104 protein-coding genes (2 of these 104 only partly in view) are annotated in these 115,343 nt (G+C 46.5%); 50 read left to right on the top strand and 54 right to left on the bottom strand.

Going from position 1 to position 115,343, the window contains the following annotated elements; all coding sequences use genetic code 11:
• The 3 genes in view from ACRD67_RS01265 to ACRD67_RS01255 are tightly spaced (at most 19 nt apart) and all read left to right on the top strand, a layout consistent with a single transcriptional unit that may run on beyond the window.
• Window positions 1–243: the 3' portion of a HEAT repeat domain-containing protein gene (locus ACRD67_RS01265; RefSeq protein WP_430965186.1), read on the top strand. It extends 552 nt beyond the left edge of the window; the window shows 243 of its 795 coding nt (coding positions 553–795); its start codon lies off the left edge, out of view; the stop codon is at window positions 241–243.
• Window positions 244–262: 19 nt separating this feature from the next.
• Window positions 263–1,015 (top strand): DUF4097 family beta strand repeat-containing protein, encoded by a 753-nt coding sequence (locus tag ACRD67_RS01260; RefSeq protein ID WP_430965184.1) that lies wholly within the window; start codon window positions 263–265, stop codon window positions 1,013–1,015.
• A gap of 17 nt (window positions 1,016–1,032) precedes the next feature.
• Window positions 1,033–1,746, top strand: a complete 714-nt coding sequence (locus ACRD67_RS01255) for a DUF4097 family beta strand repeat-containing protein (protein WP_430965182.1) — start codon at window positions 1,033–1,035, stop codon at window positions 1,744–1,746.
• Window positions 1,747–1,806: 60 nt separating this feature from the next.
• Here the strand turns inward: ACRD67_RS01255 and ACRD67_RS01250 are convergent, their stop codons facing one another.
• The 3 genes from ACRD67_RS01250 to ACRD67_RS01240 form a co-directional block, all read right to left on the bottom strand.
• Window positions 1,807–2,193, bottom strand: a complete 387-nt coding sequence (locus ACRD67_RS01250) for a DUF423 domain-containing protein (protein ID WP_430965180.1) — start codon at window positions 2,191–2,193, stop codon at window positions 1,807–1,809.
• A gap of 111 nt (window positions 2,194–2,304) precedes the next feature.
• Window positions 2,305–3,054, bottom strand: coding sequence for an SDR family oxidoreductase (locus tag ACRD67_RS01245; protein ID WP_430965178.1), 750 nt, complete (start codon window positions 3,052–3,054; stop codon window positions 2,305–2,307).
• A gap of 62 nt (window positions 3,055–3,116) precedes the next feature.
• Window positions 3,117–3,698 (bottom strand): TetR/AcrR family transcriptional regulator, encoded by a 582-nt coding sequence (locus tag ACRD67_RS01240; protein ID WP_430965177.1) that lies wholly within the window; start codon window positions 3,696–3,698, stop codon window positions 3,117–3,119.
• A 194-nt stretch (window positions 3,699–3,892) separates the two neighbouring features.
• On the opposite strand from ACRD67_RS01240, the gene ACRD67_RS01235 reads away from it, so the two are divergent.
• Window positions 3,893–7,150 carry a S41 family peptidase gene (locus tag ACRD67_RS01235; protein WP_430965175.1) on the top strand — a complete coding sequence of 1,086 codons (3,258 nt, stop codon included), beginning with the start codon at window positions 3,893–3,895 and terminating at the stop codon, window positions 7,148–7,150.
• 32 nt (window positions 7,151–7,182) lie between these two features.
• Here ACRD67_RS01235 and ACRD67_RS01230 read toward each other — a convergent pair whose 3' ends face one another.
• The 9 genes from ACRD67_RS01230 to ACRD67_RS01190 all read right to left on the bottom strand — a co-directional run bounded on the left by ACRD67_RS01230 (window position 7,183) and on the right by ACRD67_RS01190 (window position 15,741).
• Entirely contained in the window at window positions 7,183–7,590 is a 408-nt protein-coding gene (locus ACRD67_RS01230) for a DUF2141 domain-containing protein (protein WP_430965173.1), read from the bottom strand.
• 44 nt (window positions 7,591–7,634) lie between these two features.
• Entirely contained in the window at window positions 7,635–8,063 is a 429-nt protein-coding gene (locus ACRD67_RS01225; protein ID WP_430965172.1) for a hypothetical protein, read from the bottom strand.
• Window positions 8,064–8,213: 150 nt separating this feature from the next.
• Window positions 8,214–8,966 carry a CPBP family intramembrane glutamic endopeptidase gene (locus ACRD67_RS01220; RefSeq protein WP_430965170.1) on the bottom strand — a complete coding sequence of 251 codons (753 nt, stop codon included), beginning with the start codon at window positions 8,964–8,966 and terminating at the stop codon, window positions 8,214–8,216.
• 91 nt (window positions 8,967–9,057) lie between these two features.
• Window positions 9,058–10,185, bottom strand: coding sequence for a helix-turn-helix domain-containing protein (locus tag ACRD67_RS01215; RefSeq protein WP_430965168.1), 1,128 nt, complete (start codon window positions 10,183–10,185; stop codon window positions 9,058–9,060).
• A gap of 5 nt (window positions 10,186–10,190) precedes the next feature.
• Window positions 10,191–12,218, bottom strand: a complete 2,028-nt coding sequence (locus ACRD67_RS01210; RefSeq protein ID WP_430965167.1) for a prolyl oligopeptidase family serine peptidase — start codon at window positions 12,216–12,218, stop codon at window positions 10,191–10,193.
• Window positions 12,219–12,326: 108 nt separating this feature from the next.
• The gene (locus ACRD67_RS01205; RefSeq protein WP_430965165.1) at window positions 12,327–12,995 is read right to left on the bottom strand and encodes a bifunctional 4-hydroxy-2-oxoglutarate aldolase/2-dehydro-3-deoxy-phosphogluconate aldolase; all 669 of its coding nucleotides are present in this window, start codon (window positions 12,993–12,995) and stop codon (window positions 12,327–12,329) included.
• Between the two features lie 17 nt (window positions 12,996–13,012).
• Window positions 13,013–14,053, bottom strand: a complete 1,041-nt coding sequence (locus tag ACRD67_RS01200) for a PfkB family carbohydrate kinase (protein WP_430965164.1) — start codon at window positions 14,051–14,053, stop codon at window positions 13,013–13,015.
• A gap of 207 nt (window positions 14,054–14,260) precedes the next feature.
• Complete coding sequence (locus ACRD67_RS01195) at window positions 14,261–15,085, bottom strand: ZIP family metal transporter (RefSeq protein ID WP_430965162.1); 825 nt, start codon at window positions 15,083–15,085, stop codon at window positions 14,261–14,263.
• Window positions 15,082–15,741, bottom strand: coding sequence for a metal-dependent transcriptional regulator (locus tag ACRD67_RS01190; protein ID WP_430965161.1), 660 nt, complete (start codon window positions 15,739–15,741; stop codon window positions 15,082–15,084). Before ACRD67_RS01190 ends, ACRD67_RS01195 begins: the two co-directional genes overlap by 4 nt.
• A 93-nt stretch (window positions 15,742–15,834) precedes the next feature.
• Here ACRD67_RS01190 and ACRD67_RS01185 point away from each other — a divergent pair, with 93 nt between their 5' ends.
• From ACRD67_RS01185 to ACRD67_RS01170, 4 genes are all read left to right on the top strand, one after another.
• Complete coding sequence (locus ACRD67_RS01185; RefSeq protein ID WP_430965159.1) at window positions 15,835–17,037, top strand: di-heme oxidoredictase family protein; 1,203 nt, start codon at window positions 15,835–15,837, stop codon at window positions 17,035–17,037.
• Window position 17,038: 1 nt separating this feature from the next.
• Window positions 17,039–17,479, top strand: a complete 441-nt coding sequence (locus ACRD67_RS01180) for a QcrA and Rieske domain-containing protein (RefSeq protein ID WP_430965157.1) — start codon at window positions 17,039–17,041, stop codon at window positions 17,477–17,479.
• Complete coding sequence (locus tag ACRD67_RS01175; protein ID WP_430965155.1) at window positions 17,476–18,702, top strand: hypothetical protein; 1,227 nt, start codon at window positions 17,476–17,478, stop codon at window positions 18,700–18,702. Before ACRD67_RS01180 ends, ACRD67_RS01175 begins: the two co-directional genes overlap by 4 nt.
• An 86-nt stretch (window positions 18,703–18,788) precedes the next feature.
• Window positions 18,789–19,931: a lycopene cyclase family protein gene (locus ACRD67_RS01170; protein ID WP_430965153.1), complete on the top strand. Its 1,143-nt coding sequence runs from the start codon at window positions 18,789–18,791 to the stop codon at window positions 19,929–19,931.
• Here ACRD67_RS01170 and ACRD67_RS01165 read toward each other — a convergent pair.
• Window positions 19,928–20,902 carry a polyprenyl synthetase family protein gene (locus ACRD67_RS01165; RefSeq protein WP_430965151.1) on the bottom strand — a complete coding sequence of 325 codons (975 nt, stop codon included), beginning with the start codon at window positions 20,900–20,902 and terminating at the stop codon, window positions 19,928–19,930. The two genes, ACRD67_RS01170 and ACRD67_RS01165, sit on opposite strands and share 4 nt — an antisense overlap.
• A 398-nt stretch (window positions 20,903–21,300) precedes the next feature.
• On the opposite strand from ACRD67_RS01165, the gene ACRD67_RS01160 reads away from it, so the two are divergent.
• The 4 genes from ACRD67_RS01160 to ACRD67_RS01145 are packed head-to-tail and all read left to right on the top strand — an operon-like array spanning window position 21,301 to window position 27,960.
• Window positions 21,301–21,906: a TetR/AcrR family transcriptional regulator gene (locus ACRD67_RS01160; RefSeq protein ID WP_430965149.1), complete on the top strand. Its 606-nt coding sequence runs from the start codon at window positions 21,301–21,303 to the stop codon at window positions 21,904–21,906.
• 1 nt (window position 21,907) lies between these two features.
• Window positions 21,908–23,239 (top strand): TolC family protein, encoded by a 1,332-nt coding sequence (locus ACRD67_RS01155; RefSeq protein ID WP_430965147.1) that lies wholly within the window; start codon window positions 21,908–21,910, stop codon window positions 23,237–23,239.
• 41 nt (window positions 23,240–23,280) lie between these two features.
• Window positions 23,281–24,453 (top strand): efflux RND transporter periplasmic adaptor subunit, encoded by a 1,173-nt coding sequence (locus ACRD67_RS01150; RefSeq protein ID WP_430965146.1) that lies wholly within the window; start codon window positions 23,281–23,283, stop codon window positions 24,451–24,453.
• 3 nt (window positions 24,454–24,456) lie between these two features.
• Entirely contained in the window at window positions 24,457–27,960 is a 3,504-nt protein-coding gene (locus tag ACRD67_RS01145) for an efflux RND transporter permease subunit (RefSeq protein WP_430965144.1), read from the top strand.
• Window positions 27,961–28,197: 237 nt separating this feature from the next.
• Here the strand turns inward: ACRD67_RS01145 and ACRD67_RS01140 are convergent, their stop codons facing one another.
• From ACRD67_RS01140 to ACRD67_RS01130, 3 genes are all read right to left on the bottom strand, one after another.
• Window positions 28,198–28,545, bottom strand: a complete 348-nt coding sequence (locus ACRD67_RS01140) for a toxin-antitoxin system YwqK family antitoxin (protein WP_430965143.1) — start codon at window positions 28,543–28,545, stop codon at window positions 28,198–28,200.
• Between the two features lie 345 nt (window positions 28,546–28,890).
• On the bottom strand, window positions 28,891–30,198 hold the full coding sequence (locus ACRD67_RS01135; RefSeq protein WP_430965141.1) for a RagB/SusD family nutrient uptake outer membrane protein: 1,308 nt from the start codon (window positions 30,196–30,198) through the stop codon (window positions 28,891–28,893).
• A 20-nt stretch (window positions 30,199–30,218) separates the two neighbouring features.
• Window positions 30,219–33,149 carry a SusC/RagA family TonB-linked outer membrane protein gene (locus ACRD67_RS01130; RefSeq protein WP_430965139.1) on the bottom strand — a complete coding sequence of 977 codons (2,931 nt, stop codon included), beginning with the start codon at window positions 33,147–33,149 and terminating at the stop codon, window positions 30,219–30,221.
• Window positions 33,150–33,345: 196 nt separating this feature from the next.
• On the opposite strand from ACRD67_RS01130, the gene aspS reads away from it, so the two are divergent.
• The 4 genes from aspS to ACRD67_RS01110 all read left to right on the top strand — a co-directional run bounded on the left by aspS (window position 33,346) and on the right by ACRD67_RS01110 (window position 37,497).
• Complete coding sequence (gene aspS / locus ACRD67_RS01125) at window positions 33,346–35,100, top strand: aspartate--tRNA ligase (RefSeq protein WP_430965137.1); 1,755 nt, start codon at window positions 33,346–33,348, stop codon at window positions 35,098–35,100.
• A 59-nt stretch (window positions 35,101–35,159) separates the two neighbouring features.
• Window positions 35,160–36,944 carry a chloride channel protein gene (locus tag ACRD67_RS01120; RefSeq protein WP_430965136.1) on the top strand — a complete coding sequence of 595 codons (1,785 nt, stop codon included), beginning with the start codon at window positions 35,160–35,162 and terminating at the stop codon, window positions 36,942–36,944.
• A gap of 8 nt (window positions 36,945–36,952) precedes the next feature.
• Window positions 36,953–37,210, top strand: a complete 258-nt coding sequence (locus tag ACRD67_RS01115; protein WP_430965135.1) for a hypothetical protein — start codon at window positions 36,953–36,955, stop codon at window positions 37,208–37,210.
• 92 nt (window positions 37,211–37,302) lie between these two features.
• The gene (locus ACRD67_RS01110) at window positions 37,303–37,497 is read left to right on the top strand and encodes a cold-shock protein (RefSeq protein WP_430965133.1); all 195 of its coding nucleotides are present in this window, start codon (window positions 37,303–37,305) and stop codon (window positions 37,495–37,497) included.
• 58 nt (window positions 37,498–37,555) lie between these two features.
• Here the strand turns inward: ACRD67_RS01110 and ACRD67_RS01105 are convergent, their stop codons facing one another.
• Window positions 37,556–38,005, bottom strand: coding sequence for a nucleoside deaminase (locus ACRD67_RS01105; protein ID WP_430965131.1), 450 nt, complete (start codon window positions 38,003–38,005; stop codon window positions 37,556–37,558).
• 76 nt (window positions 38,006–38,081) lie between these two features.
• Between ACRD67_RS01105 and ACRD67_RS01100 the strand changes: the two genes are divergently transcribed.
• Both ACRD67_RS01100 and ACRD67_RS01095 read left to right on the top strand, forming a co-directional pair.
• Window positions 38,082–39,854: a 1-deoxy-D-xylulose-5-phosphate synthase gene (locus tag ACRD67_RS01100; RefSeq protein WP_430965130.1), complete on the top strand. Its 1,773-nt coding sequence runs from the start codon at window positions 38,082–38,084 to the stop codon at window positions 39,852–39,854.
• Window positions 39,844–40,953 (top strand): DUF3078 domain-containing protein, encoded by a 1,110-nt coding sequence (locus tag ACRD67_RS01095; protein WP_430965128.1) that lies wholly within the window; start codon window positions 39,844–39,846, stop codon window positions 40,951–40,953. The genes ACRD67_RS01100 and ACRD67_RS01095 overlap by 11 nt, the downstream gene beginning before the upstream one ends.
• Here ACRD67_RS01095 and dgt read toward each other — a convergent pair.
• Window positions 40,950–42,293, bottom strand: a complete 1,344-nt coding sequence (gene dgt, locus ACRD67_RS01090) for a dGTP triphosphohydrolase (RefSeq protein ID WP_430965126.1) — start codon at window positions 42,291–42,293, stop codon at window positions 40,950–40,952. The genes ACRD67_RS01095 and dgt overlap by 4 nt on opposite strands.
• 181 nt (window positions 42,294–42,474) lie before the next feature.
• On the opposite strand from dgt, the gene ACRD67_RS01085 reads away from it, so the two are divergent.
• Window positions 42,475–42,879 (top strand): carboxypeptidase-like regulatory domain-containing protein, encoded by a 405-nt coding sequence (locus tag ACRD67_RS01085; protein WP_430965124.1) that lies wholly within the window; start codon window positions 42,475–42,477, stop codon window positions 42,877–42,879.
• 104 nt (window positions 42,880–42,983) lie between these two features.
• Here ACRD67_RS01085 and ACRD67_RS01080 read toward each other — a convergent pair whose 3' ends face one another.
• Window positions 42,984–43,343 (bottom strand): toxin-antitoxin system YwqK family antitoxin, encoded by a 360-nt coding sequence (locus tag ACRD67_RS01080; protein ID WP_430965123.1) that lies wholly within the window; start codon window positions 43,341–43,343, stop codon window positions 42,984–42,986.
• Window positions 43,344–43,735: 392 nt separating this feature from the next.
• On the opposite strand from ACRD67_RS01080, the gene ACRD67_RS01075 reads away from it, so the two are divergent.
• From ACRD67_RS01075 to ACRD67_RS01055, 5 genes are all read left to right on the top strand, one after another.
• Window positions 43,736–44,941: a porin gene (locus ACRD67_RS01075; protein ID WP_430965121.1), complete on the top strand. Its 1,206-nt coding sequence runs from the start codon at window positions 43,736–43,738 to the stop codon at window positions 44,939–44,941.
• Between the two features lie 76 nt (window positions 44,942–45,017).
• Window positions 45,018–47,288 carry an inorganic phosphate transporter gene (locus ACRD67_RS01070; protein WP_430965120.1) on the top strand — a complete coding sequence of 757 codons (2,271 nt, stop codon included), beginning with the start codon at window positions 45,018–45,020 and terminating at the stop codon, window positions 47,286–47,288.
• Window positions 47,289–47,426: 138 nt separating this feature from the next.
• Complete coding sequence (locus ACRD67_RS01065) at window positions 47,427–49,685, top strand: inorganic phosphate transporter (protein WP_430965118.1); 2,259 nt, start codon at window positions 47,427–47,429, stop codon at window positions 49,683–49,685.
• Between the two features lie 79 nt (window positions 49,686–49,764).
• Window positions 49,765–50,757 (top strand): CAP domain-containing protein, encoded by a 993-nt coding sequence (locus ACRD67_RS01060; RefSeq protein WP_430965116.1) that lies wholly within the window; start codon window positions 49,765–49,767, stop codon window positions 50,755–50,757.
• Between the two features lie 124 nt (window positions 50,758–50,881).
• Complete coding sequence (locus ACRD67_RS01055) at window positions 50,882–51,286, top strand: hypothetical protein (RefSeq protein ID WP_430965114.1); 405 nt, start codon at window positions 50,882–50,884, stop codon at window positions 51,284–51,286.
• A gap of 1 nt (window position 51,287) precedes the next feature.
• On the opposite strand, the gene nadD is transcribed toward ACRD67_RS01055, so the two are convergent.
• The 6 genes from nadD to ACRD67_RS01025 form a co-directional block, all read right to left on the bottom strand.
• Window positions 51,288–51,878 carry a nicotinate (nicotinamide) nucleotide adenylyltransferase gene (gene nadD / locus ACRD67_RS01050; protein WP_430965112.1) on the bottom strand — a complete coding sequence of 197 codons (591 nt, stop codon included), beginning with the start codon at window positions 51,876–51,878 and terminating at the stop codon, window positions 51,288–51,290.
• Window positions 51,879–51,885: 7 nt separating this feature from the next.
• A complete protein-coding gene (gene gmk, locus ACRD67_RS01045) occupies window positions 51,886–52,467 on the bottom strand; it encodes a guanylate kinase (protein ID WP_430965111.1) in 582 nt (193 codons plus the stop codon).
• Complete coding sequence (locus tag ACRD67_RS01040) at window positions 52,467–53,324, bottom strand: YicC/YloC family endoribonuclease (protein ID WP_430965109.1); 858 nt, start codon at window positions 53,322–53,324, stop codon at window positions 52,467–52,469. The genes gmk and ACRD67_RS01040 overlap by 1 nt, the downstream gene beginning before the upstream one ends.
• A gap of 69 nt (window positions 53,325–53,393) precedes the next feature.
• Window positions 53,394–54,179, bottom strand: a complete 786-nt coding sequence (locus ACRD67_RS01035; protein WP_430965108.1) for a 3-keto-disaccharide hydrolase — start codon at window positions 54,177–54,179, stop codon at window positions 53,394–53,396.
• A gap of 1 nt (window position 54,180) precedes the next feature.
• A complete protein-coding gene (locus tag ACRD67_RS01030) occupies window positions 54,181–54,945 on the bottom strand; it encodes a 3-keto-disaccharide hydrolase (protein ID WP_430965106.1) in 765 nt (254 codons plus the stop codon).
• Between the two features lie 10 nt (window positions 54,946–54,955).
• On the bottom strand, window positions 54,956–56,008 hold the full coding sequence (locus tag ACRD67_RS01025; protein ID WP_430965104.1) for a sugar phosphate isomerase/epimerase family protein: 1,053 nt from the start codon (window positions 56,006–56,008) through the stop codon (window positions 54,956–54,958).
• 254 nt (window positions 56,009–56,262) lie between these two features.
• Between ACRD67_RS01025 and ACRD67_RS01020 the strand changes: the two genes are divergently transcribed.
• Both ACRD67_RS01020 and ACRD67_RS01015 read left to right on the top strand, forming a co-directional pair.
• Window positions 56,263–57,966, top strand: coding sequence for a GMC oxidoreductase (locus ACRD67_RS01020; protein ID WP_430965102.1), 1,704 nt, complete (start codon window positions 56,263–56,265; stop codon window positions 57,964–57,966).
• Window positions 57,967–57,979: 13 nt separating this feature from the next.
• Window positions 57,980–58,438: an ASCH domain-containing protein gene (locus ACRD67_RS01015; RefSeq protein ID WP_430965101.1), complete on the top strand. Its 459-nt coding sequence runs from the start codon at window positions 57,980–57,982 to the stop codon at window positions 58,436–58,438.
• Window positions 58,439–58,492: 54 nt separating this feature from the next.
• Here ACRD67_RS01015 and ACRD67_RS01010 read toward each other — a convergent pair whose 3' ends face one another.
• Genes ACRD67_RS01010 through ACRD67_RS00990 form a run of 5 tightly spaced genes read right to left on the bottom strand, consistent with a single transcriptional unit; the run spans window position 58,493 to window position 63,570 of the window.
• A complete protein-coding gene (locus ACRD67_RS01010) occupies window positions 58,493–59,632 on the bottom strand; it encodes a Gfo/Idh/MocA family protein (protein ID WP_430965100.1) in 1,140 nt (379 codons plus the stop codon).
• Between the two features lie 20 nt (window positions 59,633–59,652).
• The gene (locus ACRD67_RS01005) at window positions 59,653–60,831 is read right to left on the bottom strand and encodes an MFS transporter (RefSeq protein WP_430965099.1); all 1,179 of its coding nucleotides are present in this window, start codon (window positions 60,829–60,831) and stop codon (window positions 59,653–59,655) included.
• 45 nt (window positions 60,832–60,876) lie between these two features.
• A complete protein-coding gene (locus ACRD67_RS01000; RefSeq protein WP_430965098.1) occupies window positions 60,877–62,106 on the bottom strand; it encodes an MFS transporter in 1,230 nt (409 codons plus the stop codon).
• Window positions 62,107–62,116: 10 nt separating this feature from the next.
• Complete coding sequence (locus ACRD67_RS00995; protein ID WP_430965096.1) at window positions 62,117–62,560, bottom strand: DinB family protein; 444 nt, start codon at window positions 62,558–62,560, stop codon at window positions 62,117–62,119.
• A gap of 11 nt (window positions 62,561–62,571) precedes the next feature.
• Complete coding sequence (locus ACRD67_RS00990; protein ID WP_430965095.1) at window positions 62,572–63,570, bottom strand: sugar phosphate isomerase/epimerase family protein; 999 nt, start codon at window positions 63,568–63,570, stop codon at window positions 62,572–62,574.
• A gap of 135 nt (window positions 63,571–63,705) precedes the next feature.
• Between ACRD67_RS00990 and ACRD67_RS00985 the strand changes: the two genes are divergently transcribed.
• Genes ACRD67_RS00985 through ACRD67_RS00975 form a run of 3 tightly spaced genes read left to right on the top strand, consistent with a single transcriptional unit; the run spans window position 63,706 to window position 67,005 of the window.
• Window positions 63,706–65,418 (top strand): GMC oxidoreductase, encoded by a 1,713-nt coding sequence (locus tag ACRD67_RS00985; RefSeq protein ID WP_430965093.1) that lies wholly within the window; start codon window positions 63,706–63,708, stop codon window positions 65,416–65,418.
• Window positions 65,418–66,077, top strand: a complete 660-nt coding sequence (locus ACRD67_RS00980; RefSeq protein WP_430965092.1) for a gluconate 2-dehydrogenase subunit 3 family protein — start codon at window positions 65,418–65,420, stop codon at window positions 66,075–66,077. Before ACRD67_RS00985 ends, ACRD67_RS00980 begins: the two co-directional genes overlap by 1 nt.
• Window positions 66,078–66,087: 10 nt before the next feature.
• Complete coding sequence (locus ACRD67_RS00975; RefSeq protein WP_430966172.1) at window positions 66,088–67,005, top strand: hydroxypyruvate isomerase family protein; 918 nt, start codon at window positions 66,088–66,090, stop codon at window positions 67,003–67,005.
• 619 nt (window positions 67,006–67,624) lie between these two features.
• Here ACRD67_RS00975 and ACRD67_RS00970 read toward each other — a convergent pair.
• The 4 genes from ACRD67_RS00970 to ACRD67_RS00955 form a co-directional block, all read right to left on the bottom strand.
• Entirely contained in the window at window positions 67,625–70,114 is a 2,490-nt protein-coding gene (locus ACRD67_RS00970; RefSeq protein ID WP_430965090.1) for a ribonucleoside-diphosphate reductase subunit alpha, read from the bottom strand.
• 127 nt (window positions 70,115–70,241) lie between these two features.
• Window positions 70,242–71,228: a ribonucleotide-diphosphate reductase subunit beta gene (locus ACRD67_RS00965; protein ID WP_430965089.1), complete on the bottom strand. Its 987-nt coding sequence runs from the start codon at window positions 71,226–71,228 to the stop codon at window positions 70,242–70,244.
• A 569-nt stretch (window positions 71,229–71,797) separates the two neighbouring features.
• On the bottom strand, window positions 71,798–72,397 hold the full coding sequence (locus ACRD67_RS00960) for a hypothetical protein (protein ID WP_430965088.1): 600 nt from the start codon (window positions 72,395–72,397) through the stop codon (window positions 71,798–71,800).
• A 1-nt stretch (window position 72,398) separates the two neighbouring features.
• Window positions 72,399–72,578: a hypothetical protein gene (locus ACRD67_RS00955; protein ID WP_430965087.1), complete on the bottom strand. Its 180-nt coding sequence runs from the start codon at window positions 72,576–72,578 to the stop codon at window positions 72,399–72,401.
• A gap of 407 nt (window positions 72,579–72,985) precedes the next feature.
• On the opposite strand from ACRD67_RS00955, the gene ACRD67_RS00950 reads away from it, so the two are divergent.
• Together ACRD67_RS00950 and ACRD67_RS00945 are read left to right on the top strand one after the other, a co-directional pair.
• Window positions 72,986–73,720 carry a LytR/AlgR family response regulator transcription factor gene (locus ACRD67_RS00950; RefSeq protein ID WP_430965085.1) on the top strand — a complete coding sequence of 245 codons (735 nt, stop codon included), beginning with the start codon at window positions 72,986–72,988 and terminating at the stop codon, window positions 73,718–73,720.
• Window positions 73,721–73,744: 24 nt separating this feature from the next.
• Complete coding sequence (locus tag ACRD67_RS00945; protein WP_430965083.1) at window positions 73,745–75,703, top strand: tetratricopeptide repeat-containing sensor histidine kinase; 1,959 nt, start codon at window positions 73,745–73,747, stop codon at window positions 75,701–75,703.
• On the opposite strand, the gene ACRD67_RS00940 is transcribed toward ACRD67_RS00945, so the two are convergent.
• On the bottom strand, window positions 75,693–76,265 hold the full coding sequence (locus ACRD67_RS00940) for a DUF3109 family protein (RefSeq protein WP_430965081.1): 573 nt from the start codon (window positions 76,263–76,265) through the stop codon (window positions 75,693–75,695). The two genes, ACRD67_RS00945 and ACRD67_RS00940, sit on opposite strands and share 11 nt — an antisense overlap.
• Window positions 76,266–76,389: 124 nt before the next feature.
• Here ACRD67_RS00940 and ACRD67_RS00935 point away from each other — a divergent pair, with 124 nt between their 5' ends.
• Together ACRD67_RS00935 and ACRD67_RS00930 are read left to right on the top strand one after the other, a co-directional pair.
• Window positions 76,390–76,962 (top strand): MarC family protein, encoded by a 573-nt coding sequence (locus tag ACRD67_RS00935; protein WP_430965079.1) that lies wholly within the window; start codon window positions 76,390–76,392, stop codon window positions 76,960–76,962.
• A gap of 30 nt (window positions 76,963–76,992) precedes the next feature.
• On the top strand, window positions 76,993–77,196 hold the full coding sequence (locus ACRD67_RS00930) for a hypothetical protein (protein WP_430965077.1): 204 nt from the start codon (window positions 76,993–76,995) through the stop codon (window positions 77,194–77,196).
• Here ACRD67_RS00930 and ACRD67_RS00925 read toward each other — a convergent pair.
• From ACRD67_RS00925 to ACRD67_RS00910, 4 genes are all read right to left on the bottom strand, one after another.
• Window positions 77,193–78,818: a S41 family peptidase gene (locus ACRD67_RS00925; RefSeq protein WP_430965076.1), complete on the bottom strand. Its 1,626-nt coding sequence runs from the start codon at window positions 78,816–78,818 to the stop codon at window positions 77,193–77,195. The two genes, ACRD67_RS00930 and ACRD67_RS00925, sit on opposite strands and share 4 nt — an antisense overlap.
• Before the next feature lie 13 nt (window positions 78,819–78,831).
• Window positions 78,832–79,269 (bottom strand): deoxycytidylate deaminase, encoded by a 438-nt coding sequence (locus ACRD67_RS00920; protein WP_430965075.1) that lies wholly within the window; start codon window positions 79,267–79,269, stop codon window positions 78,832–78,834.
• Window positions 79,270–79,345: 76 nt separating this feature from the next.
• Entirely contained in the window at window positions 79,346–79,930 is a 585-nt protein-coding gene (locus ACRD67_RS00915) for a HupE/UreJ family protein (protein ID WP_430965073.1), read from the bottom strand.
• Window positions 79,931–79,969: 39 nt separating this feature from the next.
• Entirely contained in the window at window positions 79,970–80,707 is a 738-nt protein-coding gene (locus tag ACRD67_RS00910; RefSeq protein ID WP_430965072.1) for a TerB family tellurite resistance protein, read from the bottom strand.
• 145 nt (window positions 80,708–80,852) lie between these two features.
• Here ACRD67_RS00910 and ACRD67_RS00905 point away from each other — a divergent pair, with 145 nt between their 5' ends.
• From ACRD67_RS00905 to ACRD67_RS00890, 4 genes are all read left to right on the top strand, one after another.
• The gene (locus ACRD67_RS00905; protein WP_430965070.1) at window positions 80,853–81,263 is read left to right on the top strand and encodes a BrxA/BrxB family bacilliredoxin; all 411 of its coding nucleotides are present in this window, start codon (window positions 80,853–80,855) and stop codon (window positions 81,261–81,263) included.
• 74 nt (window positions 81,264–81,337) lie between these two features.
• The gene (locus ACRD67_RS00900) at window positions 81,338–82,075 is read left to right on the top strand and encodes a lysophospholipid acyltransferase family protein (RefSeq protein WP_430965068.1); all 738 of its coding nucleotides are present in this window, start codon (window positions 81,338–81,340) and stop codon (window positions 82,073–82,075) included.
• Window positions 82,072–82,746, top strand: coding sequence for an HD domain-containing protein (locus ACRD67_RS00895; RefSeq protein WP_430965067.1), 675 nt, complete (start codon window positions 82,072–82,074; stop codon window positions 82,744–82,746). Before ACRD67_RS00900 ends, ACRD67_RS00895 begins: the two co-directional genes overlap by 4 nt.
• Before the next feature lie 99 nt (window positions 82,747–82,845).
• A complete protein-coding gene (locus ACRD67_RS00890; RefSeq protein ID WP_430965065.1) occupies window positions 82,846–84,270 on the top strand; it encodes a Gfo/Idh/MocA family protein in 1,425 nt (474 codons plus the stop codon).
• 28 nt (window positions 84,271–84,298) lie between these two features.
• Here the strand turns inward: ACRD67_RS00890 and ACRD67_RS00885 are convergent, their stop codons facing one another.
• The 9 genes from ACRD67_RS00885 to ACRD67_RS00845 form a co-directional block, all read right to left on the bottom strand.
• Window positions 84,299–85,552, bottom strand: coding sequence for an RNA polymerase sigma factor (locus tag ACRD67_RS00885; protein WP_430965063.1), 1,254 nt, complete (start codon window positions 85,550–85,552; stop codon window positions 84,299–84,301).
• 62 nt (window positions 85,553–85,614) lie between these two features.
• On the bottom strand, window positions 85,615–85,965 hold the full coding sequence (locus tag ACRD67_RS00880) for a YciI family protein (protein WP_430965062.1): 351 nt from the start codon (window positions 85,963–85,965) through the stop codon (window positions 85,615–85,617).
• An 82-nt stretch (window positions 85,966–86,047) separates the two neighbouring features.
• The gene (locus ACRD67_RS00875) at window positions 86,048–87,121 is read right to left on the bottom strand and encodes a PA0069 family radical SAM protein (RefSeq protein ID WP_430965061.1); all 1,074 of its coding nucleotides are present in this window, start codon (window positions 87,119–87,121) and stop codon (window positions 86,048–86,050) included.
• Window positions 87,122–87,175: 54 nt separating this feature from the next.
• Window positions 87,176–87,631: an META domain-containing protein gene (locus tag ACRD67_RS00870; protein ID WP_430965060.1), complete on the bottom strand. Its 456-nt coding sequence runs from the start codon at window positions 87,629–87,631 to the stop codon at window positions 87,176–87,178.
• A gap of 47 nt (window positions 87,632–87,678) precedes the next feature.
• On the bottom strand, window positions 87,679–89,232 hold the full coding sequence (locus tag ACRD67_RS00865) for a hypothetical protein (RefSeq protein ID WP_430965059.1): 1,554 nt from the start codon (window positions 89,230–89,232) through the stop codon (window positions 87,679–87,681).
• Between the two features lie 23 nt (window positions 89,233–89,255).
• Complete coding sequence (locus ACRD67_RS00860; protein ID WP_430965058.1) at window positions 89,256–90,038, bottom strand: enoyl-CoA hydratase/isomerase family protein; 783 nt, start codon at window positions 90,036–90,038, stop codon at window positions 89,256–89,258.
• A 19-nt stretch (window positions 90,039–90,057) separates the two neighbouring features.
• Window positions 90,058–91,524 (bottom strand): sensor histidine kinase, encoded by a 1,467-nt coding sequence (locus ACRD67_RS00855; RefSeq protein WP_430966171.1) that lies wholly within the window; start codon window positions 91,522–91,524, stop codon window positions 90,058–90,060.
• Window positions 91,525–91,707: 183 nt separating this feature from the next.
• The gene (locus tag ACRD67_RS00850; protein ID WP_430965057.1) at window positions 91,708–92,259 is read right to left on the bottom strand and encodes a CopD family protein; all 552 of its coding nucleotides are present in this window, start codon (window positions 92,257–92,259) and stop codon (window positions 91,708–91,710) included.
• A 76-nt stretch (window positions 92,260–92,335) separates the two neighbouring features.
• On the bottom strand, window positions 92,336–95,473 hold the full coding sequence (locus tag ACRD67_RS00845) for a VPS10 domain-containing protein (RefSeq protein ID WP_430965056.1): 3,138 nt from the start codon (window positions 95,471–95,473) through the stop codon (window positions 92,336–92,338).
• 147 nt (window positions 95,474–95,620) lie between these two features.
• Between ACRD67_RS00845 and ACRD67_RS00840 the strand changes: the two genes are divergently transcribed.
• Window positions 95,621–96,049 carry a GNAT family N-acetyltransferase gene (locus ACRD67_RS00840; RefSeq protein ID WP_430965055.1) on the top strand — a complete coding sequence of 143 codons (429 nt, stop codon included), beginning with the start codon at window positions 95,621–95,623 and terminating at the stop codon, window positions 96,047–96,049.
• A gap of 114 nt (window positions 96,050–96,163) precedes the next feature.
• Here ACRD67_RS00840 and ACRD67_RS00835 read toward each other — a convergent pair whose 3' ends face one another.
• Together ACRD67_RS00835 and hemH are read right to left on the bottom strand one after the other, a co-directional pair.
• Entirely contained in the window at window positions 96,164–97,546 is a 1,383-nt protein-coding gene (locus ACRD67_RS00835) for an MATE family efflux transporter (protein WP_430966170.1), read from the bottom strand.
• On the bottom strand, window positions 97,546–98,577 hold the full coding sequence (gene hemH, locus ACRD67_RS00830) for a ferrochelatase (RefSeq protein WP_430965054.1): 1,032 nt from the start codon (window positions 98,575–98,577) through the stop codon (window positions 97,546–97,548). Before hemH ends, ACRD67_RS00835 begins: the two co-directional genes overlap by 1 nt.
• A 219-nt stretch (window positions 98,578–98,796) precedes the next feature.
• Here hemH and ACRD67_RS00825 point away from each other — a divergent pair, with 219 nt between their 5' ends.
• The gene (locus tag ACRD67_RS00825; RefSeq protein ID WP_430965053.1) at window positions 98,797–102,321 is read left to right on the top strand and encodes a TraB/GumN family protein; all 3,525 of its coding nucleotides are present in this window, start codon (window positions 98,797–98,799) and stop codon (window positions 102,319–102,321) included.
• Between the two features lie 30 nt (window positions 102,322–102,351).
• A complete protein-coding gene (locus ACRD67_RS00820; RefSeq protein ID WP_430965052.1) occupies window positions 102,352–103,197 on the top strand; it encodes an N-acetylmuramoyl-L-alanine amidase-like domain-containing protein in 846 nt (281 codons plus the stop codon).
• 4 nt (window positions 103,198–103,201) lie between these two features.
• On the opposite strand, the gene ACRD67_RS00815 is transcribed toward ACRD67_RS00820, so the two are convergent.
• The 4 genes from ACRD67_RS00815 to ACRD67_RS00800 all read right to left on the bottom strand — a co-directional run bounded on the left by ACRD67_RS00815 (window position 103,202) and on the right by ACRD67_RS00800 (window position 106,352).
• Window positions 103,202–103,981, bottom strand: a complete 780-nt coding sequence (locus tag ACRD67_RS00815) for a ThuA domain-containing protein (RefSeq protein ID WP_430965051.1) — start codon at window positions 103,979–103,981, stop codon at window positions 103,202–103,204.
• A 177-nt stretch (window positions 103,982–104,158) separates the two neighbouring features.
• Complete coding sequence (locus ACRD67_RS00810; RefSeq protein ID WP_430965050.1) at window positions 104,159–104,689, bottom strand: hypothetical protein; 531 nt, start codon at window positions 104,687–104,689, stop codon at window positions 104,159–104,161.
• Between the two features lie 46 nt (window positions 104,690–104,735).
• A complete protein-coding gene (locus ACRD67_RS00805) occupies window positions 104,736–105,380 on the bottom strand; it encodes a GyrI-like domain-containing protein (protein WP_430965049.1) in 645 nt (214 codons plus the stop codon).
• 81 nt (window positions 105,381–105,461) lie between these two features.
• The gene (locus ACRD67_RS00800; protein WP_430965048.1) at window positions 105,462–106,352 is read right to left on the bottom strand and encodes an AraC family transcriptional regulator; all 891 of its coding nucleotides are present in this window, start codon (window positions 106,350–106,352) and stop codon (window positions 105,462–105,464) included.
• A gap of 204 nt (window positions 106,353–106,556) precedes the next feature.
• Between ACRD67_RS00800 and hemA the strand changes: the two genes are divergently transcribed.
• The 10 genes from hemA to ACRD67_RS00750 form a co-directional block, all read left to right on the top strand.
• A complete protein-coding gene (gene hemA / locus ACRD67_RS00795; RefSeq protein ID WP_430965047.1) occupies window positions 106,557–107,813 on the top strand; it encodes a glutamyl-tRNA reductase in 1,257 nt (418 codons plus the stop codon).
• Entirely contained in the window at window positions 107,810–108,727 is a 918-nt protein-coding gene (gene hemC, locus ACRD67_RS00790) for a hydroxymethylbilane synthase (protein ID WP_430965046.1), read from the top strand. Before hemA ends, hemC begins: the two co-directional genes overlap by 4 nt.
• Before the next feature lie 187 nt (window positions 108,728–108,914).
• On the top strand, window positions 108,915–110,048 hold the full coding sequence (locus tag ACRD67_RS00785; RefSeq protein ID WP_430965045.1) for a uroporphyrinogen-III synthase: 1,134 nt from the start codon (window positions 108,915–108,917) through the stop codon (window positions 110,046–110,048).
• Entirely contained in the window at window positions 110,045–111,073 is a 1,029-nt protein-coding gene (hemE, locus tag ACRD67_RS00780) for a uroporphyrinogen decarboxylase (protein WP_430965044.1), read from the top strand. Before ACRD67_RS00785 ends, hemE begins: the two co-directional genes overlap by 4 nt.
• Complete coding sequence (locus ACRD67_RS00775; protein ID WP_430965043.1) at window positions 111,074–111,565, top strand: DUF6973 domain-containing protein; 492 nt, start codon at window positions 111,074–111,076, stop codon at window positions 111,563–111,565.
• Between the two features lie 18 nt (window positions 111,566–111,583).
• Window positions 111,584–112,111: a GNAT family N-acetyltransferase gene (locus ACRD67_RS00770; protein ID WP_430965042.1), complete on the top strand. Its 528-nt coding sequence runs from the start codon at window positions 111,584–111,586 to the stop codon at window positions 112,109–112,111.
• Window positions 112,108–113,013 (top strand): oxygen-dependent coproporphyrinogen oxidase, encoded by a 906-nt coding sequence (hemF, locus tag ACRD67_RS00765; RefSeq protein WP_430965041.1) that lies wholly within the window; start codon window positions 112,108–112,110, stop codon window positions 113,011–113,013. The genes ACRD67_RS00770 and hemF overlap by 4 nt, the downstream gene beginning before the upstream one ends.
• Before the next feature lie 292 nt (window positions 113,014–113,305).
• Window positions 113,306–114,094 (top strand): PhzF family phenazine biosynthesis protein, encoded by a 789-nt coding sequence (locus ACRD67_RS00760; protein WP_430965040.1) that lies wholly within the window; start codon window positions 113,306–113,308, stop codon window positions 114,092–114,094.
• Between the two features lie 40 nt (window positions 114,095–114,134).
• The gene (hemB, locus tag ACRD67_RS00755; RefSeq protein WP_430965039.1) at window positions 114,135–115,109 is read left to right on the top strand and encodes a porphobilinogen synthase; all 975 of its coding nucleotides are present in this window, start codon (window positions 114,135–114,137) and stop codon (window positions 115,107–115,109) included.
• Window positions 115,110–115,213: 104 nt separating this feature from the next.
• A protein-coding gene (locus tag ACRD67_RS00750) for a serine hydrolase domain-containing protein (RefSeq protein ID WP_430965038.1) crosses the window boundary here: on the top strand, window positions 115,214–115,343 show its 5' end (the start). It continues 1,220 nt past the right edge of the window; 130 of the gene's 1,350 nt are visible here — the first part of the coding sequence; its start codon is at window positions 115,214–115,216; its stop codon lies off the right edge, out of view.

The following is a 115,343-nucleotide window of genomic DNA, read 5'->3' as shown; positions in this document are numbered from 1 at the left end:
AACGTACGTTTGACGGCAGTAGATGCCCTGGGAAGATTTACGGCTTCGGAAAACGTAAAAAACGCCTTTATAGCAGCGTTGAAAACGGAAAAAGACCCCAGCATTCAAATCACCATCATTCAAGTTCTGGTAAAAATCCAGGAGAAGAAGGCGGTGAAGCCCATGCAAGAACTATTGGAGCGGGAAGACACACAGCCCTTTATCAAAGAACAAATCAAAACACTTTTACCAAGTATTGTATAAACATCAAAAAACGAAAATCATGAAACAGTTCACATTTATTTTATTACTATGCCTGGCTACCGGCACGGCATTGGCCCAAAACGATTACACCAAATCCCTGGAGGGTATCGAATGGGTAAGAATTGAATCAAAAGCCGATATTACGGTACGGACGCACAGTAAAAATGAGCTTTTGATCAAAGTAGGCTCCTCCGTGGCAACCCCCGATAGGGCAAAAGGTTTAAAACTGGTCGGGGAAGGAGGTACCGATAATACCGATGTGGGCTTCTATGTGGTCCAGGACGGCAATAATCTGATCGTTAAAAGTCTCCGCAAGTCAGAAGATGCAGAAATATTTCTTCCCGCAACGCAAAACTTTTCGGTCAAAAGCACGTGGCACGGCGATATTGAAATCGAAGGCTTTACCAGTGAAATAGAGGCCAACGCCCAATTAAACGGGGGCATCGTTATTAGAGAGGTTACCGGACCCATAACGGCAAACGCGCTGAACGGGGAAATTGAGGTGCAATTTAAAACGGTAAAGCAGGATTCTCCCATTTCCATTTATACCACCAACGGCGAAGTGGATGTTAGCTTGCCCCAAGGTACGCCGGCCGACCTGTTCCTCAGTTCCCTCAATGGGGAAATCTACACCAATTTTGATTTGAAAAGACCCGATAAGGATGGACTAAAATCAATCTCCACACGACGGGTAACCGGGTCTATCAACAATGGGGGCGTCTCCATAAAATTGAAGTCCACCAACGGGAATATCTATCTGAGAAAAAAATAATCAAAAAAAGAACAATCATGAAAAAAATAGTAATCGCCCTGGCCTGTACGCTGGTCGGGCTAAGCCTACAGGCACAGAAAATTATCGAAAAGAACATTGCCTACCAGGATCAGCACATTGATGTGGACCTCAAATTTGCCGAGCACATTGAGCTAAAGACCTGGGATAAGGACGAGGTGTATTTTAAGGCCCACCTAAGTGCGGAGGAAGAGCAGTTCCTGGAGTACTACGAACTTAAAATTGATGAAAGCAGTTCCCAAATTCTGATTGTCTCCAAGGCTGAACCTGTTTTTAAGAAGTTCCGGGAGGCCTACGACAAGGACAATCCCGACAGAAAGAAAAGGCATTACTACTGCGGGTACGAATATGAATTCAACTATACGCTCTATGTTCCCAAAAATGCCTCCTTTAGCCTGAGCAGTATCAACGGCAGCCTGGTATCGGAAGTGGTGGAGGGCGATTTTACGGCCGAACTGATCAACGGGGATATTGAGATAAAGACCTATGCCGGGAATTTGGATCTCAGCACCATCAATGGGGAAATCGATCTAAAAATGCGCAATACCAAGGTGGTGGCCGAAACGATACACGGGAACATTTATGCCGATGAGAAACTGAATTTCCAAAGCACGGACAGGCATGTGGGCCAAAAAGTGGAGGGCAGTTTTGACGGCGCCGCACACCGACTTCGGTTGAATACCATCAACGGAAATATGTATTTAAGATTATAGCGGCTTTTTGGAAGGTATAACCGATTAGGCTTTGGAATCCAAAACCCTTTTTGGCCATCCCTAAATAAATTCAGAAATAAAGGAGTATCCCAAAAGTCCCCATCCTATTACAAGAAGCAACCCTCCCAGGGGAGTGACCGGACCCAGGAACCTGAGTTTTCTTCCTTTGGAAGCACTGATACAAAGACCATAAATACTGAAGGAAAATAGAAATACTCCTATAATAAAGCAGTAAACGATATAGGTCTCCAATGGGGAGGTAAAGCCAAAATTGAATCCAAGCACAATCAACAAAATGGCGTGGTACATTTGGTATTTTACCCCGGTCTCGAAACTTTTGAGTTGATCTTCCGTAAGGGAATTTTTAAGGGCATGGGCACCAAAAGCGCCAAAGATTACGGCCAACAAACCGTATAGTGCACCAAAGAAGGGAACCAAAAGAATCATAGGTCTTGCTTTGGGGCAAAGATACAGCTTGTCTTGGAAAAGACGTCTTCTTATGAAGCGTAAAGGGTCCACCTGCAAAATAGATGGACCCTTTCGTTGGTGCTCTTCCTATTAAACCTGACTAACACCACCGTCTACCTCGAGTTCCGCTCCGTTTACATAACTGGCCTCCTCCGAAGCTAGAAACAAAACTACATTGGCAACCTCTTTCGGGTCTCCAAAACGCTTTAAGGGATTAGAGGCGGCAAAACCCTGCCCCATTTCATTCACTACTTCCTCGGGCATTCCCAGCTTGTTATAAATAGGTGTTGCTATAGGACCAGGTGCCACAGCGTTCACACGTATCTTGCGCGGGGCCAGCTCCGTGGTCAATACCCTGGCAAAGGCACGCAGGGCTCCCTTGGTTGCACTGTACACCGCGGAGGCCTCAAAGCCCTTTTTATGTACAATGGAGGTATTGAAAATAATGGACGCCCCATCCTTTAGGTTGGGAATGGCACTTTTTACCAAAAAAGCCGGGCCTTTGACGTTGATGTCAAATTGTGAATCAAAATGCTGTTCATCGATCTGATCGGCCGGAACAAAATAGGCCACGCCCGCATTTACAAATAGGACATCAATGGTTCCATAGGTAGCCACGGCCACCTCCACCAATTTTTTATTGTCCTCCAGTTTGGACTGATCGGCCAAGACCGCCTTAAAATCCCCCGACAGCTCCTTGGAAACTGCATCCAGGGCCTCCTGCCTACGGCCGGAAAAAACGACCTTGGCGCCTTCGGCCAAAAAACCCTTTACACTCTCCAGGCCTATCCCTGAATTGCCTCCAGAAACGACTACTACCTTGTCTTTAAATCTACTCATGTCAAATGTATTATATTAGTGATTATTTTTGAAACGTTCGTTTCAAAATTGATTAAAAAAATTTACTCCAATAATTCCACGGTATTGTCAATAAGCTGTTGCAATACCTTCCGGTCTTTGACCAATATCCCCGTCATGCGAAATCCCTGAAACGCATTGAATATGTAATATGCGTAGTTCCTGGCATCCTGTTTCTTATTGATTATCCCCTGTTCCTGGCCATCACTTACCAGGCTTTGAAAGGTGGTCAATACCTGTTCCTGGGTGTTTAAGAGCCATTGTTTGATGTTTTGGTCCTGATTGCCCATTTCCGCCTTGCAGTTCATGGCAAAACAACCTTTACCCTCAGTATCCTCGAGTATTTCCGGAAGAAAACCTTCAAAAATAAAGCGTATGGCCTCCAGGGGATCTGCTGCCCGTAGCAAGGCCTTTTGAAAAAAGACATTCGTTTCCTTGTTGTAATACGCCAGGGCATCTTGGTACAGCGCCAATTTGGAGCCGAAGGAATTATAGATACTGGAACGGTTTAGTCCCGTAGCCTCCACCAAATCCTGCATGGAAGTACCATTGTAGCCCTTGGCCCAAAAAATGGCCGTGGCCCGTTGCAGTACCAATGCTTTGTCAAATTCCTCTACCCTGGGCATTTTGTGTTCCTTTATCCAAAAGTATATTGAAATAATCGTTTCAAAAAAAATTTAACATAAATTTGGTTTTCCTGAGACACCTTAGCCCATGAAAGCGCAGCACATATTTCTTTTTCCACCCAGCTGAACCTCCGTGATTTAATCTTGTTGAACCCAGATTTTTTCAATACTTTCATTCCCCTAAAGACAGCATTATGAAATACGTATACTCCCTTTCCCTTTTTCTACTTTTTGTCCTGAATCTGACGGCCCAGGGTACACAATTATTAAGACAGCCCACGGTTTCCGGTTCGGAAATTGTATTTGTCTATGCCAATGATCTTTGGAAAACATCGATCAATGGGGGCAACGCCATTAGACTCACTAGCAATGAAGGTTATGAGCTTTCCCCCCATTTCTCCCCAGATGGCAAGCAAATTGCCTTTACGGCAGAGTACGACGGTAATTTTGATGTCTACGTAATTCCCTCCCATGGAGGGGAGCCCAAACGATTGACCTGGCATCCCGGTGGCGATTTTGTACAGGGATGGACCCCGGAAGGGGAGGTTCTTTTCCGGTCGGGCAGGGAAAGTAGGCCCACACAGACCAATAAATTCTACAAAGTTCCGGTGAGCGGTGGTTTTCCTTCCGCCATAGAAATTCCCAGGGCGGCCTTTGGGGAGATTTCACCCGATGGTAAACATATCGCCTATGTACCCATCACCTTTTGGGATCCCGAGTGGCGCAATTATCGGGGCGGCCAGGCCATGCCCATTTGGATCGTGGATATGGAGACCAAAGCGCTAACCCGGACCCCACAGCCCACCAAGGAGCGGCATTTAGATCCGGTCTGGCACAACAATACCGTATATTATCTGTCCGAGCGGGATTATGCCAGTAACATTTGGTCCTTTGACCCGCTTACCAAGGCCGAAAAACAACTTACCTTCCACCAGAAATTCGATGTCAAAAGCTTGGATGCCGGCCCCAACCATATCGTTTATGAACAAGGCGGTTATCTGCACCTTCTCGATCCCACAAGCGGTACCACCAAACAATTGACCATTACCGTCAATGCCGATATGAACTTTTCACGTCCAAGGTGGGAAGCGGTAAGGGGCACTGCATTGACCAATCCGCAGCTTTCCCCTACCGGTAAAAGGGCCATTTTTGAACATCGTGGGGAAATCTTTAGCGTTCCCAAGGAACATGGCAGTTGGAAAAACCTTACCAAAACTCCGGGCATAGCCGATCGTGCTCCGGTCTGGTCCCCAAAAGGGGATAAAGTGGCCTGGTTTTCCGATGGTAGCGGAGAGTACCAACTTGTCGTAGCGGACCAGGATGGCGGTAATCAAAAAGTCTATACTTTGCCGAACCATACCTTTTATTTTAGCCCTGCCTGGTCGCCTGATGGGGCCCACATCGCCTACTCCGACACGGACTACAATATCTGGGTGGTTAACTTGGGCACCGGGGCGGTGGAAAAAGCGGCCACAGACCGCTACGCACATCCCAACCGTACCCTGAACCCGGTTTGGTCGCCCGATAGTAAATGGATTGCCTACCCCAAGCAATTGGAAAGTCATTTCAAGGCTATTTTTGCCTACAACCTGGACAGTAAAAAAACGGTACAGCTCACCGATGGCATGGCCGATGCCATTAGCCCGGTATGGGACGAAAAAGGGAAATACCTGTACTTTCTGGCCAGCACCAATTACGGCCTACAGTCGGGCTGGTTGGATATGAGTTCCTACGACCCCTCGGTAACCCGTAGTCTCTACGCCATAGTGCTTTCCAAAATGGACAAGGCGCCAACGCTTCCCAAGGCCGACAGGGAGGAAGGAAAAAAACCCGAGGCAACGGACAAAAAGGACAAAAAAGATAGCAAGGAAAAAACAGCGCCCTCCAAAGTGGTGGTACGCATAGATCCGGAAGGCATACAGAATAGGATCGTGGCCCTAAAATTGGAGGCGCGCAACTATGTAGCCCTGGCCAAAGGCCCTGAAAAGGTTGTTTTTGTGCTAGAAAACGTGCCGAATGAAACGGGCTTTAGCCTGCACAAATACGATGTGGAAAAATTGAAAGCGGAGGAGTTTTCCTCCAAGGTCACCCAAGTCACCGTCTCATCGGACCGTAAAAACATGCTGCTTGCGCAGAATGGGTCCTGGAGTATCGTTGAGACTAACGGGAAGCCCAAACCGGGAGACGGCAAACTTAAACTGGACCTTAAAATAAAGGTGGATCCCACCGCAGAATACCATCAGATCTTTAAGGAAGGATGGCGCTATATGCGCGACTTCCTTTATGTGGATAATGTGCATGGGGCACCATGGCAGGACATCTACAAGTGGTATGCCCCATGGATCGATCATGTACGGCATAGAACAGACCTCAATTACGTGGTGGACATTATGAGCGGTGAGGTCTCCATTGGTCATTCTTACGTGGCAGGAGGAGATATGCCCGATGTTGAAAGGGTCCCTGTTGGTCTCTTAGGCTGCGATTTTGAATTGGAAAATGGTTTTTACAGGATTTCGAAAATCTATACAGGTGAAAGTTGGAACCCCGATTTGCAGGCCCCTTTGGCACTACCTGGGGCATCGGTAAACGAGGGCGATTACCTTCTGGCCATCAATGGAGAACCTCTCACTGCCGCCACCAACCCCTACAGTCTATTGGAACAGACCGCGGATAGGGAAATAAAAATCAAAACGAACGGGGTGCCCAATATGACGGGTGCCAAGGAAATCCTTGTTAAGCCAGTCAGCAACGAAAGGGCACTAAGGACTTTCGACTGGATCGAGAGCAACCGAAAAAAGGTGGAGGAGCTTTCAAACGGAAAATTAGCCTATGTCTATGTTCCCAATACAGGCGGAGTGGGCTTTCAATATTTTAATCGCTACTACTTCTCCCAACAGGACAAAAAAGGTGTCATTGTAGATGAACGCAACAACGGAGGTGGTTCCGCTGCCGATTATATGGTGGACATCATGTCGCGGGAGCTGTTCGGCTATTTTAACAGCAAAGCCAATGACAATCGTCCTTGGACCACACCTATGGCCGGTATTTGGGGGCCCAAGGTGATGCTGATCAACGAACGCGCCGGTTCGGGCGGTGACTTGTTGCCCTATATGTTCCATGCGAAAAAAATTGGCCCCTTGGTCGGCACCCGTACCTGGGGCGGCCTAGTGGGCACCTGGGATACGCCACGGTTTATAGATGGCGGGCGAATGGTAGCTCCGAGAGGTGGTTTTTTTGATGTGAATGGCAACTGGGCCGTGGAAGGTGAGGGTATAGCCCCTGATATCGAAGTAATCCAAACCCCCAAACTGGTACTGCAGGGTAGCGATCCCCAATTGGAAAAAGGGGTGGAAGAAGCCCTGCGTTTGCTCAAAACCGAGGAGTTTAACCTAAAGCCAGAACCGGCTCCCCCGGTAAAATGGAAACGTCCGGAAGGGTTCCAAAGGAACTAATAACCATACTTGGTGCCCAAATCGTGGTGTTCCTATAGGTACACCTGTATCTTGGTGTCCGAATTTAGCTCAAAACAGCATTCTTTAAAGCTGGGCGGGCCGAACATTTTCATTTTGGCCTTGGAAAAACCGACGTCCTCTTTGGGAATTCCCAACCAGTTGGTGTCCAATTGGCCGTTTCCATTTTTATCATGGAATACGGCCACCGCGTACATCCCGTTGGGCAAGTCTTTAATGGTCACCTCCGTAATCCCCTTGGTGGCCTGTACACTATTGTTCCGATATACCTTTTCAAATTTCAAGAACCCATCGGCTTCGGTATACACCGCAACACTCACCTCGCCCGAATTGCACCCTACCTTGTTTACCGCCACGGAAAGCGTATTCTGGGCCATTCCCAAAAAGGGCAGTAGTAAAAAGAAAAACAGTACGCTTTTCATTGTAGTTTTAGATATACTTCTTTAACTCCATTTCTTTGCCAAAATTATTCAGGGGAGGCATTAATTTTGTCCCCTAGAAAATCATACAGCGTTCTGGTCTGGATGGAGTCAGTAAAATTCAAGTACAGTTTTAGGGAATCCCTATAGACCAATCTTATTTTATCTTGCCTCAAATCATCTACGTACACATAGGTTTTTGTATTCGTAAGGGAGTCCGTGAATATGCCCTTTTCTATGGCTTTGACCGAAAATCCGTTGATCCGTTCCATGGACGGGATTTTAACGACCATGTCAATACTATCCAGGTCTGCAAAGGGCAGTTCCACATAATATACCCCTGAAAGGATCTTGATGTGGTCCGGTCCTATCTTGGTCCAGTTCTTGTAATGTGCGGTAAAGGCCAGCACACAGGTAATGACCGTGATCAGAATCAGCAGGTTCCACAACCAATGTCGTTTTCTTTTGTTTCCCATTCCCTTTTTTGCTCAGGCCAATTGGCATGCCTTGGGGCCAGTACTTTCCCCAGGTAGGACCTTAACAAAAATAAGCTTTCTAAGGTCAAAAGGGAATATTGTCACAAATTTTCATCTGTAACTCTTTCCCATCCGTGTTTTCGAAGAACCTTATAGGCCAAAATATATCCCGAGCAATAAGAGCGTATCCATAAAAACATGGGCAAGTATCAAAACGATCAGTCTTTTTTTGAACAACAGGTAGAACAGACCCAATACCCAGCCCATTATGGTGGTCTGCACCACGCCCGTTAAGCCCCATTGGTAATGGGCGAGCCCAAAAATGAGTCCACTGAGAAGCACGGCAAGTGCATTTTTATGGCGGGAATGGCCGAACAGTTCCGAAATCCTATGTATTAAAAACCCCCTATACACCAGTTCCTCCCCAAAGGAAGATACGATATAGACCCCAAGCAGGGACAGGATCAAGAGTCCGGGGTTGTCCTTTAAATAGGCATAACCAGTCATATCAGCAGGTTCGCCCGAGGCGACCAGCCCCCGTAAAATGACCTCTCCCATGACAAAACAAAAGACCGTGACCACAAACACGAGGGCCGACCATAAAAGCGTCCGTAGGAGATTTTTCCAACCTGTAAACCTTAGGTGCAGCCCTAGAGCACTAAGGCCGGTACCCCTTAGCCATAGCCCCAAGCCGATCAAGACCATCATCAAAATATTGGCCAACCAAACGATTCCTTGGTGCGCCAACAGATTTCCCTTGGCCAAGGGAAGGGCGAGGACCATAAAAACAATGACGGTTCCTGCGACCAGCAATATTTCCCAAAGGGGCAAATAGGGATGGCCTAGTAAACTCTTTTGTAACCGTTCCTTCAAGGTTTTGTTTTCGCTCAATTTAGATTCCATAACTTCCTGTTTTTGATTTCGTTATCAAAACTAGGTGGACTGCTTAAAACTTTGGTTTTACTTCAGGAAGACGAACCCTTTTTATCAAAATTTATCCAAGGGAGGCACTTCTAAACTCGGACGGTGTCTGTTTCATCTTCCGTTTAAAAATGGTGTTAAAGGACGATTTGGACGAAAAGCCCACGGCGTACATGACCTCTTGGATGGTCATTGCGCTGTTGTCATCGCTCAACAAGGTTTTTGCCAGATCAATGCGGTAGGAGTTTACAAAGTCGAAGAAGTTCTTGTCAAAAGACTGGTTGATAATTTGTGAAAGCTCTTTGGAAGGCAGCCCCAAGGATTGCGCAACGTCCTTTAAGGTGAGGTCGGGATTTAGGTACCATTGTTCGCCCTCCATTTTGGATTCCAGTGCTTCGGCGAACTTTTTCCTTTTGTCCTCGGACAAGCTAGACTTTGCATATTTTTCGGCGGTGGTATAGGGAATGCCCATGAACATTTTAGAATCCCTCAGCGCCCTAAAAAGTACGCGGTTGATAAAATAAAAGAGGTAGGCTACAAAGAAAAACAGGGTAATGTTTACATATGCGCCCTGGGCAATGTACGGTACCATGGACTGTGCCATCCCCATAACCCAAATGATAAGAAAGGAATTTACCATAAAGTGGGCCCACCCCAGATCAATACGGCCCGGGTTGGAGTATTGTTCCTTGACCACCCGATCATAGGTTTTGAGCGCCTGTTTGGAAAGCCAAAGGTAAATTCCGCCGTGCAGGTACAGCAGGACTATGAAAATCAGTGCTGCGCCCTTGGGGGCCTCTGCATTGGTAACCACAACAAGCGAATTTTGGTAAGAGGACCCCACCAGGGTGTAGAGGAAAAACAGTCCCAATACACCGATCGCAAAGGGAACAAAATGCCAGACGTGTTTGCGAGTATAGGTAAAGGGTTCATATACAACGGACAAGGTATACAGGTAGATCAAGGGACCGAAAAGTAGTAAAAAGGCGTCATCGAGTAAAAAAAACAGTGAGAAAAAGGACGATATCCTATTGATCTGAAACAGGATATCGCAGACATTGATGGCCAATAGCAGAAAAAAAATACCGAGCAACACATTGCTTTTTCTTTTGGTTACGCCATTGGTAAAAAGGAAAAGGGCGATAAAAAAAAGCTGAAACGCTACCAGGAGCGAAAGCACGGTATTTAGATTAAAATTCATTTCTTTTACGGTTGCCGATATTTCTCCAGCCAGGCCAGGGTATGGGCCACCTTACTGATTAGGTTGCTGGGTTTACTTGCAATACCATGGCTTGCCCCTGGGATTTCTACCAAGACCGTTTCAATCTTTCTGAGTTTCAGGGCATGGTAGAGTTGCTTTGCCTCGCTCGGTGGGGTCCTTAGGTCGTTCATGCCCACCATCACCATGGTAGGGGTCTCAATATTGCCTACAAGCGATATGGGTGAAAATTTCCAATACCCCTCAAAATTTTCCCAAGGTTGTCCGGGATACCGGTGGTTGGCATAATAAAAATAGTTGTCAGCCACCAAGGTCTTGCTGATCCAGTTCATGACCGGTTTGGCCACTACAGCAGCCTCGAACCTATTGTTCTTCCCGATCATCCATGCAGACATAATGCCGCCCGCACTCCCCCCGGTAACGAACAACTGGTCCTCATGGGCAATCCCCTTTTGAATACAATGGTCCACCCCGTCCATCACGTCGTTATAGTCCTCGCCGGGATAATTGTTGAACAAAAGGTTTCCGAAGGCCTCGCCATAACTGGTGCTGCCTCTTGGGTTGGGATAAAAAACAATATAGCCCGCAGCGGCGTACAGTTGTATCTCTGCTGAAAAGCGATCGCCATAATTTAAAATGGGGCCGCCGTGGTTCTCTACCAGAAAAGGATACTTTTTATCAGCATCATAGTTGGGCGGATATACCACCCATCCCTGGATATCCCTTTGATCCACCGAAGACTTGTACCACACTTCCTCTACCTTGCCCAGGGTCCTGTAGTTCAGCAGGGCTCCGTTAAGGGAGGTAATTTTTGAGGTGTTTTTCGATTTTGCGGACACCACCGCCAGTTCGGCGGGATAGCTGGGCCTGCTTTTGGTAAAGGCGATGGTCCCGTCCTTGGCACTGCTGAAGGAACCTCCCGCATACGGGCGCCCTATGGAGGTGCCTCCCATGTCATCGGCCAGTTTGTTCACCCGTCCGTCGAGCGAAATATGTGCAATCTTGCTATTGCCCTTGTCGTCATAGGAAAAATAAAGTCCGGCACTTTTGGCATCCCATATAAGATTGGACACCCCTCTGTCCAGGCTTTCGGAAATGACACGTTGCCCGCTTCCATCAATGTTCATAACATGCAATTTGCGTACCTGATAGGCCTGTACCTTATCCTCAAAACCGATATAGGCAATGTGCCTGCCATTGGGGGATATTACAGGACCATAGTCCGGGCCATTCCTATGGGTAAGTTCCTTAATCTCCCCAGTATTGATGTTTACCGAATAGATTTCGCTGTTCCGAAAATCATATTCCCAATTTTCGCTGCGATTGGCGGAAAAATAGATGGTGCTCCCGTCCGGGGACCAAGACAGTGTGCCGCGGTGATGGTAATCCCCGGAACTGATCTGCCGGGCCGCCCCTCCATCTGCAGGAACCACAAATATATGATTGAACCCCGGTTTAATATATCCCCTGCCGTCGGCTTCGTGATACACCCTATCCGTTATGCGCGGTGCCTCGGCCCATTTTGCCCCCTTGGGTTTTTTGGGCATTTTGGCCAAAACCGGCGCTTTTTTTTCCACGTTCATGGAAAAGGCGAGTTGATCTCCTTTGGGCGACCAGCTCAAGGAACTGGGGCTAAAGGGCAACTGTGTGATTTTTGCGATTTTTCCGGTTCGCACCCAGTACATGTAAATCTCCGACCCCTCCTCTGTAGCGCTCACAAAGGCCAATCGGTCGCCGGTGGGGGACCATCTGGGAGCAGATTCCCCTGCTTCACCGGAACTTAGTTTTTGATGTTGTGATCCGTCTGGCCTAATCATCCAGAGCTGGCCTACGGCCTTATCCTTCATGATATCGAACCCCATTCTGCGGTACACGATCCATGAGGCATCGGGGGCTATCTGTGGATCTGAAACATATTGGAGGTCAAAAACATCCAGATAGGCAAAAGGGGTCTTTTGCGTATGGCCAACATAAAAGAAAAAGAGTATGGCAAGAAGTAACAATTTAGGTCGCATGGTTCTTAATTTTTGAATCATTCCCTAAACTTAGATAATTGCCCACAGTCTAACAAGAAAACAAAAAGACTATTTGGCCCAGTGCTAATCTTTAAATGCTGCTGCCAATTATGTACGAAGCTTTTTGATCAGGGCCAGGGTGTCCTTTACCGTGCCTTCCAGTCCGGCAAAATCTTCGCTTGCCAAAAGTTCCTTGCTGATCAGTTTGGATCCCATACCCACGCAAGTGACCCCGGCATCGAACCAAGCTTTCAGGTTGCTTGCTTCCGTGCTCACCCCACCCGTTGGCATGATGCTGGTCCAAGGCTGCGGTCCTTTAACGGCCTTTACAAATCCAGGCCCATAGGTAGACCCGGGGAACAACTTTACAATCTCACAACCCAGTTCCTCTGCCCTGTTGATCTCGGTAAGGGATCCACAGCCCGGAGACCAGAGTACTTTTCTCCGATTGCAAATCGTAGCGATATCCTCGCGAAGCGATGGTGTTACGATAAAATTAGCGCCCATTTGCATGAACAGGGAAGCCGCGGCCGCATCGGTTATGGAGCCTACGCCCATTACCATTCCCGGCAATTCCTTTAGGGCGTATTTGTTCAGCGCTAGAAATACTTCATAGGCAAAATCACCACGTGCCGTAAATTCCATAAGTCTGGCGCCACCATTATAGCAAGCCTTGATCACCTTTTTCCCCAGTTCAATATCGCTATGGTAAAATAAAGGGACCATACCGCTTTCCCGCATCAGGGTAGCTACTTCAATTCTCGAATACTGTGCCATGTGCTTATTTTTAAATGTTATCTCGCGACTCTCCCTGAGGCATCCCCTCCCATCAACTTCTCCACCTCTGCAACGGTCACCAAGTTGGCATCGCCCTTTATGGTATGCTTTAGACAGGAAGCCGCAACGGCGAAATTCAAGGCGTGCTGATCATCTTTTGGATAGTGCAGCAGGCCATATATTAATCCGCCCATAAAGGAATCTCCCCCGCCAACGCGATCTACAATGTCCGTTATCTGGTATTCCGGTGATTTGTACAGGGTCTTTCCATCGTAAAGCACACCTGCCCAGGTATTATGCGATGCAGAAATAGATCCTCTTAAGGTAGTAATGACTTTTTTTGCGTTCGGAAACTTCTTCATCATTTGCTGACATACCGAAAGAAAGGCCTCTGCCTTAACGTGTTCCCCTTGGGTGGTAATATCCAGCCCCTCCGGTTTGATCCCGAAGTGTTTTTCCGCATCTTCCTCATTTCCCAAAATGATATCGCAGTAGGAGGTAAGTTCCGTCATAATGGCTTCGGGTTCCACCCCATATTTCCATAATTTGGCACGATAATTAAGGTCGGTCGAAATCGTAATCCCCATGGAACGGGCCACTTTTACCGCTTCCAAACATGTATCTGCGGCGCCTTGGGAAATAGCGGGGGTAATCCCTGTCCAATGGAACCATGTAGCCCCTTCAAAGATCTTTTGCCAATTGATCATTCCCGGTTGAATTTCGGACATGGCGGAATGTGCCCTATCGTACACTACCTTGCTTCCACGACTTACCGCTCCGGTCTCCAGGAAATAAATGCCCAATCGGTCCCCTCCAAAAATGATGTTTTGCGTATTTACGCCCTGTTTCCTCATTTCCATAAGGGCACACTGACCCATATCATTATCGGGCAGGCGTGTCACAAAATCCACAGGGACTCCATAATTGGCCAGGGAAACCGCCACATTGGATTCGCCTCCGCCGTACACTACATCAAAACTGTTTGCCTGTGAGAACCTTAAAAATCCAGGAGGTGCCAACCGGAGCATGATCTCCCCAAACGTTACTACTTTCTTCATTTGATTTTATAATTGAGCTATGGTTGTCCTTGTATTGTTGCTTTCCGGGGAAAGCCACTAAAATGGTCTTGGTCCGGATGCTGCGCTGCTAAAATGGTTCAAGCTCTTTTCAATGGCCAAAAACCCTGGTTGATCACCAAGGTTCGCTAAGGTACACACAGATTTTCCTACGTACAAATAATGGGGTTGGGAATGGGAAATAAAAGACTACCCTAAGCCAACATCCAGGGACATCATGATGATAAAGCCACCTATAAAGCCCATGGTCGCGATATCCGTATACTTATCCTGTTGAGTCTCCGGGATAACCTCCTCTACCACTACAAAGATCATGGCCCCAGCAGCAAAGGACAGTGCATAGGGCAATATGGGTTGAAAGGTAAGTACGGCCCAGGCACCCAATACGGCCGCTATAGGTTCTACAAGAGCAGAGGCCTGGCCATACATAAAACTTTTTCTTCTGCTCAGGCCCTGCCTGCGCAAGGGCATGGCCACAGCAAATCCCTCCGGGAAATTTTGAAGACCAATTCCCAAGGCCAGGGCAACGGCCCCGCCTATGGTGGCCCCATCAAAACCTGCCGCAACGCCACCAAAAAGTACCCCTACCGCCAATCCTTCGGGAATGTTGTGCAAGGTGATGGCCAAGGTAAGCAGTGTAGTTCTGTGCCAAGGCGTTTTTATCCCCTCCTTCTGACTTTCCTTAAAATTGATATGTAAGTGGGGCAGTACCTTATCCAGGCCATACAGGAAAATGGCGCCCAATAAAAAACCAATAGCTGCTGGAACCACCTTCTCAAAACCTTCGCCCGGACTCATTTCTATGCCCGGGGCCAAAAGGCTCCAAAAACTCGCCGCCACCATGACCCCGCCGGTAAAGCCCAGCATGCCATCCAATACTGCCCGGTTCATGCTCTTGAAGAAAAATACCAGTGCTGCCCCGGCGGCGGTAAGGCCCCAGGTAAACAGGGTGGCATAAAATGCCGCAAGAATGGGGTTTATAGATTCAAAATACGCAATTACTTGATCGATCATAATTCGTTGGGTTTTACATATAAGTTGGAAGCTATCTGATGGGAAATATGCATTTTTTCCCCGTCTACTTTAATATGCAGGGAGTCATCAAATTCCTCCTTGTCCATAATCTCGATGAGATTGCCCAAGGCGATCTTGTTGCGATCCAGGAACTTTAAAAAGGTAGCGGAAGAATCCTTGACGCCTACACAAACCCCTTGAGAAGAAATGGGCAATTGGCTCAACAATTGCTTTTTGGGTTCCGTAAATTCCCCATTTTTAGTGGGAATGGGATCTCCGTGAGGGTCAAATTTGGGGAACTCCAAAAGTTCATCGAGTTGATCGATCAACTTTTCGCTTTTGATATGCTCCAATTGTTCGGCCACTTCATGGACCTCATCCCAAGTAAAATGGAGCTTTTTTACCAAAAAGACCTCCCAAAGACGATGCTTTCTTATTATGGACAATGCGGTTTTGGTTCCGACGGGAGTAAGGGAAACCCCTTGATATTTTTTATAATTGACCAGTCCTTTATCCGATAATTTTTTTACCATATCGGTTACCGAAGAGGGCTTGGTTTCCATCTGCTCCGCTATGGCATTGGTGGAGACGGGCCCCTTCCCATTCCTTCCCAAGTGGAAGATGGTTTTCAAGTAATTTTCCTCGGAATGGGTCATTAAAATAAAATTTTCACAAAAATACATTTTTATTTGTAAAAACAAATTTTTAGCTTTGTCTAAAATTAATTTTTAGTATATACTAATTGTGTGATGAAAAAAGAGCTTGCTTCCTTTCTATGTCTTGTCCTAGGTATTTTCACTTTACTGGTTTCCTGTGATCATCTTGAACCGCAAGGCCCAGAGGAAGACCAATTGCTCGATGGGCCCTTGGAGGGACTTACAAATGCCCAGTCCAAACAATTTTTGGATGGGGATATTGCCTTTAATGATGAGGTGTTTACCTCTGACAGTGGATTGGGACCCATATTTGTGGCAACCAGTTGTGCAAGTTGTCACATTGGGGATGGCAAGGGCCATCCCTTTACTACGCTTACTCGCTTTGGTCAATCGGAACCTGGTGCAAACGCCTTCCTAAATCAAGGGGGGCCACAGCTGCAAAATAGGGCCATTCCCGGATTTGAACCAGAAAATATTCCTCCCGGAGCCACTTTTTCCAATTTCACTCCTCCGGCCATTACAGGTCTTGGGTTTTTGGAATTGGTTTCTGATGAGGATATTCTTGCCATGGCAGACCCGGATGACGAGGACAACGACGGGATTTCAGGGGTTCCCAATTGGATAGAACCCCCCTCCTTTGTAACGCTGTTCCCCAATGCCATTGCGCAAGATGGAAAATACATTCATCGATTTGGCAAAAAAGCCGCTGCCTACAATTTACTGCATCAAACCATCAATGCCTACAATCAGGATATCGGTATTACCTCGATCCAAAATCCAATCGATGTTTTTTCCGGACAGGAAATAGAGCCCGAAGTTGATCAAAACACGGTCAACGATGTGGTTTTCTATCTTCAGACACTAAAAGCGCCCATTCAGCGTGATCAAAACGATGACGAAGTGGTTCAGGGACAGAATTTGTTTGGGCAGATCAATTGTGCCGCATGTCACAAACCTACTTTAAGAACAGGGTTCTCCCCTGTTCAAGTGCTTTCCGAAGTGAACTTTCATCCCTATACGGACCTGCTTTTACACGATATGGGCCCCGACCTGGACGATGGGTATACCGAAGGTAGTGCAGAAACGTCTGAATGGAGAACCCCACCACTCTGGGGCCTTGGGCTCTCTCCAAATTCGCAAGGAGAGCAATTTTTTCTAATGCACGACGGCAGGGCTCGCAGCATTGAAGAGGCCATACTGATGCACGGGGGGGAAGCCGCCAATAGCAGACAACAATATGAAAACCTCTCGGAAACCGAAAAAGAAGCCTTGATCAGATTTTTAAAATCACTTTAAAATGGAAAGAAAGGAATTTATCAAAACTTGTTCCATTGGCTGTTTGGGGTTTTCTGCCTTTGGGCTTTTGGTACAGGGGTGCGCAGCTTCCAAAGTGGTGAACATTCCCATATCGGATGAAGGTTTGCTAATCCCCTTATCGGAATTCGAGCTCGTAAAGACCGATCAAAAAAGGTATAGGTCTTACCTTATAGTACAAAATGAAAAATTGCAATATCCCATTTGTGTTTATCGCCTTACCGAAAACGATTACAGGGCTTTGTTGATGCGCTGCACCCATCAAGGAACCGAGCTTCAGGTCTTCGGAGACAAACTACAATGCCCGGCACATGGAAGTGAATTTGGCAATAAGGGAAATGTGACCAACGGACCGGCAAGTGAGAATCTAAGGACCTTCCCGGTTAAAATAACCAATGACCAACTAAAAATTCTGCTTACATGAGCTTAAGAGATGTATCGCCAATATTTGTTTGTATCCTTTTTTTTGGTCACCTATCCTTTGGTCAAATAGACAGTACGCTCCTAAAAAGGAGGCCGGTAGACACCTTGCAACAAACGTTGAACATGGATGCGCCCTACAATCGTCCTTTTTTGGATGTTGGGAAGTTACCTGTATCCCTTGGTGGGTACATGGAAGTAAACTGGCAGCGACTTGGTACCGATGGGGTTAGCGAAGGGCATCAGTTCCAAGCAAGAAGACTTACGCTTTTTGTAGCTTCCACGATTTCAAGAAGGTTAAAATTCCTTACAGAGGTGGAATTCGAGGAAGGGGGCAGGGAAGTAGCTATTGAATTTGCTTCCTTGGACTTGGAATTCCATCCCCTACTCAATTTAAGGGGAGGTATCATTCTTAATCCTATCGGGGCGTTTAATCAGAACCATGATGGGCCAAAATGGGAATTTACCGATAGACCCATCTCCGCAACGCAGTTGTTACCGGCAACATGGAGCACTCCTGGTTTTGGGCTTTATGGAAAATACCATTCCGAAGCTTGGATGTTTGGCTATGAAGCCTATGTCACCGGAGGTTTTGACGATTCCATAATTGACAATCCCGAAAACCGGACCTTTTTGCCCGCCTCCAAGGAAAACGCGGAACGGTTCGAGGAAGGCAATACCCTCTTTACCGGGAAAATTGCATTGCGCAACAATGCCATAGGGGAAGTGGGGCTTTCCTATATGGGCGGAACCTATAATACCTTTGAGGCTGACGGCATCGTATTGGACGAAAAAAGAAGATTGAACGTATTCGCGATCGACTTTAATACAACACTGCCGCGGCTTAATACATTTATTACCGGGGAATGGACCTTCATAGATGTAGATGTCCCGGATACCTTTACCCAACAGTTCGGGGACAAGCAGCATGGTGGCTTTATGGACATTGTTCAGCCTATTCTAAAAAAGAAAATATTCGGTTGGGAAAAGGCGGTGGTGAATTTGGCGCTACGATTGGAATATGTGGATTGGAACGTAGGGTCCTTTGATGAAACCGGTGGAAACATAGCTCAGGATATTTGGAATATCATGCCCGCCATAAGTTTTAGACCCACTCCGCAAACCGTGATAAGGTTAAACTATAGACATTCCGAAGAACGCGATTTGTTGGGCAATCCCCCAGCGGTTACCGGAGGCTTTATCTTTGGGCTTTCCACCTATTTCTGAAATTCTACGGTTCTTTCATAAAATATCCCATTGTTTAACCGCCTTGGTATTCCCTTCTTGTTTATCTTGTGTGCCAGTTTTGCCCTATGGAGACCTATGATTACATCATTATCGGAGCGGGAGCTGCCGGACTTATGCTGGCCGATGCCCTGGGAAGCGATCCCTTTTTTGCCCAAAAATCGATTCTGCTCCTGGACAAAGACGCGAAACGGACCAATGATCGTACCTGGTGCTTTTGGGAAAAAGAAAGGGGCCCTTTTGATGACATCCTATATGCAACCTGGGATCATATAAATTTTGGCGGGAAGGATTTTCACAAAACCTTAGCCATAAAACCCTATGTCTACAAAATGCTGAGAGGTGTGGATTTCTATAGGGCGCATTTGGAACGTATTGGATCGTACCCCAACCTCCGCTTTGCACAGGAAACGGTTACCCAAGTGGAAGAGGTTTCGTCCAGGGTTCGTGTACACACCGAAGATAATACCTATGTGGGTACCAAGGTCTTTAACAGCATTCTTGATTTTAGCCGCCTTGGGGAACAATCAAAATTCCCTGTACTGCAGCAACATTTTGAAGGCTGGTTCGTAAAGGCCAAACAGCCAATTTTTACCGAAGACCGCGCCACCTTCATGGATTTTTCCGTGCCCCAAAAGGGCAATACCCGATTTATGTATCTGCTGCCCTTTAGCGCTACGGAGGCGCTGGTGGAATATACCCTTTTTTCCGAACAACTATTGCCAAACAAGGAATACGGACAGGCCATTGAAACCTACTTAAGGGAAACCCTACACTGCACTTCCTACGAGGTGCTTTTTAGGGAAAAGGGAAGTATTCCTATGAGTTGTTATGATTTTGCTGCAGGGCGTACCCAAAATATGCTCCCGATAGGTACGGCCGGGGGGTGGAGCAAAGCCAGCACGGGTTATACCTTTAGAAACACCTATAAAAAAACCACACAACTCGTGGCACATCTTAAAGCGGGGAAATCCTTGGATACCTTTGGCAAGAAAGCCCGTTTCTGGTACTACGACCTGATATTATTGGATGTACTGCACCACGATAACGGCCAGGGGCGACTCGTTTTCGAATCGCTTTTCAAGAAAAGGACCCCCCAACAGATCTTTAAGTTTCTGGATGAGGAAACCCATCTAGGGGAAGAGTTGCGGGTAATTTCCGCGGCACCGACCTGGGCGTTTATCAAGGCCTTGTTCAGACGTTTATTCTAGACCTCCCTCCCCATCAACTGTTCCCCGAACGCACGAAGCGAATCTTTATTGGCCTGGGCAATCTCCAACACTTCCAAAATGGAAAATGCCTTTTCCGTGTAGGTCGCGATTTCCTCTTTGGTCCGCCGGGCGGCACCACTGTCCCTAAATATAGCCTTCACCATCTGCACCTTATGCAAGGGATCCTGGGGCTGGGTGACAAAAAGCTGCTGCAATTGTTCCTTTTGTCCAACCGTGGCCAGTTCCAGGGCCTTCAAAAATAAAAAGGTCTTTTTGTTTTCAATAATATCGCCCCCGAGCTGTTTTCCAAATGCCTTTGGATCCCCAAAAACGTCCAGATAATCATCCTGCAATTGAAAAGCTATGCCCAGATTTAGGCCAAAGATGTAGATGCCCTGTTGCGATTTCCCGCTGGCCCCGGCAATGATGGCGCCCATCTTCATGGCCGCAGCAACCAAGACGGCCGTTTTATATGATATCATTTTTAAGTACTCGGCGATGGTGACATCGTTACGGCTGGCAAAGTCAATATCGTATTGCTGCCCCTCGCATACTTCCAAAGCGGTTTTACTGAATAATTGGGCCAATGATCTAAAGGTAAGGTCATCATAGGACTCGAAAAGCTGATAGGCCAGGATGAGCATCGCATCACCGGATAAAATCCCTGTATTGAGATCCCATTTCTCATGGACGGTCATCTGGCCCCTTCTTAGGGGTGCGGCATCCATGATATCATCGTGCACCAAGGAAAAATTGTGAAAAATCTCAACGGCCAGCGCGGCGTTCAACGCTTTACTGCTATCCGCTCCGAAGACCTCGGCGGTCATTAGGGTAAGCACCGGCCTCAGGCGTTTACCTCCCAAGCCCAAAATATAGGAAATGGGGGCGTAAAGGTTGCTCGGCTCTCGTGGTTTGATACGGGATTCCAAATAGGAAACAAATTCCTCACGGTACTGTTCGGCGGTATACATTTAAAACAAATTTTTTCAAAAATAGGGTAATTCCCAGGATTTGCGGGATATCCCGTTCAGATATCCGGGCCCGGTAATTCCAAGGATGTTCCAACTGCCGTAAACAACAGTTCAGGGCTTGTTTCGACAATCAGCCTGTTTTCCTTTTAGCAAAAAAGACCAGGCGCCTACTTTTGTTCCCGGCTATAGGGTTCAAAAGCTTAACCAAAGATGGATAAATAGTTAAAAAAATGTAAAACCTTGGAAACTTTAAATGTTTTTAAAGTTTCCATCGTTATATTTGTGCCTTTATGAAATGAGCCGTACCAATTTTGGAAACCAATCCAAATGATGGTTGGCGAATTACACCGGCCTGCCGTAGGGCAGGTATGACCGATAAAGCATATAAATATGACCAGATGAAAGAAAAAATCCTGGAAAAAGCCACGGACCTTTTTTTGAACCTCGGGTTCAAAAGCGTTACCATGGACGATCTGGCCAACGAAATGGGCATTTCCAAAAAAACGATCTACGCCCACTTTGAGAACAAGACCAGATTGGTGGAGGAAAGTACCATGCATCTTTTTTTTCTTATCTCGCACGGCATTGACCATATATCGGCGCTTAAAAAAAATCCCATAGAGGAGCTATACGAAATAAAGAAGTTCGTTATGCTGCATTTAAAGAACGAAAAATCCTCTCCCCAGTATCAGTTACAAAAGTATTACCCCAAAATTTATGAGACCCTGAGGGACAAGCAATATGAGGTGATGCAGGATTGTGTCAAGGACAACGTTAAAAGAGGAATAGAACTGGGCATCTATAGGGAGAACCTCAATATCGACTTCGTGTCGCGAATCTATTTTTCGGGTGCCATAAGCATAAAGGATTACCGGCTTTTCCCAGTAAATACCTTTCCCATCGCGAAGTTGCAGGATTACTTTTTGGAATACCACCTTCGCGGAATCGTTACGCCAAAGGGAAGGAAAATTTTAAACTCGATCATCAATTCAAACCAGGAATAACATGAGAAACTTTTTTTTCATTTGCTTTTCATTAGTGTTGGGTACCTTAGGATATACTCAGGAGCCACCACGCACGTTTACCTTGGAGGAGGCCATTGCCTATGCCCTGGAAAACAATTATAGCGCTATTAATGCAAATCGGGAGTTGATAGATGCCCAAAAGCAAAAGTGGGAAACCATCGCTTCAGGATTGCCTCAGATAGAGGGAACCATTAACTATCAGAACCAGTTGAAACAACCGGTAACGCAGATTCCGGCGGAATTTTTCGGTGGGGAACCGGGTACCTTTCAAGAGGTGGTTTTCGGACAGGCACAGCAGGCTACCGCAACCGCCACTTTAAGGCAGCAGATATTCGACGGGTCCTATATTGTTGGGGTCCAAGCCACCAGAGCCTTTATAAGTTTCAGCGCCAATAACAAGGAAAAGACCGATCAAGATGTACGATTGGCCGTGGTAGAAGCATATGGCAATGTGCTGCTCGCCAAGGAGAACGTGGCCATTCTGGAAAACAACAAGGCCACCTTGGAAAAAAACCTTTTTGAAACGCAAAAAATATTTGAAAACGGTCTTGGGGACGAAGAGAGCGTTGAACAATTACAGATTACGCTGTCCCAAATAGACAATCAGCTAAAAAATGGTATTCGCTTAAAAGGGATTACCCGGCAAATGTTGAACCTGGTCATGGGACTGCCCATTGACTCGCCCACAGAACCCATTGAAAATTTGGACGCCCTGGCACAACAACAGATCGATTTGGGACTCTTGGACACCACCTTGAACATAGAGAACAATGTGGACTATAAATTGGCCTATAACCTAAATGAACAAAGGTTTTTTGAACTAAAGCTGGCCAAGAGTCGAGCCTTGCCCACACTGAATGCCTTTGTAAACTACGGGGCATCGGCCTTTAGCGACAATTTTGATTTTTTAAGCAACCAAACCTGGTTCGAGTCTTCGGTACTAGGTTTCGATCTTAAAATTCCCATTTTTAGTTCCTTGGGAAGAAGTGCCAGTACCCAACGGGCCAAAATTGCCCTGGAGCAGGCCAAGACACAGCTTTCGGAAGCTACCGAAAGTATTCGCCTGCAATTGGAAAGGGCCAAAAGCGATTATACCCTGTCCATTGAACAATACGAAACGGCAAAGGCCAACCTGGATCTGGCCGAACGTATCGAGAAAAAGAACCAGATCAAATATTTTGAAGGTATCGCCACCAGTTTTGAGCTTAGACAGGCACAGACACAACTGTATTCCACACAACAGGAGTACCTACAATCCATGGTAGACGTGATCAATAGAAAAACAGAGGTGGAAACCATTTTGAACAACTAAAACATCAACATAAAGCGACATCAACACGTAAAAAACCCATTATGAAAAAAATTGTGTATTTCTTCGTCACAGCCATCGTCCTTTCCTCCTGTGGAAGCAGCGATCAAAAATCTGTGGACAGCCTTATTACGGAGGGCAACCTTGAGGCGTTGAGGGAAAAAAAGGCTGAGATTTCAGAAAGGCAAAAAGTGCTCGAAAATGAAATCAGATTATTGGATTCGGTCATCAGTTCAAAGGACAAGAACAAAAAATTGCCCTTGGTCAGCACCATCGAGGCAAAGACCCAGAAGTTTAACCATTACCTGGAACTGCAAGGCGATGTAATGACCAAGCAGAACGTGCTCATCTATCCGGAAATGGCGGGAACGCTCTTGCGCGTTTATGTTACGGAAGGGCAAAGCGTACGAAAAGGACAGCTTTTGGCGAGCATTGACGATGGCGGAATGACCAGTCAGTTACAACAGTTGAAGACCCAGGCCGCCCTGGCAAAGACCACTTTTGAACGTCAAAAAAGATTATGGGAACAAAAAATAGGCTCAGAAATCCAGTACCTACAGGCCAAGGCAGACTATGAAGCTCAGGGCAATACCGTAAAACAATTACAGAGCCAATTGGCCAAGTCGTCCATTAGAGCCCCTTTCTCAGGAATTATCGATGACGTCATAAAGGATCAGGGTACCGTGGTATCACCAGGGCCCGGTTCTGAAGTTTTCAGGATTGTAAACCTGTCCAACATGTATATTGATGTGGAGGTGCCGGAAAGCTACCTGGGCAGTGTTACCAAAGATCGGGAAGTAAAGGTCTATTTTCCGGTATTGGGCGATAGTGTTACCACCAAGATTCGAGAAACCGGGAACTTTATCAATCCTAGCAACCGTTCCTTTCGGGTAGAAATTCCGGTTCCCAATACCAAGGGCCAAATCAAACCCAATCTGACCGCCAAAGTGCAGATCAACGATTATACCAAGGAAGCCGCCATTCTTATCCCGCAAAGCGTAATTTCTGAAAATGCGGAGGGCGAGCAATACGTCTACGTGGTCAGTGATGAAAGCGAAGAGGCCATTGCCACTGCTACCAAGAGCATTATCACCACGGGGAAAACACAGGGCGATATTGTTGAGGTACTTACGGGTATTGAAAATGGTGACAACATCATTACCGAGGGTGCAAGAAGTGTAAAGGACGGGCAAGAAGTCAAAATTATAAAAGGATAGGCTATGAGCAAGCAAGAGAAAAACGCCAATAAGGAATTTCGACTGTCCTCATGGGCCATTGATAATCCTTCGGTCATTTATGTGATGATCGGTATCTTCTTTTTGGTAGGGTTGTCTTCCTACTTTTCCATGCCACGGGAAGATTTTCCAGAGGTTAAGGAGACCAAAATCTACATCAGCACCCTTTATCCCGGGAACACCGCGGAGGATATAGAACGATTGATCACCGACCCCCTGGAGGACAAGCTCAAGAACGTGAGCAACCTCGTAGAGATTACCTCTACCTCCCAGGAAGATTACTCCATGATCATCGTGGAGTTCGATGAGGATGTTACGGTCGAAGGTGCCAAGCAGAAGGTAAAGGACGAGGTAGATAGCGAAAAGGCTGGGGAGGACTGGCCCATTTTCAACGGCGCAAAGGTAGAGCCCAATGTGTTCGATCTTAACCTGTCCGAGTCCTTTCCCATTATGAACGTGAACCTTACCGGTGATTATCCGGTGGAACGGTTGAAGGAGTTCGGTGAATATCTCGAAGATGAAATTGAGGATCTGCCACAGATAAAGGAAGTGGACATTCGCGGGGCACAGGAAAAGGAAGTGGAAGTGGCGGTGGACATTTATCAGATGATGGCGGCCAAGGTGAGTTTTGAGGATGTCATCAGTGCCATCAACAATGGTAACACTACCATTTCGGCGGGCAACCTGATTACCAGCGGACAAAGAAGGACCATCCGTATCCTTGGGGAAATACAAGACCCCAAAGAACTGCAGGACTTTGTGGTGAAGTCCGAAGACGGGGCGGTCTACCTAAAGGACATCGCCCAGGTCTCCTTCAAGGAAGAGGACAAGACCACCTATGCCCGGGAAAAGGGTCAAAGTGTGGTAATGCTCGATATTAAAAAGCGCTCCGGCAAGAACATGATCGAGGCCGCCGACCAGATTCGGGCCATCGTAGCGGATGCCAAGGCCAACTATTTCCCGCAAGACCTTGCCATTACCATTGCCAACGATTCCTCTAGCCGAACGTTGAACCAAGTGGACGACCTAGTGAACAATATCATTTTTGGGATTATTCTGGTGGTCACGGTCCTCATGTTTTTCCTAGGCTTTAGAAATGCCTTGTTTGTGGGCTTCGCCATTCCCATGTCCATGTTCATGTCATTTATGATCATTTCCGCCATAGGTTATACCCTGAACACCATGATCCTTTTTGGATTGATCATGGGGCTGGGCATGCTGGTAGACAACGGGGTTGTGGTGGTAGAAAACGTATATCGATTGATGGAGAAAGAAGGCATGTCCCGTAAGGAGGCCACCAAAAAAGGGATTGGCGAAATCGCGTTCCCGATCATTATTTCCACGGCCACCACAGTGGCAGCCTTTGTGCCCTTGGGCCTATGGCCGGGAATCATGGGCGAGTTCATGAAGTTCTTCCCCATTACACTCTCCATTGTTTTGGGATCCTCCCTCTTTGTGGCCATCTTTATGAATTCCATGTTGGTTTCCAGTTTTATGGAACTGGGCGAAAAGGTATTGACCCTAAAACAATTGCTCCGCATAACGGCGCTGTTGGGAGGTTTCGGAATCTTTATCATGATTGTAGGGGGAGCCATGCGCGGTTTGGGGACCTTGATGCTTCTGGTGGCCGCTATGTTCTGGGTATACAAGTACCTACTGAAAAAATGGGCGTTGCGATTCCAAAAAAACACACTGGTCCGATTTGAGAACTGGTACGAAAGACGCATACAACATGCGCTCCGAGGTAGAAATGTCTACTGGTATTTTGGGGTAACCGTGCTGTTATTGATAAGTGCTTTTATGTTCTTTGGGATGTCTTTGGCGAGCCAACGCACCAAGGTGGAGTTTTTCCCTGACAATACCCCTAACGAGGTGTATGTCTACATAGAATATCCTCAGGGAACGGCCATTGAAAAGACGAACGGGATTACCAAGGACATCGAAAAAAGGGTATATGCCATAGCCGATGCAGAACCCTATCTCAGTGGAGACCATAATTTCTTGGTAGAATCCAGTGTTTCCCAGGTAGGGAAAGGTGCCGAGAATCCCTTTACCGAAGGTGGTTCCGCGGCCGAAATGCCCCATAGGGGCAAGATTACCATCTCTATGCGGGAGTATAAATATCGCGACGGGATGGATACGGAACTTTTGCGCAAGGAAATCCAGGATGGCCTTAAGGGCATTTATCCCGGTGTAGAGGTTTCCGTGGAAAAGGATGCCGTAGGACCTCCTGCGGGCTATCCCATAAACATTGAAATAGAGGGCAAAGACTATGACACCCTGATCAATACGGCGGAACGTATGCGCAACTTCCTTAACAGCAAGAGCATTGCCGGTATCGAGGAATTGAAGATCGATGTCAACAAAGGGAAACCCAGTATGCAAGTGGTAGTCGACCGTAAAAAAGCCGGAGAACTCGGCGTGGCCGTGGGCCAGGTAGGCCAACAATTACGACGTGCACTTTTCGGGGACAAGGCCGGTATTTACAAAAAGGACGGGGAGGACTACGATATCAATGTGCGGTTCAATGAAGATCTACGCTACAATACAAGTGCTCTATTCAACCAGAATATTATTTTCAGGGACCAAGCCTCAGGCCAGATCAAGGAAATTCCGGTTTCGGCGGTGGCTACCCAGCGCAATACCTCTTCCTTTAGCGCGATCAAACATAAGGATACCAAACGTGTGGTTACCGTGTATTCCGGACTGCAGCCCGGATTTACCGATGCCGGTGCCATCGTGGCCGAGATCCAAAAGGAAATGGAAGAATTCAAAGGTCTGCCGCAAGGGGTTAAGATCGACTATACCGGCCAGATTGAGGAACAGAACAAACAGATGCAGTTCCTAATGGGCGCATTCTTTGCGGGACTGGGCCTCATTATGTTGATCTTGATCTTCCAGTTTGGGGGCATCTCCAAACCCGCCATTATTATGATGGCCATTTTCCTGAGTTTTATCGGGGTCTTTGGTGGATTGATCCTTACCGGCTGGCCCTTTGTCATCATGATGACCATGATGGGTATCATTTCCTTGGCGGGAATCGTGGTGAACAACGGAGTGGTGCTGCTGGATTATACACAGATTTTGATCGACCGTAAAAAGGTGGCCCTGGGGATGTCCGATGATGAATTATTGTCCAGGGAACAGGTCACGGAGGTCATCGTTAAAAGTGGAAAGGCCAGGTTGCGTCCGGTAATCCTTACCGCCATTACCACGGTTTTAGGGCTTATCCCGCTGGCCATTGGTCTAAACATCGATTTCTTTTCGCTCTTCTCCCAATTTGATCCCAAGGTTTATATCGGGGGCGATAATGTGATTTTTTGGGGACCCCTGGCCTGGACCGTGATATTCGGGCTGATCGTAGCCACCTTTTTGACCTTAATCATTGTTCCCGTGCTGTTCAATATCGTATACCGATTAAAACTTCGTATCCGGGGTAGCCGAAAAGGTGATAAGCAAACAAAAAAGGTCATTGATATAGCGGCTTAGTCCTGATTGATAGCACCGTAGCCAAGGAAGAGGTTGTTTGAAAAGTATTAAAAAACAAAGTTGTCACATCGAGCGCCCGCCTCCCCAAGTCTCGTACGGAGGGCAGGCAGTCGAGATGTCTTAAAATTAAGACCCTACAAAGTTCTCGACAGCCTGCCTGCCTCGGGCACGGCGCTCGAACAGACATCTAAGTACTTTTCGAAGAGTCTCATATTTTTTTGTCCCAAGACGGGCTCGCTAGTTTACCACGACGCGTTTGGCCTTCTCCTTGGTAACGACCGCTGCAATTTTGCTGTCGGTATAGTTCACTTCCTTTAGGATATCCCCTTGCCAAAAAAGCCATTTGCCGGTACGCTTGCCTTGGATGTACTTACCCATAGCTATTTTTTTGCCCTCGGCATTGTACATTTTCCATTTTCCATGCAACTTTCCGTTTAGGAAGTATCCGGTTTGGGCCACATTTCCATTTTCATGAAAATAGGTCGCCCTGATGTTATCCCCTTCCTTCTGGAACTGGGGTGCTATGTTCTGTGCATTTAGTCCTATGGAAAGCAGCCCTAGGGCCAAAATTGCGAAAGTCTTCATATAATCTGAGGTTTAAATTTTTATACATACATAACATTAACGTAACAAATATAGGTTTATTCTGTTAAATTTTAATGTTTAAGCAACATTTAATTTACATTAAATTTACATTAATCTTGTAATACGCTGTTTAGCAATGTCTTACATTTTTTGGATAAATTCTATCCCTCTGCATTATAATCCAATAATCCGTAGGAGCTTACTTTGGTCCTTACAAAACATTCGACGTAAAGGCGAAGGGCTGGGGAAAATTATACACAGAACCTGTGTGCTTTCATGAAATGAACCCCTTGTAAAACAAGAAACCCCGCTCTAGAGCGGGGTTTACACTATCTTCAACAACTGTTATTGTTGTACCTCGAAGGGAGGGATCGGAAATTCAATATGGACAATGTCTCCCGCCCGGTCAATGGGCAAAAAGGTACTGTTTAGTCTGTCATAACGCCGTAAATCGAACATGGCATGGCCTTCGGCCCACAGCGAATACGATCGATTATAAAGCATCTCATCTATTAAATCGGGCTCCGCAACCGCCCCGGCATAATCCGCAAGGCCATAGGCGTTCCTGATGACGTTTAATGCGGTTACAGCATCCGCCAGATTACCTTCCTGGATATTGGCTTCGGCATAAATGAGCACCAATTCCTCATTTCGGATATGATCAATTGGGGAAGTCGCGCTCTCGTACAGTGCAATTTCATGGGTGCCATTTAAACCGTCCCTTGCCACAGGATCGTCCCTAAGCCTAAATTTATTGATGCGCGTGTCCCCGGCCTGAATGTCGGTGATAAATCTATTATGGACAACATATTGATCGCCGCTCTGCTGGGGGGCCTTAAAGATAGGGTTCAGCAGTTCGGTTCCCCCTTGGGCATAAACCCGTTTGGGTCCTACCGTAAGGTCTCCGCCCAGGTCGAGAAAAGAAGCGTTCACCGCCGCCAGCGCGCCTGCATAGTCTTCCTGGTTCACAGCAACCTTGGCTGCAACCGCCCTATTAAATAGTGCAAAGGTCGCAGGGGTATTAAAGCCATCGAAGCCAGAGGAAAATGCAAAGGAAAACTCTGCGGTTTGCAAGGCCGTGAAACCTTGGTCCAAAAGATCTCTTAATTCCTGAAAGCCCGCATCCCTGCTTACGAACGGGCCTAGGTTATCGGGATCCGATATATCGATCCGTACGCCGTTGCTGCCCAGCAGGTTGAGTACATCCAAGAGCATTAACGCCCTAAAGGTCAATGCTACGCCCCGATACCCATTTTTCTTGGCATCGGAAACAGGAGAATCGGCCAGTGCATCTAGAATAAAATCGGTGTTCTTCACCGCTTGATATCGGGCAAATATAACACCGGTCAGTTGGGGTTCCGAACCTGTTAGCACAGCCCCGTCCTTCCCAATCAGTGTGGCCGTAGTGGTAGGGTCCGAAGCATTAAAATCGTACAACTCCCTGGCAATGGATCCCGTGGCCGTAATAAATCCGCCTTGTTGATTTATTGCCCTGGACTCCAGTCCCTGAACCAAAAAGTTCAATGTTTCTTCCGTGGGATTGCTCGTTACACTGTCAACGCCTGGTTGGTTGGGGTCGGTGACCTCATCCAAGGAACACGAGAACAGCAGTAGTGTTATCCCAAATAGTTTTAAACTCTTAATAGTTTTCATAGTCTCTTATTTACTAAATCTTAAAACGTTAATGCTAAATGAAAGTAATACTGTTTCGCGCTTGGAAACGGTGCTACTTCAATGCCTTGTGATAGCCCCGATGGGCCAAAAGCAGAAGTTTCCGGGTCATATCCGGTATAATCCGTAATGGTTACCAGGTTCTTGCCTGAAACCCCTATTCTCGCTTTTTCGAACAATTTGGTCGTTATGGGCAAGGTGTAGTATAGGCCTACCTCGCGAAGGCGAATATAGGACCCATCCTCGATGTACCCCGCGGCACCGCTCGTTGAAAATCTGGGATTTGCGATGATATCGGGGTCATCCAAGTCTGGCGTTACGCCTCCAAAATCGGATAAGAGCTTGGTCAAGTTAAGGACATCGCCCCCTTCTTTCCAATGCCATAAAAAGGTGAGATCAAAATCCTTGAACAGTTTGATCTGATTGAACCAGCTCATTTCAAAGTCGGGCGCGGCATCACCAATTATCGTGGTCACCCCATTGATATTGGCAGCCAGTGAGGTAGCCGTTTCCCCTTCTCGGATAAAGGCACTACCAAAGGTAAGGCTGAATCCTTCCCCTGAGGGCTGAAATTCCCCGACGCCCAAACGATCAACATCTGCTGTATTCTTCCAGAGGTTCACTGTCGTATTCCAATTCACTTTGGAATTGTTTATCGGATTGGCGTTCAGGCCAATTTCAAATCCCTTGTTGCTCAAATCGAAATCGTTTCGAATGGTATTGGCAAAACCGGAGGAAAGCGGTATGGATGAAAACGGATAGATCAGATTCTTAACATCCCTAATGTACCCGGTCAGTTCCAGCCCTATCCTACCGTTGAGAAAGCCAAAATCGGCACCAAACTCGATTTCCTGCGAGGTCTCCGGTTCAAGATTGGGGTCTCCCAATTGCGCCGATTGGTTGTTTTGCGCTACTGTCGGTAAAGCCAGGCCGGGGACACCTCCAATAGATGTCGGGCCCAAGGGTGTATATAACGACCCAAAGCGTGCGCTGCTTCCGGTCTCCCCGTAGGCGACCCTCAGCTTAAATTGATTAACCGCATCCACGTTCCAAAAATCAAAATTGGCCACATTCACGGCCAGGGAGGCCCTTGGAAAGGCAAAGAACTTATTGGGATCTCCGTTCAGGTTCGATTTATCGAAACGGACCCCTGCGGTAGCAATGATCTTGTCATCCCAGTTAACCGTACTCTGACCGATGATTCCGAATTCCTCTTCCTCCGTCAAACGCTGGAATACGGCAAAGGAATTTCCTTGAGCCAAATTCGTTTGGGTAGGAAACAATTGGGTCGTCTGGTTGATGACCGCATCGCTTTCAAAATTTAGATAGGAGATACCGAACTGTCCATTGATACTGATATCGCTTTCCGTGGTATAATCGATCACTCCGAACATATTATAGTTGAGCTGCAGGGAATTGGTGTTCCCCGCACTCACAAAACCATTGGTCGTGGCGCGCTGTGTTTGCTGGAACTCAGGAATGTATACAAAGGTTTTGGCCTGAAAATAATCCAAGCCCCCATTGGCTGTAAACCGCACTTGAAGATTGTCCTCGGTAATGGCCTTGTACTCCAGGTTGACCCCTTGTATATATCTGTTGATGTCCTCATAATTGTCAATGACATCCCTGTTTAGGATAATATTGGTCGCGGCGAATCGCCCATCCGGATACACCCCATTTTCATCTGGAAATAGATTTTCCCAATCGGCAGTAACCAAGGCCAAGTTATACCCCACACTAAAACCACCGTTGTTTTCATTACCAACAGGGCCCCTGTCCGCTCGACTGTTTACATAACTTGAGGAAAGGCCTGCCTTGAATCTTTCATTAAAGCGATGGTCCAAATTCAATCGCAAGGAATTACGTTCGTAACCTGTTCTTTGCATTATGCCATCTTCATCACGACGGCTTGCATTAAAATAAAAGGTAGTCTTATCGTTTCCTCCGGATACGGATATCCTACTGTCAATAATCAGTCCTTCTTCTCCGTAAAGTTCTTCTTCATAATTGAACAACTGTCCGCTCGCCACGGCCTGCTCAAAAATGGGCACTTCCGCAGCACCGAAGGTCGAGGCCACGGTGGCCGAGGTAAATTGCCTTCTTCCGGCGAAGTTTTGAATGGTATTAAAGCCCACATCCTGCTCAAATTTAACGGAAGTCTTACCGGCCGAACCTCTTTTGGTGGTGATAATCACAACACCTGCATTGGCCCGGGTTCCATAGATAGCGGCCGCTGAGGCACCCTTAAGTACTTCTATACTTTCAATATCCTCCGGATTGATATCGGAAACCCTGTTAGAGCCTCCTTCTTCCCTTCCCGCATTGGCACCAGAGGCCACGGAAGATCCATTAGCCAACTGAATGTTGCTTATATAGACCCCGTCTACTATGAAGAGCGGTTGATTGTTCCCCGATAAGGAGGAGATGCCCCGTAATCTAACAGCCGTTTGTCCACCAGGTGCTCCTCCGGCAGAATTGATATTAACACCCGTAAGCTTTCCGTACAAGGCCCCATCCAGGGTGGCTCCCGTTGTAGCACCCGTTAGGGATTCGCTGTCAATAGTGGAAATGTTGTTGGCCAGGTTAGATCGTTTGATACTCGACACCAAGCCTGTAACCACCACTTCGTCCAGGTTGGTTACATCCACTTTCATTTGAATATTCCCGGCATCCGCCGCGTTTATCTCCACGGTGGAATACCCAACAAAGGAGAAAACAAGAGTGGCACCGTCCGGTACCTCTAGGGAATATTCCCCATCAAAATCCGTAAGTGTTCCAATAGTGGACCCCTTAACTGTTACCGATACCCCGAACAGCGGTTCCCCACTACTCGAGTCTGTTACATTTCCGCTGACTGTCACCTGGGAATACGCATACCCCGAGAATGTTAGGCACAACAGCAGAAACATACTTTTGAATAAAGTCTGTCTCATTTTTTTGTGTAATTAGAATTAGCTATGTAATCCTTCAAATCAATGAAGAATTTACTCAATTTATGATTTTTTTTTAATTTCCCTAACATTTCGTTAACAAAATTGCATTTCTTATTTTTAAAAATCCTCTTTATTATTTTTAGCCGTTGCGAGCTTATCTTCTTAACTTTGCGCCCAATATTTGTGAATAGCCAAAATGTACAGAAGCCATAACTGTGGTGAATTGAGATCATCGCACATTAAGCGGGAAGCTACCCTCTCCGGATGGGTGCAAAAGACAAGGGACAAAGGTTTTGTAATCTGGGTAGATCTGCGGGATCGGTACGGAATCACCCAATTGATCTTTGACGAAGAACGCAGTTCCGGTGACCTCTTGGAAAAGGCCAGATCATTGGGTCGTGAATTCGTTATCCAAGTAACCGGCACTGTTATTGAAAGGGCTTCCAAAAACAAGAACATCCCTACGGGAGACATTGAACTCTTGGTTTCCGAATTGCAGGTGCTTAACGAGGCGCTCTTGCCCCCCTTCACCATAGAGGACCGGACCGATGGTGGGGAAGACATACGCATGAAGTACAGGTACCTGGATATTCGAAGAAATCCGGTGAAGGACAAGCTCATTTTTAGGCACAAGGTGGCCATGGAGGTCCGTAAACACCTTTCCAACCAGGGCTTTATTGAGATAGAGACCCCATACTTAATAAAATCCACTCCCGAGGGAGCACGCGATTTTGTGGTGCCCAGTAGAATGAACGAGGGGCAGTTCTACGCCCTGCCACAGTCGCCCCAAACCTTCAAGCAACTGCTGATGGTGGGGGGAATGGACAGATATTTCCAGATCGTAAAATGTTTTAGGGACGAGGACCTACGGGCCGATAGGCAACCCGAGTTTACCCAGATCGACTGTGAAATGGCCTTTGTGGAACAAGAGGATATCCTAAATGCCTTTGAAGGGCTCACCAAGCATTTGCTGAAAGAAATCAATGGGGTCGATACGGGGGATTTTCCCAGAATGACCTATGATGAGGCCATGGAGCGCTTTGGGAATGACAAGCCGGATATCCGTTTTGGTATGGAGTTCGGCGAGCTCAACGCCCAGGCCCAGCACAGGGATTTCAATGTCTTTAACACCGCCGAGCTGGTAGTGGGCATCGCCGTTCCCGATGGGGCATCCTATACCCGAAAGGAATTGGACGCCCTGGTAGATTGGGTACGACGACCTCAGGTGGGGGCCAAGGGCATGGTCTACGTAAAGTGCAATCCCGATGGCAGCTATAAATCTACTGTGGACAAATTCTACAAGCAGGAAGATTTAGCACAGTGGGCCAAAACAACCGGGGCCAAACCCGGGGATCTAATCTGTGTGCTTTCTGGAGATATCCATGCAACCCGGGCCCAGTTGAGCGCCCTGCGAATGGAAATGGCGGCACGTCTTGGTTTGCGGAAACCCAATGAATTTGCCCCCCTGTGGGTACTTGATTTTCCCTTATTGGAACGGGACGAGGAAACCGGAAACTATCACGCCATGCACCATCCTTTTACTTCGCCCAAACCTGGGCAACTGGAGCTTTTGGAGACCGATCCCGGAGCCGTAAGGGCCAATGCCTATGACCTGGTACTGAACGGAAACGAGATAGGCGGTGGATCTATCCGTATCCACGATAAGGAGACCCAGGCCACCATGTTCAAACATTTGGGCTTTACGCCAGCCGAGGCAAGGGCCCAGTTTGGCTTTTTAATGGATGCCTTTCAGTATGGTGCACCACCCCATGGGGGGATAGCCTTTGGCCTAGATCGCCTGGTCGCCATTTTAGGCGGACAAGAAACGATCCGCGATTTTATAGCGTTTCCCAAAAACAACAGCGGCCGTGATGTCATGATCGATGCCCCGGCACCCTTGGATGAAACCCAGTTAAAAGAACTAAACCTAAGATTGGATATAAAAGCTTAAGACCCTTATCCCATTTTGTGGCGGGTTTTTTAATACTTTTAGGCAGATAAGAACAGCCAATGCCAACCCAAAGGAAGCGTATACTTACCAGTTTTTTGAAATGGCGGTATAAACATATCTCCAACAAAACCTTTACCCACATCCTTAGTGTTGCCGTGGGCCTCTTGGCCGGTTTGGCATCAGTATCCCTAAAGAACCTTACCTATTTTATACACTCCCAAGCGGAAAAGGGTGCCGTTTTTTCGAACAACCAACTGTACTTTGTGCTGCCTATCGTAGGGCTAACCCTGGTCTACCTTTACGTAAAGTATGTCCATAAAAAACCTTTGGAGCATGCGGTGTCGTCCATCCTGTTTTCGATGTCGAGAAAAAAAAGCATCATCGCCCCAAACAGGATATATACCTCTTTGATTACCGCTCCCCTCACTGTAGGTTTTGGAGGTTCGGTAGGGTTGTTAGGGCCTGCGGTAGCTTCAGGGGCCGCCATAAGTTCCAATGTCGGCCGGCTCTTCCATATGAATCCAAAGACGCGTTCCCTCCTGATCGCCTGTGCTTCCGCAGGGGCCATAGCCTCCATTTTCCAATCCCCTATCGCCGCCATTATTTTTGCTGTGGAGGTCTTTAGCTTAGACCTGACCCTGATGTCCCTATTGCCCTTGTTGCTGGCCTCAATTTCCGGGGTGCTTACCTCCTATTTTTTTTTAGGGAACGAAGTACTTTTTAGTTTTACGCTTTCGGATGATTTTGAGATCAAGGACACCCTGTTCTATATGCTATTGGGTGTGGGTACGGCCATAGCCTCAATTTATTTCACCAAGATGTATTTTGGCATTCTGAACTTCTTTAAACGATTTAAGAGTCCCAAGTACAAACTGCTGGTGGGCGGCCTCGCTATAGGGGGCATGCTCTACGCCATTCCCCCGCTTTACGGCGAGGGCTTTAGTTTTATTAATCTCCTTTTGGAAGGGAACCATATCCAAGCCCTGGGAAAGACCCCTTTTGATGCCTATACGGATAATATATGGGTAGTGGTGGCCTTGCTCTTTGGAATTACCCTTTTCAAGGCCGTGGCCATGACGACCACCTTTGCTGCCGGAGGCGCGGGCGGAATCTTTATTCCTACCATGGTCATGGGAAGTGCGCTGGGCAATGCAGTGGCCAAGGTAATCAACAATCTGGGAATGGGATTCAGTGTCTCCGAAAGTAATTTTACGCTCATTGGCATGGCCGGGCTGATTGCCGGTGTAATCCACGCACCGCTCACGGCCATCTTCCTGATTGCGGAAATCACCGGAGGCTACGAACTTTTTGTGCCCCTCATGATTACCGCCGCCATCTCCTTCCTCATTACCAGAAATGCCATTAATTATACCATATATACCCGTGAATTGGCGCAGATTGGCGCATTGATCACCCACAATAAGGACCAGACCGTACTTACTTTGATGCAACTGGACGACGTGGTGGAGAAAAATTTTAAGCCTGTGCGGCCAGATATGTCATTAGGTGAAATGTTACATGGCACTGTGGCAAAATCTGCCCGTAATATATTCCCTGTAATCGATGATAAAAAAGCCTTGGTAGGCATTGTTCTCCTCGATGACGTTCGGGAATTTATGTTCGATACCTCCTTATACGAAAACACCAAAGTGGAAACCTTTATGCATAGCGCGCCAGAGTACATTTTCTACGAGACCGACAGCATGCAACAGGTTATGCGGAAATTTCAGGACAGTGGCGCCTGGAACCTCCCGGTTATCAAGGACGAAAAATATTATGGTTTTGTCTCAAAATCAAAGTTATTGACCGCGTATCGCCGGGAGTTGATTAATTTTACAAAATAATCCCCGCTATGAAAACAAAACATATTATTCTCTTCATCGTGCTGCTCTCCCTTGGTGCTATCGTATACGGGTTCACCATAAAGGGCGAGGCCCCTGCGCTGGCCAATAAATGTATCGGTTTCGGCACTGTTGGGCTCTTTCTCATCGCAATGCCCATGTTCTTGATCAAGGAGAGCAAGGGCAAGAAGGTAAAGGATTATATGCTCACCGATGAGAACATAAAAAAAATGCGCGCCGGGAAAACCAAGAAGTCCAAAAAACAATAATTGGCCTAAGATTTAATCCTGGATTAGGGGGAAGTCTTGCCAAAAAAAAATTATTTTAGTATTTTAAACACTTATTTTTAACTTTTATTTGAATGACTGGAACTGTAAAATTTTTCAATGAATCCAAAGGATACGGATTCATTACAAACGATGACACCGGAAAAGACATCTTTGTTCATGCCACGGCCCTAAACGGTGTGGAACTGAACGAAGGAGACAAAGTAGAATACCAGGAGGAGGAAGGAAGAAAGGGAATGGTTGCTGCACAAGTGCAAGTAATCTCGTAAAAACATTTTATTTTGATTGGCGTATGACCCTGACAAGACCGTCAGGGTTTTTTTTTGCTCAGTTCAAATTTCGTTTTTGAATAAAAAACCGTTTTAGGACTTCCGAGCTTTCTGTTTCCAGTACCCCTCCGATAATCTGGGTTTTTGGATGTAGTTTGGTGCCCAGGGTACCGCAACCCCTTTCCGGATCCTTTGCCCCATACACAATTTTGGATATCTGGCTCCAATACAGGGCGCCGGCACACATCTGGCAGGGTTCCAGCGTCACGTAGAGCGTGCAGTTAAGGAGGTACTTCCCACCCAAAAAATTGGCCGCTGCGGTAATGGCCTGCATTTCTGCATGGGCCGTAACATCGTTTAGACGCTCTGTAAGGTTGTGAGCCCTGGCAATGATCCGGTTTTCCACAACAACTACCGCGCCAATGGGGACTTCTCCCAGATCAAAGGCCGTCTCCGCTTCTTGCAGCGCCTTTTTCATAAAGTATGCGTCATCCAATTTTAGGTCCATAGGGCCAAAAATACAATTTTAGATAGAACCCCTAGGGTCAAAAAAAATTGAAATTAATGTACATTTGTCCCCTACGATGACACTATTGGATAAAATTGATACCCTGGCCGACCTCCGTCAGCTTCAACCTGGCGAACTTCCCAATCTTGCCCGGGAGCTGCGCAATTTTATTATTGATATCATTGCCGTTAAAGAAGGGCATTTAGGTGCCAGCCTTGGTGTGGTGGAGTTGACCATTGCCCTCCACTACGTTTTTAATACCCCGGAGGACAAGCTCATATGGGATGTAGGTCACCAGGCCTATGGCCATAAAATATTGACCGGCAGAAAATCGATCTTTGACACCAACAGACAATTGGGCGGAATCAGTGGCTTTCCCAAACGCAGTGAAAGCACCTATGATGACTTTGGTACGGGCCACAGTTCCACTTCCATTTCGGCCATTTTGGGTATGGCGATTTCCTCGCAGCTCAAGGGTATCCATGACCGGCAGCATATTGCGGTAATTGGTGATGCCTCTATTGCCAGTGGCATGGCGTTCGAAGGGTTGAACCACGCCGGTGTCACGGACACCAATGTCCTAATCGTCCTGAACGACAATGCCATTGGGATCGATCCCAGTGTAGGGGCCTTAAAAAAATACCTTACCAACGTGAAAAAAGGTACCGCCAAGGACGAAAATATTTTTGAATGCCTCAATTTTGATTATACCGGCCCCATCGATGGCCATGACGTTGACGTTTTACTGAAGGAGTTGAAGCGGTTGAAGCGGGTCAAGGGCCCTAAATTTTTGCATGTCATCACCACCAAGGGCAAGGGCCTACAAAAGGCCGAAGAAAATCAGGTAATCTACCATGCCCCTGGGAAATTTGATAAACAGACCGGAGACCTCCTCCCTAAATCACAAAAAGAGCAGCCGCCCAAATATCAGGATGTCTTTGGACATACCCTGGTGGAACTCGCCAAGCGCAATGAAAAGATTGTGGGGATTACCCCCGCTATGCCTACAGGGAGTTCCTTAAAATATATGATGGCTGAGATTCCGGACCGCGCCTTTGACGTTGGCATTGCGGAACAGCATGCGGTAACCATGGCCGCCGGAATGGCCGTAGAAGGTATGATTCCTTTTTGCAATATTTACTCCACCTTTTTACAACGTGCCTACGATCAGCTTATCCACGATGTGGCCCTGCAGGATTTACCCGTCATTTTTTGTCTGGACCGTTCCGGATTGGTGGGACAGGACGGGGCCACCCACCACGGCGTGTTTGATCTCGCCTATTTACGGTGTATCCCCAACCTCATCATTTTTGCGCCCATGAACGAGATGGAGTTGAGGAATATCATGTACACGGCCCAATTGGGGCTCCCACATCCCATCGCCATAAGATATCCGAGGGGCAGGGGTACAACCCTTAATTGGAGACGCCCGTTTGAGCGTATCCCCCTAGGGAGCTCGCAGGAACTAAAAAGGGGTACCAGAATAGCGGTATTGTCCGTGGGCGATATTGGCAATACCATTACAAAGCTTCTCCAAGAGTTGGACCGTCCGGAAGACGTGGGCCACTACAATATGCGTTTTGTAAAACCGCTGGACAGTGAACGGTTGACCGAGGTTTTTACCTCTTATGAACACCTTATTACCCTGGAAAACGGTTGTAAGATGGGCGGATTTGGTAGTGCTGTGCTCGAATGGGCAAATGAAAAGGGCTTTGACCAAAAGCTTAAGATCTTTGCCATAACGGATACCTTTATCACTCATGGAACCATAGCGGAGCTTCATGAACAGGCCCAAATAGACCTTTTAACGATAAAGCAATATATAAACCGTATTTGCAATGCCCAGTAGCATCTATACAAAAGCCCTAGTTTCCTTTCTTCTCAGTTTTGCGTTTAACCCCTTGTTTGCCCAAGACAGTATTCCCCCGCAACAAGCGGTGGATTCCTTGGTTATTGACACCATCGTTATACGCACGCCCCAGTCGAAGATCAAAAACATTCCAAGAGGGGTAGTCCTAACCAATCCCTTTATTTCATTCAAGACCACCAAACCCCTTACCCAGCGTTTTAAACGGTTTAAATTTCCCTCTTTTTGGGTAAAGGAAAACAAATTGGGACTCAACCTCAGCGAGGTGGCCTTTGTAAACTGGAACGCTGGAGGCAACAATTCCATTTCGGGTCTGGGAAATGCAAAATTCGTGCGCAATTACAAGTTTAGGTACGTCCAATGGGACAACGATCTGGACCTGAGGTACGGTCTTAACGCACAGGAAGGTCGCAAGCTTCAAAAAACGGACGATGCTATACGTTTGAGTTCCACTTTTGGCTACCGAAGGGATACCATCACCAATTGGTATTATTCGGTCAAGGCCAATTTTAACACGCAATTTGACAAAGGTTTTCAGGATGCGGACAGGACCAATCTAATCTCAAACTTTATGGCGCCCGGTTATCTGTTTTTGGGAGCGGGGACCTCCTATATCCCAGAGGGCAAAAAGTTTAACCTATATATTTCTCCCATCACGCAAAAAGCCACTTTTGTCCTTGATCAGGATTTGGCCGATCAAGGAGCTTTTGGGGTCGAAAAAGCAGTGTTGGATGCGGAAGGGAACGTGCTACAGGAGGGAAAAAACGTATTTATGGAATTTGGTTTTCTCATCACCAATACCTGGGAAAAGCAAGTCTACAAAAATATGGTCATTAACCATAGGCTAAGTTTGTACACAGACTATCTACGGAGTTTCGGAAACATAGATGTGAACTGGGAGCTTCTGTTGAACTTAACTGTAAATGAATATGTGAATGCCAGTATTGGCACCCACATAATTTTTGACGACGATATCCGATCCGATGAGGAAACAGCGGTAGACGGCACGGTTATAAATCCTGGAACACCAAGAATTCAGTTTAAGCAAATATTGGGCGTAGGCCTCTCCTATAGTTTTTAAAGCTGCCCTCCCATAATCTTGTTGTGCATGTGCACCGCCGTACTGTCCGATAGGCTGGCCACATAACAGCAGCAGCTGAGTAATATGTGGTAGAGCGATACGTCTGTGCGCTTATAGGATGACGGCAAGGTTTGAATGATCAGCCGGTCGTAGTTCGACGCTTTTTCCTCCTGCTTCCTTACCAAGGCCCCCGTATAAACTTCCAGCAGGTCTGAGATGATCTTATAGCCGGCTATTTCTTTTTCGATTACTTCCTGGGACTTATAGATTTTCGCTACGCTTATTTGAATGATGTCCTCGATCTGTGCTCGGTATTTGCTCTTGTCCAGAAGAGACACCTCAAAACTCCCGTCCAGTAACGCTTCCTCGTTCTCCATAAAGATGTCCACGGCATCGCGGATCAAGGTATTTATCGCCAGGGCCCTTAAATAACTCAGGCGGTCTTCCATATGGACCATGGCGTTGTACTTTTTGGTGTTGATACTGTCCTTTACCAATTTTATGAAATACTCCAAGGCGAAATCTTCGGAGATCAGGCCCAGGTTGATCCCGTCCTCAAAATCGATGATCGTGTAGCAAATATCGTCTGCCGCTTCCACCAGATAGGTAAGCGGGTGCCGGTAAAAACCGATATCGCTACCCGAACCTTTCTGTACCAGGCCCAGTTCGGATGCAACGCTCGCAAAAAAATCCTTTTCCGATTGAAAAAATCCAAACTTCTTGTCGGAAATATGGCGGGTGGGTTTCTTGGGCAGGGACTCTTTTGGGTACTTCATAAACGCCCCTAAGGTGGCGTAGCTCAAGCGGAGTCCGCCTTGAACCCCTTCTTTGGACGCGGACAGCAACCTAAAACCATTGGCATTGCCTTCAAAATCAATGATGTCCTGAAATTCTTTTTTGGTAAGGGCCGACTGATATATTTTCCCGTTTCCCGTTTTAAAATATTCGCCTATGGCCTTTTCCCCACTATGTCCAAAAGGTGGGTTTCCAATATCATGGGCCAGCGCTGCCGCGGCAACAATGGCTCCAAAATCATTGAACCGGTACCCGTGTACCTCCTGTAGGTGTGGATGCTTTTTAAGTAATTCCCTTCCTGCGATCCTGCCAAGACTTCGCCCTACCACCGATACTTCCAAGCTATGCGTAAGGCGGGTATGTACAAAATCGGTCTTGGAGAGTGGTATTACCTGGGTCTTGTCCTGCAGACTCCTAAAAGCGGAAGAAAATATGACACGATCATAATCCACTTCAAATCCCAAACGGGTCTCATCCTGTTCCTTTCGCAATCGTTTATGGGTATCCCCATACCGTCTTAATGAGAGTAATTGTTCCCAATTCATAAAGCATCAAATATGGCGCAAGATACATTTTTTCACCACGACCATGCACATGAAAAAAGGGAGTTTCAATACACGGGGAAAACGTATTTGATAACCATTTTGTTACCTATTTTTAACTTGCCAATAACCTTAACTTTACAATGCTAAGTTTTCTTTGCACAAGAAAACACACCGATATCAAATGAAGGCTATTTTTACCTTTTGCGCTTTATTCCTTACCACTTTTCTATGTGCACAGCAGCAAGGATCCATTACCGGTAGGGTATTGGATAAGGAAATGAACAATGAACCCTTATTGTTTGCCAACATCACGGTAAAGAACACCACTAAGCGCACCCAAACCAATTTCCACGGTAATTTTGAGTTTTCCGATATGGATACGGGTACGTATGTCCTGCTTATAAGCTATCCAGGTTATGCCCCCCTGGAAGTGCCTGTTACCGTGAAAGAAAATGAAGTTACGGAAATCCATAAAGGTCTTGGCGCCCTTTCTATAAGCATGGAAGGTATTGGCTTGTCAACAGATGCGGAAACCGGGGGTCAAACCAGCGGGCTTGTCAGCACAAAATTTAAAGGTCAAAAATAACACGAGCTCTAAAGCTCGGGTCGTTGAACTATAATTTTACGAGCGATTAAAAAAAGAGCGCTGCAACTATCTGCAGCGCTCTTTTTTACGTTCTTATCCGCAGATCAATCTTTGATCACAATCCCGGATTTGCTTTCTTTATTGACCACACCAGCAATAGCATTGTTATTATATTCCACTTCTTTAACGATGCCATCGGTCCAAAAAAACCATTTGCCGGTTTTAACCCCATTTTCATAGGAGCCCATGGCAATTTTTTCACCCTTTTCATTAAAGCTGGCCCATTCCCCGTGCAATTTGCGCGCTAAGTTAAAGGTGCCTTTCTGACTTATCTCTCCATTTTCGTGATAATAGGTTGCTTCTATCAAATTCGTGTCTTCATTCAAAACGAGCGTTTTTTCCTTTTGGGCAAATGACGTTGCCGAAATAAGGAGAACCGCCCAAAAAAGGAGCGTTTTTTTCATGTTCCATTGATTTAATACGTAAGCCATAGGTTAAATATACAAACTACTTAATAGTTTGGCAACATCCACATAACTTTAAATTAACATTAAAATTGTCTGACTGTGATGATATCCTTGTTCCTCAGTTCAAAAAAATGTTAAAGTTTAATATAGACATAATCTTAAGCTTACACAAAATTCATTTTTCTGCACGACCTTTGAATTTATCTTAAGATAAAAAAGGATTTCATTATACGTATTGGTTTTTGTCGACTATATGTTTGAAGTCTAATAGCTACCCCTGGCCAAGGTAGCTTTTTTTTTGTTTGTAATATTGTTTAACAGATAACGTTCGGGAAACATTAACTTAACATTAATTTTGGTTCTTTGTCGGCGACAAAAACTAATACTTAATGAAGACCAAAGTGTTAACCGTTGGGTTACTACTGTTCACATTTTTTACATTGCGTTCGCAAGAACCTAACGCTCCCGCCTTCGGAAAAGGACTTTTCAACTTGGTGGGCAAAGACAGTACCTGGAGTATGAAAATTGCCACACGAATGCAATTTTTGGCCATAGCAAATTGGGATGAAGGACCGGATGGCGGTTTAATAAATCCGGAGTCCAATTTTTTAGTGCGCAGGGCCCGATTAAAATTTGACGGATTTGCCTACACTCCAAAACTTAAATACAAATTGGAACTGGGACTGTCCAACAGGGATATTTCCGGAGCCTCCGAATTTACCAATAACGCCCCCAGGTATATTTTGGATGCCGTGGTGATGTGGAATTTTTATGAAAATTTTGAGCTTTGGGTAGGTCAGACCAAACTGCCTGGCAATATAGAACGGGTTATATCTTCCGGAAACCTGCAACAGGTAGACCGTTCCCTAGTGAACAGTAGATTTAACATAGACCGTGACCAGGGCCTACAGTTGCGGCACCATTTTAAGTTATCCAAAGATTTTATGGTCCGGGAAAAGCTGGCCGTTTCCCAGGGAGAAGGCAGAAATATTACCAGTGGCAATCTGGGGGGTTACCAGTATACTGCACGGTTGGAGTTTCTCCCCTTTGGTGCGTTTCGGAAAAAGGGAGATTATAGTGGCAGTGATCTTCAAAGGGAAGAAAAGCCTAAATTGATGCTCGCCGCTACCTATGACCTCAACCAAGATGCTGTAAAGACTAGAAGTAATCTGGGCACTTTTATGGCCAATGATACGGGTTTTTATGAAACCAACATCTCTACCGTCTTTGTGGATGCCATGTTTAAGTACAACGGCTTTTCATTCATGGGGGAATATGCCTATAGGGACGCAGACGACCCCATCGCCAAAAACTCGGATGGTACTGAAACCGGAGACGTGGTGCTGGTGGGCAATGGCCTTAACTTGCAGGCGGGTTATTTGTTCAAAAGCAATTGGGAGGTGTCTGGACGATACACGGATATACAATTGGACGAAGCCATTACTGGCAGCAATCCTGAAAGCCAGTATACCTTGGGCCTTTCAAAATATATTGTAGGGCATAAATTAAAGATACAAACAGATATCAGTTATCTTAGTGTGGACAACGGCACTAATGGATTGATGTACAGATTACAGTTCGATGTTCATTTCTAAACCAAAAAACAAGATTCCACATAGGATGGCAAACCAGCCTTCCACAGGAAACTAGCCAACCAGAAACTAATTGATCATGGAAAATATTTACATCTTAATGTTAGCGGCCCTTGCCATTTTAGCCATTGCCGATCTGGTGGTGGGCGTAAGCAATGATGCCGTAAACTTTCTTAACTCTGCCATTGGCTCCAAAGCCATTTCCTTTAGGACAATGATGATTGTGGCGAGTCTGGGCATTGGGCTCGGTGCCGTTTTTTCAAGTGGTTTGATGGAGGTAGCCCGAAAGGGGATTTTTGTACCCGGCGAATTTTACTTTGACGAAATCATGATCATTTTTATGGCGGTGATGATTACGGATATCCTGCTGCTCGACTTTTTTAACACGCTGGGAATGCCTACTTCAACAACCGTATCCATCGTCTTCGAATTACTGGGCGCAGCGGTGGCAATGGCCCTGATCAAAATTGGGGCCGACAATGGCTCCATCTCGGAGCTTACCAATTACATCAATACAACAAAAGCGACCGAGATCATTTTGGGGATTCTACTCTCCGTAGTAGTGGCCTTTACAGTGGGCGCAATAGTGCAATATGTTTCCCGGGTGCTGCTATCTTTTAATTTTGAACGAAAAGCCAAATGGGTAGGCGCCGTTTTTGGAGGTGTTGCCTTGGCAGCGATTACCTATTTCATTTTTATCAAAGGATTAAAAGGAACAGATTATTATGCCCAGATCAAACCGTTGATCGAGGGTAAAACTTTGCTCATCGTCCTAGTGAGCTTTGTCATTTGGACCTTGCTTTCCTATATGGTGGTTACCTTGCTGAAAAAGAACATTTACAAGCTGATCATTGCCGTGGGCACCTTTGCCCTGGCATTGGCCTTCGCAGGAAACGACCTGGTAAATTTCATAGGCGTGCCCATAGCTGCCTGGCAGTCGTATGAGGCCTGGGCGGCCTCTGGCGTCCCTGCCACCGAATTTGCTATGGACGTATTGGGCAAAAAAGTACCCACGCCTACACTGTTATTGCTCGTAGCGGGCTTGATCATGGTACTGACTTTATGGTTTTCCAGCAAGGCGAAAAGAGTGGTGAAGACCTCCATTGATTTGTCTAGCCAGGGAGAGACACAGGAACGATTTCAACCCAATTTTCTATCCCGGAACCTAGTACGGTTTTCCATGTTGATAGCTAAATACACCGCAACCGTAGTTCCTGCTTCGCTCCAAGGGAAAATAGAGCAGCAGTTTGTGAAGCCTGTTATTGAATTGCCCAAGGGCAAAACCCATGAACTACCTGCCTTTGACATGGTCCGCGCCGCGGTCAACCTTATGGTGGCCAGTGTGCTGATCTCCATTGCTACTTCAATGAAATTGCCTTTGTCCACCACCTATGTAACCTTTATGGTGGCCATGGGGACCTCCTTGGCCGATAGGGCCTGGGGCAGTGAAAGTGCGGTCTATAGGGTAGCCGGGGTGCTCAACGTAATAGGCGGTTGGTTTTTTACCGCCATTAGTGCTTTTATTGCAGCCGGCACCGTGGCTTATTTGATCCATTTGGGAGGTGCGTCCATGATTGCCGTACTCCTGTTATTGGCTGTTTTGTTGCTCGCAAGGAATTACATAAAACACACGAAAAAAACACGGGAAACAAGAGCGGAGGATAGCCTCAACAGGGCCGAAAGCAATTCGATCCAAGGCGTGATAGAGGAAAGCGCCGACAACATTTCCAAAGCCTTGAAAAGGGTGAGCAAAATAAACCAAACAACGATAAGCGGTTTAATTGACCAAGACCTGGATACGCTTAAAAAGGCAAAGAGCACCGTGGTCAAATTGGAAGTGGAAATAGAAGACCTTCAAAACGATATCTTCTATTTTATCAAAGATCTGGATGATTCGTATTTGGGTGCCAGCAAGTTTTATATTGATGTTATCGGAAGTTTACAGGACGTTGCGCAATCCTCTAGCCTGATAGCCAAGGTAAGCCACAAACATGTGAACAACAACCACAAGGCCCTAAAGAAAAAACAGGCCGAGGAGTTGTTGGATATCAATGATAAACTCATTAACCTCTTTGGACAAATGAGGGAAATTTTCGATTCCCGCACGTTTGATCGCATCGTTCCGGATATCATAGAACAGAAACAGACCTTGCTATCCAGTGTTGAGGACTCTATTCAAAAGCAGGTAGAACGCACTCGGACGGAGGAGTCCAGCCCTAAAAATGCCACCCTGTATTTTAGTATTTTATTGGAAACCAAGGATCTGATTCTGGCCAACATGAACATTTTGAACTTGTACCACGACGAGTACAGCCGCTCACAGATAGTTCAAGAAACTGAGGGTCAATAAGCGGCAAAAAACAAAGTTTAAGGAACGTCCCCCCCGTTTTGACCGTAGTTCCCTGGAGCGCCCAATTGATAACCTTTTCATTACGTTAATGGGTGGGATTTGAAGTAGGTTTGCATCGTTGTTTTCAGCAAAGTAGTTATGGACGATTTTTATTTTTTAATGCTTATCGCGTTGGCTGTGCTAGCGGTCGCAGATTTGGTCGTTGGCGTTAGTAACGATGCTGTTAACTTCTTAAATTCTGCTATTGGTTCCAAGGCCCTCTCCTTTAAGACGGTTATGATCGTTGCCAGTATTGGTATCGCTTTTGGGGCCATGTCCTCCAGTGGTATGATGGAGGTTGCGAGAAAAGGGATTTTTAATCCTGGCGAATTCATGTTTTCTGAAATCATCATCATCTTTATGGCGGTGATGATCACGGATATTCTCCTGCTCGATTTTTTCAATACCCTGGGCATGCCCACCTCGACCACAGTCTCCATAGTATTTGAACTCTTGGGTGCCGCGGTGGCCGTCTCCCTTTTGAAAATAGCGGATTCCGGAGGAGGTTTTAACGAACTTGCCATCTATATCAATACGGAAAAAGCCGCCCAGATTATCTTTGGAATTCTACTCTCCGTAGTGGTGGCATTTACCGTAGGTGCCTTGATCCAATTTATATCAAGGGTATTGGTCTCTTTCAAATTTGATGAAAAACCCAAATGGATAGAGTCTGTCTTTGGTGGTTTGGCCATCACCGCGATCATCTACTTTATTGTGATAAAGGGGCTTAAAAGTGCCGCTGTTTTGGCCGGGGGTATCAATGAATTCATTGCGCTCAATACCGAACTTTTTTTATTGGGCAATGTAGTACTCTGGACGCTGCTCTCCTGGTTGGCCACCCATATGTTCAAAGTGAACATCTATCGGGTTATCATCGTTATAGGCACTTTTGCACTAGCCATGGCCTTTGCCGGAAATGATCTGGTAAACTTTATTGGTGTGCCCATAGCTGCGCTACAGGCGTTCCAAGATTGGCAAAGTTCCGGGGTACCGGCCATGGAATATTCCATGCAGGGCCTATCTGCTCCTGTACGTACTCCTACTATGTTACTCTTGTTGTCCGGGGGTATCATGGTCCTTACCCTTTGGCTTTCCTCCAAGGCAAGGAAGGTAGTACAGACCAGCGTGGACCTCTCCAGACAGGATGAGGGCGACGAACGTTTCCGGCCCAATTTTTTGTCCCGTCAAGTGGTGAAATTTTCCATTCGCGCCATGGATAATTTAGGTGTCCTGCTCCCCTTAAGTCTTAGAAAAAGAATCGATCGTCAGTTTGAAAAACCTTATACCTATGTCCCTAAAAGTAGGGTACAGGACATGCCGGCCTTTGATATGGTCCGGGCATCCGTGAATCTTATGGTGGCCAGTGTGCTCATCTCCATAGCCACTTCCATGAAGCTCCCGCTTTCAACTACGTACGTCACCTTTATGGTTGCTATGGGCACCTCTTTGGCAGATAGGGCCTGGGGACCGGAAAGTGCGGTGTACAGGGTAGCTGGGGTGCTTAATGTTATTGGAGGCTGGTTCTTTACGGCCCTGAGTGCGTTCAGCGCCGCTGCGGTTAGTGCTTATATTATACATCTGGGGGGATTCCCGGCTGTAATAGCACTCCTGATCGTGGCCTTTGTGTTGATCGGAAGGAACTACCTTATCCACAATAGAACAGTCAAGGAAAGCAAGCGTGAAGAAAAATTGCAAAAAGCGGAGAGCAAATCCATTATTGGGCTAATAGAGGAAAGCGCATCCAACATTTCCCTGGCCATGGATCGGGCGAACACCATATATACCTCCAGCATAGACGGTTTGGCGAAACACGATATGGATACCCTGAAAAAGAGCAAGAAGGGAATTATCAAATTAAACAATGAGGTAGAAGGTCTTAGGGACAATATCTTCTATTTTATCAAAAACCTGGACGAAGCAAGTGTGGGCACCAGTAATTTTTATATCACCGCGCTAAGCTATCTTCAGGATATGACCCAGTCTTTGGAGTACATTTCCAAGGCCGGGCACAAACATGTATACAACAACCACAAGAAACTTCGTTTTAACCAGATAAAGGACCTAAAAGAGACCGATCAATATATTGATGACCTCTTTGTACAGATCAAAACCATTTTTGACACCAAGGATTTTCCAGCACTTACCCCTATCATTGTACGTAAACAGGAACTATTCCAAAAAGTGGACGAAAAAATTCAAAAACAGGTGGCGCGTACCCGGGCAGATGAGTCTAGCCCCAAAAACACTGCACTGTATTTCAGCTTGCTGCTGGAAACCAAGGACCTGCTAGTGGCTACGATGAATCTTTTGGAAACCTACGATCAACATGCAAACACCTCGATTCCCTTAGGAAAATGACCTCAGGACTGCGTTTCATCGAAAAGCATATATGGCCTTTTTAATTCTTCCGTTATCTCCTTAGATAACAACAAGCCCCATGTATTTACGAAACACTTTTCTTAGACTTTTTTTCACCTTGATCTGCCTATCGGCATTTGTATTTGTGTCCTGTAGTGAGGATTTATCGGATAGCGACCCCATGCCCGAAGAGCAAGGAGCCAACGAAAATCCAGATGAAAATCCGGCTCCGGAGGACAATACGGCCAGATTGGCAGCGAAACAACTATACGAGGACTTTTATCTGCCCTCTTCCAGCACCTCTAGCGATAGTCCTTGGACTGGTGATGAACCTTCGTGTAACCCGGGAAGCATCCCGGCTACGACCAAGGACAAAATCCTGATGCGTTTGGACTATTATCGAAAGGCAGTGGGCCTAAACAACACCATTACCGAGAATCCGGACAAAAGTACTAAGGCCCAGGAAGCGGCCTTGATGATGAATTCCAACAATGCCTTGGACCACTTTCCTCCCAATACTTGGAAATGTTATACGCCTGACGGGGATGAAGCCGCTGGAAAATCACTTTTGGCCCTGACCCGCAATGCGGAAGCGATCAATGCCTATATCAGAGATCAAGGCTCCAATAACGGTCCAGTAGGCCATAGAAGGTGGTTGTTATGGCCAAGACTTCAGGAAATCGGTATCGGAAACACCGATCGTTCCAATGCCATTTGGGTCATAGGAAATGCTGGTTCGGTTCCCGCTGACAATCCTGAATTTATTGCCTGGCCACCCCAAGGGTACGTGCCCAATAGCCTGGCTTTCCCAAGATGGTCGTTCTCCTTGGCCGATGCGGATTTTACGGCCACCACGGTTTCCATGACGGATCAGAATGGAGGTGCGATAGCGCTCTCCCTGGAACCGCTGAACAGTGATTTCGGTGACCTTACAATCGTTTGGGTACCCCAGGGGATTTCTACCACGGATACCGCCGATACCACCTATACCGTAACGCTGGAAAACGTAGTGCTCAATGGCGTTCCCAACACCTTTACGTACAACGTAATACTCTTTGACCCCAATGGATAGTCCAAGGATGAACAACTGCCAATTAGAGCAACGCCTACTTTGAAGGTATTTTCGTTAACAAACGTAGTCTTTAAATTGATAATTTCTCCATATTATCGTATCTTAGGGAGAATGCTATTGACATATGATGACGCCTCAAATTAACAAAAAGCTCCTAAAGCAGCACGACCTTCCCATCGGGTCCTTTTACTTCTATGAGAATTTTGTGGTTTCAGAAATCAAGGAGGGCGTAACGATGACCTTCGAGACCGCCTCCAAAATATTTGAACTGGGCAAGACGTATTTTGGGAACACTACGCCCTTCGTCTATATCTCCAACCGGGTAAATTCCTATGCTTTTGATCCCACCGCCCACTTTAAGTCTACCGCAATGTTTCCAAACCTAAAAGGTTATGCAGTGGTGGTGTACGATACCATAAACGATAAGGTCGCCAAAATGGAACAGCCTTTTATGAACAAGCCCGCCCATATCTTTAAACGTCTGCAGGATGCCATAGACTGGGTAGAGGAACTGATTCCCCAGGACTGAACTAGTTACGATAAAAATTCATTTCGTCCAGGTATTTCCACACGGAATCGGGGAGCAAGGCCCTGATGTTTTTCCCCGCCCTGTGTTGGTTTCGAATAAAGGTTGACGAAACTTCCATGATCGGGGCATTCACCCGATGCACCTTGGGATGGTCCTCAAACTGCCGCTCCCCCGTATCTTTTGAAATCCGGGGATATACGTAAATATGATGGTTCTCAAGAATTTCCTTGTAATTCTTCCACTTATGGAAGCCTTTTAAATTGTCCTCGCCCATAATCAGGGAAAACTCGTAGGTATCCCCGTATTTTTCGAACAGGTGGGCCAATGTATGTATCGTGTAATTGGGCTGGGGTAAATTAAATTCAACCTTGCTTGGTCGTAGCCTATCATATTCCTTGGTGGCCTCATACACCATTTGATAGCGATGATGGTCTTCCAATAGTGTATTCTTGGTCTTAAAAGGGCTGCGCGGGGTAATGACCAGCCAAACCTCCTCCAGGTCCGAGAATTCCGCCATATGGTTGGCGATCGCCAAATGTCCGATATGGATGGGATTGAAGGTGCCAAAATAAAGTCCTACTTTTTTTCCCATGCTATCCTCATTGCTTCGCTACCCCCAAAAAATCCCCGACCAGCCGATGCGCCTCGTCCAAGGCAGCATCCAGGTCATAATTCTTGATGATGCAATCGAACTGCGGTGCAGTGGCCATCTCTACGGATGCTTTGGCAACACGCATATTAATTTTGTCATCGCTTTCCGTACTTCGTTTCTTTAAACGAATCTTTAACTCATCAACACTGGGGGGCTTAACAAAGACCGCCAAGGTCTGCTCCGGATATTTTCTCTTGATCCGGAGGCCGCCCACCACATCGATGTCAAAGATCACATGCTTTCCTTGGGCCCACAAACGTTCCACTTCACTGTTGAGCGTCCCGTAAAAATTGTCGCGGTACACTTCCTCCCATTCCAGAAAATCGCCCTGCTTAATATGTTTTTTAAATTCCTCCACGGAAATGAAGTAATAATGCTCTCCCTCTATTTCATGCTCCCGTTTGGGCCTGGAAGTAACAGAAACGGAAAAGGCCAGATTGAGTTCTGGCTGCTTCAAGAGGTGCCTTACAAGTGTTGTTTTGCCGCTGCCGGACGGGGCAGAAAAAATAATGAGCTTTCCCCCCTCCATCACAATACATTCAGCATTTGTTCCTTGATCTTCTCAAGTTCATCCTTCATTTGCACCACCAATTGTTGCATGGGAGCGTAATTGGCCTTGGACCCAATGGTGTTGATTTCCCGTCCAATTTCCTGGGAAATAAATCCCAACTTCTTTCCATTGGAATCTTTGGAATTCAAGGTTGTAGTAAAATATTCCAGGTGATTGTCCAAGCGGACTTTCTCTTCCGTAATATCGTATTTTTCGAGATAGTAGATAAGTTCCTGTTCAAAACGGTTTGCATCTACCTCTGTCTTGAGGTCTGCCACGGCCTTTTCCAGACGTTCCCGTATGGTTGCGTTGCGTTCGGGGTCCATTTTTTTCACCAGCTCCAGAAGTGCTTGCAGGGTTTTCACGCGTTCCAGAAAATCCTTTTCCAGCACCTTGCCCTCCTCGCTCCTAAAGGCATTTATTTCCTTTAATGCCTCCTTGAGTGCCTCCTTTATCGCGTCGTATTCCGTTACATCTATATCCTCCCGATCCGTTTTAAGGGCATCTGGTAGTCTGATGGCCATCTCCAGCAATCTGAGATCGTCCCCATCGGCCACTTGCTTAAGCTGCTTTATATATTGCTTTACGACTCCTTCATTGATCTTGGACGGTGTTTCGTCACCGGTAATCTCCATATACAGGCCAAAATCGATCTTTCCCCTTACCAAAGCGCTTGCAATGGTCTTACGCAATTCCAATTCCTTGTCCCGGTAAGCAGACGGAATACGGGCATTTAAATCCAGGTTCTTGCTGTTAAGCGATTTTAATTCAATGGTAATCTTCTTGGTGGGAAGTTGAATAACGTGCTTTCCGAACCCAGTCATGGATTGAATCATAAATTCCGTTTAAGTTTTGGCAAAGGTAATTAAAATAAGGGTTTCGTCTTGGGTGTCACAGCATTCCCATTACAACTCGCGTACCCAGATATTTCTATAGCTCACCCTACTGTTATCCCCGTGGTCCTGAAGTCGGATAGGGGCTTTGCCATGTGGTTTATTGGTAGGTGGTCCTATATACATGGTCCTTCCCTGTATTACATAATGATCTTGGACCAAAACCCCATTGTGCAATACCGTAATGGTGCCCGATCTGATCTTGTTACCATCGGAATCGAACTCGGGCTCATGGTAGATAATATCGTAGGTGTTCCATTGCCCGGTAGGGGCCGATGCCTTTGCCAAGGGAATGGATTGTTTATAAATGGATCCCACCTGACCGTTTACGTAGGTGTCGTTGTCGTTGTTGTCCAAAATCTGCACCTCATATCTGTTCTGTATAAAAACCCCACTATTGCCCCTGTTTTGACCATTGCGCTGTACCTCTTCCGGGGATTTCCATTCCAAATGCAGTTGTATGCTTCCGAAATTGCGTTTGGTCTGTATATCGCCGGCCCTATTTTTAACGGTCATGCTTCCATCTTCGTTAAGATACCATTTGGCCACTGTGCTATCGCGGGCCATGATCCATTCCTGCATATCGGTACCGTTGAACAGGACTATGGCATCATTTGGGATGCCGGTTTCCGCGCTTACCGAGACCACGGGGGGAACAGGTTCATAAACCTCAGTTTCCTCCGGTTTCATGGGCTTCTCTATATTGACGGAGGCATTTTCCCGTACCGGTTCCTTTTTTTCCGATTGTGCCCCGCAGTAAAAACATCCCGTTAGGAGCAAAACGTAAACAAGCTTCATCTTACAATTCTTTTATCTTAATATTTCTGTATCCTATACTGATTTTTTCGCCGTGATCCTGCAGGGCGATTTTCCCAGTGCTGTATTTGCCAAAGGCCTCCCAATCCGCAAATTTGGAATTGGCTACCATCTTGTCCCATCCCTCACCATTGACCGGAAACCGAACAATCTCCTCTCCGTTGAGTACCACAATGCCCTCATTGGTTTTGTGGTTTATGGTCAAAACACACTGGTTCCACTCGCCGACGGGCTTCACCACGTCTTTGGACGGAGCCACCATATCGTACAGTGAACCTGCTTGATGGGTAGTCCCATTTTTGGCGTCCGGGTGGCCCACATTGTCCAGTACTTGGATCTCAGGACCTGTATAGTAAGGCTCCTTGTACTTGGGGTCCTCCTTCACTCCCCACATAATACCGCTGTTTGCCCCTTCGGACACCTTCCATTCCAGGGACAGGGTAAAATTGGTGAATTCCCTGTCGGTCACCATATTGAAGCGTTCCCCATCCTTTCGAACATCGGAGGGGCGTAAAATCATGGCGCCGTCCTCCAACTTCCATGTGTCGGGAACCGGCTTATCCGGGTACACGTGCCATCCGTCAAAAGAGGTTCCGTCGAACAATACGGTCCATGTCTCTTCCTGTTCCACTTCCTTGGTCATTTCCTTTGGGTTTTCGGCAGATTCCCCTGCGGTTTTTTCCGTCTTGTTTTTACAGGCCGTAGCCATAATTACCAGGCAGGCCAAAAGTATTGAGTGTTTCCTCATGTCCGTTGTTTTAAAGTCCCAATATTTTTTTCAGTTCATTCTTGTCAATCTCCGCCCCGGCAAAATCATCGAAGGTCTTTTCCGTAGCTTCGATAATATGGTCCTGGATAAACTTGGCCCCTTCCCGGGCACCCTGTTCCGGGCTTTTAATACAACATTCCCATTCCATCACGGCCCAGACATCACATCCATATTGGGTCAGTTTGGAGAAAATGGTCTTGAAATCGATTTGTCCATCTCCCAGGGAACGGTACCTCCCGGCACGATCGCCCCAATCGTTATAGCCTCCAAAGGCCCCTTTTTTTCCGGTTGGGTTAAACTCGGAATCCTTTACGTGGAACGACTTAATGAACTCGTGATAATGGTCTATGTAACTTAGATAATCTAGCTGCTGTAGCACAAAATGACTGGGGTCGTACAGAATGTTTACACGTTTATGATTCCCTGTAGCCTCCAGGAAGCGTTCAAAGGTATCCCCATCGTGCAGGTCCTCTCCTGGATGGATCTCATAACACACATCAACCCCTTCCTTATCAAAATGGTCCAGGATAGGCATCCAGCGTTTTGCCAATTCCCCAAAACCCATTTCCACCAATCCGGCAGGGCGCTGTGGCCAAGGGTGCATCGTGTGCCAAAGCAAAGCCCCGGAAAAGGTGGCGTGTGCGCCTATGCCCAATCTCCGGCTCGCTGTGGCCGCCTTCTTTACGGTCTCCACGGCCCATTGGGTGCGCTCCTTGGGTTTGCCTTTCAGATGCTCTGGCGCAAAATTATCGAACATAAGATCGTAGGCCGGGTGCACGGCCACCAATTGTCCTTGCAAATGAGTGGATAATTCCGTGATTTCCAGACCGTAGGAATTGATCTTGCCCTTGAGTTCATCACAGTAGGTCTGGCTTTCGGCCGCCTTGTCCAGATCGATCAAAAAACTTTCCCAAGTAGGTATTTGTATTCCTTTATACCCAAGATCAGCGGCCCATTTGCACATGCCATCCAAAGAATTGAACGGGGCCTTGCTGTCTACAAATTGTGCCAAAAAAACGGCAGGTCCTTTAATTGTTTTCATCTAATAATCCTTAGTGTCCTTTTGTACTTACCAACAAGTTTCTCCTTAAAATTAACATGTATACCTCGGCTCACGGACGGCTTGGGCCCTGTAGATTTCCTTTTCTGTATGCCATGCGTCGATCAAATCAATTGGTCGACTTCCATTTTGAGAATTAAACGTTATATTTAGTCGGCAAATACCGCTTTTTTACGTTTTTACCGGGTGAAGCTATAAATATAGGCATAACGAAAGAATAAAAATAAAAATTACGCATGAATCAAGATGTCCTTTATGATGCCATTGTTGTGGGTACCGGAATCAGTGGTGGTTGGGCCGCAAAAGAACTTTGCGAACAAGGGCTAAAGACCCTTGTACTTGAACGTGGCCCCATGGTGAAGCACATAGCGGATTATAAAACGATGAACGACGACCCTTGGGATTATCCACTAAAGGGGGAACTTTCAAAAGAGGAATTAAAAAACTATTCGGTACAACGCAGGTTGTCCTGGGCACCCAAGGAAGACGTAAAGCACTTTTTTGTGAACGATTTGGAACATCCCTATGTGGAGACCAAGCGGTTCGATTGGATCCGCGGCTATCACGTTGGCGGGCGCTCCCTGACCTGGGGACGTCAAAGCTACCGATGGAGCGATATCGATTTTGAGGCCAATAAAAAGGAAGGCATAGGAGTGGATTGGCCTGTGAGGTATAAGGACATTTCCCCCTGGTATGACAAAGTGGAGGAATATATTGGCGTTAGTGGGGAGAAACTAGGATTAAAACAATTGCCCGACGGTAAGTTTCAACCGCCCATGGACCTTCATTGTGCCGAGGTAGACCTGAAAAATGCGATGCAGGAAAAATTTGATGATGGTCGTCTACTTACCATAGGACGGGTAGCACATATTACGGACAAGGCCGGGAACTTTGAGGGAAGAAATCCATGTCAATACCGGAACAGGTGTTGGCGCGGATGTCCTTTTGGAGGATACTTTAGCAGCAATTCCTCTACCTTGCCCGCGGCCGAACGCACGGGCAACATGACCTTAAGACCAAATTCTATCGTACATGAGGTCCTCTATGATGAAGACAGCAAACGGGCAACAGGCGTCAGGGTAATCGATAGGGAAACACATGAAACCTTGGCGTTCAAGGCCAAGGTAATTTTCCTTTGCGCTTCCGCCATGGCTTCGGTAGGTATCCTACTGCAATCCAAATCCAAGCGTTTTCCCAACGGCCTAGGCAATGATTCCGATGCGCTTGGCAGAGGTATTATGGACCATCATTACAAATTGGGCGCTACGGCAAAAGTGGAGGGCCATTTGGATAAATATTACAAGGGACGAAGGCCCAATGGGTTTTACATTCCCCGCTTTGTGAACCTCAATGATAAGACGAAACGAGAAGATTACTTACGTGGTTTTGGCTACCAGGGCGGGGCCAGTAGGCAGGATTGGACAAGTGCGGTAGCCGAATTAGGGTACGGTCAGTCCCTAAAGGAGCATATCCTGGAACCTGGAGGCTGGCAGATCGGCGCCACCGGCTTTGGGGAATTCTTGCCCTATGATGATAATCGCGTTCGTCTAAGTCACGATAAAAAGGATCAGTGGGGATTGCCGCAGTTGGACTTTGATGTGGAGTTTAAGGAGAATGAATATCGTATGCGGGAGGCCATGGTCCAGGAAATTATGGCCATGTTCACTGCCGCAGGATTCAAGGATATAAAACCATTTGAAGAAACTACGGGCCCAGGACTTGGCATTCATGAAATGGGCGGTGCCCGTATGGGTAGGGATCCCAAAACCTCCGTGCTGAACGAAAACAATCAAATTCATGCCGTTTCAAATGTATACGTAACGGACGGTGCCTTTATGACCTCGGCCAGTTGTGTGAACCCGTCCTTGACCTATATGGCATTTACCGCGCGAGCGGCGGCCCATGCGGCACGGAATTTTAAAGCAGGAAAATTCTCTTAAAACAGATACGTTTATGGATAACGCTTCAGCAAGAAATATGTGGGGTGACTATTTGGACGCCCATTTGGAAGATGCCTTTGCACCGGCACCCAAAGTGATTCATTTTTGCGATAATGAAAAAGATGCCAATACCTGCGCCAAATTGGTGAGTAAAGGCATCAAGAAAGCTACTTCTCATTCCCTACTGGGCCTACAATGTAGAAAGGAGGCTCTCCCCAAACTGGGTGAGTTTATGGTAATTACGGACTGGGCCGGCAAGGCACAGTGTATTGTACGGACCACCTCGGTACAGCTAAAGCCCTTTTTCAGCATAGATGAGGCCCATGCCCGGCTAGAAGGAGAAGGGGATAGGAGCCTTGACCATTGGAAAAACACACATTGGGAATATTATACCCGTGAACTGGAACCCTTTAACAAGGTCCCCCGGGAAAGTATGATCGTGGTGTGCCAGACATTCGAGAAAGTATTTTAAACAGGAAAGCCGCAAGACGCGGCTTCCCCTTTATAAAAAGTAATTTAATTTCTTCTAGGCATCCATGGATACCCAAACATTTCCCTGTTTATTGGATTCCACGGTAGCTTCTATAAAGTTAAGGCCGCGCACCCCGTCCTGCATGGTAGGAAATTCCCCATCATTGTAGTTTTCACCGCGAATGGCTCTTGCCACCCCTAAATAGATGTTGGCCATGGCATCGAAAATTCCCTCCGGATGTCCTGGGGGAAGCTTGGTCCCTTCCAAGGACAGCTTGCTGTTGTAGGCATGGCCAGGTTTATACACCTGAGCAGGTTCCGTATCGCTTAATCGATAGAGAAAATTAGGCCGTTCCTGCTCCCAGCGGAAAGCTGCCTTTTCACCATAAATATTAATGGCCAGTCCATTTTCTTCCCCGGTGGCCACCTGACTGCTCCGTATAAGCCCTTTCACATGGTCGCCCATTCTGATGAGCACGGTCCCATCCACATCCATTTTATTGTCTTCGTACAAATAGTTGAAATCGGCCAGAAGTGTTTTTACCTGAAGTCCGGTGGTGTACTCGATCATGTTGAAGGCATGCACTCCTATATCGCCCATACAGGAACTAATCCCTGCCTTTTTTGGATCCAAGCGCCATACGCTGGAGCGTTTTTCCTTATCGTGGATAATAGTATTGATCCAGCCCTGGTAATAGCAGGCATCTACCTTGTGGATTTTTCCCAGGGCGCCGGCTTTGATCATTTCGCGCATTTGGCGCACCATGGGGTACCCGGTATAGGTATGGGTAACCGCAAATACCGTCCCTGCACGCTCCCAAGTGGCCTGCAAGATCTTGGCTTCCTCATAGGTCGTGGTCATGGGCTTTTCACAGATAACATGAAACCCGTTCTCCAGTAACTTTTTCGCCATGGGAAAATGCAAAAAATTTGGTGTTAGGATGGCGCATACCTGAATACGCTCTTCCTCGGGAAGTTTTAATTCTTCTTCCACCATAGTATCAAAATCGGTATAGATACGGTTGGTAGGAACATCGATTTCCTTTGCAAAGGCCATATTAGCCTCAAAATCGGGGTTAAAAACAGCCCCTACGATTTGATAGTTGTCATTGATATGTGAGGCGACCCTGTGCAGTACCCCAATAAGGGAATCGCCACCGCCACCAAGGACGCCCAATCTGATTTTCTTTGCCATAAATTAAAAATTGTGTTTAGTTATGCTTCTTCCAAAGTCTTCTTCTCTTGCTTTTTCATATATATATTGAGCCCCACAAACAGTACAATAAGTATGGCGGGCAGGATAGACATGGTCCTAAGGGCTTCCCCAGCACTTGCGTTGTCCATAAGATTGCCCATTATAGGTAGCACCACCGATACCGATAGCATTCCGGCACCTCCCATTATGGAGAGTCCCAGGGCCCCGGTCTGTGGTAGATACTCCGCAACGAAGCCGAGCATGGTGGGCCAAAAAAAAGTGACCCCTACCGCAAACACGGCCGCAGCCGCAAAGGTCATTCCACCACTGGTGATCGTCAGCAACCAAAGTCCTATAAAAGTAAAGATTGCCGAGAACAACAACATTCCTGCGGGTTTTAACCTGTGCACAACCTGCCCCGCAAAAGCCCTGCCCATAGCCATGATACCATTAATAAATGCCAGTACCAACAGCGGGACCGCAACCGATTCCTTCAATAACGATTCTATGCGTTGGGTGGTTCCCAACTCCGAAGCAGCGGTTAGGAACATGCATACGACCATAAAAATGAAAAGCGGTTTGCCCAAACTGGATATCATTTTGCTATTGCTCACCCCAAGTTGTACCCTTTCGGTCAGTGGAAAAGCCTGGCCCAAGAACATAATGCCATATATCACCAAAGGAATGAACAGCACGGCCACCATAACCTGCCAGCCCAAGCCCATTACATCCATGACCAGCCATCCAACCAACGATCCTATTACGATTCCTCCAGGGAACCAGACATGAAAACGATTTAACATTTTGGTCTTCTGCTTGGGGTACATGGAAGCGATCATCGGATTCAAGGCCGCCTCCACCATACCATTACCTATTCCAACAAATAGCGTTGCAAGGAACAGGGAGGTCATATCCTTGGCGAGGATGGTCCAAATAATACCAATGGCATGGGCAATAAAGGCAATCCATGTTATTTTTTTAATCCCAAGCGAATCTACCAATGGTCCGCCGATAATCATGGCTAAGGTAAATCCCCAAAAAGCCGGGGTAAACGCATATCCTATCTGCTCTAACGTAAGGCCCACCCCTTCAGGGCCAAAAACAGTTTCCAGGCGTGCACGTATAGCAAAAGTCATTGCTGTAACCAGCAGTGCCATACAGGAGGCGATAAAAAGTCTTTTCGTGTTGATCTCATTCATAATCTATAGCTTTATTGGTTGTAACTTTTTGGTTGGGTGACCTTTTTAGGATTTGTACGTAATTTTTTCGTTCTTGAAGGTCAGGGCAAAGAAGAGCAGTACAAATAGGGCAAATCCGGCCGGATACATCCAAACAATGTTCCATTGGTGACCCGCCTCTTCCAGAATGTATGCATTGGCAATCTTGCCTGCGATCCAAAAGCCGATCAACATGCCTACACCATAGGTGGCCAAGGTAATAAGGCCTTGGGCGGCACTTTTAATCTTTTCACCGGCCTTGCTGTCCGTATAGATTTGCCCAGAGACAAAGAAAAAATCATAGCAGATCCCGTGAAGGGCGATCCCCATTACAATCATAAAGAACAGCTCTCCTGCATTGCCATATGCAAAGAGCAAATACCTTAAAGTCCAGGCCAGCATCCCTGCCATTATCGTCTTTTTAAAGCCGTATTTCTTAAAGAAGAACGGAAGCAACAGCATAAAGAGCACCTCCGAAATCTGTCCGACCGAGGCCCATGCCGTAGACCCTTCCACTTTGGATTCGGTTAGGAAGGGGCTTATATTCTGATAATAAAAGGCTAGGGGAATACAGATGAGTACCGAGGAGATAAAGAATATGAGAAAGTTTTTGTCCGTAAGCAATTTCAAAGCGTCCAGGCCCAGAATATCCGAGAGGGTCACTTTCTGGCCCTTGGCCACCTTGGGAGGTGTTTTTGGCAAGGTAAAACTGAACAGCCCCAAAATAGCCGAGGCCACAGCAGTCATCAAAAAGGTATTGGACAACAATCCGTTTTCTATGTTTTGCAACGCATCCCACTTAAAGGCCAAACTGATCAGAAGTCCGGCCACAATCCACCCCATAGTGCCAAATACCCTAACAAAGGGAAATTGCTTGGCAGGTTCCTTCATCTGGTTAAAGGCAACCGAATTTACCAGTGCCAAGGTGGGCATATAAGCAATCATATACCCCAGTACATACGGGTAAAAAACGGAGAAATCCGTAGTCTGCGACATTTGGTACATCAGAAAAGCGCCAACAAGATGCAATAGTCCCAGAATCCGCTCTGCATTAAAAAAGCGGTCGGCTATCAGCCCAATAATGAAGGGGGCCACGATTGCCCCCCAGGACTGTGTGGAAAAGGCCTGTGCTATTTCCCCGTCATTGGCGCTGAGGTTGTTCCCCAGAAAAGTGCCCAAGGTAACGAACCATCCGCCCCAGATAAAGAATTCCAAAAACATCATTACGGAAAGTTGAACCTGTATCTTTAATTTCATCTGCCTTCCCTTATCGTTTGTAATGAATATAGTCCATCGGAATAGGTTCGATCCCGTTCATCCTGAAATCCTTGGAGATCTGAGCCCTGTGATGGGTAGAATGATTGATGACATGAAACAGAATATCCCCAAGGGTGTTTGTAAACAACCGCCCCTCTGTAGTCTCATAGTCAATGCGCCTATCAAAATCATCGGCATTCGTGGTAATCTCAAAAGAACTGCGCTGGTTCTCATAATGAATGTCGCCCCATTCTTTGACCTCGTGTATCTGCCATACCTCATAAAGCGATTTCTTCTCCAAAATTCTCGCATTCCAAAGATGATGGGCATTGAGTATGTGGCTAAAAAGTTTTACGCTTTCCTCCGGTACCTCCTTTAGCCCGGCGCATAACTCAATAAGTTTTTTATTGCAGTAATAGTTATAATCAAACAACTGATTAAAAAAAACTTTCATAGGTTGGTTTCTTAGCCTATTTCCTTGGCCGCTTTAAGCAATAGGTCCTTTGTGGCCAATATGCCCTCTTCCTCTCCGATTTTACCTCCTTCATATTCTACACCAATATATCCACTGTAACCCGCATCCTTAACAATCTGGAGCATCTTTACATAATCGATCTCTGTTTCGTCGCCGTTTGCATCAAAATCGTGCGATTTTGCACTTACCGCTTTCGCGTGGGGCATCAATTCCTCTACACCCTTATAGATGTCATAGGTTTCCACACAGGCGCTCCTCCAATCCGTAGGGTCCTCTTTTCGGATACAGAAATTTCCAAAATCCGGGAGGGTGCCACAATTGTCCATACCCACTTCGGTCATTACCTCGGCGAGCATAGCAGCATTGGAAGAGAGTCCGCCGTGGTTTTCAACAATGATATTGATGTTTTTGTCCTTGGCATAGGTGGCCAGTTGCGAAAGTCCGTCCACGGAACTTGCCATCCACTCTTCGGGCACCGTACTTCCGGCAAGATTGACCCGGATGGAATGGCAACCCATGGCCGCTGCAGCATCGACCCACTTGTAGTGGTTTTCCACCGCCTTTTTTCGTTCGACCGCATCGGCCGTGGCCAGATCTCCCTGACGGTCTATCATGATGATCAGGTTCTCCAGGCCATGTTTTTTACTTTCCTCATTGCATTTGGCCACAAAAGCGTCCATGGCTTCCTGGGAATATCCGGCAGCGTCCAGTTCCGTGTGGTACAAATAGCTAACGTACTCCAGACCGGAAAAACCCCAAGCCTTGGCCTTCTCGGCAAAGGAGTAAGGGTCTACGCCTTCATCCATGATCATTCTATGAATGGACCATTGCGCCAATGACAATTTAAAAAAGGGTGCCGCGACTTCCGCCTGGACCTGCTCGGCCTCCCCTTCCTCTTTCTTCTTGGTCTCCTTACATCCATAAATCCCCAAAAGGGATATTGCTAATCCAAACTGGGAACTGTTCCGAATAAAATTTCTTCTTTTCATTTTGGTGTTTTTGTCGAATTTCGATATTGTGATTTACTACAACGTTGTAGTGCGGGTACCCTAATAATTATAGTGTTTAAATGTAGAAAATTAATTCTATATTTAATAAATTTATGAAATAAACAATTTTAATGCATGAGTAAATTCTATTACAATGAGGAGCAAGAATCGTACGACGCGATTGTTGTAGGGACGGGGATCAGCGGCGGCTGGGCCGCCAAGGAATTATGTGAGAAGGGACTAAAAACTTTGGTCTTGGAACGTGGCCGGATGGTAAAACATATAGAGGACTATCCGACCGCCCATATGGATACCTGGGACTTTCCCAACAATGGGGAACCCACCAGGGAGGAACAGGCCAAGCAATTGGTGCAGGCCAGGACGGGATATACGACCAAGACCCCCCATAACTTTTGGTTTGTGAACGACCTTGAACATCCCTATAACGAGACCAAGCGTTTCGATTGGATGCGGGGCTATCATGTGGGCGGCCGTTCCATTATGTGGGGACGCCATAGCTATCGTTGGAGCGATATCGATTTTGAGGCCAACAAGCGAGATGGACATGGCGTAGACTGGCCCGTGCGATATAAGGATATTGCTCCTTGGTACGATAAGGTTGAGTCCTATATCGGAGTGGCAGGTGAAAACCTGGGCCTTCCTCAATTGCCAGACGGGCAGTTTGAGCCCATGATGGAATTAAATTGTGTAGAACAACACGTAAGGGAAAGGGTGTCGGAAAATTTTGACGGTAGGGTAATTACCGCGGGTCGCGTAGCCCATATTAACAGTAATAAGGCCTTTGAGGGGCGTACCCGATGTCAGTTTCGAAACCGCTGCATCCGCGGCTGTCCTTTTGGGGCTTACTTTAGCAGTAACTCTTCTACTTTGCCCGCTGCGGAACGCACTGGAAATATGACATTGCGCCCAGATTCCATTGTACACGAGGTCATCTATGATCCGGATACCAAAAAGGCATCGGGGGTAAAGGTTATTGACCGACTCACCAAGGAAACCTTTGAGTTTAAGGCCAAGGTTATTTTCCTTTGCGCCTCCAGCATTGCATCCACGGCCATATTGATGCAGTCCAAATCCGATCGCTTCCCCAACGGGATGGGCAATGATTCCGATCAACTGGGCAGAAATATTATGGACCATCATTTAGGGGTAGGAGCTGCAGGAAAATACGATGGCTTTGAGGACAAGTATTATAAAGGGCGTAAACCCAACGGTATTTATGTGCCCCGTTTCAGAAACCTGGGCGGGAACTCCAACCAAAAGGATTTTATTCGCGGCTACGGTTATCAAGGCGGAGCCAGAAGAGGTAATTGGGACGATACCGTTGCCGAGCTTTCCTTTGGAAAAGGCCTCAAGGAGGCTATATTGAAACCGGGGGGATGGCAGTTTGGAATGGGCGGTTTTGGCGAGGTCCTTCCCTACCAGGACAACAGAATGACACTCGATTATGATAAATTGGACGGCTGGGGTCTCCCAACGGTGACCTTTGATGCCGAATACAAGGAAAATGAATGGAACATGCGCAAGGACATGAAGGAACAGGCCGTTCAAATGCTGACCAAAGCAGGCTTACGGGATGTAGAACCTTTTGATAACCCCAAGGCGCTGGGTATAGGAATTCATGAAATGGGAACCGCCCGCATGGGCAGGAATCCGAAAACTTCGATCCTCAACGGACACAATCAAGTCCATGCCGTACCCAACGTTTACGTCACCGATGGTGCTTTTATGACATCGGCAGCCTGCGTAAACCCATCGCTGACCTATATGGCCTTTACGGCCAGAGCTGCCGAACATGCGGCACAAGAACTTAAAAAAGGAAATATATAATGGATAGAAGAAAAGCACTTAAAAATATGGGATTAACGTTGGGGTACGCCGTGGCGACACCAACCTTGATCAGTATTATGCAAAGCTGTAAAGAACAGGCCGTGGCCGAGTGGACACCCAGTTTTTTTAGCAAAGATGAAGGTGCCATTATTACCCATCTGGTGGATATCATTCTTCCAAAAACGGACACCCCATCGGCCTCTGAAGTCCAGGTAAACATTTTTATAGACAAGTTTGTCAATGAGGTGATGGAAGCGGAGCAACAAGGGTTTATGAAAATGGCTATGGGTAAATTCACGGACAAAGCACTACAAGATTCCGGAAAGGAAACGATAGCAGATCTTGGATCAGAGGACCTGGAACCCGTTTTGGCCGGTGCGCTTAAGATAAGTAAGGAACAGGAGAAGGAACACAAGGAGGCCATTGAGGCCTTTATGATCGCCATGCAGGAAAGCGAAGGCGCCGAAGGAGGAGGCCAACTCAGCGATGAGGTGGCAAGATATGCCTTTGCGGACAACCTGAGGGGGGTCACCATTTGGGGCTATAAAACCTCGGAATATATTGCAGAGGAAGTACTGGCCTATTTGCCCGTACCCGGCGAGTATATCGGTTGCGGTGACGTTGATGAACTTACCGGCGGAAAAGCCTGGTCCCTATAACAACACTGTTCTGAAAAGACGGAATTTTATACAAAAAACGGTCCTTTCCGGTGGAGCCATTTCACTGGGAGGGACTTTTGCTTTTGGAAGGCGTCCCTTTTCAAAAAAACAGGGGTTCAATTTAAAATACGCCCCGCATCTGGGCATGTTTGAGCATCTAGCCGGCAAAGACCCAATTGCCCAGCTACATTTTATGGCCGATCAAGGTTTTACCGCTTTTGAGGACAACGAAATGCGCAATAGGCCTGTGGACCTGCAAGAGCAAATGGCCAGTACGATGACAGCCCGAGGGCTGGAGATGGGTGTTTTCGTTGCGCATAAAATCTATTGGAAGGAGCCCAATCTGGCTTCCGGCGATATCGAAAAGCGGAACGAGTTTCTCCTTGATATCAAAAAGGCGGTGGACGTGGCCAAACGCGTAAATGCCAAATGGATGACGGTGGTACCAGGACATACGGACCTCCGTAAATCCCTAGGGTACCAGACCGCCAACGTGGTGGAATCATTGAAACAGGCTTCGGCCATCTTGGAACCTCATGGACTCACCATGGTCCTTGAACCCTTGAACTTTAGGGACCACCCCGGACTTTTCCTTACCAAATCGCCACAGGCCTATGAAATCTGTAGAGCGGTGGACTCCCCTTCCTGCAAAATTCTATTCGATATTTACCACCAGCAGATACAAGAGGGCAACCTGATTCCCAACATGGAAAGCTGCTGGGATGAAATAGCCTATATCCAAATAGGGGATAATCCCGGGCGCAAGGAACCTACCACCGGGGAAATTAACTACCGCAACCTTTTTAAATTTATCCACGCCAAAGGGTTCCAAGGTATTTTGGGTATGGAACACGGCAATTCCAAACCGGACAAAGCGGGGGAGCAAGCCGTTATCGATGCCTATAAAAAAGTGGACGATTTTCTTTGATTTCCGGCGACCATAGTAATCCCTTAGTTATCAAAACCCTGATTTCCAGTATTTTTTTCTTTTTTAACGTTCCTTTTAGAAAGGTTTCCATAGGGTCTTCCGTCCTATTATAAAGAAGGCCGCACTTATACTATAATGGTCTATTTGGCCTTTCTATTTGTAAATACACTTAGGGTATTTTGCTTATTTCAGAAAATAAGCGATAATTCTTTACGATTTTAACATTTTTAGAAATCTATTTCGTCTATTGTTAACGTAAATATAATATAGCCCTAAACTATAGAGAACACACACATGGACAATTATGTCATCTTTTTGGTGATTTACAGTACGTTATTACTGTTTTCGTATGGGGTTGCGAGAATCTATTTAAAAAAATAGGTTCCTCCCCACTTACCATCCCCAAATTTTCCCCAATGAGCAGTTAGGGCCACTTGGTTTGTGCTTTTTCCACAGCAACCCTGCTCCCCAACACCATTTCCTTCATAAGGCATAGTACGCGCAATACGCCTTGTTACCGGTACAGTGCTAATGGGTAGCTGCCCAATAAAGAAAGAAGCGAAAACCCCGGTGCTTGGCACCGGGGTTTTCTTAATAAACACTATTATATTGAAATTAACTAAGATCCACACATCAAACAATCATCATCTGCCTGACCTTCCTTTGCCCTGGCGATCATTTCTTTCATCTCCTCAGGGGTCATGGGCTGTATGTCCGTTTCCTGCTGTTGCGCTATTGGGGTGGTCTGCACCGGCATGGCTACTGCAGCCTCAGTCGCTGGTGGTATGGCTGCACCAACCTCGGCCTCTGCAGCTACACTGATGGGAACTTCCTTTTTCTTGGTATTGTCCAAGGTAAATTTAATGGCATCTACCGCCGCCTTGGTGCGCAGATAGTACATCCCGGTTTTTAACCCGCTCTTCCATGCGTAAAAATGCATGGAGGTCAATTTTCCATAATTGGCGTTTTCCATGAACAGGTTCAGGGACTGGCTTTGATCTATAAAGTACCCGCGCTGTCTGCTCATGTCAATGATATCCTTCATGCTCAGTTCCCAAACGGTCCTGTACAGCTCCTTGATATCCTGTGGGATACCATCTAGGTGCTGTATGGAGCCATTGGCACGCATCAATTCCTGTTTTAGGTTCTCGTTCCACAAACCAAGGCGTACCAAATCTTCCAAAAGATGTTTGTTCACAACAATAAATTCTCCCGAAAGCACCCTTCGCGTATAGATATTGGACGTATACGGTTCAAAGCATTCATTATTGCCCAATATCTGCGAGGTGGAAGCGGTAGGCATGGGTGCTACCAAAAGGGAGTTTCGCACCCCGTGTTTTTTTACATTTTTTCGCAATTTGTCCCAATCCCAACGTCCGGAAAGCTCCTCGTCCTTTATGCCCCAAAGGTTGTGCTGAAATTCCCCTTGTGAAATGGGAGAACCTTCGTAAGAAGAGTACACGCCTTCCTCTTTGGCCGCTTCCATGGAAGCGGTGACCGCAGCAAAATAAAGGGTCTCAAAAATCTCTTGGTTCAAGCTTTTCGCCTCATCACTGGTAAAGGGCAAGCGCAACATGATGAAGGCATCTGCCAAGCCCTGTACCCCCAAACCTATGGGTCTGTGTCTCATATTGGAGTTTTCGGCCTCCTTTACCGGGTAGTAGTTTCGATCAATGACCCGATTCAGGTTCTTTGTGACCCGCTTGGTAACCTTAAAAAGTTCTTTGTGATCAAATGCCCCGTTCTTTACGAACATGGGCAGGGCAATGGAAGCCAAATTACAAACGGCAACCTCGTCAGGAGAGGTATATTCCAATATTTCCGTGCATAGATTGGAGGATCGTATGGTTCCCAGGTTTTTTTGATTGCTCTTGCGGTTGGCTGCATCCTTGTACAACATATAGGGGGTACCCGTCTCTATCTGGGATTCCAAAATCTTTTCCCAAAGTTCGCGGGCCCTTACCGTTTTGCGGCCTTTGCCCTCTGCCTCGTACTTAAGGTAAAGCTCCTCGAACGCCTCACTGTGGTTGGTGAACAGCCCTGGGCACTCGTTGGGGCACATCAGGGTCCATTCGCCATCGGCCTCTACCCTTTTCATAAAAAGATCCGGAATCCACATGGCATAGAACAAGTCCCGTGCGCGCATTTCTTCCTTCCCGTGGTTCTTTTTCAGATCCAAAAATTCAAAAATATCTGCATGCCAGGGTTCCACGTAAATTGCAAAGCTTCCCTTACGTTTGCCACCACCCTGGTCCACGTATCGGGCCGTATCATTAAAAACCTGTAACATGGGTACAATGCCGTTAGAGGTTCCGTTGGTACCCGCAATGTAGGAACCAGTGGCCCTAATATTATGGATAGAAAGTCCTATACCGCCAGCAGACTGTGAGATTTTAGCTGTCTGCTTCAAGGTGTCGTAAATGCCGTCTATGCTATCGTCCTTCATGGCCAATAAAAAGCAGGAGGACATTTGCGGTTTTGGGGTGCCCGAGTTAAAGAGGGTGGGTGTGGCGTGGGTAAAATACTTTTTGGACATGAGTTCATAGGTCTCAATGACCGCGTCCAGGTCGTCCAAATGAATGCCCACGGAAACCCGCATCAACATATGTTGGGGGCGCTCCGCAATCTGCCCGTTCAGTTTTAACAAATACGAGCGCTCCAAAGTTTTAAAACCGAAATAATCGTAGCCAAAATCGCGGTTGTAGATAATGGTGGAATCGAGCGTTTCCGCGTTCTCGGAAATCACCTTGTAGACCTCATCCGATAGTAAAGGTGCCTTTTTGCCCGTTCTGGGATTTACGTACTTGTACAGGTCCTTCATAGTTTCCGAGAAGGACTTTTTTGTGTTCTTATGTAGATTGGAGACAGAAATACGGGCGGCCAATTTTGCGTAATCGGGATGGGTGGTGGTCATGGTAGCAGCTATCTCCGCGGCAAGGTTGTCCAGTTCGGAGGTCGTAACCCCGTCGTACAATCCCTCAATAACCCGCATGGTGACCTTTAAGGGGTCTACCAGCCCATTGAGTCCATAACATAATTTTCGTACTCTGGCGGTAATCTTATCGAACATTACCAGCTCTTTTCTTCCATCTCTTTTTACTACATACATGTTGCTACAATTGTTTTGGTGATACGTCGGGTTCCTTCAAATCAGAATGTTAAAAAATTAACACTTTGTATTATGGTCGTAAAAACCCCTCAGGGGTGAAGGGGTCAATTCGTTAAAATGCCTTGGTTTAAAAATCCGCGTCGAAGCTGATTTTCTGGGCGTCTGTGTCTTTTTCTTTGTTGAGCACACCTGCCTTTTGATATTCGGAAACCCTTTTCTCGAAGAAATTGGTCTTCCCTTGCAGGGAAATCATATCCATAAAGTCAAAAGGATTTGTGGAGTTGTAGACCTTAGCACAGCCCAATTCCACCAACAACCTGTCTGTCACAAATTCCAAATACTGGGTCATAAGTTTGGCATTCATTCCGATAAGGCTTACCGGAAGTGACTCGGTTATAAATTCCCTTTCTATGTTCAGGGCATCCACCAGAATGTCTGTTATACGCTCTTTGGGCACCTGATTCACCAAATGATGGGTATGTAGGTGTACCGCATAATCACAGTGCATCCCCTCATCCCTTGAAATCAATTCATTGGAAAACGTGAGGCCGGGCATCAACCCTCTCTTTTTTAACCAAAAAATGGAACAAAAGGCTCCGGAAAAGAAAATGCCTTCTACTGCTGCAAAAGCGATCAAGCGTTCCGCAAAACTTGGAGAATCGATCCATTTTAGGGCCCAATCTGCCTTTTTCTTGATGGCGGGGAAATTTTCAATGGCCTTGAAAAGAATGTTTTTTTCCTTTTCATCCTTTACATAGGTGTCGATCAAAAGGGAATAGGTTTCCGAGTGGATATTCTCCATCATGATTTGGAAGCCATAGAAAAATTTAGCTTCGGAGTATTGCACTTCGTTTACAAAGTTCTCGGCTAAATTTTCATTGACGATACCATCCGAAGCGGCAAAAAAAGCAAGGATATGTTTTATGAAATAGCGTTCATCCGTATTGAGCTTATCGCTCCAATCCACCAAATCCTGTTGAAGATCTATTTCTTCGGCAGTCCAAAAGCAAGCCTCGCATTTTTTGTACCATTCCCATAAATCGTGGTGCTGAATGGGGAATATTACAAATCTATCTTCATTTTCTGCTAGGATGGGCTCTACGGCTGTTGACATGGTTCTTTTATGGTTTTAGTGTTCTTGTGTGCTTATTTAGGTTGAAACTTACCTTGCGGTAGGGACTAACAAAGATTGGAAAATGTGTTCGATTTCTAAAGCCTGTTTTACGTTTTAAGTCACAAAGTTTTTAACACAAGATGTTGAAATCTAGGTTCGCAAGTGATGTTTATTGTGGTTGTCCGAGGATTGCATTTTGTATTAATTCTGCCCCTGGGATGAACAGAAAAAAATAAACCAAAAAGTATAATAAATGATACTCTTTGGTCTTAATGCTTTGGCACTTACGCCTACTTCAGAAATGTACTACCAAACTGTACGGCCCATCCGATGAATCAAAATTTATAATCACTAAAATTGAACTTGCTGATTTAGGTAGTTCCCCCGAAACCTAATAACCGAGCAAATTTCCCTAACAAACAAGTTGGTAAGGCTGTCCAATTTCTTGTAATTCCATCAGTTGGGATAGTTATCACACACAAGGACATGTTGTGATGTACAACATGCCGTTCCCAAGGCCGTACGTAATAGTCTGGCAGTTTCATAATATAGTCAATGGCAATAGCTCTTTATTTTTTTTCATTTTGTCGTATCGCAGTAAAATTTCCGGTCAGGTTGATCGTTTTACCGTTTGCGTTCTGCAACCTTATTTCCATGGAACCCTGCAAATAATCAGCTTCTATGGAACGAATGCTTATTTTTCCCCTTTGTGCAAAAAAGGGCAATTCGCCCCATTTCTTGACGTTGGCGAATCCGAAGACCCCATCAAAGTAATTCAAAAAGCCGTCTATGCTACCTGGCACCCTATAGGTGCCGGCCGTAATTGGTTCCGATTGGTTTTGTTGTGAAATCAAAAAACCCAGGTCATGGTGCGATTCCCCATCATTGCCTTTTAGGTTTAACTTCAAGGTAGCGAAGGGCGTTCCGTCGCTGGCCGTTTCCTGTGCAATCTCAAAGGCTACTCCCCCGGTGAGTTCCACATTAAAGTCCCCGGTTGCCCTAATCGAATAATTGCCCGCTATAGGGCTGTCCCCCAGCATGGCTGAAGCATCCTCATGTGTAGTATAGGAAGTAAAGAGTGTGAGAATGGCAACCCAAAGACCTATATTGGCGATTCGGGTCATTCCATATAACAGGGCCGGTTCTTTTTGTATCAATGCGGTCACCATTTTATTTCACTATTTGGGTTTCCTTCGTCGTTTCTCCCCCGGCTAGCAAATCATGGCCCTCATTTTGCTCCAAGGCAATTTGATCATTTGCGCTAAAAACAGCTCGGTCCGTTTCATCCGTTAACGCTGCTATAAGCAATGTAATCACCAATAGGGCAAAGAGAAAAATACATTTTTTCATGGCATCGGTTTTAGCGTTCTTCAAAAAATCCCGATTGTAGGGAATTTAAATCATAATCAGCAATACGCGTACAGCTTATTATAATTGGTCATTTTAGGTCTTACTAAAGTAGGATGATCAGGGCCTTTGAAATTGCACAGATGTATAAATGGTAATAAATGCTGTATAAACGGCAAAAATATGTGGGATGCAGCACAATATGTATATGTTTGATTGTCAATGTGTTATATAATTTTCAGCACCTTATCACTTAAACTGCCAAAGCTTAGGGCCCCCACCCAAAAATTTCCATGCTGCCTGTCCTACAGCATTTTTTGCCAACCACACGCCAAACGGCCCCATTGGCACATTTTTTTTGAATGCATTCCCCCCTATACTCTAATTTTGACTAACTTAACCCTGTAGTTATGTTAGAAGCAGTTATAGTAGATGATGAAATTAAGGCCCTCCAGAGTCTTTCATGGGAGCTGACCAACTTTAGCGATGAAATCAACGTGGTTGCCTCCTTTACGGACCCTTTTGAGGCCCTGGCGCATTTGGAAAAGAATTCGCCCGACTGTCTCTTCTTGGACATTGAAATGCCCACCATGGATGGTTTTCAGTTTATTCAAAAACTGAACAATAAAAATTTTCCCGTGGTCATCACCACCGCCTACAACCAGTACGCCATAAAAGCCCTAAAGAACGAGGCGATAGATTATCTCCTAAAACCCATTGATACGGACGATCTGAAAGACACCATTGTAAAAATCAGAAAATACAACTCCAAAAATTATACGGCGGAGCGCTTGGAAAAAATTTTGCTGAATTTCAATTCCAATTCCATACATAAGAAAATTACCATCAACACGGATGGCAAACTGGTCTTTCTGGAAAGTGATGATATCCTATATGCCGAATCGGATGGTAATTACAGTACCATTTATTTGGCTGACGGACATAAAATTGTACTTACCAAAAAACTAAAGGAAGTAAACGAGCTCCTACCCCAGGATTCTTTTTTCAGAATCCACAATTCCTACATAATCAACCTCAATAAAATAAAAGAATTTCTTAAAACAGATGGATATGTTGTTTTGCAGTCCAATCACAAAATACCGGTATCCAGGCAAAAAAAATCCGATTTTTTGGATTTGCTCTAATCCCGCTTTAAGCAATTTTCCCTAATGATCAGGAAATTCCCCCCAAAGAAAAACGCAATTCCAAGGAGGTCCCTTCTTTCCCTGCTCATTTTTCTTTCCTTCCATTTTGGAAATGCACAGAACATCCCCCAAGAATTTGTAGATCAGGTAGACTCGCTCATCCAAGCCGCCCCACGCACTTATCGCGAGCTCGATGCCGTGCTAAGGCCCAATAGGCGGGATACGCTGCTCATGTACTATTTTGTAAGGGCCAGTGCGGAACAAAACTATTTGGACGGGCAATCCTACGCCCTAAACCAACTGGGCACCAAATACCGAAACATCTCACAATACGTAAAGGCGGTAAGTTTACACAAGGAAGCCTTGGAGGCGGCCATTGAAGCCGATAATATTGAATTTCGCGTTTTTAGCCTCAACATGCTCGGGGTGGTCTATAGAAGAAACGATGCCATAAAGACCGCACTGGACTACAACCAAGAAGCCTTGGAACTGGCAGAGACCATTGAAAATCCTTCCATTGGAATAAAGAGGAGCATCAATGTATCCCTGAACAGCATCGGTAACATTTACCAAACGCTGAAACAGTACGATTTGGCAATCGCACAATTCAGAAGGTCCATGAAACTGGAAGAAGAGCTCGGCAATATCCGTGGCTTGGCGGTAAACTATCAGAACATCGGGGAATGCTTGGAAGAACAGGGCAAACTGGAGGAAGCACTGGAAAGTTACCAGATCGCGCTGGAATACGACAAGGAAATCGCCTCCGAAGTAGGCCAGGTCATCTGTTTGAACAGTATTGCGCAGGTGTTCATTAAACAAAATAAGCCCCAAGAGGCGCTCCAAATCCTGGAGCCGGCCCTGGTGGCTTCCGAAGCCACCCGCGACATGCATGTTACTTCCCTGGTCTACGTTAACTTGGGTTGGGCCCTGATGCATTTAAAACAATACGATGCCGCGGAAAAAAGACTGCTCCAAGGTTTGGACATCGCCAACAAGTACAACTTCCCCAGAAGCATCTCCAAGAGTTATACGCTGTTATCTGACCTGGCCGATCGCAAGGGCGACTTTAAAAACGCCTTTGAATACTACAAAAAAGCCGAGCTATTTGATGAAAAAGTGACCAACGAGCTCAACCTGCGCTATGTGAACGATATGATCATCCGCTATGATACGGAGAAAAAAAGCAATCAAATTGAAGTTCTGGCCAAAGAAAATGAGATCGTTAAATTAAAATTGCGAAAGAACCGCACGTCCCTGCTGGTAGGCGGTTTTGCCCTAGCCTTGATGGCCGGAATACTCTATATTCTGTACCGACAATATCAGCTTAAGAACGAAAAAAAGGTATTGACCTTGGAACAAAGTATGCTGCGAAGCCAAATGAATCCGCATTTTTTGTTCAATTCCCTGAATTCCATCAAACTTTACATTATCAACAACGAACAAAAGAACGCGGTACATTACCTGAACAAGTTTTCAAAACTGGTGCGCAAGATCCTTGAAGCCTCTTCCCTAAAAGAAATCCCCTTGGCAGAGGAACTGGAAACCGTGGAGCTCTATATGAACATTGAAAATATCCGCTTTTCCAATGAAATCAATTTTGAGATCCATATTAGCGATGACCTGGACCCACACACCATCAAAATCCCCTCCCTAATATTGCAGCCCTTTTTGGAAAATGCGCTATGGCATGGCCTTTCGTCCAAGGAGGGGGACAAGTCTGTATCCATTCACATTGACCGAGGGGACCAGCAGTTTATTGATATTTCCATTATGGATAACGGTGTAGGGCGGGAAGTGGCCGAAAAAATCAAGCAAAGAAAGGTGCTAAAACGGAAATCTGTCGGGATCGATATTACCAAGGAACGTTTGGCCAACTTCTCCAAGGATTACGAAAATTCCTTTGATGTGAAAATTGTAGACCTTTATGATGAAGACGGCGAGCCCCAAGGGACAAAGGTGGTGTTGCGGATTCCTACTGTTTAGCATGTGCCTTGGCAACCTCTTCCAGTTCACCGTACCAGGCTTTCCCAAACTTGCGGATCAGGGCGTCCTTCACAAATTTATAAATGGGCACCTTTAGGCTTGCTCCCAGATGGCAGGCGGGATCGCATATTTCCCATTTATGGTAGTTCACTGCGGTAAGTTGGGTGTATTCTTTTACCCGTACCGGATAGAGGTGGCAGGAAACCGGTTTTTTCCATCCTATAGCTCCGTTGTTATACGCTTCCTCTATACCGCATTTGGCGGTGCCGTTTTCTGAAAAGACCACATAGGCACACTCACTTCCATCTACCAGGGGAGTTTCCCACTCTCCGTCTTCGCCCTTGACAAAGGCTCCCTGGGCTTCAATGGCCGCTCTGCCCTCTTCCCTCAAAAAAGGCTTTACGTCCTGATAGATATCGATCAAAATCTGGGTCTCCCTGTCTTCCAGGGGAGCACCGGCCTCACCATCCACACAGCAAGCCCCTTTGCACGCACTTAGATTGCACACAAAATCCTGCTCCAAAATCTCCTCGGATAGTATGGTTTTTCCTAATTGAAACATATGCTATGTCAATGAGTGCAAAGATACTTGATCGGCTGCTAAACCGCAGGATTTATTTTCCATTTAAAACATCCAAAAACCCGCTTTATAACGTAAATTTGCCGCGAAATTTAATACAAGTCGGATGAGTTTCAATTTTAAGGAGATCGCCACGGCCAGTATGGTCCTTTTTGCCGTGATCGACATCTTGGGCAGTGTTCCCGTTATTATTGGTCTGCGCAACAAGGTAGGGCACATACAATCGGAAAAGGCCTCCATAGTGGCCGCTTTTATCATGGTGGCCTTTTTGTTCGTCGGGGAGCGTATTTTGAGTTTGATCGGTATCGATGTTAATTCCTTTGCCGTGGCTGGTGCTTTTATCATTTTCTTTTTGGCCATAGAAATGATCTTGGGAATATCGCTCTACAAGGACGACGCTCCTGAAAGTGCTTCTGTGGTTCCCATCGCCTTTCCCTTGATCGCAGGGGCCGGCACCCTTACCTCTATCCTTTCACTACGTGCCGAATATGCCGTACAAAACATCGTAGTGGCCATCATTGTGAATATTATTTTTGTGTATCTTGTACTTAAATCCTCCCGAAGAATCGGAAACCTGCTGGGCAGGATTGGCCTCGGGGTCATTCGCAAGATTTTTGGGGTCATTCTGCTGGCCATTGCCGTAAAGCTTTTTGCTACGAACATCAATCAACTCCTTTAGGCTTTTGGACCAAAATATAAAGTTGCTGTTATGAACAAAACACTTTCTATACTTCTTGTACTCTTTGCGCTGGGGCTTATTGCGTATAACGTGACCTTGGTCGATTTTGAAAACCCCCTTCAGGGCGATAGCATCATAGCCATTATTGGGATATTGGCCTCACTTTGCGCCATTGTGTTGCTGCTCATTTTCATTGCTTCCAAGAAAATTCAGAAAAAAGTGGACGAGGATTAGTTTTTCGCCTCGATCCGTTCGGCCTCCTGTTGGTTAACCGTAGGTCTGTCCAGGGCAATAACTTTCTGGAGCATAACATCTCCAGTACCTATAATCTGGGCATGGGTGTTTGGTGAGAACAACTGTTCTGCCAACACGGCCTTAAGATACAGTTTTATCTTATCCTCCATGGCGTAATAATCCATTTTCAATTTTCTGGCGATGAAATAGTCCACAAAGGACTCGAACAGGATATCGTCTACTTTGAAATTCTCGATAAATTCTCGCTGGGTATATCCGTCATAACGGGTACGGTCCTCTTCGAGATGGTCAAATATAAAACGTGCAAGGTACCCTCGGCTCTCCATGCTTTCCACGGCCTCTTCCTCATTGGTGCCAATGGGAACAAAAACGTCGGGGATAATGCCGCCACCGCCATAGACCACCTTTCCCTTTGGGGTGGTAAATTTTAGGGAGTCGGCCACTTTTATGCTATCTACCGAAATCAGTTCCCCACTGTGGTACCGATCTGTAAATTTCTGATAATAATCCTTGCTCCCATTTTTATATGTTTTTTGGATGGAGCGTCCGGTAGGGGTATAATATCTTGAAACCGTAAGCCGTACCGCGGAACCATCGCCCAGTTCCATCTCGCGCTGTACCAATCCCTTTCCAAAGGAACGTCTTCCCACTATAGTACCTATGTCATTGTCCTGCAACGCCCCGGCAATGATCTCGCTGGCTGAGGCCGATCGCTCATTGATCAGCACATAGATGGGCTTATCCTCAAAACTGCCTTTGTCCGTTGCATAGATCTTCTCTATTTTTCCCTTCTTGTTCTTGGTAAACAAAATGAGTTTGCCCTCCTTCAAGAATTCGTCGCACATTTGCTCGGCTATACCCAAGTAACCTCCCGGATTATCCCGTAGGTCCAGGGCCAATTTCTTTGCCCCTTGCCGCTGTAGGCTCCTCAGGGCCGCCTTAAACTCCTTGTAGGTAGTCTCTGCAAAACGGTTTACCTTTATATATCCCATTTCGGGGGTAAGCATATAATGGGCCTCCACGCTTTTAAGCGGAATACGGTCTCGTCTTACCGTTACCGTGAACAGTTTGTTTTCCTCTTTGCGGAACACCTTGAGTTTTACGGGGGTACCCTCTTTTCCCTTAAGCTTGTCCACGATGACCTCATCTGGCAATCTTTTTCCGTAAAGGGTATCCTTATTGGCCATCAGAATGCGGTCTCCCGGTTGGATGCCTTTGAGAAAACTAGGGCCATTCTCAATAGTGCGTATTACGGCAATGGTATCGCGATATTTGTAAAAACTGATGCCGATGCCTACGAAGTCCCCTTTCATGTTCTCCGAAACCCGGTTCATTTCCTTTTTCGAAATATAGACCGAATGCGGGTCCAACTTGTCCAAAATATTATTCACCGTAACATCTACAATGCTATCGGTATCTATTTCGTCCACATATTCATAATCGATATAATCGATAAGTCGGTTAAGCTTGTCCTTTTTGGAATTGGTAGTGAACAATTTTTCCGGCGAATCGTTAAAATGTAGCTTGCCCCCAATAAAGATTCCTAGGGCCAATGCCAAGGCAATAACGGTGGGCCAGATATAGCTGTATATTCTTTTCATAAATGGGGCATTATTAAAAAAACTGTTCCTGCAAGGGCATATGTGTTACGGAAATACCTGCCTTTTCCAAGAAGTTCAGTCCTGAATTATCCTTGTACGCTCGCTGATATACCACACGTTTTATGCCAGATTGATGAATTAGTTTGCTGCATTCCCTGCATGGGGACAAGGTAATGTACAAGGTGGCCCCTTCACAGGACTGGGTAGAGGAGGCTACCTTGGAGATTGCATTGGCCTCGGCGTGAAGCACATACCACTTGGTGTATCCTTCATCGTCTTCGCAAATATTCTCGAACCCCGTGGGCGTGCCGTTGTACCCATCGGAAATGATCATGCGGTCCCTTACGATAATAGCCCCTACTTGCTTGCGCTTGCAATAGGATAGTTTTCCCCACTCCTGGGCCATCCGCAAATAGGCTTGGTCGTACTTCTGCTGTTTACTTTCCTTCATCCACAATTGGCAAACCACTAAGATACCCGCTTTGTAAAATTCCTACAACCCTAAACGGTTAATTTTTAGTGAAATTCTATAAAGGGAACGTACTAACCATCATTGGTATTGTCATAATCATGACAATTATGGAGAAGATCACGATAAAGACGGCCTGTTTCACCTTTACAATTGACTGTAGCACGTAAGCCAGCGCCAAAATCAAAAGAATGATCAGCACCTGTGAAAGTTCTATTCCAGTAGCAAATCCCAGCAGGGGCAAACCCTTGTTTTCCTCCTCTGCCATCAACATCTTGAAATAGTTGGAAAACCCAAAACCGTGGATCAATCCAAAAAAAGCAGTGGCCCAAAGATGAACACCCGCCTTCCCGACCTTTGTTCCCCTCTTCACATAAAATAGATTGAACAGGGCCGTGAGGAAAATGGTCACCGGAATGAGAAACTCTATCCAGTTCACCGCAACGGTTACAGTTTCGTACACCGATAGGGCCAAGGACAGGCAATGTGCCACGGTAAAAACGGTAGCCAGAATGACCACCTTTTTCCATTCCCTAAAGGTAAATGGAAGGGCCAGGGCCGCCAAAAATAAAATATGATCGTAAGCGCTAAAATCCAGTACATGATCCAAGCCCAACTCAATGTAAAACCAAAATTCCTGCATGTCTAATCGTTTATATTGTCTAATATAGGAGCGCTTTCCTTAGAGCCCTCTTTCATTTTGGATTTTCTCGTAGGCCTTCTGCACCTGCTTAAACTTTTCCTCGGCCCCTCTCTTTATTGCCTCATTTTCCGTATTTACCCTATCCGGATGGTATTTCTTCGCCATGGTGCGGTAGGCTTTCTTTACTTCATCATCAGAGGCCGATTTTTGAATTTCCAAAATCTTATAGGCGGTATCCGCAGACTTGATGAACATGGCCTTGATACTTTCAAAGTCGCTCCGCCCGACCCTTAAAAAGCCGGCTATTTCCCATATTTTATCTATTTCCGGCGTGCTTACCTGACCATCTGCCTGGGCTATTCCAAACAAAAAATGCAAGAGCTGCAACCGAACTTCATATCGGGTACGTTGGTTGAGATAGGTGCAAATGCGCTGGGCGGACACCTCCCGATTTTTAATTACCTCATTGAAGGTTCTAAAAATGGCATTGGCCCTTTCCTTCCCATAGGTGCTTAGGAAATACTGCCGCACATAATCGAGTTCGCGCTGGCTTACCTGGCCATCTGCCTTTATAACGATGGAACATAAGGACAACAGATTAAGCTCAAAATCGGCCGGGGACACCTTCTGCCGGGTAATATCCTGAAAAACGCTACCGCCCCTGCCCCGAGAGCCCCCGCTCAGATTGTCGATAAAGCTTCCCACCAAAAAGCCCAAAATAGCTCCAGGAAACCTAAAAAACATATATCCCAGGATGGCCGCAAACCATTTAATCATACCTCCGATGCATTTTTTGATTCTTTGCCCGCCAAAGATATGATTTTAGGCAAGAAAAGAAGGGCCAACGAAAAGTTAAGGCCTATAATAAAAATGCGACAAATTAGTTACCTTTGTACAATATTCAAAAAATAAAAGATAGACTATGTATCCTGCGGAATTGGTAAAACCTATGAGAGAGGACTTGGCATCTGCCGGGTTTGAAGAATTATATACGGCCGAAACGGTCGAAAAAGCGATCAACCAAGAGGGAACTACCCTGGTGGTGGTAAACTCTGTTTGCGGTTGTGCCGCGGCCAACGCCCGGCCTGCGGCAAAACTCAGCCTACAAAACGACAAAAGACCGGAGCATTTAGTAACCGTGTTTGCGGGAGTGGATACGGAGGCCGTGGATGCGGCAAGGAACCTAATGGTTCCGTTTCCACCCTCGTCCCCTAGTATGGCCCTCTTTAAGAACGGTGAGTTGGTGCACATGATAGAACGGCATCATATCGAGGGAAGGCCTGCTGAGATGATCGCGGAGAACCTTACAGAGGCCTACAACGAGTTCTGTTAAGGGCCAACAGAAGAAAACGTAAAAGATTATACTGGAAAACCGTTCCGTTAGGGGCGGTTTTTTATTTTTGTAGCATGCGAAAACTTTTGGCCTACCCACTTACCCTGCTCTATTTTATCTTCTTCGGGATGGTCTTGGTTCTATTTCATCCCATACAATGGATCTGCTTCAATCTTTTTGGGTACGAAGCGCATAAGCGAAGTGTAAGTATCCTTAACTGGCTCCTTATGCGGTGTACCCATATCCTAGGTACGCGCTACACCTTTCAAAATCCCCATAAAATTCCCAGCTACAGGCCGTTGATCATTGTGGTGAACCATCAGAGCATGAATGATATTCCGCCCTTGATCTGGTATATGCGGGCGCACCATCCCAAGTTTATCAGCAAGATAGAATTGGGCAAAGGTATTCCAAGCGTCTCTTACAACCTACGGCACGGGGGTTCGGCCCTGATCGACAGAAAGGATAGCAGACAAGCCTTGATCGAAATCTCCAAACTGGGAAAATACATTGAGAAAAATACCCGTAGTGCGGTTATTTTTCCCGAAGGGACCCGAAGTAGGGACGGGCATCCCAAAAAGTTTCAGACCACAGGCTTAAAGGTACTGATGAAACAGGCTCCCTCTGCGCTTCTGGTACCCATTAGCATTAACAATTCCTGGAAGATGTTGCAATACGGCAAATTTCCCTATGGCATTGGGTCCCATTTGCACTTTAAAGTACATCCCCCCCTGGAAAACGAAGGAGATCCGGATGCATTGATCTCGCAGGTAGAGCAACAAATAACCAACGGCGTAACCTCTTTTAAATGACCAATACCGAAATTGTTGAACAGACCATTGCTTTTGTCAAGGAAACGCTACAAGGCGCCGAAGGTGGTCATGATTGGTTCCATATTGAGCGTGTGTTCAAAAACACCCTCCTCATTGCGAAAGACGAAAAAGTAGATATCCTAGTGGTAAGTCTGGGTGCTCTGTTGCACGATATCGCGGATGCCAAATTCCACGATGGCGACGAAAGCATAGGTCCCCAAATGGCCCGGACCTTTTTACATTCCCTGAAAATAGATTCCAAGGTCATTGCCCATGTGGTAAAGATCATTGAGAACATTTCTTTTAAATCCAGTTTAAGAAGCGAAAAATCCAAGGCCAACAATGCCGCTTTTTCTTCCATGGAATTACAGGTAGTACAGGATGCCGACCGCCTAGATGCGATCGGTGCCATTGGTATCGCGAGGGCCTTCAACTACGGAGGGTTCAAAAATAGGGAATTGTACAATCCCGAAATCCCATACCGTGCCGGGATGACCAAGGCAGCGTACAAGAAATCCAACTCGCCCACCATCAATCACTTTTACGAGAAACTCCTTTTGCTCAAGGATTTGATGAACACGGAAACCGGCAAAAAAATTGCCGAGGAACGGCATCAATTTATGCTCCATTACCTAAAACAGTTTTATAGCGAATGGGACGGTACCGCCTAGTCTTGGGCCCAGCATAGGCACGTCCTTGCTTCGATAAGATCTGTATTTTCCCTCCTCGTTTTTTTGTATCTTCATGCCTCATTCCTCAAACGAGCCAAGATGAAAAGAAGAAAATTTATCAGAAATGTAGCGGCTTCTTCCGCTGCTTTCTCCATTGTACCCAGTTATGTATTGGGCAAAACCCATGTTCCCCCCAGCGATACGCTCTATATTGCGGCTTTTGGCGTTGGGGGGCGCGGTGCAGGGGTCATTCGCGATCTCACCCAAACGGGCAAGGTAAAGTTTGTCGCCTTTTGTGACGTGGACGAACGTATGGTACAGGCAAGCATGGAGCTGCACCCCGGCACCAAGATGTACAAAGATTTTAGAAAGGTGTACAAAAGGCATTTAAAGGAAATAGACGCGGTTATGGTGGCCACACCGGACCACACGCACGCCACCATTGCGCTTCCCTTTATGCGTGCCAAAAAGCACGCCTATGTGGAAAAACCCTTAACCCATAATATTTATGAGGCGCGCCTTATGACCCAGGTAGCCAAGGAAAATGGTATCGTTACGCAAATGGGCAACCAAGGCGCATCCAGTGATGGTAGCCGGCAGGCAAAGGAATGGATCAATTCTGGTGTTATCGGCAAGGTTGAGCGGGTAGACTGCTGGACCAACCGACCGGTATGGCCGCAGGGGGTACCGGTACCCAGCACTGCAGAGGCCGTGCCCAAGGGATTGGATTGGGACCTTTGGTTGGGACCTGCCGCCAAAAGAGATTATAACTCGGCCTATTTGCCCTTCAAATGGCGCGGTTGGTGGGATTTTGGAACCGGGGCCCTGGGCGATATGGGCTGTCATATCATGGAGACGCCCTTTGGCGTACTGGATCTTGGATACCCTACCGAAGCGGAAGCAAGTTGTACCACAAACTGGGTGGGCGACTTTAGGGAAGCCGACTACAATGCCTCCTGCCCGCCTTCATCGATCGTGCGTTTAAAGTTTAACACGGAGGCCCATGGCGATATCGCCCTGAATTGGTACGATGGGGGCATTGTTCCCGACCTGCCGGATGAATTAAAGGACGATGAAAGAATAGGCGATAGCGGAGGTGGGTCTATTTTTTACGGTACCAAGGGAATCCTGGTGTGCGATACCTATTCACGTAATGCCAGATTGCTCCCTTCCGAGACCATGACGCTTTTCAATCCGCCAACGCCCCATTTGCCCAGAATAGTCGGGGATACCGGAGGGCACCAGAACAATTGGGTGGAAGGTTGCCTGAACGGGACCGTTACCTCTTCGGATTTTGCCAAAGCAGGGCCCTTAACGGAGGCTGTGCTTATGGGTAATTTGGCCATAAAAGCATATCAGTATAAAACCCTCAAAGAGGGAAAACAACTCGGCGATTGGGACCCCTATAACTATCCTGGAAGAAGGAAGCTTCTTTGGGATGGTCAAAATATGAAGGTGACCAACTACGACAAGGCCAATGAATGGGTGAAACGGGAATACCGAAAAGGCTGGGAACTGAAATAGTAGGTTTACGGACCCTGTTTCAACGCTGCTAAAGCCATTCCAATTTTTTTTCCAGATGTCTTTTTTCCAATTCGTTTTGGGTAAGGGCAATGGCCGTTTTTAGAGCCGATTTGCTAGCGTCATAATCTTCAGATCCGGACAGGAGCTCTGCCCTGATGGCATGGTATAGGGCACTTTTGCTTAGATCGGTCTTTGCATCAAGCCGTTCCAACTCCTCCAATGCCTTTTCGGCACCGTGGACCATATAGTATGGAACAAGCCTGTTTAATTGTACGATCGGCGAATGTTGTTTTCGCACCTGAAGGTCGTACAACCTCAAAATGCTCTTCCAATCGGTATCTTCAAAGGAGGGAGCGATACAGTGGTAGTAGGAAACCGCCGCTTCCAAATGATAGCGGGAAGGCTGGTTGTCCGCTGTTCTCGCCTGCTCCAAATGTCTTGCCCCTATCTGCACCAATTCCTGGGAATACTTGGAACGGTCCTGGTGTTTTAGATCCACCAATTCCAGCTTCTCGTCCAGACGTGCCTCAAAGCGGGAGGCGTGGAAGCACATCAGGGCGATCAAGGCGTCCAAATTTGGATGTTCACAATAGCGGTTCCTAGAGAGGAGCACGGCCAAACGGATGGCCTCGTAGCAAATGTCCCTTTTGATTATTTGCGATCCCGATGTCGCCGCATAGCCCTCCGAAAACAGAAGATAGATGACCTGTATTACCACAAACAATCTGGATTGCAGACCAATTTCCACAGGAATATCGAGTGTACTGATCTGTTCCTTTAATTTTTTCTTTGCCCGGGTAAACGACTTTGCAATGGTCTCCTCTTTCTTTAAAAGGGCCTCGGCAATTTCCCGGTTATTAAATCCACCGATCAGCTTTAGACTTAGAATAATCTGGTACTCCTGCGACAGGGAGGGATGGCAACAGGCAAAAATCATCTTAAGCTGACTGTCGGAAATGGAGTGGTCCAATTGCACCTCATCCACCTCAGCGCCATTGGCACCAAAAAAATGGGCAAGGTCATCTGAAAAATCCAGTTTTTTGTCCCTTCGCAATTGATCGATCATTCTATTGTTTGCCACCCGTAAAAGCCAAGCCGTAGGGTTATCTGGGACCGCCGTATAGGCCCATATCTGCATGGCCTTGATCAGTGCCTCCTGCACTGCATCCTCTATCTCTTCCAATCGGACCGTTCCAAATTTATAGGTCAATAGGGCCGTCACCTTTCCATATTCCGTACGAAAAAGATGATCCACTACCTTGTTCCTGTCTTCTTTCTTCACGCTTTTAAACCAAAAAGCCCGAAAAACACATGGTTTTCCAGACCTTTGGAATCTTTTGTTTTTTACATGTCCATGGAAAGAATTTCCCTGATCTCAATATTGCCCCCATAATCAAAAATAGGGCAGGCTTTGGAAATTTCCACGGCTTTGTCCAGGCCATCCGCGGTAACGATCAAATAGCCTCCTACGACTTCGGCTCCCTCCGCGAAGGGACCGTTGGTGACAATCTCGCCCCGGTTTTTCACCATTTTTCCCTCGTCTGCCAAAGGAAGTCCATCTACCAATTGTCCCTTTTCCTGAAGTTTGCCCATCCAGCTGCCCCATGCTTGCATGTGCGCTTGCTTTTCCTCTTGGGAGAGCCCTCTATAGGCCTCGTCATGACCTCCCCTAAACAAATACAAAAAGTTACTCATCTCAGTTGTTTTTTAAAAGTTAAACATTTTTATCTAAAGACGGAAAGCGGTTTCCAAATTGGACAATAAAAGGGACTATTCCTCAAAACAGTCGCATTTGCCCATCTTTGTATTGCTCATGCATGTCTGTATTCAATTTGGGAAAGACCTTATCCTTAAAATAGGTATGCCTGGCCAAACGTACCATTTCATGTATTTGTTGGGCAATCTTCCCCTCACCACGGTTCCTGATTCCAAATCTGCTGTCGTTCAAGCTGCCTCCATGGCAGGCCTCTATTTGATGGAGTACCTTATCTGCGCGATCGGGTAAGGTTTTTTTTATCCAGTCGCTAAAAATCTGACCAATGGCCCCGTTGAGGCGCACAATCGTAAAGGCGAAGGACAGGGCGCCATGATCTGCCGATGCTTTTGCCAGGTTCATGATCTCATGGCTATTGATGCCAGGTATGATGGGCGCCAGCATCGCATTGACGGGAATGTTGTTCTCGGATAAAACCCGTATGGTCTCCAAGCGTTTCCTTATGGTGGTGGTCCTGGGTTCAAGGATGCGTCGGGTTTCCTCTGACAGCGAGGTTACGGAAACATTTACGCCTACCAATCCGTGCGCTGCCAATTCCTTCAGTAGGTCCAGGTCCCGTAAGATCAAGGCGTTCTTTGTGATAATACCCACGGGATGTCTGTATTTTAAGAAAACCTGCAAACACCTTCTGGTAATCTTGAATTTCTTTTCCGCAGGTTGATAGCAGTCCGTGTTTCCTGAAAGTACAATGGTCTTTGCGCGCCAATTCCTGCTTTTTAACTTTTGTTCCAACAAGGCCGGCGCGGCTTTTTTTACCAATATCCTTCGCTCAAAATCGAGTCCGGCACTATATCCCCAGTACTCGTGGGTATTTCGGGCATAGCAATAGATGCATCCGTGTTCACATCCCTGATAGGTGTTCATAGAGTAGAGCATGCCCACATCCGGGCTTGTTACCTTGTTTACAATACTCTTTGGAAAGACCGGAATGTATTGTGTTTTATTGGTTTCCGCCTCTTCGCCCTCCACTCTGCAAAATTCGAGGAAATCATCGCGCATTTCATACACGTGCTGAAGAAACTTGTTGGGGGTGTTTCCTTGTGCTCCTCGTCCCTTTATGTAGTCTTTTGATTTCAATTATTGGATTTATTCCAAATTTATGGAATATTTCCAACAATAAACAGAATTTAACTATTGTTTTTCCAAGGTCAAAAATCGAAAATCAGCATAGGTAAGGGTCAATTGACCATTGGCAAAGGAAAGTGCAAATTCCTGGTTGTTGGTCGTGCTATTGACGCTCGCGTCCATTGCATCGAAGAAAATAGTCCCGTACGCCGTGTCCAGGGCATCTGTGGAGAGCAATCCGGTAAAGCTCAGGACGTTGTTCTGTATGGCATAGTCCCCTGCAAAATCGTTGGCCGATGTGCTGCCTACAAAGGAATCTACCCCGTCAAAAACAATGGAGATGATTTCACCTTCCAAAGGAGCGCTGGTAGGACCCTGGGGACTGGAATTATGGATGGCTACTACATGCCATTCCCCGGAAAGGGTGGGCGCCCCAAACAATAGAGGTGGACTGTTAACGTCCGTATCACATGCGTTAAATGCCCAGAACAGGCAGACTAATACTAAAATCCTTGTTTTCATCGCGCTTTTTTCAACTAAGATGAAAAAGAGGGGACATGGTTGCTTCTTTAGAGAAACGACACTTGGACCAATTGTTTTTTGGTTCCCCGTTTGGCATAAAAAAGCATTTGGTCACTGCCATAGTTCATCAGGGGTTTGGATACCATCAAGGGCAACCTGGCCTCCTTGTCATCTATTATTTTCTTATAACTCATTTGCCCCTTTCCATCCAATTGTATAATAAACACGTTTCTATTTCGGCTGAGGCCCTGTTTAAAAATGAGCCGCTCGTTGTTCAATAACTGCGGATTCTCAGCGGCCGTGCTAATAAAGAAATAGGTATTGTCCCCTTTGGTGTAGGCACTATAGGAGGCATAGGCGCCATCGCCCTGCGTAACCTCGGCCTTGTTGATGTTACGGGCCCAGACCATATCTCCGGCAGCGTTTAACTTGGCACTAACAATATCATTGTGGTGATATCGATTTACCCGTACCCTTCCCCCGCTGGAGTTTGCCTGCACGCTAGAGGTCACAAAGTATTCCTCTGCGTTGAACAAAATATCATTATTGGCGGTAAAGCCCACATTTTTAAATACCAGGTTCTTGATTACCTTGTCATACTCCTTTCCGAACTTATCGAACATAAACTGCTGGGAAAAGGGATTGTACTTTTTCACATTGATCTCCAAGCCTCCGGGGTCCAGTTCAAAATAGCCCAGACCGTTATAGCGACTGTCCTTTCGGTCCGCATAGAATCCTATGCAAAGTAGTTTGCCGTTCCGCAAAATGGGTTTTAGGGCCTCGGAGTACTTCCCTGGGCCATCAAAGGTCTGCGTTTTTATCCCTTGGCCGGAGACCATGACCAACTCGTACTGAAATCTGCGTTCCAAGGCGCTAAAACGTTTCTTTTTAAAATAGGCCTTGCCGACCAGATAGGCCCGGTCCAGGTTTTTGGAAATTGCAATATTTTCGAAGGCGTAGTTCTTCTGCTCGATCTCGGCCGAAAAATCATGGCTCATGAGTTTTTGCAAACTTGCACTGAAGATATGGATATAGCGCTGATCGTTCTTTCTCTTTTTAAAATGGGTACTGATGGCAAAGGCCGATTTGTCTTCGTTGAACAATACCGTTGTCGTGAAGCCCGATGAGAAGTTTCTATTGTAGTAGTTCTTGCCCAAGGGGTTGTTCACCTCCGCTGAAGGTATGGAGAGTAGGATTTCTTTCCTAAAGTTGAACTCCTCCAAGGGACTACGGTGTACAATGTATTCGTAAGACGTCTTCAGGTAGTTATATTCCAGAAAAAGAAGATAAAGCTGGCCGTTCTTTACATAGCCTTCTACCAAATCCCTGCCCCTTAATTTGTAGTTGTACTCCGATACGAGCTCCAGATCTTTGTTGTACCGTTCTATAAAATAACCCTTGGGCTTAAGGATTATTCCCGTGTAGTAAGACCTTACCAGGAGGGTTCCTCCGTCCTCCGCGTTGGAGATGGTCAACAGGTTGGAGTATTTATACCTATCGTTATATTTTTCTCCAAAACTATATTTTACAGGGATTTCCTGGGCATTTGCCCCAACCATGGCCAAAAGAAGCAGTAGGGCGACCAGACTTTTTTTACACATTGCTAGTAGGTTTTAAAGGCATGTCACTTACCGGGGAAATCTGCCTTCCGTTTTTCCAGAAAGGCCGTAGTGCCCTCTTTGAAGTCGGCCGTTCCAAAACAGTTCCCAAAGGCTTCTATTTCCGAGTCATACCCATTTATAGTATTCTTAAAACCCGCATTTACCGCTTTTATTGCGTAGCCAATCGCAACTGGCGAATTATTCGTTATTCTACTAGCTATTTTCTTGCACAGCGGCAGTAGTTCTTCCTGAGGGACCACCTGGTTTACCAGACCATACGCCAAAGCCGTGGGCGCATCGATCATCCCCGCCGTCATGATAAGCTCCATTGCCCTGCCTTTTCCGATCAACTGGGGCAATCGTTGTGTGCCTCCATAGCCCGGAATGACCCCTAGGGAAACCTCCGGCAGTCCCATTTTGGCCGTATCACTGGCAAGCCTAAAATGACAAGCCATGGCGAGCTCCAGGCCACCTCCAAGGGCGAAACCATTCACTGCGGCAATTACCGGCGTGGCCAGGTTCTCTACCAAATTAAACAGCTTTTCCTGACCATTGGCGGCCAGTTGGGCCCCCTGCTTGACCGAAAAATTGGCAAACTCCGCGATATCGGCCCCAGCCACAAAGGCCTTTTCCCCGCTTCCGGTAAGTATTATGGCCCGGATTTCCTTAGCCTTGTTCAAGGCTTTAAACGCATGGTGCAGTTCCTTGATGGTGGCCTTGTTCAAGGCGTTTAGTTTTTTGGGGCGGTCAATGGTCAGTACTGCCAACGGCTGCGCCATGGACAGTTGTATATTCTCGTATTTCATCGGTTTATCTTTGTCTATTTTAATTATCCTTTAAGGGGGTATTTTCAGAAAACGGGCCAAAAACGGGTTTCGAAAGCTCCTTTTCCTTGGGAAATTTCACCGTAAATACCGTGCCCTTTTCTGGCTGGGAGGTAAAATGGATGCTACCTTTGTAGGTTTCCACAATATTCTTTACCATCCCAAGGCCCAATCCCATACCGCTTGATTTTGTGGTAAACTTGGGTTCAAAAATCTTTTCCTTGAACTCATCGGCTATTCCCACGCCATTATCCGCCACGGCTATCTTTACATAACCGTTCTCCGAGGATACCGAGACCAAAATGCGGGGCGATGCCACGTTGCGAAGCGCCTGTGTGGCATTTTTTACCAGGTTGGTCACCACTCGGATCAATTGCGTTCGGTCCAATTTGGCAATGATCTCCTCTTCATCGGATATAAAGTGGATGTAGTTCTCATTAAAAATATCCAAGGCCAGCTTTACGATCTTTACCACGTTAAGTGTCTCATTCTGCTGGGCGGGCATTTCCGCGAAATTGGAAAAGGCAGAAGCAATGTTGCTCATGGTATCGATCTGCTGAATAAGGGTCTTTGAATATTCTGCCACTTTTTGGGTAATGGCAGGGTCTTTGGCGTTAAATTTTTGCTCAAAGCTCTGAACACTGAGGCGCATGGGCGTCAAGGGGTTCTTTATTTCGTGGGCCACTTGTTTGGCCATCTCCCGCCACGCCTGTTCCCTTTCACTTCGAGCAAGTTTGGCGGCACTCTGTTCCAACTCATCGATCATTCCGTTATAGGAATCGATGAGTTTGCCTATCTCATCACTGGGGTCGTCCACGATAATCTTTTCGTTCCTCTTGGTCAAATCGGTCTGGTTCAACTTATCCGAAATATTTTGCAGGGAACGGGTGATATATTTTGATATAAAATACGCAAGGCCAATGGCTATGATCAGCATCAAAAGATATACCCCGGTAAGCCGCAACAAGAACTCCCGCAGTTCCATATTGCTAAACGAGTTGTCCTCAAAATAGGGGAGATTCAATATGCCGATGGACTTAAATTTAGCGTCCGTGATATAGGTATACGATGCCTGATATTGGTCGCCAGCCAAAGAATTCTCCTCCACGTAGCGCTTGCCCGGACTTGCAGAGAGGCGGTTGAGCACTTCGGCATCCAGACAGACAGAAATGGAGTCATTGACAAAGCTGGGCCGTGAACTAATGATCAGTTGGCCTTCCAGATCGTAGATGTTGAAATTCACATTTTGCACATCGGCTATCTGATAAATTTCATCCTTGAATATATACGCCAGATTTTCCGTGGTGCGCGGGTAGGTGGTTTTTTGCAGGGTATAATCAACACTCTGTTTAATTTGCCCTTCCTTGCGTTCCAAACGTTCCTGATGATAATCCTTGGACTGTTCCCTATACTGGTAAATAGTAACCCCGGCGATCAGGACCGAAGCGATGAGCACCAGTAAGATCATGGCGATAAAAATGCGGGACCGTAGTGAAAACTTCCTGAACAAAGGTGTATAATTTAGTGCTAAAGATAGCAAATATCGCGCCAAGACAATTGCAGTCCTATGGCAAACATCAAATACCAAATTCCCAAGTTGTGCCCAGGAATTTTTGTCGAGGTGATTTTCAAAAAACTAGGTGCTCACTGGCTAGGCTTCGGGATTTTTGTCCCGTACACGCTTGTAGAATTTTATGCCCAACATCAGGAGAATTGCCAGGGCAAGGATTCCAACCACTCCAAAAATCCAGTTGATAGCGCTTTTTAGGGACACTAAAAAGACCACCGCAAAGAGAATCAAGGTAGCGCCCTCATTCCAGATTCGCATAAAACGGGAACTGTATTTCACCTCATCGCGCTGTAGTTGTAAAAAAATCTGATGGTTTTTAAGGTGATAGGCCACCAGTAACACGACAAAGACCAGTTTTACGTGCATCCAGCCCTGTTGCAGCCAAGCAGGGAACAATACCAAAAGCCAAACCGCAAATAGGGTAGCAAGCACGGCCGAGGGCCAGGTGATGATATACCACAACCGCTTGCTCATTAATTTCAGTTGCCGTGTTAATATCCCATTTTCGGGAGCCGGTTTTTCAGAAGCCTCAATATGGTAGATAAAAAGGCGGGGGATATAGAAAAGGCCTGCAAACCAGGTAATCACAAAGATGAGATGCAGGGCCTTTATGTAATTGTAATATTCTGTCATGGGCAAACCACTTTGCTGCAAAGGTACTCTTTAGGACGTTTTCGTTTCGCGAAACGATGTAATTATCCAGGCGTTCCTACTCTTCCACAAACAAATAATTGAGGTTTAGGGCATTGAAGGCCTGGTTAAACTCCTGGATCTCCTTATCCACCAGGGCATCGAAGGCTTTAAGCTGGATATTGATCGCCGCAGTCAGTTCGTCCTTTACCGCCACGTCCTGATCGGTAGGGGGAAAATCGTCCAAGGCTACCAAACGGTTCAAATGCCCCAGTTTATTGGTGAGCTTGATAGGGAAATTCAGGGGGTCTTGACGACTGCGGTTTTTGGTCTGGTAGAGCGCTTTTTCAATTTCGCCAAAGGACTTCTTCATTTCCTTGGCCTTGTCCACCAAATCTTTGGTGTGTACATTTTCACTGTACTGTTTGGTAAAGGCATCCAACTGTTCCCCTATTTTCCGGATCTTTTTGATCGACTGGTGCGCCCGATCTACCGTAGCATTGACATCACTGATGAAATCATATTGCTTTTTCATGTCTGCCACGGACACTTCGGCCCGTGGATCGGGAAGTATGGTAAAGCGCTCCGTTACCGAAACGCCGTTAACGTCCAGGTGTACGTTGTAGTCGCCCGGTACCGCCTTGGCCCCGTTGAGATTGGCAGACCATAGGATCATTCCCTTAAGCTTTTCAGCACCCTTGCCACGGGTATCCCAAACAAAGGTATTGCCCCCTTGCTTAAGCGTCAACTTCTTGTCCTTCTCCTTGGCCTTATTGCTATACGTGGCCAAAGTATCCCCCGTCAAGGAGGTAAAGGAGAGGCGAATACTGTCCTTTTCGCTGAGTTCCTTTACATAAAAATGGGTGATGACCCCATTGGGATGGTTTTGTCCTTCGGTCTTGGAGGGCTTCTCCGCAGCACTTCCCTTGGTGCGATAGGAAGCTTTTGGTTGGTAGAGGATCACTCCTTTGCCCTTTTTAGCGTCGTCCAGTTGATGCAGTACCGTGAGGTCGTCCATAATCCATACGCTACGCCCCTGGGTGGCCACGATGAGATTGTTGTCCTTTACCGCCAGATCGGTTATAGGTACTATCGGTAGATTTAACTGAAAAGGCTGCCAATTGGCACCATCATCAAAGGAAACGTACATTCCGGTTTCCGTTCCGGCATAGAGCAAGCCCCTGCGCTTAGGGTCTTCCCGAAGTACCCGGGTAAAGTGTTCCTCATTTATACCATTCGTTATTTTTTTCCAGGTCTTTCCATAATCGGTCGTCTTATAGAGGTAGGGTCTAAAGTCGCCCAACTTGTACCGCGTGGCCGCCAGGTAGCAGGTGCCTTCGTCAAAAGCCGAAGGCTCAATGCTGTTCACCATGGACCATTCCGGCAGGTTGGCCGGGGTTACGTTTTCCCATTGCTGCCCTCCGTCCTTGGTCACATGGACCAGGCCGTCGTCACTGCCTACCCAAAGTAGGCCTTCTTTCAACGGACTCTCATTGGCGGCAAAAATGGTACAGTAGTATTCTACCCCCGTATTGTCCTGGGTGATGGGTCCCCCGCTTGATACAAGTTTGCTAGGGTCGTTTCGCGTAAGGTCATCGCTCAATAATTGCCATTGCTGCCCTTCATTTTCGCTGAGATGAACATGGTTGGAAAAGGTGTACAACTTTTTGGGATCGTGCTTGCTAAAAATGATGGGGAAGTTCCATTGAAAACGATACTTCATCCCTTCGGCCCCATAGCCCATTGGGTTATCGGGCCATACATTGATACCGCGAACGGTGCCTGTTTTATGATTTACACGGGTTAGAAAGCCCCCATAACTGCCGCCATAGACAATATCATCATCTGTGGGGTCCACGGCTATATGGGCCGATTCCCCTCCTGCCGTTGCTTCCCAATCATCCTCGTCAATGCTGCCTCCGTCGCTACGATGTTTGATGCGGACGGTGGAATTGTCCTGTTGGGCCACATAGATCCGATAGGGAAAATGATTGTCCGTGGTTACCCGATAGAACTGTGCCGTTGGTTGGTTGTAATAGGTACTCCAGGTTTCGCCTCCGTCATAGGACACTTGGGCGCCCCCGTCATCGCCTATGATCATTCGCTTGGCATTTTCAGGGGAGATCCACAGATCGTGATGATCCCCGTGCGGTGCGTTAAAGGTGTTAAACGTTTTTCCGCCATCCGTGGACTTATGATAGCGTACATTCAGGACATAGACCACATCCTCGTCCTCTGTATCGGCATATACCCGTGTATAGTACCAGGCCCTTTGACGTAATTTGCGCTCTTCATTGACCAAGGTCCATTTCTTCCCGCCATCCTCGCTGCGGTAAAGACCTCCTTTCTCCTTGTTTTCCACAATGGCCCAGACTCGTTCCGAATTCTTGGGGGACACCGTTACCCCAATGATTCCCAGGGTGTCCTTTGGGAAACCTTCATTTTTGGAAATCTCTGTCCAGCTCTCCCCACTGTCCGTACTTTTCCACAAGGCCGATCCCTCACCTCCACTACTGAGGTTATAGGGCGTACGTTTGGCCCGCCATGTGGAGGCGTACAGAATTCTTGGGTTATTGGGGTCCAAGACCAAATCTACCGCTCCGGCCTGTTCGTTCACGAACAGGGTCTTACGCCAGGTCTTTCCCCCGTCGGTACTTTTATAGACCCCCCGATCCGAAGTGGGTTTGTAAATATTACCAAGCACCGCGGCATAAACAATGTTATGGTCCTTGGGATGTATCCGGATGCGAGGTACGTGCCGACTCTTCGTTAGGCCCATCGCCGTCCAAGATTTTCCAGCATTCTCCGTTTTCCAAATGCCATAGCCAGAAGACACATTGCCACGCAATGTTTTTTCACCACCCCCTACATAAATGACATTGGGGTCGCTCTGTGCCACCTCTATGGCACCGATGCTTCCTCCAAAAAATCCGTCAGAGATATTGCCCCAACTTCTACCGCCGTCCTCTGTTTTCCATACCCCGCCTCCGGTAGCGCCAAAGTAAAAGAGATTGGGTTCTCCAGGCACACCGGTTACGGCGGCGGATCGTCCACCACGGAAGGGGCCTACCAATCGGTATTGCAAGCTGCTGTATAGTGCTTCGGGATATTGCGGGGCAACTTGATCGGTTTTCTTCCTTTTTTGGGCCGATAAGGAGGTTGGGACAAGGAATGCCATCAGCAGGAAAACGCTGATTTTGACGAGAAGTGGTCTCATAAATTTTAAATTAGAATTAGTCCCGTCTAAAGTAAGCAAAAAGAAGGGAATCATAAGCTTATTTGGTGTGCGAGTTCGGCACAAAATAGCTACCTTGAAAACTCAAATGTTAAAGCCGTATCTCCTGATTCCCTTAAAAAATAAACGATGAAAATAGCGCTATTGACCGAGGCTGAACTAAATTCTGTAATCGCCCATGAAATCTCCGAGCTATTCGGGCAGCTTAGTCCCCAAAAACAGCCTTTGCCCATTGCACAGGTGGTACATGTGGACAACCCCATACATCTCGCCTATGCAGAAGCTGGGGGAAGGATCATAGGAATGGCCTCGCTCTGTACCTATCGTGTACTATCGGGGTATAAAGGTTGGATCGAGGATGTTGTGGTCCATGCCGATGCCCGAGGAAAGGGAGCAGGGAAACAATTGATCCAAAAACTCCTGGAAGTGGCTAGGGACAAAAAGCTGACCGAAATCCTTCTCTTCACCGAAACCCATAGAAAACCGGCCATTCAGCTCTACCACAACTTGGGTTTTACCAGAAAAAACAGCGAGCTGTATTCGTTCAAGCCATATTAAACCCCGTATGACATTTGAACCATGTTCGTCTATTTCGTATCAACGACATTCCAATGAAAAGAAGATGGGGTAAAGGACTCGATCTAAGTCCAGTTAGCCAAATAAAATTGTGGCCTAGGCCCCTGTTAAATTTCTCTTGATTTCCCTATGAAGAAAATAGCCGGTTACCAGGGTAGCCAGCACATCGGCAATGGCAAAAGAGCTCCAAACGCCCAGTTCTCCCATAAAGTTGGGGAGAATTATAACAAGTGGTATAAAAAAGAAGCCCTGACGTGTCAGGGTCAGCAACAAGGCCGGAACGGCTTTACCCACTGCCTGAAAATAAGCCGCTCCAATAAGCTGTAGCGCTATGATGGGAGTGGCGGCAAAGACCCAGCGCATGGCGGCAGGGGTATGTTCCAAAACAAACGTATTAACGGCAAGTTCTTCTGGCGGCAAATCCGGTCCACTGTCCAAGAACAGGGAGGCGATCTCTGCAGGAAAGACCATAAGCCCTATGAACACCAGGGTAGCCACAAAGGCCGCATATTTTATCGCGGTATAAATGGATTGTTTTACCCTGGCGAATTTTTGGGCCCCATAATTAAAGCCCGCAATGGGCAAAAAGCCCTGGGTGACCCCAAAAACGGGGAACAGGGCAAACATGAGCATACGCCCTATGATGGCATACACGGCAACCATGGCCTCCCCGCCCAAATTAAACAAAATATTGTTCAGCAAGAGATAGGTGATACTGGTGACCGCCTGTCTGGCCAGGGTAACGAAGCCCAGGGAACCTATTTCCCTTAGAATGGGCATATGTAGGCCAAAATCGGCCAAGCTGATCTTAAGTTCAGAATTCTGGGAAAGAAAAAACCAGAAAATATAGCCAAAACAGAGGATATAGCTACCCGTAGTGGCCCAGGCAGCACCTTGCATACCCCAGTCCATGATATAGATAAACACATAGTCGAGCAACAGGTTCCCGACCGATGGTATGATCATGGCGGTCATGGCAAATCTGGGCTTGCCCTCGGCACGTATCACCGTATTGCCCATCATACACAGGGCCAAAAAAGGAATCCCGTACAAAACAATGGTATAGTAGATCTTAGCGGGGTCAAAAATGGCACCCTTCCCTCCGAAGGCCGGAATAAGCGTATTTACATAATACAGCCCAAGAACTACCATGGAAATGGTCACCAAAAGCGTCAAGGTAATTTGGTTCCCAAAGGTTTTCAAGGCTTTTCCCTTATTCTCTGCGCCAAGAGCGCGCGAGATAATACTGGAGCCTCCTATGCCGATGGCCATGCCCAGGGCAGCAATGAAAAAAGAGACGGGGAGTACAACATTGATGGCGGCAATGGCTATGGAGCCGATCCAATTTCCGACAAAAATAGAATCGACCAACACATTTAGGGACATCACCAGGATTCCTATAGAGGCCGGGACCGCCTGTTTAATAAGAAGTTTGCCAATAGGCTCCGAACCGAGTTGTTCTGCCGAGACCTTGGCCATTAGGAGGGTAGCGTTTCCTTGGCTTGCCAATCATTGATCCACTCCGCCATAACGGACACCCAGGCGTCATCGTCATTTAGACAGGGAATATGTTTGTACGCTTCCCCGCCAGCCTCCAGAAACTGCTCTTTTCCTTCCATGGCGATTTCCTCTAGGGTTTCCAGGCAGTCCGACACAAAGGCCGGGGTAATGACCACTAGGCGTTTTTTACCTTCCTTGGCCAGGCGTTCAAATTCAAAATCGGTATAGGGCTTTAGCCAGGGGTCCCCAGCCAAACGGGATTGGAACGAGCTGCTTACCTTGGCATCGGGCAAGCCCAATTTAGCCTTAACGGAATCGGTGGTATCATAGACCTGGTGTCTGTAGCAGCTATGGTGGGCCACGGAATTCACCTGACAACAATTGCCATCTATCTTGCAATGGAATTTTGTGGGATCCGATTTACGTATATGGCGTTCCGGTATGCCATGATAGGAAAAGAGGATGTGATCGTATTCAAAGTTGGAGAGCCCCTCGGCGATTTTGTCGGAAAGTGCTTTAATATAAGCGGCGTTCTTATAAAAGGCTGGCAGCGTAGTAATCTGCATTTCTGGAAAGTGGGCTTCTTTTTCTTCCATGGTCTTTACTACCACGGTCTCATAGGACGACATGGCGTAATGGGGGTACAAGGGCACCAATAACACTTCGTTGACCCCCTTATCCCTTAGCTCCCCCAATGCCTTTTTTATGGACATGGAACCGTAGCGCATTCCCAAGGCCACGGGCATCGCTGTTTTTTGCTGTACCTTACGGTGAAAACGTTCCGAAATGACAATCAAGGGAGAGCCTTCGTCCCACCAAATCTTTTTATAGGCCTTTGCCGATTTTTTTGGCCGTGTTCGCAAAATAATTCCCCGCACCAAAATATTGCGCAACCATTTGGGTGCATCAATGACCCGTTCATCCATTAAAAATTCATCCAGATAAGGTTTTACATCCTTGGGAGTCGGGCTGTCAGGAGAACCCAAATTGACCAGCAAAATTCCTTTCATTTAGGGTGGTTTTCGAATTGTATTCTTCTGCGTAAAAATACTACATGCAGGGAACATATGTTCAAAATAGGAGAATAGTTTTCAATTTGGTCATAAGGAATATTGATGGCGTTCCGGACTTCCTCTTTTGTGCAAGTGGGCTTAATATCTTGTTAATTGTCCGATAAGTTTTTGTAGCTCCCTTTTTTTGGGGCATTTTTATGTATACAAACACAAGAGATGCGCCTAGTTTTTATTCTTTGTTTCACCTTACTTTCCTTTTCTGGACAGGCACAGGAAGCGAACAGTCTACTATGGGAAATTTCGGGGAATGGACTGAGGCAAAGTTCTTATCTCTACGGCACCATGCACGTAAGTAAGAAAATTGCATTCCGCTTGGATGATGTGTTTTACGAGGCACTGGACCAAAGCGAGATGGTGGCCCTGGAGTCCGATCCGAGCACTTGGCTCGATAGCGATGAAAGTCTGGGCAATTCTGGCTATAATGCACGCAACGGATTTGTTCCAAAAGGATTTTACACTTATCCTTTTGCAATGAGGAATCCTAGAAAGGAAGATCTGGCGGCCTATCTTGCTTTTGAAGACCGTCTGGTAAACAATATTTTATACCGCACCAGCGAATTTTCCCAAAATTTTGAGGAAGAGACCTACCTGGATATGTTCATCTATCAGGCCGGACGGAAATTCGGAAAGCCCATAGTAGCCTTGGAGGACTTAGAAGAGTCCACCGCCCTGGTGGGCCGGGCCAGCTTAAATGCCATGAAGCAAAAGCCCGATGAATGGTTGCAAAAAAAGATGCAGCAACGAGATCCCTTGTTCATTATGCAGGATGCCTACCGGGAACGCAACATCAATCTGTTGGATTCCATTGATCGAGCCATGTACACGGAACACTATCTAAAGAACATGTTGTACATCCGAAACCTGAATATGGTAGAACGGATGGATTCGGTGATGCACACCGGAAAGGTGTTCACCGGTATTGGGGCTGCCCATTTGCCTGGCCAAAAGGGGGTTATCGCCATGTTGCGAAAGCTGGGATATACCGTTAGGCCCCTGGTATCGAGGTCCACGAACAAAGGCCTGGAACTCAAGGAAAAATTTGAGGCCAAGGTAAAGGAAAATACCTATGCGGCCACGGGTCCTGACGATGGTTTTTTCACCATAGACCTGCCCAATAAACTCTATCCCGTATCCGAACATGTGAATACTACCTATATCTCCCCTGACCTGGCGAACGGCAGTTATTTTATGGTAAACCGTATTCCCAGCTTTTCCTTTCTGAAGAAGGATGTACAGTATAGCGTGTCGGATATCGATCAATTGTTGTTCGAGAACATTCCGGGAAAAATAATCGGAAAGGAGCCTATAACAAAGAACGGTTTTCCTGGCTTGGACATAAAAAACCAATTGAAAAATGGGGACCACCAGCGGTATCATATTTATGTGACGCCCTTGGAGATTCTTATATTTAAGATGGGAGGCGAAGGTGATTTTGTCACCAAGCACTCGGATACCATTTTTAACAGCATTACCTTTAGGGCCTCGGATAAAAAGCAGGTGTTGGTTGCTTCGGGCTTTGGGGATTTTGAGATTCAAATGCCCTCCTTACATGTCTTTACCAATCAATTTAGGCACGGAAACCGATTGGTCCAAGGATATGATCCCGAAAGTGGTTCCTATTTCTTTCTGAGAAAGGCGTCCCTTAATGATTTTAAGTTTATCGAGGAGGACAACTTTGAACTGAAACAGATACAAAGCCGTTTTTATCAAGACCTCAAGCTAAGCCCTAGCTATGATGCCGTAAAAATGGATGAACTGACCTCCGTGGTCGTCTTTGATTCCACATCGCAAAAAAGGCTTCATCTTAAGACCACTTTTCGACGGGGCGAGTATTACCTGATGGGAGCGCTTACCAAAAAGAAGGCCGAGGCCATTGCTTTTTTCGATTCTTTTAAACTGAAAGAGCCCTCCTATAAACAGTATTTTGAAAAAGTGACCGATACCGCCCTTTATTTCAGTACGCTCAGTACGGTTAAACCTCCAAAGTTCGTGGAAGGTAGCAGCAACCACTACAACAGCAGGAACAGACCCAAACCCTATGAGGCCTTCAGCAAAAAAACCGTTTACCAGAACAAGAACAACGAGGCGGTTTCGGTAGAACTTAACAAATCACATGATTATGCCATGTTCCCCGATATAGACTCCGTATGGGCCTTTCGTAAAAAAATATATGCCGGTAAAAAATTCATGGTTAGGAATGAGGCCAGTCGTCGAACGCCCGATGGCTTTTACGAGCTTCAATTGACCCTAACGGACACTGCCAGCAATAGGGGTATCCTCATAAAGAACATGGTGAAAGGGGGATTGCTCTATGAGTTGAGGGCCCGTGTGGATACGGTCTATGGACCTAGCCGTTTTGTAAGCAGTTTCTTTGAGCATTTTACGCCAAAGGACACCATGATAGGAAGTAGTATGCTAAAGGACAAGGTTCCGGAATTCTTCACCGCCTTGCGCAACAAGGACAGCATAGCCTTGAGCGGACATCGATTCCTCATTTTTGACAGGAAACATATCGATTCCCTTAAGTACTATATATCCGAGTTTAATTTTGAGGAAAATCAACGTGTTGTACAGTCCTACTTGATCCAAAAGCTAGGAGATTTGAACGACCCGGGGACCGCTCGGTTTTTTCGGGAATTTTATGCCAAATCCTATAACAACTCATACGCACAGACCAAGGTGCTGCAGGCAGTCTCGAGAAAAAAGGACGAAGCTTCCACGGTCTTGTTCCTGGAGTTGATGTCCAAGGACCTCCCTTTGATTTCCAACACCTTTGAAATAAAGAAAATATTTAAACCCTATCAGGACAGCCTGCCCCTGGCCAAAAACCTGTTTCCGGAAATATTGGACTATAGCGGTATTGCGGAATACAAATCACCTATTTTCACCCTGCTCGCCAAACTAAAGGTCCAAGGACTCATAAAACCGAACAGCTATAAAAAATATCGAAAACAGATCTTAAACGATGCGAAGATCCAATTAAAACGTCAATTGGGAAGGCAGAGCACAACAACCAATCAAAGACGTTACAATCCAACCAATAACGCTGCAACCCATGGGGTGCTCGAGGACTATGTGATCCTACTACATCCTTTCATCCGGGAAAAAGGTGTTAAGCAATTTTATGACCGCTTGCAATCCGTAAAAGATCCAAGAATCCAAAGTGCCTTTATCGCCCTACAGGCGGAAGCCGGAAGCTATATACCGAAAAGTATATTAAATACTTTGGCGACCGACATCAACGGGAGGGCCATCTTGTTCAATGACTTGAAGGGCGTGGGCAAACTGGCACTTTTTCCGTCCGCATTCCGCAACCAAAAAGCACTGGCCGAGTCTAGTCTGTTCAGCACTAAAAATTACGTCAAAACAAAAGATTCCATCGTTTTTTTGGAACAAAGGCCACTGTCTTACAAGGGAAAGAATTATACCGGGTTTTATTTCAAGCTAAAGGACGTACAGGAGTACGATAATAATTTCAAGATGCACTTGGTCGTCTTTGAAAACGCCAAGGGGCTACAGACCAAACCTTTTTACAAAAACAAGGGACTTCGTATTGAGGATACCGATACCGATATAGAGGTCCTGGATTTGGTAACCGAGGAATTTCTGCTAAAGGACAGACAAAGGGCAGTGGTATATAGGCCCAATCAATATGGGGGCTATTACTCCTTTGGTTATTAAAAGCGTATCTTTGCTGGGAATCGCGGACCTATGAAACAACTCATTTTACTTGGTGCCTTTTTGTTGTTGGCCAATACTTCCATTGCCCAGCAAATCGTATGTTCCCCCGCTGATAAAAATGCCTTCCAGGCAAAAATCCATGAAGTAAACACCCTAGCGGACCAGGACGACTTTGGCGCTACGCTGGTTGCCATAGGCAAAACCTTTTTGGGAACACCCTATGTGGCCAAAACCCTGGAAGTGGGAGAAAAAGAATCCTTGGTCGTTAACCTGCGCGGCCTGGACTGCACCACCTTTGTGGAAAACGTACTGGTGTTTGGTCTTATGCTCAAGGATGAAAAGCGCGACTTTGATTCCTTTACCAAAACCTTGGAAAAAGTACGCTATAAAGACGCCCGACTGGATGGGTACGCCTCCCGTTTGCATTACTTTTCGGAATGGATCGCGAATAACGGGGCCAAGGGCCTATTGAAGGATGTCACCGCCGAAATAGGCGGTACGGAGAGCAATAAAGACATCAATTTTATGAGCACGCATCGCGAGCTATATCCCTTTCTAAAGGATGATGAGGATAATTTCAAAAAAATAAAGGCCTCGGAAACCGAACTGAACGACCAGGTCATTTGCATCCTGGCACGGGATCAGGTGGCGGTCCAGGAGCATTTGATAAAATCCGGGGACATCATTGCCCTGACCACTTCGATCAAGGGCCTTGACATTACGCACACGGGCATTGCCACTCGCGAAAAGGATGGTCGGATCCACTTGTTACACGCCTCCTCCTCCGGGCAAGTGGAAGTATCCCGTCTTCCGTTGTCGGATTACCTGCAACGGATCAAAAAGAATACCGGCATTATGGTGGCCCGGCCCAATTGAAGTTTTATTCCCTATTCAAACAATAAAGAATACCTCCAAGCAAGTGCTTTTGAAAATTGGGCTCATCATACGAGGCCTTGGTATGGCCTCCTCCGGTATAGAACGCCCTGCCACCATCAAACTCATGGTACCAGGCAATTGGATGGTTTTCCCCATTGGTACCGCCTTCGTAACTACTTTCATCCAAGTTGATGAGCACCTTTAGGTCCGGATTGATATTCTTATAGTTATACCATTCATCCTTGCGGACCCAGGTATCCTCCAAATGTGCCGTGGCCGGATGTGCTTTATCCAAAACGTCCATTTTGGCCTGTCTAACATTGGGGTTGTTGGGATGACTCTCAAAATAGGCGCCTACCAATTTTCCGTACCAGGGCCAGTTGTATTCGGTATCACTGGCCGCATGGATTCCCATAAAACTCCCGCCCGACCTTATATATCCTTCAAAGGACCTTTGTTGATCGTTCCCCAGCACATCCATAGTAGTACTCAAAAATATGACCAGGGCATACTTGTCCAGGACATCGGGATTAAATTGTTCGGCATCTTCGGTATGGGTAATCTCAAAGTTATGGGCTTTGCTGAGTTCTTTCAAGGTGGCCACTCCCTTTTCTATGGAACCATGTCGGTATCCGGCGGTTTTGGTAAAGACCAATATTTGATCTGGTGTGAGCGCGGGCTTTTTGCTAGACATGGCCGTATCCTGATCTTCACATTGCGGTCCAAAGGCCATAAAAAGTGTGCAGACCAAGGCAAGGCCTAAAATTTTCGATACTAATTTCATAGGGTTTTAGGTGTTTTTGTTGTCAAAATAACGTTGTAAAAAGACCAATATTCTTAAAAAAGCTTGTCTTGGTCACCCCTAAAGATAGGGGAGATTTTCGGTATCCGCCAAAACCTTTGTGCAAGAAAGGTTCTAGCCGCCAAGGCATAGCGGTTCTTTGTTTGACCTTATCGTGCGTTACGCTTTTGGCAAATAGGCCTCCGGAATAGGGTTTTCCTGCGATTCTTGGGTCCAGTAGATATTAATGATCCACCAGCGTTCTCCATCATGCAGCAACTGAATGCTATTGATGCCCCGCATAAAAGGCTGGGTATCCGCCTCACTCTTAAAGGCTTCATAGGTGCTGAACACCTGACTAATATTTCCGAAGCTATGTACGGCTCCATGAATTTCCTTTTCAAAGAAACCGTTTTCCACAAGCCATTTTCCCGAACCGGCAATGTAATCGTCCGGCGTCATATACCGAGCAATATACGTGCCCGCTTGGTTTTTTCCAGACGGAATCAGTTTTGCATCCGGGTGGAACAAAAATTTCATGAGTTCCCAATCCCGTTCCTGGCCCTTCTCACCAGAAATCACCGCATAAAGTGTAGCTATGGTACTGTCCATGGTTTGCACCTTATCGGCATACTTTTCGACCGTTGTTTGGGATCTGGCCGTTAGGGCCAAGGCAATTAATACGAGGGTTAGGCAAATTGATTTTTTCATAAGAGTATATTTGAATCCCCCTAAGGTACTATAAGTTTGGTTTAGACTAACCAATATGGGGTTGTTTGTCTCGCACCTGGAACCGCAGCACCGTCTTCAATTTTTCCGGGGCCACCTTTCTAAAATCGGATAGGTAGATTTCCCGGTGGGCTTTTGATGGCCGGATAAGGGTATTCTTTGCGGCAAACGCTTCCATACGCTTAAAACTTTCCGGTTCGTCGTCATAGCTTCCCAAATGCATCATCTGAATGCATTTTCCATCCGATATTTTTTCGAACTTTACCTTATCCAAAAGGGCATGTGGCTTTTTCTTCCAGGTTTGATCCCATATTTTTTCCGCAAACGACGCATCCACAAAGTCGGGCTGCCGGATCATCAGTTTAAAAACCAAATCGTCTTTATCGATGGTACCCTCAAAAGTCTTCTTGGCTTCTTCCTTGATATCCCAGATGCCTTCAAGCGGATAAACCGTATAATCGAAATGACCTTCGGGGGGTAAGCCCTTTTTGGCGCCCATTTTTACCCCGTACGATAGGGCATATAATACGCCTATATATTCAGAAAAGAAATCGCTGTTGGGATTGCCCTCTCCGGCCAGGGTAAAAAATTTGTATTCAGGGATTTCAAGTAGTTCAGGTTCATTTTTTGGGAGGTAGATTCCCTTTTCCCTTTTCCTCCATTCGTGTTTCATGGGTTCTGTGCTTTGCGTTGCCCTAAAGGTATGGCGCATGGGTGACAGCCCTATGTCAACTGTATGGGGTTCCTTTGTTTATTAGGCATTGGTAAGTGACATCAAGTATTTTTTCGGCGTGGTATTGTACTTTTTTTTGAAGGCCGAAATGAAATGACTGGACGTGCTATAGCCCACTTTTAGACCCACCTCGTTTACGTTGTGCCGACCTGTTTCCAACATCTTGCGCGCATATTCCATCTTATAATCGAACAAAAAGCTGTAGACAGAATCGCCGTAGATTTGTTTGAAGCCTTCCTTGAGTTTTTTTAAACTCAGTCCAATTTCCTCGGCCAGTTCGGAGAGGGTTGGTGGCTCTGCCATCCGTGAAATGATAATTTCCTTGGCCTGCCTGATGCGTCTTACGTTGTCCTCGTCTACCAAAAAAGGGCATTGCTCCATATCGGCATCCTCATTTTTGTTGAAATAGAGCGAGATCAGCTCGTATACCTTTCCTTTAATGTAGAGTTCCTTGATGGAAGGATGCAGGTTGTAGTTCATAATTTGGCTAAGGATTACGGCGATGGCCGGACTCACCCCTTCCTGGGCATAGTATTTCTTTTCCTTGTTCGCGGCCGTGAGAAACGGGATATAATCGGCCTCTGCCGAGAACAGTGCATGAAACTTCCTTATGGTCATGACGACGGAAACCATCCACGTATTTGGGTTGAGCTCCACATTCATGGGCAAGTCGATCTGGGTATTGTACAGGAGTAAGGAATGCTCCTCCGAAACGTCCAGGGCATACCGTCCCTGGTTAAATACAAACTTGGCGCTACCCTTAAGACAGAAATGAAACTGGATAAAAGAACTGTCGATCTCCCGGCCTACCTTGCGAACGACCGTACTGTCATTTTGAATCTTTAGGACGTAAAATCCCTCGGCAATAAAAACCTCCTCGAAAGAACCTTGAGCGATATTTTTGGATTCCATTTTTTTCGTTTGTGTTTCTTTTTTATTTAGAACCTTTCTAAATAAATAGATCGGAAAAGCCCGCCCTTGCACAAATTTAGGTATTTTAGTGCAAGTTTTAGCACCAAAACTGCATCTAAACCGATAACGATACTAAAAGTACCTGTAGCGTTGTTTTTTTTGTTATTGAAATGCTATTTTTGAACTCGCATTGTAAAAACCCATATGCAACAATACCATATTTCCAAGCACAGTTCTTTTTACACCATCGGTCTTAACTATAAGAAGGCCGATGCCGAGGTCCGTGGAAAGTTCAGTTTAAGCGAAGCGGCCATGCACACCTTGCTGACACAGGCTAAGAACAACGATATTGATGGCTTGCTCATTACCTCCACCTGCAACCGTACGGAACTCCATGGCTTTGCCCAACACCCCTTTCAGTTGATCAAGTTGCTTTGCGATAATACCCAGGGTTCTGTGGAAGAATTCCAGGAAGTTGCCTACGTCTACAAGAACAAGGAAGCCATAAACCACTTGTTTCGCGTGGGCACAGGTTTGGACAGCCAGATTTTGGGCGATTTCGAAATCGTGGGCCAGCTAAAACAGAGCTTCTACCGCTCAAAAAAATACGGTTTGGCCAATCCGTTTCTGGAACGTTTGTGCAATGCGGTCCTCAGGGCCAGCAAACGAATAAAAACAGAAACCGAACTGTCATCCGGGGCCACTTCGGTAGCTTTCGCTTCAGTGCAGTACATCTTAAGGAACGTTCCGGAAATATCCAGCAAGAACATTCTGCTCTTCGGAACCGGCAAAATTGGAAGGAACACCTGCGAGAACCTGATTAAGCATACCAAGAATTCGCATATTACCCTAATCAACAGGACCAGGGACAAAGCGGAAAGGATCGCGGGAAAGTTCAATCTGATCGTAAAGGACTATGGAGACCTGCAGACAGAAATCAGGTCTGCCGATGTACTTATCGTAGCCACCAGCGCACAGTCGCCCACGATTTCCAAAGAGCTGATCTACACTAAAAAACCCTTGCTGATCTTGGACCTGTCCATTCCCAAAAACGTTTCAGATCAGGTATCGGAATTGGAAAATGTTACCCTTATTCATTTGGACCATCTATCCCAAATGACCGATGAGACCCTGGAAAAACGAAAAAAACATATTCCGCAAGCGGAAGAAATCATAGACGAGATCAAAGACGATTTTATCAAATGGCTGGAGACCCGGAAATTTGCACCTGTGATAAAGGCCTTGAAGCAAAAGTTGAAAACCATGAAGGACGAGGAATTGGATTTTCAGTCCAAAAAACAATTGGGTTTCAATCAAGAACAGGCCGATATTATTTCTAACCGTATTATCCAAAAGATCACCACCCAGTTTGCCAACCACCTCAAAGAGACCGATGTTGATGCCGATAGCAGTTTGGCACTTATCCAAAGGGTCTTTCAACTAGAAGTCGATTCCAAATGAGTAAGCTGATCCGCATTGGCACCCGCGACAGTGAATTGGCACTGTGGCAGGCAAATACGGTTAAGGATATGTTGCAGTCCTTGGGCCATAGGGCCGTATTGGTCCCCGTAAAATCCGATGGGGATAAACTCCTGAACAAACCGCTCTACGAATTGGGCATCACCGGGATTTTTACCAAAACCTTGGATGTAGCCATGCTTAACGGCAGCATTGATATTGCCGTACACTCCCTAAAGGACGTGCCTACGGCCCTACCCAAGGGGATTGTGCAGGCCGCGGTTCTGGAACGGGCCAAGGTGCAGGATATCCTGGTACACAAAGGCCTGGATTTTTTGGATGGAGAAGGCATCATCGCTACCGGAAGCCTTAGAAGGAAGGCACAGTGGTTGAGCAAGTATCCCAGTCACCAGGTAGTAGACCTCAGGGGCAATGTCAATACGCGCTTGCAAAAATTAAAGGATAACGAGGCTTGGAACGGGGCCGTTTTCGCTGTAGCCGGTTTGGAACGTATAGACCTTCTGCCAAAAAATGCCGCCACGCTGGATTGGATGATTCCCGCCCCCGCGCAGGGCGCTATGATGGTGGCCGCCATGGAAAATGATGGGCATTGTAGCGAGATATTGTCCCAGATCAACCATCTGGACACGGAAATCTGCACCACCGTGGAGCGTGAATTTTTGAGAACCTTGGAAGGGGGCTGTACTGCGCCCATTGGGGCGTTGGCCCATATCCATGGTGGCACCCTGCACCTTAAAGGGGCTTTATTCAGCTTGGATGGCCGTAAAAAAATAGTCGTTGAAAAAAATACTCTGGTTGCCAACGCAAAGGACTTCGGAATAGTATGCGCTCAGGAGGTATTGCAGCAGGGCGGAAGCGAGCTCATGCGGGAAATAAAAAATGAAATGAATGTATAACGGTTCCCGTTCCAAAGGGAGAGGGGATGTATGAAACAACAAGATTCTTCGCTTCCCGCCTGCCTGGGGCACGGCGCTCTGACTGACAAACGAGACATAGGGTTAGAACAAGCCCATGCAAGAAATAAAAAATGAAATGAATGTATAACGGTTCCTTCTCCAAAGGGAGAGGGTCAGGGAGAGGGATATGAACAACAAAATCCAAATAGCGCGTCAATTGCGGCAAGAACAAACCAAGGCAGAAAAAAAGCTATGGGATTATCTGCGTAATCGACAGTTTCACTACCTAAAATTTAGGAGACAGCACCCGCTAAAGGAATATATTCTGGACTTCTTCTGTGTAGATTATGGCATTGTCATCGAGTTGGATGGAGGATACCATCAGCAACCTCAGCAGCTAGAAAAAGATGAATTAAGGGATATACATCTAAGACAGTTAGGTTATTATGTGCTTCGTTTTGAAAACAAATTGGTATTCAAACAACCAGAATTAATTTTTAAGGGTATTGAAGATGCGGTAAAAAAACAATCCGGTTTTTACACCGAGCGGAAGAATCAGTTGGAAAAAAGAAAAAAGCTTGGAAATAAACCCCTCACCTCGGTCCTCTCCCAGGGGAGAGGGAGCTATACTGTACTCACCACAAAAAAACTTACGCTTCCACAGCAGGAGTTACTGCTCAATGCGGGGGTTTCCTTTGTGGCCTATGATGCCATTGAAATCGAATATGTCGACTTTGATTTTGACCCACTGACGGAAAACGCCATTTTTACGAGCCAGAATGCGGTAAGGGCTTTCCTGAAAAAAACGGCGCATGCACAGGAAGGTCTCCCAAAGGTTTTGAACTGCTTTTGTGTCGGGGAAAAAACGAAAACATTTTTGGAGGAAAATGGCCAAAAAGTAATAAAAACGGCGAAAAATGCCTTGGAATTGGCCCAAATGATCCTAAAAACCCACAAAACAGCCTCTTTTCTGTTTTTTTGCGGCAACAGAAAAAGGGCGGAACTTCCAAACATCCTGACCCAAAACGATATTGAATTCACCACAGTGGAAGTGTACAGGACCCATTTACGACCCAAAAAAATGCAGGGAACCTATGACGGCATCCTGTTTTTTAGTCCAAGTGCCGTAGAAAGTTTTACCGCTGTGAACGGGCTTCAAAACGCAATCGCCTTTTGCATTGGGGGTACAACGGCCTCGGAAGCAAAAAAACATACGAAGAACATAGTCATTGCCAACAAACCCACCGTGGAAAATACGCTGGTGCAAGTGGTAAAATATTTTAACGCCTCGGCGATGGCCGGGACCAAAAAACAAGAATGAGCTTAAAAAACGATCTATTCCTTAAGGCCTTAAAGGGAGAAACAGTAGACCGCCCCCCTGTTTGGATGATGCGCCAAGCAGGACGCTACCTACCCGAATTCATGGAAATTCGGGAGAAATACGACTTCTTTACCCGATGCAGAACACCCGAGCTTGCTTCGGAAATTACGGTTCAACCCATCCATAGGTTCGGCATGGACGCGGCCATCCTGTTCAGTGATATCCTGGTGGTCCCCCAAGCCATGGAGATCGAGGTACAAATGAAACCCAACTTTGGCCCCTACCTCCCTAGTCCTATCCGGACACAAAAAGATGTGGACGAAGTGGTGGTGCCCAACGTACATGAGACGCTGGACTATGTAATGCAGGCCATACAAATGACCAAGGAAAAATTGCAGGATGAAATTCCACTTATCGGTTTTGCAGGCTCTCCGTGGACCTTGCTGTGCTATTGTGTACAAGGGCAGGGAAGCAAGACCTTTGACCGCGCCAAGGAATTTTGTTTTACGCAACCTGTTGCAGCGCATGGGCTATTGCAGAAAATTACGGATACCACCATAGCCTATCTCAAGGCCAAGGTACAGGCAGGGGTAAATGCCGTGCAGATATTCGATTCCTGGGGCGGCATGTTGTCCCCGGTGGATTACCAAGAATTTTCCTGGTCCTACATCCAACAGATTATAGACGCCCTAAAGGAAGAGGTTCCTGTAATCGTCTTTGGAAAGGGCTGTTGGTTTGCGCTGGGCGATATGGCCAAATCGGGCGCGGCCGCCCTAGGGGTAGATTGGACCTGCTCGGCGGAAAATGCCCGTTACCTCAGCGGAGGGAAGATTACGCTCCAGGGAAATTTTGATCCGGCCAGACTGCTATCGCCTCCGGCGGAAATCAAAAAAATGGTGACCGAGATGATCCATGCCTTTGGCAAGGACCGGTATATTGTGAATCTGGGCCATGGGATTCTCCCCAATGTGCCCGTAGAAAACGCAAGGGCCTTTATCGAAGCCGTTAAGGAATACCGATTGTAGATGAACATCAAGGTCTTGGTAAAGCTGGTAACGTCCAAACATATGGGGAAACTGCTTCGCCTTTGCCTACAACATCCGCTCTTTGTGGGGCCCAGCTTTATGGCCACTAAAAAGTGCGTGAAAATCTCGAACAAGCTATACGGTAATCTGCACCACAAAAACGGTCCGGAGAACGCCTTTCGACATGCATTATGGAATTATCTGATCGCAAAAAAATGCTATCGATGGCGCCCTAAAACGGAGAAAATTCTCTTTTGGACCGCAGCTATTACCCATTTGCACGAGTTGTTCTCGCCCAACAGTGAGCTGGCCAAGGCCATGGACCTACACAATAACAAGGTAGGCAGGGAACTTTTTCTAGCAAACATGGACAAAGAAATAGCCGAGGTTGTACTACTTTTGGAAGAGATGACCCTAGCATCCCAAAAAGTAACCGAACTCGGGGAAATTCGCCAGTACGGTACAAAACTGATCCACATCGTGGAGGTATAAACGGGAAAGATCATTATCATGGAAATTGAACCTTTTACCTTGGACCCACTGCAGCAGGAAGATGCCGCTAGCCTGTCTTTGTTGATGGTTTCGAATGCGGAGCGTTTTGAGCGGTTTTTCCCTAGGACCTTGGCCCAAAATACAAGTACCTCCGATTCCCTTACTTTCATCCAAACCAAAAAAGTGGAGGCGCGAACTAAAAAGGAGTTTACCTTTGCCCTTAGGGATTCTGGAAACAATACTATTGCTGGCTTGGTCATCATAAAGGAACTGAACTGGACCAAAAAACAGGGCGAACTTGCCTATTGTATTGGCCAACGCTATGAGGGCAGGGGTTGGATGACCCAAGCCGTAGGGCGGCTGTCGCGATTGGCGGTTTCCGAATGGGGCCTAAAAACGCTACAAATCATTGTACACGCTGAAAATGTCGCAAGTATTGCCGTAGCAAAAAAAAGTGGTTACCGCTGGCAGCGCACTTTGCACAAGGCGTACACCCCACCAAAAGAACGAGCCTTGGACATGGAACTATATGAACTACACGTATGAAAGACGAGTTTTACAAATACATACAACAATTGCAAGATACCATTACCTCCAAGCTGGAGGCCGTTGACGGTCAGGCCAGTTTTCAAGAAGATCTCTGGAAACGTGCCGAAGGCGGTGGAGGACGCACACGCGTTATAGAAAATGGCAAGGTGTTCGAAAAGGGAGGGGTCAATATTTCGGCAGTGCACGGTCCCCTCCCCAAAAGTATGCAGGCTTATTTTGGGGTACAGGAGGCCGATTTTTTTGCCTGTGGGCTTAGCCTGGTCCTTCACCCCAAAAGTCCCATGGTGCCCACGGTGCATGCCAATTGGCGCTATTTTGAGATGTACGATACGGACGGAAAACTGGTAGATCAGTGGTTTGGGGGAGGGCAAGATCTTACCCCCTATTATCTATTTGATGAGGATGCCGAGCACTTCCATTCCATTTGTAAACGTGCCTGTGATGCCCATCATCCCGATTTTTACGCGGCCTATAAGGAGAAATGCGATGCCTATTTTTGGAATTCACATAGAAACGAGGCGCGCGGTGTGGGCGGCCTGTTCTTTGATTATTGCAAACAAACCGATGAAATGAGCATGCAGGACTGGTACAATTTTGTTGCCGAGGTCGGCGATAGCTTACTGGAAGCCTATGTTCCGATTGTGGAAAAAAGAAAGGACCTCCCTTTTGACCAAGCGCAGCGCGACTGGCAGGAAATTAGGCGGGGAAGATATGTGGAATTTAATCTGGTCCACGATAAGGGCACCCTGTTCGGACTAAGGACCAACGGACGTATTGAAAGTATTCTGATGAGCCTGCCGCCCCATGTGCAATGGCGGTACGATTACCATCCCGAAGCGGGCAGTGAGGAAGATCGTTTGTTGCAGGTATTGCAAAAACCCAAGGAATGGGTGGTCTAGTGTTCGGTTAACAGCTTACAGTTTACAGTATAGTTGATTACAGAAATTATCTGGTTTGGCAAAAATCCGATCAATTGGTTTTGGATGTTTATCCAATCACCAAACGCTTCGCCAAGGACGAGCGGTTTAATTTGGTATCTATAGAACTTAATTTTATGAGCGACGACATTTTTAAAGACCTCTCATCAAAAATTGTACAGATAAAAAAATGCTCGCCTCCCTAATCCGGAAAATTGAAGCAACAATATGACACACAAACCGTACACTTTGAACCGTTAACAGTTAACTACATATGAAACAAAAAATTTATCAGATCGATGCGTTTGCCGACCGTGTATTTTCAGGGAATCCGGCGGCGGTATGTATTATGGATCAATGGATCGAGGATGGGTTAATGCAGCAGGTTGCCATGGAAAACAATTTGGCCGAGACCGCATTTGTCGTAAAAAACAATGATGAGTACCATATTCGCTGGTTTACCCCAGCGGTGGAAGTGGATCTCTGCGGACATGCTACGCTCGCCTCAGCCTATGTTCTATTTCAGTATTACAAGGTCGCCGAGCAGCAGATCCGTTTTTATTCCCATAGGAGTGGGCCGCTCCTCGTGGAAAAGGATGATAAGGGGTATTTGATCATGGATTTTCCTACCGACGAATTGACACCGATCGCACCGCTACCCGAACTAAACGCCGCCTTGGGGAAAACCCCAATGGATACCCTAAAGGGCAAGACCGATTATTTGCTTATCTATGCCAGTCAAAAAGAGGTAGCGGACATGCAGCCCAACTTTTTTGAACTCAGCAGGCTCGATGGCCGTGGCGTTATCGTATCGGCAAAAGGGGACGAGGTAGATTTTGTCTCCCGTTTTTTCGCCCCGCAATCGGGAATCGACGAAGATCCCGTTACCGGATCCGCGCACACTACCCTGACCCCGTACTGGTCCCGACAACTGAACAAGACCCGACTGACCGCTAAACAAATTTCGGCACGAGGGGGCAATCTGCATTGCGAATACCTGGGCGATCGTGTCAAGATTTCCGGGAAGGCCGCACCGTATCTCATAGGGGAAATTGAACTTTGAACCGTAAAAATCAGCTAACTTTGATCCTAAACAGCAACCTATGTACCCACTTATAAGAAACCGTAGACTACGCACCACCAAGGCCATCCGCAACTTGGTACGGGAAACCACCCTTACCCCCCATGATTTCCTGGTACCCCTTTTCGTCGTGGAAGGGAAGGGTGTCAAGGAAGAAATCCCCTCCATGCCCAATTATTACCGGCTAAGCCTGGACCGATTAGGGAAAGAAGTAAAGGAATTATGGAATATGCAGCTTTGTGCGGTGCTCCTGTTCGTAAAAGTCCCCGATGAATTAAAGGACAACAAGGGAACGGAGGCCCTTAATCCAGAGGGTTTAATGCAACGGGCGATCAAGACCATCAAAGAAGCCTGCCCGGAAATGCTGGTCATGACCGACGTGGCCCTGGATCCCTACTCGTCCTATGGCCATGATGGCATTGTGGAAGAAGGACAAATCCTAAACGACGAGACGGCAGAAGTGCTTTCGGAAGTGAGCGTATCGCACGCCCAGGCGGGGGCAGATTTTGTGGCGCCCAGCGATATGATGGACGGCAGGATCCTCAGCATCCGGGAAGCCCTGGAGGAAGAGGGTTTTATCCATACTGGTATTATGAGCTACAGCGCCAAATATGCCAGTGCCTTTTACGGTCCCTTCCGGGATGCGCTGGACTCCGCTCCCGGTTTTGGCGACAAAAAAACCTACCAAATGGATTTTGCCAATCGCTTTGAGGCCATCCGTGAGACACAAATGGACATTGATGAGGGTGCCGACATTGTTATGATCAAACCCGGGCTGTGCTATCTGGATATTGTTCGGGAAATACGGAACGAAGTAGATGTGCCCGTGGCCGTTTACCAGGTGAGCGGGGAATATGCCATGTTAAAAGCCGCTGCCGAAAAAGGCTGGTTGGATCACGATACGGTCATGATGGAGCAATTGGTGGCCATTAAACGGGCGGGGGCCAACATTATCGCCTCCTATTTTGCCAAAGACGCGGTGAAATTACTAGGGTAAACAGATATCCGTGCCCCTGCATTGATAAAATTGGATTATCTTACTTATCCTATTCGAAGACCCAGTGCGCATATCGGCAAATCAATGGGTCAAAACGTGTAACCGTGGACAACAAAGTAGCGTGCCATACCATTATACTGATCGGAATAATTCTGTTCCATAGCTTATGTTATGGACAAAGTACTGCTGCTGAACGTATTGAAAATGTGCCGCTTACCTACGCTTCTCCGCGTG

Origin of the sequence: Eudoraea algarum (assembly GCF_050589645.1) — a bacterium.
In the GTDB taxonomy this organism is placed as follows: Bacteria; Bacteroidota; Bacteroidia; order Flavobacteriales; family Flavobacteriaceae; genus JBNGOQ01.
Note: the sequence above shows the minus strand (reverse complement) of the source record. Positions and strands in the feature narration are given on the sequence as shown.

Bases quoted from the DNA above. Each gene is read 5' to 3' on its own strand.
- ACRD67_RS01070 (WP_430965120.1), top strand. From the start codon at position 45,018: ATGGAAAATATTTACATCTTAATGTTAGCGGCCCTTGCCATTTTAGCC.
- ACRD67_RS00855 (WP_430966171.1), bottom strand. From the start codon at position 91,524: ATGATCTTACTGGTGCTCATCGCTTCGGTCCTGATCGCCGGGGTTACT.
- hemF (WP_430965041.1), top strand. From the start codon at position 112,108: ATGAAAGACGAGTTTTACAAATACATACAACAATTGCAAGATACCATT.
- hemB (WP_430965039.1), top strand. From the start codon at position 114,135: ATGTACCCACTTATAAGAAACCGTAGACTACGCACCACCAAGGCCATC.
- ACRD67_RS01095 (WP_430965128.1), top strand. From the start codon at position 39,844: ATGCCCAGTAGCATCTATACAAAAGCCCTAGTTTCCTTTCTTCTCAGT.
- ACRD67_RS01030 (WP_430965106.1), bottom strand. From the start codon at position 54,945: ATGAGGAAACACTCAATACTTTTGGCCTGCCTGGTAATTATGGCTACG.
- ACRD67_RS01235 (WP_430965175.1), top strand. From the start codon at position 3,893: ATGAAATACGTATACTCCCTTTCCCTTTTTCTACTTTTTGTCCTGAAT.
- ACRD67_RS01225 (WP_430965172.1), bottom strand. From the start codon at position 8,063: ATGGGAAACAAAAGAAAACGACATTGGTTGTGGAACCTGCTGATTCTG.
- ACRD67_RS01150 (WP_430965146.1), top strand. From the start codon at position 23,281: ATGAAAAAAATTGTGTATTTCTTCGTCACAGCCATCGTCCTTTCCTCC.
- ACRD67_RS01155 (WP_430965147.1), top strand. From the start codon at position 21,908: ATGAGAAACTTTTTTTTCATTTGCTTTTCATTAGTGTTGGGTACCTTA.
- ACRD67_RS01215 (WP_430965168.1), bottom strand. From the start codon at position 10,185: ATGAATTTTAATCTAAATACCGTGCTTTCGCTCCTGGTAGCGTTTCAG.
- ACRD67_RS01140 (WP_430965143.1), bottom strand. From the start codon at position 28,545: ATGAAGACTTTCGCAATTTTGGCCCTAGGGCTGCTTTCCATAGGACTA.
- ACRD67_RS01025 (WP_430965104.1), bottom strand. From the start codon at position 56,008: ATGAAAACAATTAAAGGACCTGCCGTTTTTTTGGCACAATTTGTAGAC.
- ACRD67_RS01250 (WP_430965180.1), bottom strand. From the start codon at position 2,193: ATGATTCTTTTGGTTCCCTTCTTTGGTGCACTATACGGTTTGTTGGCC.
- ACRD67_RS00760 (WP_430965040.1), top strand. From the start codon at position 113,306: ATGAAACAAAAAATTTATCAGATCGATGCGTTTGCCGACCGTGTATTT.
- ACRD67_RS00970 (WP_430965090.1), bottom strand. From the start codon at position 70,114: ATGTATGTAGTAAAAAGAGATGGAAGAAAAGAGCTGGTAATGTTCGAT.
- ACRD67_RS01260 (WP_430965184.1), top strand. From the start codon at position 263: ATGAAACAGTTCACATTTATTTTATTACTATGCCTGGCTACCGGCACG.
- ACRD67_RS01130 (WP_430965139.1), bottom strand. From the start codon at position 33,149: ATGAGACAGACTTTATTCAAAAGTATGTTTCTGCTGTTGTGCCTAACA.
- ACRD67_RS01105 (WP_430965131.1), bottom strand. From the start codon at position 38,005: ATGGACCTAAAATTGGATGACGCATACTTTATGAAAAAGGCGCTGCAA.
- ACRD67_RS01195 (WP_430965162.1), bottom strand. From the start codon at position 15,085: ATGATCGATCAAGTAATTGCGTATTTTGAATCTATAAACCCCATTCTT.
- ACRD67_RS00785 (WP_430965045.1), top strand. From the start codon at position 108,915: ATGAACAACAAAATCCAAATAGCGCGTCAATTGCGGCAAGAACAAACC.
- ACRD67_RS01075 (WP_430965121.1), top strand. From the start codon at position 43,736: ATGAAGACCAAAGTGTTAACCGTTGGGTTACTACTGTTCACATTTTTT.
- ACRD67_RS00890 (WP_430965065.1), top strand. From the start codon at position 82,846: ATGAAAAGAAGAAAATTTATCAGAAATGTAGCGGCTTCTTCCGCTGCT.
- ACRD67_RS01015 (WP_430965101.1), top strand. From the start codon at position 57,980: ATGGATAACGCTTCAGCAAGAAATATGTGGGGTGACTATTTGGACGCC.
- ACRD67_RS01065 (WP_430965118.1), top strand. From the start codon at position 47,427: ATGGACGATTTTTATTTTTTAATGCTTATCGCGTTGGCTGTGCTAGCG.
- ACRD67_RS00870 (WP_430965060.1), bottom strand. From the start codon at position 87,631: ATGAAAACAAGGATTTTAGTATTAGTCTGCCTGTTCTGGGCATTTAAC.
- ACRD67_RS00900 (WP_430965068.1), top strand. From the start codon at position 81,338: ATGCGAAAACTTTTGGCCTACCCACTTACCCTGCTCTATTTTATCTTC.
- ACRD67_RS01190 (WP_430965161.1), bottom strand. From the start codon at position 15,741: ATGACCCATTCCGAGGAAAATTACTTGAAAACCATCTTCCACTTGGGA.
- ACRD67_RS01100 (WP_430965130.1), top strand. From the start codon at position 38,082: ATGACACTATTGGATAAAATTGATACCCTGGCCGACCTCCGTCAGCTT.
- ACRD67_RS00985 (WP_430965093.1), top strand. From the start codon at position 63,706: ATGAGTAAATTCTATTACAATGAGGAGCAAGAATCGTACGACGCGATT.
- ACRD67_RS01085 (WP_430965124.1), top strand. From the start codon at position 42,475: ATGAAGGCTATTTTTACCTTTTGCGCTTTATTCCTTACCACTTTTCTA.
- ACRD67_RS01255 (WP_430965182.1), top strand. From the start codon at position 1,033: ATGAAAAAAATAGTAATCGCCCTGGCCTGTACGCTGGTCGGGCTAAGC.
- ACRD67_RS01135 (WP_430965141.1), bottom strand. From the start codon at position 30,198: ATGAAAACTATTAAGAGTTTAAAACTATTTGGGATAACACTACTGCTG.
- ACRD67_RS00865 (WP_430965059.1), bottom strand. From the start codon at position 89,232: ATGTGTAAAAAAAGTCTGGTCGCCCTACTGCTTCTTTTGGCCATGGTT.
- ACRD67_RS00925 (WP_430965076.1), bottom strand. From the start codon at position 78,818: ATGAAAAGAATATACAGCTATATCTGGCCCACCGTTATTGCCTTGGCA.
- nadD (WP_430965112.1), bottom strand. From the start codon at position 51,878: ATGGGAAAAAAAGTAGGACTTTATTTTGGCACCTTCAATCCCATCCAT.
- ACRD67_RS01040 (WP_430965109.1), bottom strand. From the start codon at position 53,324: ATGATTCAATCCATGACTGGGTTCGGAAAGCACGTTATTCAACTTCCC.
- ACRD67_RS00935 (WP_430965079.1), top strand. From the start codon at position 76,390: ATGAGTTTCAATTTTAAGGAGATCGCCACGGCCAGTATGGTCCTTTTT.
- ACRD67_RS00945 (WP_430965083.1), top strand. From the start codon at position 73,745: ATGATCAGGAAATTCCCCCCAAAGAAAAACGCAATTCCAAGGAGGTCC.
- ACRD67_RS00980 (WP_430965092.1), top strand. From the start codon at position 65,418: ATGGATAGAAGAAAAGCACTTAAAAATATGGGATTAACGTTGGGGTAC.
- ACRD67_RS01165 (WP_430965151.1), bottom strand. From the start codon at position 20,902: ATGTATACCGCCGAACAGTACCGTGAGGAATTTGTTTCCTATTTGGAA.
- ACRD67_RS00950 (WP_430965085.1), top strand. From the start codon at position 72,986: ATGTTAGAAGCAGTTATAGTAGATGATGAAATTAAGGCCCTCCAGAGT.
- ACRD67_RS00845 (WP_430965056.1), bottom strand. From the start codon at position 95,473: ATGAGACCACTTCTCGTCAAAATCAGCGTTTTCCTGCTGATGGCATTC.
- ACRD67_RS01060 (WP_430965116.1), top strand. From the start codon at position 49,765: ATGTATTTACGAAACACTTTTCTTAGACTTTTTTTCACCTTGATCTGC.
- dgt (WP_430965126.1), bottom strand. From the start codon at position 42,293: ATGAATTGGGAACAATTACTCTCATTAAGACGGTATGGGGATACCCAT.
- ACRD67_RS01020 (WP_430965102.1), top strand. From the start codon at position 56,263: ATGAATCAAGATGTCCTTTATGATGCCATTGTTGTGGGTACCGGAATC.
- ACRD67_RS01180 (WP_430965157.1), top strand. From the start codon at position 17,039: ATGGAAAGAAAGGAATTTATCAAAACTTGTTCCATTGGCTGTTTGGGG.
- ACRD67_RS01245 (WP_430965178.1), bottom strand. From the start codon at position 3,054: ATGAGTAGATTTAAAGACAAGGTAGTAGTCGTTTCTGGAGGCAATTCA.
- ACRD67_RS00895 (WP_430965067.1), top strand. From the start codon at position 82,072: ATGACCAATACCGAAATTGTTGAACAGACCATTGCTTTTGTCAAGGAA.
- ACRD67_RS00880 (WP_430965062.1), bottom strand. From the start codon at position 85,965: ATGAGTAACTTTTTGTATTTGTTTAGGGGAGGTCATGACGAGGCCTAT.
- ACRD67_RS01160 (WP_430965149.1), top strand. From the start codon at position 21,301: ATGAAAGAAAAAATCCTGGAAAAAGCCACGGACCTTTTTTTGAACCTC.
- ACRD67_RS00800 (WP_430965048.1), bottom strand. From the start codon at position 106,352: ATGGAATCCAAAAATATCGCTCAAGGTTCTTTCGAGGAGGTTTTTATT.
- ACRD67_RS00955 (WP_430965087.1), bottom strand. From the start codon at position 72,578: ATGAAAAAATGTATTTTTCTCTTTGCCCTATTGGTGATTACATTGCTT.
- ACRD67_RS00910 (WP_430965072.1), bottom strand. From the start codon at position 80,707: ATGATTAAATGGTTTGCGGCCATCCTGGGATATATGTTTTTTAGGTTT.
- ACRD67_RS00815 (WP_430965051.1), bottom strand. From the start codon at position 103,981: ATGAAATTAGTATCGAAAATTTTAGGCCTTGCCTTGGTCTGCACACTT.
- ACRD67_RS00940 (WP_430965081.1), bottom strand. From the start codon at position 76,265: ATGTTTCAATTAGGAAAAACCATACTATCCGAGGAGATTTTGGAGCAG.
- ACRD67_RS01115 (WP_430965135.1), top strand. From the start codon at position 36,953: ATGAAAACAAAACATATTATTCTCTTCATCGTGCTGCTCTCCCTTGGT.
- ACRD67_RS01170 (WP_430965153.1), top strand. From the start codon at position 18,789: ATGGAGACCTATGATTACATCATTATCGGAGCGGGAGCTGCCGGACTT.
- ACRD67_RS00960 (WP_430965088.1), bottom strand. From the start codon at position 72,397: ATGGTGACCGCATTGATACAAAAAGAACCGGCCCTGTTATATGGAATG.
- ACRD67_RS00920 (WP_430965075.1), bottom strand. From the start codon at position 79,269: ATGAAGGAAAGTAAACAGCAGAAGTACGACCAAGCCTATTTGCGGATG.
- ACRD67_RS01055 (WP_430965114.1), top strand. From the start codon at position 50,882: ATGATGACGCCTCAAATTAACAAAAAGCTCCTAAAGCAGCACGACCTT.
- ACRD67_RS01240 (WP_430965177.1), bottom strand. From the start codon at position 3,698: ATGCCCAGGGTAGAGGAATTTGACAAAGCATTGGTACTGCAACGGGCC.
- hemA (WP_430965047.1), top strand. From the start codon at position 106,557: ATGCAACAATACCATATTTCCAAGCACAGTTCTTTTTACACCATCGGT.
- ACRD67_RS01230 (WP_430965173.1), bottom strand. From the start codon at position 7,590: ATGAAAAGCGTACTGTTTTTCTTTTTACTACTGCCCTTTTTGGGAATG.
- ACRD67_RS00805 (WP_430965049.1), bottom strand. From the start codon at position 105,380: ATGAAACACGAATGGAGGAAAAGGGAAAAGGGAATCTACCTCCCAAAA.
- ACRD67_RS01120 (WP_430965136.1), top strand. From the start codon at position 35,160: ATGCCAACCCAAAGGAAGCGTATACTTACCAGTTTTTTGAAATGGCGG.
- ACRD67_RS00825 (WP_430965053.1), top strand. From the start codon at position 98,797: ATGCGCCTAGTTTTTATTCTTTGTTTCACCTTACTTTCCTTTTCTGGA.
- gmk (WP_430965111.1), bottom strand. From the start codon at position 52,467: ATGGAGGGGGGAAAGCTCATTATTTTTTCTGCCCCGTCCGGCAGCGGC.
- hemH (WP_430965054.1), bottom strand. From the start codon at position 98,577: ATGAAAGGAATTTTGCTGGTCAATTTGGGTTCTCCTGACAGCCCGACT.
- ACRD67_RS01200 (WP_430965164.1), bottom strand. From the start codon at position 14,053: ATGAAGAAAGTAGTAACGTTTGGGGAGATCATGCTCCGGTTGGCACCT.
- ACRD67_RS01035 (WP_430965108.1), bottom strand. From the start codon at position 54,179: ATGAAGCTTGTTTACGTTTTGCTCCTAACGGGATGTTTTTACTGCGGG.
- ACRD67_RS00905 (WP_430965070.1), top strand. From the start codon at position 80,853: ATGTATCCTGCGGAATTGGTAAAACCTATGAGAGAGGACTTGGCATCT.
- ACRD67_RS01185 (WP_430965159.1), top strand. From the start codon at position 15,835: ATGAAAAAAGAGCTTGCTTCCTTTCTATGTCTTGTCCTAGGTATTTTC.
- ACRD67_RS01145 (WP_430965144.1), top strand. From the start codon at position 24,457: ATGAGCAAGCAAGAGAAAAACGCCAATAAGGAATTTCGACTGTCCTCA.
- hemC (WP_430965046.1), top strand. From the start codon at position 107,810: ATGAGTAAGCTGATCCGCATTGGCACCCGCGACAGTGAATTGGCACTG.
- aspS (WP_430965137.1), top strand. From the start codon at position 33,346: ATGTACAGAAGCCATAACTGTGGTGAATTGAGATCATCGCACATTAAG.
- ACRD67_RS01005 (WP_430965099.1), bottom strand. From the start codon at position 60,831: ATGAATGAGATCAACACGAAAAGACTTTTTATCGCCTCCTGTATGGCA.
- ACRD67_RS01210 (WP_430965167.1), bottom strand. From the start codon at position 12,218: ATGCGACCTAAATTGTTACTTCTTGCCATACTCTTTTTCTTTTATGTT.
- ACRD67_RS00930 (WP_430965077.1), top strand. From the start codon at position 76,993: ATGAACAAAACACTTTCTATACTTCTTGTACTCTTTGCGCTGGGGCTT.
- ACRD67_RS00840 (WP_430965055.1), top strand. From the start codon at position 95,621: ATGAAAATAGCGCTATTGACCGAGGCTGAACTAAATTCTGTAATCGCC.
- ACRD67_RS01010 (WP_430965100.1), bottom strand. From the start codon at position 59,632: ATGGCAAAGAAAATCAGATTGGGCGTCCTTGGTGGCGGTGGCGATTCC.
- ACRD67_RS01110 (WP_430965133.1), top strand. From the start codon at position 37,303: ATGACTGGAACTGTAAAATTTTTCAATGAATCCAAAGGATACGGATTC.
- ACRD67_RS01205 (WP_430965165.1), bottom strand. From the start codon at position 12,995: ATGGCACAGTATTCGAGAATTGAAGTAGCTACCCTGATGCGGGAAAGC.
- ACRD67_RS00810 (WP_430965050.1), bottom strand. From the start codon at position 104,689: ATGAAAAAATCAATTTGCCTAACCCTCGTATTAATTGCCTTGGCCCTA.
- ACRD67_RS00990 (WP_430965095.1), bottom strand. From the start codon at position 63,570: ATGAAAAGAAGAAATTTTATTCGGAACAGTTCCCAGTTTGGATTAGCA.
- ACRD67_RS01175 (WP_430965155.1), top strand. From the start codon at position 17,476: ATGAGCTTAAGAGATGTATCGCCAATATTTGTTTGTATCCTTTTTTTT.
- ACRD67_RS00820 (WP_430965052.1), top strand. From the start codon at position 102,352: ATGAAACAACTCATTTTACTTGGTGCCTTTTTGTTGTTGGCCAATACT.
- ACRD67_RS01080 (WP_430965123.1), bottom strand. From the start codon at position 43,343: ATGAAAAAAACGCTCCTTTTTTGGGCGGTTCTCCTTATTTCGGCAACG.
- ACRD67_RS00915 (WP_430965073.1), bottom strand. From the start codon at position 79,930: ATGCAGGAATTTTGGTTTTACATTGAGTTGGGCTTGGATCATGTACTG.
- ACRD67_RS00775 (WP_430965043.1), top strand. From the start codon at position 111,074: ATGAACATCAAGGTCTTGGTAAAGCTGGTAACGTCCAAACATATGGGG.
- ACRD67_RS00850 (WP_430965057.1), bottom strand. From the start codon at position 92,259: ATGACAGAATATTACAATTACATAAAGGCCCTGCATCTCATCTTTGTG.
- ACRD67_RS01220 (WP_430965170.1), bottom strand. From the start codon at position 8,966: ATGGAATCTAAATTGAGCGAAAACAAAACCTTGAAGGAACGGTTACAA.
- ACRD67_RS00965 (WP_430965089.1), bottom strand. From the start codon at position 71,228: ATGTCAACAGCCGTAGAGCCCATCCTAGCAGAAAATGAAGATAGATTT.
- hemE (WP_430965044.1), top strand. From the start codon at position 110,045: ATGAGCTTAAAAAACGATCTATTCCTTAAGGCCTTAAAGGGAGAAACA.
- ACRD67_RS00860 (WP_430965058.1), bottom strand. From the start codon at position 90,038: ATGAAATACGAGAATATACAACTGTCCATGGCGCAGCCGTTGGCAGTA.
- ACRD67_RS00835 (WP_430966170.1), bottom strand. From the start codon at position 97,546: ATGGCCAAGGTCTCGGCAGAACAACTCGGTTCGGAGCCTATTGGCAAA.
- ACRD67_RS00995 (WP_430965096.1), bottom strand. From the start codon at position 62,560: ATGAAAGTTTTTTTTAATCAGTTGTTTGATTATAACTATTACTGCAAT.
- ACRD67_RS00770 (WP_430965042.1), top strand. From the start codon at position 111,584: ATGGAAATTGAACCTTTTACCTTGGACCCACTGCAGCAGGAAGATGCC.
- ACRD67_RS01000 (WP_430965098.1), bottom strand. From the start codon at position 62,106: ATGAAATTAAAGATACAGGTTCAACTTTCCGTAATGATGTTTTTGGAA.